Origin of the sequence: Serratia sp. 201 (assembly GCF_037027545.1) — a bacterium.
Lineage (GTDB): Bacteria > Pseudomonadota > Gammaproteobacteria > Enterobacterales > Enterobacteriaceae > Serratia > Serratia bockelmannii.
In genome coordinates, this window is the sequence record NZ_JAXCHC010000004.1 from 286,213 (window position 1) to 398,631 (window position 112,419).

The 112,419-nt window shown below is 62.1% G+C and carries 112 protein-coding genes and 3 tRNA genes (2 of these 115 cut by a window edge); 75 read left to right on the forward strand and 40 right to left on the reverse strand.

All coding sequences use genetic code 11. The annotated features are described in order from the left end of the window. Positions 1–817: the 3' portion of a dimethylsulfone monooxygenase SfnG gene (sfnG, locus tag WA302_RS20115; RefSeq protein ID WP_044029803.1), read on the forward strand. The gene continues 278 nt to the left of window position 1, outside the view; 817 of the gene's 1,095 nt are visible here — the last part of the coding sequence; its start codon lies off the left edge, out of view; its stop codon occupies positions 815–817. 4 nt (positions 818–821) lie between these two features. Here sfnG and WA302_RS20120 read toward each other — a convergent pair whose 3' ends face one another. The 9 genes from WA302_RS20120 to WA302_RS20160 form a co-directional block, all read right to left on the reverse strand. Continuing rightward, positions 822–1,712, reverse strand: coding sequence for a LysR family transcriptional regulator (locus WA302_RS20120; protein ID WP_089196468.1), 891 nt, complete (start codon positions 1,710–1,712; stop codon positions 822–824). 27 nt (positions 1,713–1,739) lie between these two features. Beyond that, positions 1,740–2,432 (reverse strand): MgtC/SapB family protein, encoded by a 693-nt coding sequence (locus tag WA302_RS20125; protein ID WP_019453282.1) that lies wholly within the window; start codon positions 2,430–2,432, stop codon positions 1,740–1,742. Positions 2,433–2,543: 111 nt separating this feature from the next. After that, a complete protein-coding gene (locus WA302_RS20130) occupies positions 2,544–3,323 on the reverse strand; it encodes an ABC transporter ATP-binding protein (RefSeq protein ID WP_033641721.1) in 780 nt (259 codons plus the stop codon). 585 nt (positions 3,324–3,908) lie between these two features. Further along, a complete protein-coding gene (locus tag WA302_RS20135; protein WP_060448211.1) occupies positions 3,909–4,979 on the reverse strand; it encodes a porin in 1,071 nt (356 codons plus the stop codon). Between the two features lie 32 nt (positions 4,980–5,011). Beyond that, on the reverse strand, positions 5,012–5,803 hold the full coding sequence (locus tag WA302_RS20140; RefSeq protein WP_193402583.1) for an ABC transporter ATP-binding protein: 792 nt from the start codon (positions 5,801–5,803) through the stop codon (positions 5,012–5,014). A 15-nt stretch (positions 5,804–5,818) separates the two neighbouring features. Next, a complete protein-coding gene (locus tag WA302_RS20145) occupies positions 5,819–7,540 on the reverse strand; it encodes an ABC transporter permease (RefSeq protein WP_025305141.1) in 1,722 nt (573 codons plus the stop codon). A gap of 482 nt (positions 7,541–8,022) precedes the next feature. Next, entirely contained in the window at positions 8,023–8,712 is a 690-nt protein-coding gene (locus WA302_RS20150; protein ID WP_025305142.1) for a trehalose-6-phosphate synthase, read from the reverse strand. A gap of 13 nt (positions 8,713–8,725) precedes the next feature. Further along, a complete protein-coding gene (locus tag WA302_RS20155; RefSeq protein WP_025305143.1) occupies positions 8,726–9,136 on the reverse strand; it encodes a GNAT family N-acetyltransferase in 411 nt (136 codons plus the stop codon). A 32-nt stretch (positions 9,137–9,168) separates the two neighbouring features. Then, positions 9,169–10,539, reverse strand: coding sequence for a glutamine synthetase family protein (locus WA302_RS20160; RefSeq protein ID WP_049294777.1), 1,371 nt, complete (start codon positions 10,537–10,539; stop codon positions 9,169–9,171). Between the two features lie 236 nt (positions 10,540–10,775). Here WA302_RS20160 and WA302_RS20165 point away from each other — a divergent pair, with 236 nt between their 5' ends. Next, the gene (locus tag WA302_RS20165; RefSeq protein WP_336064711.1) at positions 10,776–11,075 is read left to right on the forward strand and encodes a hypothetical protein; all 300 of its coding nucleotides are present in this window, start codon (positions 10,776–10,778) and stop codon (positions 11,073–11,075) included. Between the two features lie 15 nt (positions 11,076–11,090). Here WA302_RS20165 and WA302_RS20170 read toward each other — a convergent pair whose 3' ends face one another. From WA302_RS20170 to WA302_RS20180, 3 genes are read right to left on the reverse strand one after another with little or no spacing between them, the layout of a single operon-like run. Continuing rightward, positions 11,091–11,492, reverse strand: coding sequence for a putative T6SS immunity periplasmic lipoprotein (locus WA302_RS20170; RefSeq protein WP_072070302.1), 402 nt, complete (start codon positions 11,490–11,492; stop codon positions 11,091–11,093). Beyond that, positions 11,489–11,689: a hypothetical protein gene (locus WA302_RS25350; RefSeq protein WP_442992108.1), complete on the reverse strand. Its 201-nt coding sequence runs from the start codon at positions 11,687–11,689 to the stop codon at positions 11,489–11,491. The genes WA302_RS20170 and WA302_RS25350 overlap by 4 nt, the downstream gene beginning before the upstream one ends. Next, a complete protein-coding gene (locus WA302_RS20180; protein ID WP_043136234.1) occupies positions 11,661–12,578 on the reverse strand; it encodes a LysR family transcriptional regulator in 918 nt (305 codons plus the stop codon). The genes WA302_RS25350 and WA302_RS20180 overlap by 29 nt, the downstream gene beginning before the upstream one ends. A 168-nt stretch (positions 12,579–12,746) precedes the next feature. On the opposite strand from WA302_RS20180, the gene WA302_RS20185 reads away from it, so the two are divergent. The 7 genes from WA302_RS20185 (at position 12,747) to WA302_RS20215 (ending at position 19,979) form a co-directional block, all read left to right on the forward strand. After that, the gene (locus WA302_RS20185) at positions 12,747–13,445 is read left to right on the forward strand and encodes a CoA transferase subunit A (protein ID WP_004933280.1); all 699 of its coding nucleotides are present in this window, start codon (positions 12,747–12,749) and stop codon (positions 13,443–13,445) included. 11 nt (positions 13,446–13,456) lie between these two features. Next, positions 13,457–14,110: a CoA transferase subunit B gene (locus tag WA302_RS20190; RefSeq protein WP_197812973.1), complete on the forward strand. Its 654-nt coding sequence runs from the start codon at positions 13,457–13,459 to the stop codon at positions 14,108–14,110. A 14-nt stretch (positions 14,111–14,124) separates the two neighbouring features. Next, entirely contained in the window at positions 14,125–15,309 is a 1,185-nt protein-coding gene (locus WA302_RS20195) for an acetyl-CoA C-acetyltransferase (RefSeq protein ID WP_049294780.1), read from the forward strand. An 18-nt stretch (positions 15,310–15,327) separates the two neighbouring features. After that, the gene (locus tag WA302_RS20200; RefSeq protein ID WP_261456558.1) at positions 15,328–16,251 is read left to right on the forward strand and encodes a 3-hydroxyacyl-CoA dehydrogenase family protein; all 924 of its coding nucleotides are present in this window, start codon (positions 15,328–15,330) and stop codon (positions 16,249–16,251) included. A 42-nt stretch (positions 16,252–16,293) separates the two neighbouring features. Beyond that, a complete protein-coding gene (locus WA302_RS20205; protein ID WP_197759250.1) occupies positions 16,294–17,688 on the forward strand; it encodes a GntP family permease in 1,395 nt (464 codons plus the stop codon). 12 nt (positions 17,689–17,700) lie between these two features. Beyond that, positions 17,701–18,471 (forward strand): 3-hydroxybutyrate dehydrogenase, encoded by a 771-nt coding sequence (locus WA302_RS20210; protein ID WP_197759188.1) that lies wholly within the window; start codon positions 17,701–17,703, stop codon positions 18,469–18,471. Positions 18,472–18,842: 371 nt separating this feature from the next. Then, positions 18,843–19,979 (forward strand): porin, encoded by a 1,137-nt coding sequence (locus WA302_RS20215; protein WP_025305156.1) that lies wholly within the window; start codon positions 18,843–18,845, stop codon positions 19,977–19,979. A 34-nt stretch (positions 19,980–20,013) separates the two neighbouring features. Here WA302_RS20215 and WA302_RS20220 read toward each other — a convergent pair whose 3' ends face one another. Beyond that, positions 20,014–20,835: an AraC family transcriptional regulator gene (locus tag WA302_RS20220; RefSeq protein ID WP_049204574.1), complete on the reverse strand. Its 822-nt coding sequence runs from the start codon at positions 20,833–20,835 to the stop codon at positions 20,014–20,016. Between the two features lie 121 nt (positions 20,836–20,956). Here WA302_RS20220 and WA302_RS20225 point away from each other — a divergent pair, with 121 nt between their 5' ends. The 10 genes from WA302_RS20225 to WA302_RS20270 all read left to right on the forward strand — a co-directional run bounded on the left by WA302_RS20225 (position 20,957) and on the right by WA302_RS20270 (position 29,917). Next, the gene (locus WA302_RS20225; protein WP_049204575.1) at positions 20,957–21,334 is read left to right on the forward strand and encodes a hypothetical protein; all 378 of its coding nucleotides are present in this window, start codon (positions 20,957–20,959) and stop codon (positions 21,332–21,334) included. A 10-nt stretch (positions 21,335–21,344) separates the two neighbouring features. After that, positions 21,345–22,220, forward strand: coding sequence for a helix-turn-helix domain-containing protein (locus tag WA302_RS20230; RefSeq protein ID WP_043136214.1), 876 nt, complete (start codon positions 21,345–21,347; stop codon positions 22,218–22,220). 232 nt (positions 22,221–22,452) lie between these two features. Continuing rightward, positions 22,453–23,373, forward strand: a complete 921-nt coding sequence (locus WA302_RS20235; RefSeq protein WP_025305160.1) for a L,D-transpeptidase family protein — start codon at positions 22,453–22,455, stop codon at positions 23,371–23,373. Positions 23,374–23,627: 254 nt separating this feature from the next. After that, positions 23,628–24,008, forward strand: a complete 381-nt coding sequence (locus WA302_RS20240; protein WP_033641319.1) for a type II toxin-antitoxin system RelE/ParE family toxin — start codon at positions 23,628–23,630, stop codon at positions 24,006–24,008. Further along, positions 23,971–24,294, forward strand: a complete 324-nt coding sequence (locus WA302_RS20245) for a helix-turn-helix domain-containing protein (protein WP_049207794.1) — start codon at positions 23,971–23,973, stop codon at positions 24,292–24,294. The genes WA302_RS20240 and WA302_RS20245 overlap by 38 nt, the downstream gene beginning before the upstream one ends. Before the next feature lie 244 nt (positions 24,295–24,538). Then, positions 24,539–24,946: an ExbD/TolR family protein gene (locus tag WA302_RS20250; protein WP_049207797.1), complete on the forward strand. Its 408-nt coding sequence runs from the start codon at positions 24,539–24,541 to the stop codon at positions 24,944–24,946. Between the two features lies 1 nt (position 24,947). Beyond that, positions 24,948–25,694 (forward strand): energy transducer TonB family protein, encoded by a 747-nt coding sequence (locus tag WA302_RS20255; RefSeq protein WP_033636946.1) that lies wholly within the window; start codon positions 24,948–24,950, stop codon positions 25,692–25,694. Positions 25,695–25,733: 39 nt separating this feature from the next. Beyond that, complete coding sequence (locus tag WA302_RS20260; RefSeq protein ID WP_049204587.1) at positions 25,734–27,977, forward strand: TonB-dependent receptor family protein; 2,244 nt, start codon at positions 25,734–25,736, stop codon at positions 27,975–27,977. 46 nt (positions 27,978–28,023) lie between these two features. Further along, positions 28,024–28,674 carry a MotA/TolQ/ExbB proton channel family protein gene (locus tag WA302_RS20265; RefSeq protein WP_019454931.1) on the forward strand — a complete coding sequence of 217 codons (651 nt, stop codon included), beginning with the start codon at positions 28,024–28,026 and terminating at the stop codon, positions 28,672–28,674. Then, positions 28,667–29,917, forward strand: coding sequence for a phospholipase D-like domain-containing protein (locus WA302_RS20270; protein WP_336064712.1), 1,251 nt, complete (start codon positions 28,667–28,669; stop codon positions 29,915–29,917). Before WA302_RS20265 ends, WA302_RS20270 begins: the two co-directional genes overlap by 8 nt. A 34-nt stretch (positions 29,918–29,951) precedes the next feature. Here WA302_RS20270 and WA302_RS20275 read toward each other — a convergent pair whose 3' ends face one another. From WA302_RS20275 to WA302_RS20290, 4 genes are all read right to left on the reverse strand, one after another. Beyond that, positions 29,952–31,061: a DmpA family aminopeptidase gene (locus WA302_RS20275; protein ID WP_336064713.1), complete on the reverse strand. Its 1,110-nt coding sequence runs from the start codon at positions 31,059–31,061 to the stop codon at positions 29,952–29,954. Between the two features lie 2 nt (positions 31,062–31,063). Then, entirely contained in the window at positions 31,064–32,440 is a 1,377-nt protein-coding gene (locus WA302_RS20280) for an APC family permease (protein WP_025305170.1), read from the reverse strand. Between the two features lie 126 nt (positions 32,441–32,566). After that, entirely contained in the window at positions 32,567–34,075 is a 1,509-nt protein-coding gene (locus WA302_RS20285; RefSeq protein ID WP_336064714.1) for a CoA-acylating methylmalonate-semialdehyde dehydrogenase, read from the reverse strand. A gap of 10 nt (positions 34,076–34,085) precedes the next feature. Next, positions 34,086–35,426, reverse strand: coding sequence for an aspartate aminotransferase family protein (locus WA302_RS20290; protein WP_025305172.1), 1,341 nt, complete (start codon positions 35,424–35,426; stop codon positions 34,086–34,088). A gap of 135 nt (positions 35,427–35,561) precedes the next feature. Between WA302_RS20290 and WA302_RS20295 the strand changes: the two genes are divergently transcribed. After that, positions 35,562–36,491, forward strand: coding sequence for a LysR family transcriptional regulator (locus WA302_RS20295; RefSeq protein ID WP_049204598.1), 930 nt, complete (start codon positions 35,562–35,564; stop codon positions 36,489–36,491). A gap of 135 nt (positions 36,492–36,626) precedes the next feature. Here the strand turns inward: WA302_RS20295 and WA302_RS20300 are convergent, their stop codons facing one another. Beyond that, positions 36,627–37,754, reverse strand: coding sequence for an iron-containing alcohol dehydrogenase (locus WA302_RS20300; protein ID WP_336064715.1), 1,128 nt, complete (start codon positions 37,752–37,754; stop codon positions 36,627–36,629). A gap of 229 nt (positions 37,755–37,983) precedes the next feature. On the opposite strand from WA302_RS20300, the gene WA302_RS20305 reads away from it, so the two are divergent. From WA302_RS20305 to WA302_RS20315, 3 genes are all read left to right on the forward strand, one after another. After that, a complete protein-coding gene (locus WA302_RS20305; protein ID WP_089181644.1) occupies positions 37,984–38,742 on the forward strand; it encodes a helix-turn-helix transcriptional regulator in 759 nt (252 codons plus the stop codon). A gap of 101 nt (positions 38,743–38,843) precedes the next feature. Continuing rightward, positions 38,844–40,145 carry an NAD(P)/FAD-dependent oxidoreductase gene (locus WA302_RS20310; protein WP_033636959.1) on the forward strand — a complete coding sequence of 434 codons (1,302 nt, stop codon included), beginning with the start codon at positions 38,844–38,846 and terminating at the stop codon, positions 40,143–40,145. 18 nt (positions 40,146–40,163) lie between these two features. Beyond that, a complete protein-coding gene (locus tag WA302_RS20315) occupies positions 40,164–40,529 on the forward strand; it encodes a cupin domain-containing protein (protein ID WP_019454941.1) in 366 nt (121 codons plus the stop codon). Positions 40,530–40,575: 46 nt separating this feature from the next. Here the strand turns inward: WA302_RS20315 and WA302_RS20320 are convergent, their stop codons facing one another. The 4 genes from WA302_RS20320 to WA302_RS20335 form a co-directional block, all read right to left on the reverse strand. After that, a complete protein-coding gene (locus tag WA302_RS20320) occupies positions 40,576–41,382 on the reverse strand; it encodes an alpha/beta hydrolase (RefSeq protein ID WP_127146472.1) in 807 nt (268 codons plus the stop codon). Positions 41,383–41,476: 94 nt separating this feature from the next. After that, on the reverse strand, positions 41,477–42,589 hold the full coding sequence (locus WA302_RS20325) for a class II histone deacetylase (protein WP_261456556.1): 1,113 nt from the start codon (positions 42,587–42,589) through the stop codon (positions 41,477–41,479). Continuing rightward, positions 42,586–43,773, reverse strand: coding sequence for an MFS transporter (locus tag WA302_RS20330; RefSeq protein ID WP_261456555.1), 1,188 nt, complete (start codon positions 43,771–43,773; stop codon positions 42,586–42,588). Before WA302_RS20330 ends, WA302_RS20325 begins: the two co-directional genes overlap by 4 nt. 139 nt (positions 43,774–43,912) lie before the next feature. After that, entirely contained in the window at positions 43,913–44,560 is a 648-nt protein-coding gene (locus tag WA302_RS20335; RefSeq protein ID WP_049204607.1) for a response regulator transcription factor, read from the reverse strand. Between the two features lie 481 nt (positions 44,561–45,041). Between WA302_RS20335 and WA302_RS20340 the strand changes: the two genes are divergently transcribed. The 7 genes from WA302_RS20340 (at position 45,042) to WA302_RS20370 (ending at position 52,509) form a co-directional block, all read left to right on the forward strand. After that, on the forward strand, positions 45,042–46,760 hold the full coding sequence (locus WA302_RS20340; protein WP_261456554.1) for an arylsulfatase: 1,719 nt from the start codon (positions 45,042–45,044) through the stop codon (positions 46,758–46,760). Further along, positions 46,757–47,941, forward strand: a complete 1,185-nt coding sequence (locus tag WA302_RS20345; RefSeq protein WP_142075018.1) for an anaerobic sulfatase maturase — start codon at positions 46,757–46,759, stop codon at positions 47,939–47,941. Before WA302_RS20340 ends, WA302_RS20345 begins: the two co-directional genes overlap by 4 nt. Before the next feature lie 129 nt (positions 47,942–48,070). Then, a complete protein-coding gene (locus tag WA302_RS20350) occupies positions 48,071–49,564 on the forward strand; it encodes an APC family permease (RefSeq protein WP_141971123.1) in 1,494 nt (497 codons plus the stop codon). Next, on the forward strand, positions 49,539–50,129 hold the full coding sequence (locus tag WA302_RS20355; protein WP_043136151.1) for a DUF3156 family protein: 591 nt from the start codon (positions 49,539–49,541) through the stop codon (positions 50,127–50,129). The genes WA302_RS20350 and WA302_RS20355 overlap by 26 nt, the downstream gene beginning before the upstream one ends. Further along, entirely contained in the window at positions 50,122–50,904 is a 783-nt protein-coding gene (locus WA302_RS20360; protein ID WP_089196489.1) for an SDR family NAD(P)-dependent oxidoreductase, read from the forward strand. The genes WA302_RS20355 and WA302_RS20360 overlap by 8 nt, the downstream gene beginning before the upstream one ends. Before the next feature lie 11 nt (positions 50,905–50,915). Further along, positions 50,916–51,713, forward strand: a complete 798-nt coding sequence (locus tag WA302_RS20365; RefSeq protein ID WP_197791103.1) for a MoaF C-terminal domain-containing protein — start codon at positions 50,916–50,918, stop codon at positions 51,711–51,713. A gap of 4 nt (positions 51,714–51,717) precedes the next feature. Then, positions 51,718–52,509: an SDR family oxidoreductase gene (locus WA302_RS20370; RefSeq protein ID WP_033641763.1), complete on the forward strand. Its 792-nt coding sequence runs from the start codon at positions 51,718–51,720 to the stop codon at positions 52,507–52,509. A 56-nt stretch (positions 52,510–52,565) separates the two neighbouring features. Here the strand turns inward: WA302_RS20370 and hpaR are convergent, their stop codons facing one another. Beyond that, entirely contained in the window at positions 52,566–53,018 is a 453-nt protein-coding gene (hpaR, locus tag WA302_RS20375; RefSeq protein ID WP_004933183.1) for a homoprotocatechuate degradation operon regulator HpaR, read from the reverse strand. Positions 53,019–53,343: 325 nt separating this feature from the next. Between hpaR and WA302_RS20380 the strand changes: the two genes are divergently transcribed. The 11 genes from WA302_RS20380 (at position 53,344) to hpaC (ending at position 64,003) form a co-directional block, all read left to right on the forward strand. Then, positions 53,344–53,976, forward strand: coding sequence for a fumarylacetoacetate hydrolase family protein (locus WA302_RS20380; RefSeq protein ID WP_049207851.1), 633 nt, complete (start codon positions 53,344–53,346; stop codon positions 53,974–53,976). Continuing rightward, on the forward strand, positions 53,973–54,737 hold the full coding sequence (locus WA302_RS20385; protein WP_043136132.1) for a fumarylacetoacetate hydrolase family protein: 765 nt from the start codon (positions 53,973–53,975) through the stop codon (positions 54,735–54,737). The genes WA302_RS20380 and WA302_RS20385 overlap by 4 nt, the downstream gene beginning before the upstream one ends. After that, positions 54,734–56,188 carry a 5-carboxymethyl-2-hydroxymuconate semialdehyde dehydrogenase gene (gene hpaE / locus WA302_RS20390; RefSeq protein WP_033636981.1) on the forward strand — a complete coding sequence of 485 codons (1,455 nt, stop codon included), beginning with the start codon at positions 54,734–54,736 and terminating at the stop codon, positions 56,186–56,188. The genes WA302_RS20385 and hpaE overlap by 4 nt, the downstream gene beginning before the upstream one ends. 37 nt (positions 56,189–56,225) lie before the next feature. Then, entirely contained in the window at positions 56,226–57,299 is a 1,074-nt protein-coding gene (gene hpaD, locus WA302_RS20395) for a 3,4-dihydroxyphenylacetate 2,3-dioxygenase (protein ID WP_089180517.1), read from the forward strand. Between the two features lie 50 nt (positions 57,300–57,349). Beyond that, complete coding sequence (locus WA302_RS20400) at positions 57,350–57,736, forward strand: 5-carboxymethyl-2-hydroxymuconate Delta-isomerase (protein WP_004933172.1); 387 nt, start codon at positions 57,350–57,352, stop codon at positions 57,734–57,736. A 14-nt stretch (positions 57,737–57,750) separates the two neighbouring features. After that, positions 57,751–58,554 (forward strand): 2-oxo-hept-4-ene-1,7-dioate hydratase, encoded by an 804-nt coding sequence (gene hpaH, locus WA302_RS20405; RefSeq protein WP_060434149.1) that lies wholly within the window; start codon positions 57,751–57,753, stop codon positions 58,552–58,554. A gap of 76 nt (positions 58,555–58,630) precedes the next feature. Beyond that, positions 58,631–59,425 (forward strand): 4-hydroxy-2-oxoheptanedioate aldolase, encoded by a 795-nt coding sequence (gene hpaI / locus WA302_RS20410; RefSeq protein WP_074055321.1) that lies wholly within the window; start codon positions 58,631–58,633, stop codon positions 59,423–59,425. Positions 59,426–59,428: 3 nt separating this feature from the next. After that, the gene (hpaX, locus tag WA302_RS20415; protein ID WP_087762954.1) at positions 59,429–60,799 is read left to right on the forward strand and encodes a 4-hydroxyphenylacetate permease; all 1,371 of its coding nucleotides are present in this window, start codon (positions 59,429–59,431) and stop codon (positions 60,797–60,799) included. Positions 60,800–60,833: 34 nt separating this feature from the next. Further along, positions 60,834–61,730, forward strand: a complete 897-nt coding sequence (gene hpaA / locus WA302_RS20420; RefSeq protein WP_004933161.1) for a 4-hydroxyphenylacetate catabolism regulatory protein HpaA — start codon at positions 60,834–60,836, stop codon at positions 61,728–61,730. 178 nt (positions 61,731–61,908) lie between these two features. Beyond that, on the forward strand, positions 61,909–63,471 hold the full coding sequence (hpaB, locus tag WA302_RS20425) for a 4-hydroxyphenylacetate 3-monooxygenase, oxygenase component (RefSeq protein WP_043136111.1): 1,563 nt from the start codon (positions 61,909–61,911) through the stop codon (positions 63,469–63,471). A 16-nt stretch (positions 63,472–63,487) separates the two neighbouring features. Then, on the forward strand, positions 63,488–64,003 hold the full coding sequence (hpaC, locus tag WA302_RS20430; protein ID WP_197812962.1) for a 4-hydroxyphenylacetate 3-monooxygenase, reductase component: 516 nt from the start codon (positions 63,488–63,490) through the stop codon (positions 64,001–64,003). Positions 64,004–64,036: 33 nt separating this feature from the next. Here hpaC and ampH read toward each other — a convergent pair whose 3' ends face one another. Further along, a complete protein-coding gene (ampH, locus tag WA302_RS20435) occupies positions 64,037–65,179 on the reverse strand; it encodes a D-alanyl-D-alanine-carboxypeptidase/endopeptidase AmpH (protein ID WP_025305189.1) in 1,143 nt (380 codons plus the stop codon). Positions 65,180–65,305: 126 nt separating this feature from the next. Beyond that, positions 65,306–66,064 carry a FadR/GntR family transcriptional regulator gene (locus tag WA302_RS20440; RefSeq protein ID WP_025305190.1) on the reverse strand — a complete coding sequence of 253 codons (759 nt, stop codon included), beginning with the start codon at positions 66,062–66,064 and terminating at the stop codon, positions 65,306–65,308. Positions 66,065–66,300: 236 nt separating this feature from the next. On the opposite strand from WA302_RS20440, the gene WA302_RS20445 reads away from it, so the two are divergent. From WA302_RS20445 to fucP, 7 genes are read left to right on the forward strand one after another with little or no spacing between them, the layout of a single operon-like run. Then, positions 66,301–67,041, forward strand: a complete 741-nt coding sequence (locus WA302_RS20445) for an SDR family oxidoreductase (RefSeq protein ID WP_043136107.1) — start codon at positions 66,301–66,303, stop codon at positions 67,039–67,041. Positions 67,042–67,066: 25 nt separating this feature from the next. Beyond that, complete coding sequence (locus WA302_RS20450; RefSeq protein WP_261456553.1) at positions 67,067–67,912, forward strand: fumarylacetoacetate hydrolase family protein; 846 nt, start codon at positions 67,067–67,069, stop codon at positions 67,910–67,912. Between the two features lie 14 nt (positions 67,913–67,926). After that, a complete protein-coding gene (locus WA302_RS20455) occupies positions 67,927–69,204 on the forward strand; it encodes an L-fuconate dehydratase (protein ID WP_025305193.1) in 1,278 nt (425 codons plus the stop codon). A 14-nt stretch (positions 69,205–69,218) separates the two neighbouring features. Then, the gene (locus WA302_RS20460; protein ID WP_261456552.1) at positions 69,219–70,082 is read left to right on the forward strand and encodes an amidohydrolase family protein; all 864 of its coding nucleotides are present in this window, start codon (positions 69,219–69,221) and stop codon (positions 70,080–70,082) included. Further along, positions 70,060–70,836 (forward strand): SDR family oxidoreductase, encoded by a 777-nt coding sequence (locus tag WA302_RS20465; protein WP_043136096.1) that lies wholly within the window; start codon positions 70,060–70,062, stop codon positions 70,834–70,836. Before WA302_RS20460 ends, WA302_RS20465 begins: the two co-directional genes overlap by 23 nt. Further along, positions 70,833–71,192, forward strand: coding sequence for an L-rhamnose mutarotase (locus WA302_RS20470; RefSeq protein WP_015376547.1), 360 nt, complete (start codon positions 70,833–70,835; stop codon positions 71,190–71,192). The genes WA302_RS20465 and WA302_RS20470 overlap by 4 nt, the downstream gene beginning before the upstream one ends. A 40-nt stretch (positions 71,193–71,232) precedes the next feature. Then, on the forward strand, positions 71,233–72,462 hold the full coding sequence (gene fucP, locus WA302_RS20475; RefSeq protein WP_164099955.1) for an L-fucose:H+ symporter permease: 1,230 nt from the start codon (positions 71,233–71,235) through the stop codon (positions 72,460–72,462). 1 nt (position 72,463) lies between these two features. Here fucP and WA302_RS20480 read toward each other — a convergent pair whose 3' ends face one another. Continuing rightward, positions 72,464–73,666, reverse strand: a complete 1,203-nt coding sequence (locus WA302_RS20480; RefSeq protein ID WP_261456551.1) for an MFS transporter — start codon at positions 73,664–73,666, stop codon at positions 72,464–72,466. Positions 73,667–73,774: 108 nt separating this feature from the next. Between WA302_RS20480 and WA302_RS20485 the strand changes: the two genes are divergently transcribed. After that, entirely contained in the window at positions 73,775–74,686 is a 912-nt protein-coding gene (locus tag WA302_RS20485; protein ID WP_261456592.1) for a LysR family transcriptional regulator, read from the forward strand. A 10-nt stretch (positions 74,687–74,696) separates the two neighbouring features. Here the strand turns inward: WA302_RS20485 and WA302_RS20490 are convergent, their stop codons facing one another. Beyond that, the gene (locus tag WA302_RS20490; protein WP_261456550.1) at positions 74,697–75,893 is read right to left on the reverse strand and encodes an MFS transporter; all 1,197 of its coding nucleotides are present in this window, start codon (positions 75,891–75,893) and stop codon (positions 74,697–74,699) included. Between the two features lie 136 nt (positions 75,894–76,029). Here WA302_RS20490 and WA302_RS20495 point away from each other — a divergent pair, with 136 nt between their 5' ends. After that, complete coding sequence (locus tag WA302_RS20495; protein ID WP_016929176.1) at positions 76,030–76,626, forward strand: TetR/AcrR family transcriptional regulator; 597 nt, start codon at positions 76,030–76,032, stop codon at positions 76,624–76,626. Positions 76,627–76,671: 45 nt separating this feature from the next. Here the strand turns inward: WA302_RS20495 and WA302_RS20500 are convergent, their stop codons facing one another. Continuing rightward, positions 76,672–77,751, reverse strand: coding sequence for a GGDEF domain-containing protein (locus WA302_RS20500; RefSeq protein WP_025305202.1), 1,080 nt, complete (start codon positions 77,749–77,751; stop codon positions 76,672–76,674). A 259-nt stretch (positions 77,752–78,010) separates the two neighbouring features. On the opposite strand from WA302_RS20500, the gene WA302_RS20505 reads away from it, so the two are divergent. Further along, a complete protein-coding gene (locus WA302_RS20505; RefSeq protein WP_004933115.1) occupies positions 78,011–78,295 on the forward strand; it encodes a DUF1435 domain-containing protein in 285 nt (94 codons plus the stop codon). 89 nt (positions 78,296–78,384) lie between these two features. Here WA302_RS20505 and WA302_RS20510 read toward each other — a convergent pair. From WA302_RS20510 to WA302_RS20525, 4 genes are all read right to left on the reverse strand, one after another. After that, positions 78,385–78,471 (reverse strand) — tRNA-Leu (locus WA302_RS20510). A 42-nt stretch (positions 78,472–78,513) separates the two neighbouring features. Continuing rightward, a tRNA-Leu gene (locus WA302_RS20515) sits at positions 78,514–78,600 on the reverse strand. A 36-nt stretch (positions 78,601–78,636) separates the two neighbouring features. Further along, a tRNA-Leu gene (locus WA302_RS20520) sits at positions 78,637–78,723 on the reverse strand. Between the two features lie 72 nt (positions 78,724–78,795). Further along, entirely contained in the window at positions 78,796–79,740 is a 945-nt protein-coding gene (locus WA302_RS20525; RefSeq protein WP_261456549.1) for a LysR family transcriptional regulator, read from the reverse strand. Positions 79,741–79,858: 118 nt separating this feature from the next. Between WA302_RS20525 and WA302_RS20530 the strand changes: the two genes are divergently transcribed. Continuing rightward, positions 79,859–80,851 (forward strand): aldo/keto reductase, encoded by a 993-nt coding sequence (locus tag WA302_RS20530; protein WP_238968910.1) that lies wholly within the window; start codon positions 79,859–79,861, stop codon positions 80,849–80,851. A gap of 51 nt (positions 80,852–80,902) precedes the next feature. Here the strand turns inward: WA302_RS20530 and rsmC are convergent, their stop codons facing one another. After that, positions 80,903–81,943, reverse strand: coding sequence for a 16S rRNA (guanine(1207)-N(2))-methyltransferase RsmC (gene rsmC, locus WA302_RS20535; RefSeq protein ID WP_025305205.1), 1,041 nt, complete (start codon positions 81,941–81,943; stop codon positions 80,903–80,905). A gap of 146 nt (positions 81,944–82,089) precedes the next feature. Between rsmC and WA302_RS20540 the strand changes: the two genes are divergently transcribed. The 15 genes from WA302_RS20540 (at position 82,090) to deoD (ending at position 96,194) form a co-directional block, all read left to right on the forward strand. Then, entirely contained in the window at positions 82,090–82,527 is a 438-nt protein-coding gene (locus tag WA302_RS20540; protein ID WP_046688207.1) for a DNA polymerase III subunit psi, read from the forward strand. Then, a complete protein-coding gene (gene rimI / locus WA302_RS20545) occupies positions 82,472–82,915 on the forward strand; it encodes a ribosomal protein S18-alanine N-acetyltransferase (protein ID WP_169540678.1) in 444 nt (147 codons plus the stop codon). The genes WA302_RS20540 and rimI overlap by 56 nt, the downstream gene beginning before the upstream one ends. Before the next feature lie 154 nt (positions 82,916–83,069). After that, positions 83,070–83,375, forward strand: coding sequence for a helix-turn-helix domain-containing protein (locus WA302_RS20550; RefSeq protein WP_043136062.1), 306 nt, complete (start codon positions 83,070–83,072; stop codon positions 83,373–83,375). A 3-nt stretch (positions 83,376–83,378) separates the two neighbouring features. Then, complete coding sequence (locus tag WA302_RS20555; RefSeq protein ID WP_043136059.1) at positions 83,379–84,644, forward strand: type II toxin-antitoxin system HipA family toxin; 1,266 nt, start codon at positions 83,379–83,381, stop codon at positions 84,642–84,644. Between the two features lie 146 nt (positions 84,645–84,790). Then, a complete protein-coding gene (gene prfC, locus WA302_RS20560) occupies positions 84,791–86,380 on the forward strand; it encodes a peptide chain release factor 3 (RefSeq protein WP_261456548.1) in 1,590 nt (529 codons plus the stop codon). Between the two features lie 516 nt (positions 86,381–86,896). Continuing rightward, positions 86,897–87,511 carry a molecular chaperone OsmY gene (gene osmY / locus WA302_RS20565; RefSeq protein ID WP_261456547.1) on the forward strand — a complete coding sequence of 205 codons (615 nt, stop codon included), beginning with the start codon at positions 86,897–86,899 and terminating at the stop codon, positions 87,509–87,511. Positions 87,512–87,672: 161 nt separating this feature from the next. After that, entirely contained in the window at positions 87,673–87,834 is a 162-nt protein-coding gene (locus WA302_RS20570; RefSeq protein WP_004857650.1) for a DUF1328 domain-containing protein, read from the forward strand. A gap of 68 nt (positions 87,835–87,902) precedes the next feature. Beyond that, positions 87,903–88,088, forward strand: coding sequence for a CsbD family protein (locus WA302_RS20575; RefSeq protein WP_025305210.1), 186 nt, complete (start codon positions 87,903–87,905; stop codon positions 88,086–88,088). A gap of 10 nt (positions 88,089–88,098) precedes the next feature. Beyond that, on the forward strand, positions 88,099–89,217 hold the full coding sequence (locus WA302_RS20580; RefSeq protein ID WP_025305211.1) for a patatin-like phospholipase family protein: 1,119 nt from the start codon (positions 88,099–88,101) through the stop codon (positions 89,215–89,217). Beyond that, the gene (locus WA302_RS20585; protein ID WP_197821739.1) at positions 89,214–89,996 is read left to right on the forward strand and encodes a TatD family hydrolase; all 783 of its coding nucleotides are present in this window, start codon (positions 89,214–89,216) and stop codon (positions 89,994–89,996) included. The genes WA302_RS20580 and WA302_RS20585 overlap by 4 nt, the downstream gene beginning before the upstream one ends. Before the next feature lie 183 nt (positions 89,997–90,179). Further along, on the forward strand, positions 90,180–91,457 hold the full coding sequence (locus WA302_RS20590; RefSeq protein WP_038630188.1) for a NupC/NupG family nucleoside CNT transporter: 1,278 nt from the start codon (positions 90,180–90,182) through the stop codon (positions 91,455–91,457). Positions 91,458–91,827: 370 nt separating this feature from the next. Beyond that, on the forward strand, positions 91,828–92,613 hold the full coding sequence (deoC, locus tag WA302_RS20595; RefSeq protein ID WP_043136051.1) for a deoxyribose-phosphate aldolase: 786 nt from the start codon (positions 91,828–91,830) through the stop codon (positions 92,611–92,613). Between the two features lie 66 nt (positions 92,614–92,679). After that, positions 92,680–94,002, forward strand: coding sequence for a thymidine phosphorylase (gene deoA, locus WA302_RS20600; RefSeq protein WP_043136047.1), 1,323 nt, complete (start codon positions 92,680–92,682; stop codon positions 94,000–94,002). 70 nt (positions 94,003–94,072) lie between these two features. Then, positions 94,073–95,296: a phosphopentomutase gene (gene deoB, locus WA302_RS20605; protein ID WP_043136044.1), complete on the forward strand. Its 1,224-nt coding sequence runs from the start codon at positions 94,073–94,075 to the stop codon at positions 95,294–95,296. Between the two features lie 166 nt (positions 95,297–95,462). Then, entirely contained in the window at positions 95,463–96,194 is a 732-nt protein-coding gene (gene deoD, locus WA302_RS20610) for a purine-nucleoside phosphorylase (protein WP_004933059.1), read from the forward strand. A gap of 169 nt (positions 96,195–96,363) precedes the next feature. On the opposite strand, the gene WA302_RS20615 is transcribed toward deoD, so the two are convergent. Further along, on the reverse strand, positions 96,364–97,047 hold the full coding sequence (locus tag WA302_RS20615) for a YtjB family periplasmic protein (protein ID WP_025305217.1): 684 nt from the start codon (positions 97,045–97,047) through the stop codon (positions 96,364–96,366). 110 nt (positions 97,048–97,157) lie between these two features. Between WA302_RS20615 and serB the strand changes: the two genes are divergently transcribed. The 4 genes from serB to WA302_RS20635 all read left to right on the forward strand — a co-directional run bounded on the left by serB (position 97,158) and on the right by WA302_RS20635 (position 102,441). Continuing rightward, a complete protein-coding gene (serB, locus tag WA302_RS20620; RefSeq protein ID WP_016929162.1) occupies positions 97,158–98,135 on the forward strand; it encodes a phosphoserine phosphatase in 978 nt (325 codons plus the stop codon). Between the two features lie 19 nt (positions 98,136–98,154). Continuing rightward, entirely contained in the window at positions 98,155–99,540 is a 1,386-nt protein-coding gene (gene radA / locus WA302_RS20625; RefSeq protein WP_025159617.1) for a DNA repair protein RadA, read from the forward strand. Between the two features lie 58 nt (positions 99,541–99,598). After that, positions 99,599–100,873 (forward strand): multifunctional transcriptional regulator/nicotinamide-nucleotide adenylyltransferase/ribosylnicotinamide kinase NadR, encoded by a 1,275-nt coding sequence (nadR, locus tag WA302_RS20630; protein WP_025305219.1) that lies wholly within the window; start codon positions 99,599–99,601, stop codon positions 100,871–100,873. 134 nt (positions 100,874–101,007) lie between these two features. Beyond that, complete coding sequence (locus WA302_RS20635; protein WP_049207236.1) at positions 101,008–102,441, forward strand: glycosyltransferase family 39 protein; 1,434 nt, start codon at positions 101,008–101,010, stop codon at positions 102,439–102,441. 31 nt (positions 102,442–102,472) lie between these two features. On the opposite strand, the gene WA302_RS20640 is transcribed toward WA302_RS20635, so the two are convergent. Then, positions 102,473–103,474: a zinc-binding alcohol dehydrogenase family protein gene (locus WA302_RS20640; protein ID WP_089181656.1), complete on the reverse strand. Its 1,002-nt coding sequence runs from the start codon at positions 103,472–103,474 to the stop codon at positions 102,473–102,475. 97 nt (positions 103,475–103,571) lie between these two features. Between WA302_RS20640 and WA302_RS20645 the strand changes: the two genes are divergently transcribed. Continuing rightward, positions 103,572–104,483, forward strand: coding sequence for a LysR family transcriptional regulator (locus tag WA302_RS20645; protein WP_025305222.1), 912 nt, complete (start codon positions 103,572–103,574; stop codon positions 104,481–104,483). Between the two features lie 31 nt (positions 104,484–104,514). Here the strand turns inward: WA302_RS20645 and ettA are convergent, their stop codons facing one another. The 4 genes from ettA to WA302_RS20665 form a co-directional block, all read right to left on the reverse strand. After that, positions 104,515–106,182 (reverse strand): energy-dependent translational throttle protein EttA, encoded by a 1,668-nt coding sequence (ettA, locus tag WA302_RS20650; protein ID WP_025159620.1) that lies wholly within the window; start codon positions 106,180–106,182, stop codon positions 104,515–104,517. A 142-nt stretch (positions 106,183–106,324) separates the two neighbouring features. Then, positions 106,325–106,822 (reverse strand): OmpA family protein, encoded by a 498-nt coding sequence (locus WA302_RS20655; protein WP_016929155.1) that lies wholly within the window; start codon positions 106,820–106,822, stop codon positions 106,325–106,327. Positions 106,823–106,860: 38 nt separating this feature from the next. After that, complete coding sequence (locus tag WA302_RS20660; RefSeq protein WP_025305223.1) at positions 106,861–108,108, reverse strand: diguanylate cyclase domain-containing protein; 1,248 nt, start codon at positions 108,106–108,108, stop codon at positions 106,861–106,863. Beyond that, the gene (locus tag WA302_RS20665) at positions 108,105–108,716 is read right to left on the reverse strand and encodes a YfiR family protein (protein ID WP_376782233.1); all 612 of its coding nucleotides are present in this window, start codon (positions 108,714–108,716) and stop codon (positions 108,105–108,107) included. Before WA302_RS20665 ends, WA302_RS20660 begins: the two co-directional genes overlap by 4 nt. 633 nt (positions 108,717–109,349) lie before the next feature. Between WA302_RS20665 and sltY the strand changes: the two genes are divergently transcribed. Both sltY and trpR read left to right on the forward strand, forming a co-directional pair. Further along, a complete protein-coding gene (gene sltY / locus WA302_RS20670; RefSeq protein ID WP_049205432.1) occupies positions 109,350–111,278 on the forward strand; it encodes a murein transglycosylase in 1,929 nt (642 codons plus the stop codon). A gap of 54 nt (positions 111,279–111,332) precedes the next feature. Then, the gene (gene trpR / locus WA302_RS20675; RefSeq protein WP_016929152.1) at positions 111,333–111,662 is read left to right on the forward strand and encodes a trp operon repressor; all 330 of its coding nucleotides are present in this window, start codon (positions 111,333–111,335) and stop codon (positions 111,660–111,662) included. Positions 111,663–111,673: 11 nt separating this feature from the next. On the opposite strand, the gene yjjX is transcribed toward trpR, so the two are convergent. Beyond that, positions 111,674–112,192: an inosine/xanthosine triphosphatase gene (gene yjjX, locus WA302_RS20680; protein WP_004933015.1), complete on the reverse strand. Its 519-nt coding sequence runs from the start codon at positions 112,190–112,192 to the stop codon at positions 111,674–111,676. A 101-nt stretch (positions 112,193–112,293) separates the two neighbouring features. Between yjjX and gpmB the strand changes: the two genes are divergently transcribed. After that, a protein-coding gene (gene gpmB, locus WA302_RS20685; RefSeq protein ID WP_025305227.1) for a 2,3-diphosphoglycerate-dependent phosphoglycerate mutase GpmB crosses the window boundary here: on the forward strand, positions 112,294–112,419 show its 5' portion. It continues 522 nt past the right edge of the window; only the first 126 of its 648 coding nucleotides appear in the window; it begins with the start codon at positions 112,294–112,296; its stop codon lies beyond the right edge, outside the window.

Consider the following 112,419-nt stretch of genomic DNA (forward strand, 5'->3'; position numbering starts at 1 on the left):
GCTGCCGGGGCCGTGGAACCCCACGCTGGCGGCCAAACAGATCGCCACCATCAGCCATCTTTCCAACGCGCGCATCGCGGTGAACATTGTCAGCGGCTGGTTCCGCGGCGAGTTCAAGGCCATCGGCGAGCCGTGGCTGGATCATGAGGAGCGCTACCTGCGTTCGGAAGAGTTTATCCGCTGCCTGCGCGGCATCTGGACTGAGCCCAGCTTCACCTTCGCCGGCGATTTCTACCGTTTCCGCGACTACTCGCTGAAGCCGAAGCCGCTGGCGCCGTTGCCGGAAATTTTCCAGGGCGGCAGCTCACGCGCGGCGCGCGACATGGCGGCGCGGGTCTCGGACTGGTATTTCACCAATGGCAACAGCGTGGAGGGCATTCGCCGGCAGGTGGAGGATATCCAGAGCAAGGCGCAGGCCAATCACCATCGGGTGAAGGTGGGGGTGAACGGTTTCGTCATCGCCCGCGAGAGCGAACAGGCGGCGCAGGCGGTGCTGCAGGAGATCATCGATCATGCCAACCCGGAGGCGGTGCAGGGCTTCGGGCACGAGGTGAAAAACGCCGGGGCGGCCTCGCCCGAGGGCGAGGGCAACTGGGCCAAATCCACCTTCGAAGATTTGGTGCAGTATAACGACGGGTTTAAAACCAACCTGATCGGCACGCCGCAGCAGATCGCCGAGCGCATCATCGCGTTGAAAGACGCCGGGGTGGATCTGCTGTTGCTGGCATTTCTGCACTTCCAGGAAGAGGTGGAGTACTTCGGCCGCGAAGTGATCCCGCTGGTGCGCGAACTGGAGCGCCAGCGGGCGGCGGCCTGAGCGTTCAACCCGTTTGCAGGGTTTGCAGCAGGTGGATAAAGGCGGCGCTGAGCGGCGGCGTGGCCGGCTCATGGCGGGTAAAGACGTAAAAGCGCGCGCTGATGTCGATCTCGTGCGTCGGGATTTTCTGCAGGTGCAGGTGCAGCTGCGGGGCGTAGTGCGCGACCACTCGATCGCTCAGCAGCGCGATATAGCCCTGCTGCCTGACCAGGCACCAGGTCGCCAGAAAGGAGTCGGTCTCGACGATCTGGCCGTGCGGCGTGTAGCGTTCGGCGATCTCGCGGATGGCGGCATGCCCCACCGAGCAGGAGCGCGGCACCACCCATTTGGCCTCGGCCGGCGGCTGCCCGGCTGCGGTAAGATCGCCTCCCTGATAGAGCGAGAAGCGCTCGCTTTTCAGCGCCTGCATGGCCAGATCGGCGCCGCCCGCCGCGCCGTTCAGGCTGCTGACCGCCAAATCCAGCTCGCAGTTTCGCAGCCGGGCCAGCAGGCCTTCCGGGCCGTCCTCCACCACCGTCACCCGGGTATGCGGGTAGCGGCGGTTGAAGCCTTCGAGCACCTGCGGCAGATAGCACAGCAGTGGATCGACGCTCATCCCCACCCGCAGGCGCTTCTCGCCGTCGGCGCTCAGGCCGCGCAGCTCGTCAAACGCGTTGAGCAACTGGTTGGTGGCGGCGTCTATCCGCCGGTAAAACAGCTCGCCGACCGCCGTCAGGCGCACGCCGCGGTTGCTGCGCTCCAGCAGCCGCGCGCCGATGGACATTTCCAGCTCTTTGAGCACCCGGCTTAGCGTCGGTTGCGAGACGGCCAGCTTTTTCGCGGCATCGTGCAAACTTCCGCAGTGAACGATGTCTTTGAACATCGTCAGATGAGCCAGTTTTGGCATGGTTTTCATGGTGGATCTCCCTGGAAGTGAACGGCATTAGCCGGAGCCGGCGATGCGGCTGTAATAGGCCTGTTTCATCATGCTGTCGTTCAGCAGTTTATTGATGGTCTGGTCGAGCACCGGCGTGGTGACGGAGGCCGGCATCAGCGTGGCGGTGATCTCCACGTCGTCGTCGCCAAAGGGTTCGATATCCAGATGCGAGATAAAGCAGTTTTCTCCTTGCAGCACCTGTTTGAATTTGGCCAGCGCTTCACGCTGTTCATGCTCGAAGGCAATGACGCAAATCTGGTAGGTGGATTCGCCGTTAACGTCATTGAAGGGCTGTTTGTTGACCATATTGACCAGCGGGCGCAGCAGGGTGTTGGCGGCGAGCACGAACAGCGTGGCGGCCAGCGCATCGCCGTACAGGCCGCAGCCGGCGCAGGCGCCAACCGCCGCGGAGCCCCAGAGCGTGGCGGCGGTGTTCAGGCCGCGGATGTTCATCCCTTCTTTCATGATGGCCCCGGCGCCGAGAAAGCCGACGCCGGAGACCACGTAGGAGATGACCCGCACCGCGCCGCCGCTGCCGTCGATGGTCATGGCCAGGTGGACGAAGATCGCCGCGCTGGTGGCCACCAGCGTATTGGTGCGCAGCCCGGCGGTGCGCTGGCGGAATTGTCTTTCGTAGCCGATGGCGGCGCCCAGGACGGACGCGGTCAGCAGCGTCAGCAGTGTATGAATGAAATGCATGATAATAACTCGATGTATTATCCGCTTATCATGAGCCACCCGTGGCGGGGTGACTCTTGATAAACAGGTAGTTAAGTTGGCGGGATCCGTCCCGCCAGGCCAGGGCGGCGCTCAGTGCGCGGCGGCGATCTGCCGGCTGAGCGTCTCGCTGATTTTGTCCGTCAGCGGCTGCATCCCCTCGCGGGTGCGCGTCTCGCGGCGCTGCGCGATGTGATAGCAGCCGTCGAGGGTGCCGGCGCCCAGCAGGAGGATGCGATCAGACATCATCACCGCTTCCTCTACGCTGTGGGTCACCAGCACGATGGAGCGGGTTTTGATCTGGCGCGTGCTCCAGATGCGCAGCAGATCGCTGCGCAGGTGTTCGCCGGTATAGACGTCCAGCGCGGAAAAGGGCTCGTCCAGCAACAGCAGCATCGGTTCTACCGCCAGCGCGCGCGCAAAGCCGACCCGCTGGCGCATGCCGCCGGAAAGCTCGCGCGGGTAGGCGTCGCGGTAGGGCGCGAGACCGACCAGATCGAGCATTTTCAGCGTCTGGGTTTCGACCACCTGCGGCGGCAGATCCTGCGCCTGCAGCCCGAAGGCGATATTTTGATAGACGTTCAGCCACGGGAAAATGGCGAAGGTCTGGAACACCATGTTGATCTGCGGATTCGGCCCCGAGACTTTTTTATCCCCCAGCATCACGGTGCCCAGATCCGGCGCGATCAGGCCGGAAAGTATGCGCAGCAGGGTGGATTTGCCCGAGCCGGACTGCCCCAAAATACTGACGACCTCGTTATCGTAGAGGCGCAGGTTGATTTCATTCAGCACCAGGCGTTTTTCTTTACCGGTAGGCTGAACGCTTTTGCTGACGTTATTAACCGTCAGCAGCGTGGTTTTTTTTACCATCATGATGTTTCTCCACTCAATTAAAAATATGAGCATGGAAAAATGGCCGATAGTTATCGCCGCGCAGGGGTAAAATAAATGCGAGCGCAAATAAGCCTGAGCGTTATCGGACTGTTAATAAGCGTATGCTGGAAGGATTAGCCTGTCAGGCGCGCCGGAGCGGCGTACGCGGAGGCCATGCGCTGAAGGGGTAAAGCGAAGGGATGTGGTAACTGACGCATATCCTGACACTTTCAGGATGCAATGGGATGACTATTGCTCCTGTGACCTCAGCGATTCCAACAATAAAATAAACAACCAACTGTCGCCGTCCATATCATTTCCCCGTTATTTTTCGTGTGGCCATAATACGCGTGATATTGCCTGTGATTCAATGTGGTTAGGCGGAATTATCGCGGCAAAATGTAATTTAATATGAATGCGGGAAAGTTTTTCTTTATTTATTAAACGGGGTGTCAACGAAAATCATGAGAATGAATATAGGCGTTATTTTATGGAAATATAAACCTGAATTAAACGAGAGAATAACAGGGCGGGCGCAAGACAAATAATGAACCGGCCGCAGCGCGCGCTGCGGCCGGTATCGGGTCAGAACTGATACATGATGCCGGTTTCGACAATGTCGTCGGCGCCGGCGCCGACGGCGTTCTGCCGTTGCAGCAGGTTGAGCTTGTACTCCACGTAGGTCGACATATTGGCGTTGAAGCTGTAGTTCAGCGCCAGATCCAGGTATTTGACCAGATCGGCGTCGCCGATGCCGGGCAGGTTACGGCCGCGCGTTTGCAGGTAGGCTACCGAGGGCGTGACGCCGGAATCGAAGTGATACTGCGCGACCGCCTCGACGGCGTCCGCGCGGGGGGCGAAGCCGGCGTAGCGATCGCCGTCGACGTAGGTCATGTTCTCAGTGCGCGCGTAGCTGGCCGCCAGGTAGAGGTTGTCCTGGTCGTATTTCAGCCCCAGGGTCCAGGCCCGGGCGCGATCGCCGTCAGCCAGGCCGAAGCGCTGTTGCGCCAGCGTGCGCGCAGAGTTGGCGTAGGCGCCGCCAACGTTGAGCCCCACGCCGGTGTCGTAGGTGGCGGAAAAGGCGTAGCCATCGCCGTTTTGCGTCTGGATATCCTTCGCCCTTTGAGCGTCGTCCCCCCGATTCTTCCCCTGATATTGCAGGCCGAGATCCAGGCCGCCCAGGCTGCGGTTGTGGTAGGTCAGCAGGCCGTTGGCGCGGCCGGTCATAAAGTTGTCGGCCGCTTCGTAGCTGTCGTTGCCGAATTCAGGCAGCACGTCCGTCCAGCCGGCCACGTCATACAGCAGGCCGTAGTTGCGGCCGTAGTCCAGGCTGCCCCAGCGGCCGAACGTCAGCCCGGCGAAGCCCAGCCGGGTATAGCTATTGCCCGGCCCGGCGCTTTCCGGCTGATCGAGCCCCGCCTGATATTCCCATTGGCCATACCCTGTCAGCCCGTCGGCGATCTGCGTCTCGCCTTTGAAACCGAAGCGGGTATAGGAGCGGTCGCCGTTATTGTCGGCGTCGCTGCTGAAGTAATGCACGCCGTTCAGCTGGCCGTACAGATCCAGTTTATTGCCGTCTTTATTGATGATTTCCGCGCCGGCGGCGGCGGCCGGCAGCAGGATGATCAGCGTCATCAGCACGCTTTTATGGTTCATTTCAGTTCCCCAAGTGGATGAAAACAGGGCCGTTAACCGGCCGGTTGCGCTTGCGCGATTTTTTTGTATAGGCAGCTGCGGATCCGATCGGTGAGGTGCCGCAGGCTTTCCCGGTTGCGCGCCGCACGCGGGATATTGACGCTGAATTCGTCATCGATCCGTTTGCTGGTCGCGTCCAGGATCAGCACCCGATCGGACATCAGCACCGCCTCTTCGACGTCGTGGGTCACCATCACCATGGCGCGCGTGCGCAGCCGGTTGTCTCCCCACAGCGCCAGCAGATCGCTGCGTAGTTTTTGCGCGGTAAAGATATCGAGGGCGGAGAAGGGCTCGTCCAGCAGCAAGACATCGGGCTCTACCGCCAACGCCCGGGCGAAGCCCACGCGCTGGCGCATGCCGCCCGAGAGCTCGCGCGGCCAGGCGTGCTCATAGCCGCTCAGCCCCACCAGGCGCAGCAGCGCCCCCAGCCGCTCGGCGATCGTCTGCGGCGGCAGCCGTTGCGCCAGCAGCCCGAAGGCGATGTTGTCGTACACCGTTAGCCAGGGGTAGAGCGCGTAGGATTGAAACACCATGCCGGCGTTCGCGCTCGGGCCATTGATCGGTTTGCCCGCCAGGGTGAGCGTGCCGCTGTCCGGCGGGATCAGCCCGGCCAGCATGCGCAGCAGCGTGGACTTACCCGAACCGGATTGCCCCAGAATGGTGACGAACTCGCCGGCGTGCACGGTCAGCGACACGTCGCGCAGCACGGGGGTGGGGCGCTTGTTTTCGCCGATAAACGTCTTGTTCAGCCGGCGGGCGCTGATAATTACCTCTTGAGTCAGCATGTTGTTCCCCCTTGATCAGTCATATTTGAATTTGGTTTCCGCGATGCGATACAGCGGTTGCCAGACGAAGATGATGCACAGCGCCACCAGCGCGCACATGGCGGCGCAGCCCAGCGCAGACTCCGGGTTCTTGCCGGCGTCGGTGACGACGGAAATGAACGCGCCCAGCCCGGTGGCGCTGAGGGTGGTGCTGCCCCACTGGATCACCTCGGCGGCGATGGCGCTGTTCCAGGCGCCGCCGGCGGCGGAGATGATGCCCGTCACGATGTAGGGGAAGATCGCCGGCAGCATGTAGTAGCGCCACCAGCGCAAACGGCGCAGGCCGAAGGTTTCGCTGACCTCGGTGATCTGCGTTGGAATGGCGGAAACGCCGGCGATCACGTTGAACAACACGTACCACTGGGTGCCCAGCATGATCATCGGAATGGCCCACCAGCCGAGATCCTGGTGATAAATGGCGATGAAGGCGGCGATCAGCGGGTAGAAAATGTTGGGCGGAATGGCCGCCAGGATCTGGATGATCGGCTGGAAGATCTTCACCAGCCGCGGATTCATGCCGATCCACACCCCCAGCGGCGTGAAGATCGCCACGCTAAGTAGCATGGCCGCGGCCACGCGCGCGGTGGTGAGCAGCATCCATTCCGGCAGCATGGCGAAGTACTGTTTGGGGAAGTATTCCCACAGCCGGTAACCGAACCAGACGCAGGCCAGCACCACGCCGAGATACCACAGGCTGCGCCACAGCCAATTGCCTTTGGCGGCGAGGCGAAACAGGCGGTGCAGGCCGAGGGCGTACCACAGCCGCGGCAGCTTGAACAGCCACAGGTCAGCCAGCGCGCGCAGCGTGCGGCCGAGCGCCGCGCCGACGTGCGAGAAGGCCAGGCTGTTGTAAAACCACGGATTGCCGAGCGGGCGATTGGCGGTGACGTCTTCGTATTTGAAGCGGGCGGTGTAACGCACCAGCGGGCGGAAAACCAGCTGATCGAGCAGCACGATGTTGGCGGCCAGCGCGACGATCGCATACAGGATCGCCGGCACGTTCTGCTGCGCCAGCGCTTCGGCGATATAGGAACCGACGCCGGGCAGTTCGACCGAGCGATCGCCGACCGGAATGGCTTCGGAGGCCACCAGGGCGAACCAGGCGGCGGATTGCGACACCATGGCGTTCCACAGCAGGCCCGGCACCGAATAGATGAATTCCAGCCGCCAGAAGCGTTGCCACGGGTTGTAATTGAAGCTGCGGGCGGCTTCATCCAGCTCCTTGGGCACGATGCGCAGCGTCTGATACAGCGTCAGCATCATGTTCCAGGCCTGGCCGGTAAACACCGCGAAGATAGCGGTGCACTCCAGCCCCATCACGCTGTGCGGGTAGAGGTTGAGAAAGTACACGGTCGTGAAGGTCAGAAACCCCACCAGCGGCACCGACTCCATAAAGTTGACGAAGGGCAGGATCACCCGGCGCAGCGGCGCATAGCGCGCGGCCAGCACGGCGAACACCACAGAAAACAGCAGCGACCAGGCCATGCCGAGGAGAAAACGCATGCTGGTTCTGAGCGAATAATAAAGCAGGTTCCAGGCATCGAGACTAATGGCAGAGACGTTTTGTTCATTGAAGTCGCCGTGCATGTCGCCCCACGCGCGAATAAAAAAGGCAATGAAGAAAACGCCGATGGCGATAACGATAAAGTCATTTAAATAAGACTTTCTGAAAATAGATGTACCCCGGTTATTTTGCATAACGCAATACCTTATTTTTCCCATAAGAAATCCGTCGCCGCTCGGGTAATAGGCCCGGCGACACCAGATAAATACCGCTGTAGCGGTTGAGACAGACGTTGTTTTCGCAGCGGGGCGATGGGCGGGCAGGCAGAGCGGGAAAGGCCGTCAGAAGGGGAGCGGTTGCCGCATTCCGTATCTTTCAGAATGCAACGTGGATGGCATTACTGAAAGGTGCCCAATAGCATTAGCATAAAACTAAAACTTTCATCGCCCATAGGGCCCTCCTCGGTTTAAATATGGCACGGAGAGGGTAATGTGTTTTGCTGATAAAAAGCAATTGGCGGTGTAGGGTTTTTACGGTTGATATGTAACAGGATGAATATTTATTTTTTAATCGCTATATTCAGAAAATAAAATAACCTATTTTGATGGCGGTAAATACGGTGAAAATAAATCACGGCGAAATAAAACGGCGCGCCTGAATACCGCGCGCCGTAACATTAATAAACCTGCCTGCCGTTGATGCCGGCGGGGAAAATGCCGGTGGCGAACAGATGCCCGTTGGCCTGGATCTGATCGTCGGGCAGCATCTCCAGCGGGAATTCGCCCGCCAGGCAGCTGAGAAAGGCGTTGCGATCGTCGGTGGTGGTAAAACCGATCAAATCGTAGAACAGCAGCGACGCGATCAGCTGGCGATGTTCCGGGATGCGCCGCAGCAGCGCCGCCGACGGAAACGGCAGGTGGAAGAAGAACGCGCAGGCGTTCAGCAGCCCCTGTTCCTTCAGCGCCTGCGCGCAGGGCAGCAGCTGGTAGTCATCGATGCAGACGATGTCGCCCGGGCACAGGTGTTCGCAGGCGATATCGGCGAAACGGCGGTTCAGCTGCCGGTAGGCGCAGTAGTTTTCCGGCGTGAAGTGCGCCTTCTCCGGCTGGTTGTGGAACACCGGCCACAGGCCGTCGTGGTAGTAGCCCTGATAGTGGCGGCGGAACTCTTCGATCGACAGCGGGAAGGTCACCTGATCGTAACCGGCACGTTGGCGGCAACTGATCGGGCGCTGCGCGAAATTCTGCACGTCGCCGTTCCAGCCGAGCCACAGCCCCGGTTCGGCGTCGGCCGCCAGCGTCTGGCCGGCGCAGGCCAGATCCTTGCCGTCGCACTGCTTGTTGGAAATCAGCACCAAACGAGACATGAGGGTCTCCTTATCAGTGAAGGGCGCGCAGGGCGTGCGCCGAACCATCGGCGCGCCAGGGCGCTTGCAGAGCGGGCAGCGTGACGCGCAGGCCGCGCAAAGCCGGGTGCGCCAGGCAGCAGCGCGCCAGCCAGCTTCCCAGCCCGACGCCGCGGTACTCGGCGCTGACGAACAGTTCGCTCACCGAGGCGAAGGTGGCGTAGTCGGTCACCATGCGGGCGAAACCGAGCAGGTGGCGCTTGCGGTATAGCCCGAAGCACAGGCCGTGGTGTACCAGGCGCTCCGCCGCCGCCCGATCCTGCAGGCTGAGGAAACGCTGGATCGCGTCGATATCCAACAACTGCCGATCGGTGCTGATATGAAAAACGCCTTTGCGCCAGCAGAGCAGCGGCTGCACGGACGCCCGTTGCGGTTGCATGTTCATGATTATCCTTAGGTTAACGAATCGGAGGTCGGTTACAGCATCCAGCCGAGTTCGGCGGCGGTGACCTGTTCCTCGAAGCGGCGCAGCTCGGCGCTTTTGCAGGTGTGCCACAGGGTACAGAACGCCGGGCCGAGCAGCTCACGCAGCGGATCGCTGTGGCGGAACAGCGCCAGCGCCTCCTGCTGGCCGAGCGGCAAGGGCGCGGCGTTATCGCTCTCGCAGCCGTTGGCGGCGGGCGGCAGCGGCTGCGGGTGTTCCAGCCCGTGCAACAGGCCGCCGAGCATCACCGCCAGCGCCAGATAAGGGTTGGCGTCGGCGCCGGCCAGGCGGTATTCGATACGCTGGTTGGCGCTGTCGGCGCAGGGCAGGCGCAGCGCCACCGTGCGGTTGTTGTGGCCCCAGGAGGCGCGCAGCGGCACGTGCATGCCGGGGCGGAAGCGGCGAAACGCGTTGATGTTGGGCGCCAGGATCGCCATCGATGCCGGCATCAGCGCCAGCATGCCCGCCATCGCCTGCTGCATGTTATCGCTCAGTTCGCCCGGCGCGCCGGTCAGCAGGTTCTCGCCGTGCTCGTCCTGCAAGCTGATATGGAAATGTAGCCCGCTGCCGGCGGCGTGGGCGCAGGGCTTGGCCATAAAGCAGGCGTGCTGGTGATGCTGCTCGGCAATCTGCCGCGTCAGGCGTTTCAGCGCCATGATCTGGTCGCAGGCTTCCAGCACGCGCCGGCTGTGATGCAGATTCAGCTCGTATTGGCCGGAAGCGGCTTCGGCCACCACGCCGGTCAGCGGCAGGCTTTGCAGCCGCGCGTGCCGTTCGATGTCGCTCAGCAGCGCATGGTGGCGCTCGGGCGCATCCACCGCGAAGCTCTGCGTCGGGCAGGTTTCCGCCTCGGCGGGGCGCTGCGGATCCTGCAGGTAGAACTCCAGTTCGGCCGCCACCACCGGGAAGCAGTTGCGCTCGTGCAGGCGCTTCAGCACCCGTTGCAGCACCACACGCGGCTCCAGCTCGCAGGCGCCGCCGTCGGCGTTTTGCATCGTCAGCAGCAGCTGGGCGTGGCGTTCGGGATCGCGCGCGCAGGGGCGCAGCGTGCCGGGCACCGGCAGGCACAGCCGATCCGGCTCCCCCGCCCGCTGCCCCAGCCCGCTTTCTTCAATCACCCGGCCGTGCAGATCCAGGGCGTAGATCGACAGCGGGAAGTAGCAGCCTTTTTCCAGGCCAAAGGCTTCGGCGATCGGCAGGCGCTTGCCGCGCAGCTGGCCGTTCAGATCGTGCAGATAAATATCCAGCTGTTCGGTATCCGGATAGCGCTGCAGGTAGTGTTCCAGCTCTTTGCGGAAGGTGCGCGTCGGCGATGTGGGCAGCTCCGCCAGCAGAGGATTGAAGCCGATGATATTAGAATGCATGGCGCGCTCCAGAACGAAGACCGGTCACGGCCAGAGGCAGGGATAAATGCATGAGACAACTCTCTTGTGAGGCCATAGCGGCGATGTGAAAAGGGTATCTGCGGCGGCAAAAACTGTCTGTAAAAACGCCGTAACGTTAACGGGGCGCGGAATAAAAATGCCGTAAAGAGCGCGGCGGGTTGGCCGGGGCGGCACGGTCTATACTGGCGAGATGGGCCGTAGAAGGAGAGATAACGATGAAGATAATAGGGCTGCTTATCGCCGCGCTGGCCGCGTTCCACGCCACCGCGTCTTCCCCACAGGCGTGGGCCGAGAGCGAACGGGCGATGCGCGCCGCCTGCCTGAAAGCCAGCGGGCTAAAAAACGCCAGGGTGGAAGGGGAGATTATTCACTACGGTGACGACGTCGGCTATTCGGCGCTGTTTATCGGTGGGCGCTACCCGCAGCCGTTTATGAAAAACCAGCCGGGCAGGGAGCTGTGCTTATATCAGCGCGCCACGCAGAAGGCGGCGGTGCAGGCGGTGGAGGGGGAATAAATAATCCCAGTCTCCTTACTGTAGCTGTATTTCTCCCTTGGGATTAATTCTTAAGTTGAATTTTTTCATGTATTTACGCCTTTCCGTGTCGTTATTCATCGAGATGCCGAGCAAGACTGAGTATTCTCCCGCTGCCCAGTTTACTTGCGGATAGGTGACGCATTGTCCCGGTTTCAGGTCAGGCAACGGAGTGATTTCTGGTGAGGTCCAGACGATATGCCATTGCTGTTGTTCCTGTCGTGAGACGATCACTCCCCGGTTTTGCAGTTTGTCGCCGCTGCGAACGCTGTTGATAGGCACGGCAAAGCAAGGTTGATTGTCTTTGAGCGAGACATCCAACGGATGGTACCAGGGCTGAGTGGATTGACAGCCGTTCAGTAGCAGTACGCACAGCAAAGAGAGATAACGTCTTGTCATAATAAGGTGTTCCGGTTCTTTGGATTTTTCAGGAAAGCTCGCAATACCCATTCATAGCGTTTTTTGATGTCTGGCCCAATAATGCCGCTGTAGTTGGTGGCTACGTGGAAGCGATGGGCGGCACGTTGCGCCTGGACGTTGAGCTGCCGGGCGGCAAGCACGTCGGGTTTACGGTTTAAGCGCAGGCTGCCCGCCACTCCCCGCCATTTCTCGTTCGATCACCGTCGCCAGCGCCTGCGCGGCGGAAGAGAGTTGGTGCTGCGCCAGGCGGATCAGGCCCACGCGCCGTTCGATAATCGGGCCGATCAGCGGCACGCAGACCGCCCCCAGCTCATCCATCTGTTTCTCGCACAGCGCCGGCACCGCGCTGGCGCCGAGGCCGTTGGCCACCATGCGCCCGACCGTCACCAACTGGTGGCTTTCAAACGCCACCTCCAGCGTTCGCCCGCTGCGGGCCAGCTCCTGCTCCAGCAGCAGCCGCACCGCCGATGGCCGCTGCAGGGTGATGAAATCCAGCGTCAGCAGCTCCTTCCAGCTGACCTGCGCCTTGCGCGCCAGCGCCGAATCCTTCGGCACCACCGCCAGAAAGCGATCGCGGCACAGCGGGGTGAAGTGCAGGGTGTCGCTCGGCTCCGGCTCGAAGGCGATGCCCATCTCCACCCGCCCTTCGCGGATCATTTCAAACACCTGCTCGTTGATGACGTCGTGCACCGCCACGTTGATGCCGGCGTAGCGATCGCGAAACGCCTTGAGGATCGGCGGTAGCGGGTTGCCGGCGAACGACGGCATGGCGGCGAGCGCCACCTTGCCCATCTGCAGGGTGAAGCGCTGGCGCATTGCCTCTTCCGCGTTGTCCCAATCCGCCAGCAGCTGGCGCGCCATCGGGAAGAAGGTTTCCCCCTCCGGCGTCAGCGTCACTCGGCGGGTGGTGCGCAACAGCAGCGGCCCGCCCAGCGCGTCCTCCAGCCCACGGATCGCCAGGCTGAGCGCCGGCTGAGAAATATTCAGCCGCTCGCTGGCCTGGGCGAAATTCAGAGTGTGAGCTACCGCTAAAAACGCGCGTAACTGTTTGATGCTCATTTTCATTTTGGCTTTCGTTAACTCTTTGTTAATTGTCGGTTAACGACTGATTAATAAAAATTCTAAATGAATGCGGCATAAAAACAAAATTAACAAATCATTTTTGTGACCTGAAGATGCCCTCACGCAAGCCAGGGCATTTCGCCCTGCGCCGCAACATGCAGGGGCAACGATATGGCAGGGCTCGACAAACGCGTCGGCAGCTACCAGGAAGCGCTGGCAGGCCTGACGGACAACATGACGGTGCTGGCGGGCGGCTTTGGCCTGTGCGGCATCCCGGAGAATCTGATCGAAGAGATCCGCCGGCGCGGCGTGCGCGGGTTGACGGTGGTTTCCAACAACTGCGGCGTCGACGGGTTCGGCCTCGGGCGGCTGCTGGAAACCCATCAGATCCGCAAGGTGGTGGGATCTTACGTCGGTGAAAACGCGCTGTTCGAGCAGCAGGCGCTCAGCGGCGAGCTGGAGGTGGATCTCACGCCGCAGGGCACGCTGGCGGAGAAGATCCGCGCCGGCGGCGCCGGTATCCCGGCGTTCTTCACCGCCACCGGTTACGGCACGCCGATCGCCGAAGGCAAAGAGGTGCGCGAGTTCAACGGCCGCCCCTACATCATGGAAACCGCCATCACCGGCGATTTCGCCATCGTGAAAGGCTGGAAGGCCGATCACTTCGGCAACGTCATCTACCGCCACACCGCGCAGAACTTCAATCCGCTGATGGCGACCGCCGGGCGCATCACGGTGGTGGAAGTGGAAGAGATCGTCGCACCGGGCGAGCTGGATCCGGCGGCGATCCACACCCCCGGCATCTACGTCGATCGGCTGATTCAGGGCACCTTCGAAAAGCGTATCGAACAACGCACCCTGCGGGCATAAGGAGAATTCGCATGCTTACCCGTGAACAAATGGCGCAGCGCGTGGCGCAAGAGCTGAGGGACGGTTACTACGTCAACCTGGGCATCGGCATCCCGACGCTGGTGGCCAACTACGTGCCGGCGGGCATGGACGTGATGCTGCAGTCGGAAAACGGCCTGCTGGGGATGGGCGAGTTCCCGACCGAGCAGCAGCTGGACGCCGACATGATCAACGCCGGCAAGCAGACGGTCACCGCGCGCCTCGGCGCGTCGATCTTCGATTCGGCGCAGTCGTTCGCCATGATCCGCGGCGGCCACGTCGATCTGACCGTACTGGGGGCGTTTGAAGTGGACGTCGAGGGCAACATCGCCTCGTGGATGATCCCCGGCAAGATGGTCAAGGGCATGGGCGGCGCGATGGATTTGGTGGCGGGGGCGGAGAACATCATCGTGGTGATGACCCACGCCGCGAAAGGCGGCGAGTCCAAGCTGCTGCCGCGCTGCACGCTGCCGCTGACTGGCGCCAACTGCATCCGCAAGGTATTGACCGATCTGGCCTATCTGGAAATTGAAGAGGGCGCCTTCGTGCTGCGCGAACGCGCGCCGGGCGTCAGCGTGGCGGAGATTGTCGCCAAAACCGCCGGCCGGCTGATCGTGCCGGAGCATGTGCCGGAAATGCGTTTCTGAAACGGGAGGTGAATGTGCAACAACGTGAAGTGGTGATTGTGGCGGCGACGCGCACGCCGGTCGGCAGTTTTCACGGCGTGCTGGCGCCGCTGACGGCGGTGGAACTGGGCACGGCGGCGGTGCAGGGGCTGCTGGCGCAAAGCGGCGTGGCGCCGCAGCAGATCGATGAAGTGATCCTCGGCCAGGTGCTGACCGCCGGCTGCGGGCAGAATCCGGCGCGCCAGACCGCGCTGAATGCCGGGCTGCCCGTGACGACGCCGGCGCTGACCATCAACAAGGTGTGCGGCTCCGGTTTGAAGGCGGTGCATCTGGCGGTGCAGGCGATCCGCAGCGGCGACGCCGACGCGGTGATCGCCGGCGGCCAGGAGAGCATGAGCCAGTCGCCTTACCTGATGGCCGGCGCGCGCGCCGGCCTGCGCCTCGGTCACGCGCAGATGGTGGACAGCGTGATCCACGATGGCCTGTGGGACGCGTTCAACGACTACCACATGGGCATCACCGCCGAGAACCTGGCGGAGAAATACGCCATCAGCCGCGCCGAGCAGGACAGCTTTGCGCTGTGCTCGCAGCAGAAGGCGCAGGCGGCGCAGCAGGCCGGGCGTTTTGCGCAGGAGATTACGCCGGTGACGGTGCCGCAGCCGAAGGGCGAGGCGCTGCGGGTAGAGCGCGACGAACAGCCGCGCGACACCAGCCTGGAGGCGCTGGCGCGGTTGCGCCCGGCGTTTCGCAAAGAGGGCACGGTGACCGCCGGCAACGCCTCGTCGCTCAACGACGGCGCCGCCGTGGTGTTGCTGATGAGCGCGGAAAAAGCCGCCGCGCTGCGCTTGCCGGTACTGGCGCGCATCGCCGGTTACGCCTCGTCGGGGGTCGATCCGGCGATCATGGGCATCGGCCCGGCGCCGGCCGCGCGCCGCTGCCTGGAGAAAGCCGGCTGGCGGCTGGAGGACGTCGATCTGATCGAGGCTAACGAAGCCTTCGCCGCGCAGGCGCTGGCGATGGGCAAAGAACTGGGCTGGGAGGCGGAGCGGGTCAACGTCAACGGCGGAGCGATCGCGCTGGGGCATCCGATCGGCGCCTCCGGCTGCCGCATTTTGGTGTCGCTGCTGTACGAAATGCAGCGCCGCGAGGTGAGCAAAGGGCTGGCGATGCTGTGCATCGGCGGCGGGCAGGGGGTGGCGCTGGCGGTAGAGCGCCCGTAAACAACCGAGGAGGGCACCATGCAGTCATCTGACTATGCGGTACTGGGCGCCGGGCTGATGGGGGTGGGTATCGCCACCCACTTTATTCGCCACGGCCATGAGGTGTTGCTGTATGACCCGGATCCGCAGCGCCGGGAGGAAGCGCCGGCGGTAGCGAGCGGCATTCTGGCCGAGCTGAGCGACGTCGGGCAGTTTGATCGCGGTGAGCGCGACGCGGCGCTGGCGCGCCTGCGCGTGACCGGCGATCTGAATGGCGTGGCGCGCGCCCGGCTGCTTATCGAGGCGATCCCGGAACGGCTCGAGCTGAAGCACGCGCTGTATGAGCAACTGGAGGGGCTGATCGCCGACGACGCGGTGATTGCCAGCAACACCAGCGGCCTGCCGCCGGACGAGCTGGCGGCGCGCATGACCCATCCGCAGCGGCTGCTGATCGCCCACTTCTGGCACCCGCCGCACCTGATCCCGCTGGTGGAGATCGTGCCCGGCCGCGCCACCGATCCGCGCCATCTGGCGGCGGTGCAGGCGCTGCTCGGCGGGATGGCGCTGGAGGCGGTGCTGCTGGAACGCGCCGCGCCGGGGTTTGTCGGCAACCGGCTGCAGTTTGCGGTGCTGCGCGAGGCGCTGCACATCGTCCACAGCGGCATCGCCAGCGCCGAGGTGGTGGATCAGGTGATGCGCGCCTCGCTGGGGCGGCGCTACGCCATGGTCGGCCCGCTGGAGGCCGCCGACATGACCGGGCTGGCGACGGTGGCGGACATCGCCCGCCACCTGTTCCCGGAACTGGCGACCGGCGACGAGATGATGGCGCTGGTGGAACAGCGGCTGCGGCGCGGCGATACCGGCCAGCGCAGCGGCCGGGGATTTTATCTTTGGGATGAAGCCCGCAAGGAACGCATTCAACGGCGACGGGCGCATCAGCTGCGCTTTGCGCTGAAACCGTAATTTCGCACGCCGTACCTGACAATAACAACGATAGCGAGGTGCCTGATGAGCGTTTTGATTGCCCTGGCAGCACTGGGATTACTGATGCTGGCCGCCTACCGCGGCTACAGCGTGATTTTGTTCGCCCCGATCGCCGCGCTGGGCGCGGTGCTGTTGACCGATCCCGGCGCGGTGGCGCCGACCTTCACCGGGCTGTTTATGGAAAAGATGGTCGGCTTCGTGAAGCTCTACTTCCCTGTGTTCTTGCTGGGGGCGGTGTTCGGCAAGCTGATCGAGCTGTCCGGCTTCTCCCGTTCGATCGTCGCGGCGGCGATCCGTATTCTCGGCCGACGCCACGCCATTCCGGTGATCGTGCTGGTGTGCGCGCTGTTGACCTACGGCGGGGTGTCGCTGTTCGTGGTGGCGTTCGCGGTCTATCCGTTCGCCGCCGAGCTGTTCCGCCAGAGCGGCATCCCCAAGCGGCTGATCCCGGCCACCGTAGCGCTCGGCGCCTTCTCCTTCACCATGGACGCCTTGCCCGGCACGCCGCAGATCCAAAACATCATCCCGACCAGTTTCTTCGGCACCAATGCCTGGGCTGCGCCCTGGCTGGGGCTGATCGGCTCGCTGTTCATCATCGCGGTCGGTTTGCTGTATCTTGAACGCCAGCGGCGCAAGGCGCAGCTGAAGGGGGAGGGTTACGGTACCGATCTGCTGAACGAGCCGGAAACCCCGGACGACATCAACCTGCCGAACCCGCTGATCGCCATCCTGCCGCTGATTTTGGTCGGGGTATTCAACCTTGGCTTCACCCATTGGATCCCGCAGTGGTACGGCGCCAGCCATGAGCTGACGCTGCCGGGGCTGGCCAAGCCCATCACCACCGATGTGGCGAAGATCACCGCCATCTGGGCGGTGGAAGCGGCGCTGGTGTCGGGTATTCTGCTGGTGGTGGTGTTCGGCTTTCGCAATATTCGCGGCCGGCTGGCGGAAGGCAGCAAGACGGCGGTCGGCGGCGCAATTCTGGCGGCGATGAACACCGCCTCCGAATACGGCTTCGGCGCGGTGATCGCCGCGCTGCCGGGCTTTTTGGTGCTGTCGCAGGCGCTGTCGGCAATCCCCAACCCGCTGCTGAACGAAGCGATCAGCGTCACCCTGCTGGCCGGCATCACCGGTTCGGCCTCCGGCGGCATGAGCATCGCGCTGGCGGCGATGTCCGACAGCTTTATCGCCGCCGCCCATGCGGCACACATTCCGCTGGAGGTGCTGCATCGGGTGGCCTCGATGGCCAGCGGCGGCATGGACACCTTGCCGCACAACGGCGCGGTGATCACCCTGCTGGCGATCACCGGCCTCAGCCACCGGCAGGCCTATGGCGGCATCTTCGCCATCACCCTGATCAAGAGCGCCGCGGTGCTGTTCGTGATCGGCGTGTTCTACCTGACCGGCATTGTTTAAAGGAGCGATACCATGAGTGTACAAGGCAAAACCGCGCTGGTGACCGGCTCGACCAGCGGCATCGGCCTCGGGATAGCATCCGTGCTGGCCGCCGCCGGCGCGCGCGTGATCCTCAACGGCTTCGGCGACGTGGAGCAGGCGCAAATGCAGGTCGCGCGGCTGGGCGCCGCGCCGGGATATCACGGCGCCGATCTCGGCGATGCGGGCCAGATAGCGGACATGATGCACTATGCCGAACGCGAGTTCGGCGGCGTGGATATTCTGGTGAACAACGCCGGCATTCAGCACGTGGCGCCGCTGGATCAGTTCCCGGTGGAGAAATGGAACGCCATTCTCGCCATCAACCTGTCGGCGGTGTTCCACACCTGCCGATTGGCGCTGCCGGGGATGCGCGAGCGCAACTGGGGGCGCATCATCAACGTGGCGTCGGTGCACGGGCTGGTGGCGTCGAAAGACAAGTCGGCCTATGTGGCAGCCAAGCACGGCGTGGTGGGGCTGACCAAGACGCTGGCGCTGGAGACCGCGCGCACGCCCGTCACCTGCAACGCCATCTGCCCCGGCTGGGTGCTGACGCCGCTGGTGCAGCAGCAGATCGACAAACGCATTGCCGCCGGGACCGATCCGCAGCAGGCATGCGATGAGCTGTTGGCGGAGAAGCAGCCTTCGCAAGCGTTCGTCACGCCTGAGCAGCTCGGCGAGCTGGCGCTGTTCCTGTGCAGTGATGCGGCGGCGCAGGTGCGCGGCGCTGCCTGGAACATGGACGGCGGCTGGCTGGCGCAGTAGTGAATTCTCTCTCCCGGAGCGCGCAACGCGCTCCGTCGTTATTTCCCGCCTTTAGTTAATTCCCCTGCGTGACGGTTTACCTGCGGCAATAATATTTATTTGTTATTTGCTATCTTTATTCCCGGATAATCACGCCGGGTTATTTTGGATAAAAGATGCGGATTGGTTTATTTCGTGCTGCGGTTATTACATTGTTTTTCTTCGCGTTACAGATGAACACGTTTATGCTGAAAATAAAGCCAACCTGGAATAATGGCAGATTATGACGTGAATTTTTATATCTTGCGTGCGCTGTTTACATCGGGTAATTATTTCCGCGTGGCTTAAGACCACCGTGTTTATAACAATAATTTTTTCGGGCAGGGGTAATAATGAGAAAAAATACAACGCCAATATTCATTGGCGGCGTCTTGCTGTCGGCGTTATCCGCCGGCGCACAGGCCGAGATCACCATTCTGGATAAAAACCCGCAGAGTAATGTGTTGCTGGCGCCGCTCAGTTTAAAGGTGGGCGGCAGCATTCGCCCCGAGTGGATCTTCAATAACGGCCCGGAGCCGGGCTATGACAAAAACGGCCACGACGGCGGCACGCGTTTTCGCTTCAGCGGCGACTATGCGCTGACGCAGGACACCTCGATCATCGGCTATTACGAGTGGGGCGTGGATCTTGCGCACGCGCTCAGCTGGGACGGGCACTATAACGAAGACGGCAAGCGCGACTATCAGCGCCAGCTGTACGCCGGTTTCAAGGACGATCGTTACGGTACCCTGACCTACGGCCATCAATACGGCATCTATTATTCGGTGGTCGGCATCAAAAGCGACGTCTGGGATAACGATGGCCATGCGGGCGGCACCGGTATCGGTATTTCCGGCGACTACGACGGCGGCAATAAACCGAAAAACAGCATCAAGTACACCAATGATTTCGGGCCGGTGACGCTGTATGCCAACTATTTATTGCCGGAAGACGATCTGCACACTGCGGATAACCTGATTTACCGCCGCAAGGGCGGAGGTGGGTTGGGCTTCGATTACAAGGTGACGAAAGACTTCACCTTCAGCGCGGCCTACAGTTATACCGATGCGAAGATCAAAGACAATCTGTACAGCGAAAAGGATTATCACCAGCAGCTGTCCGGCACCGCGTTGACCTGGCAGCCGAACAACTGGTACATCGTCGGCACCGCCAGCTATTACAAAGACTATGTGCCGAGCACCCGCCAGCGCACGCTGTCGCACTTCTTCGCCGGTGACGGCTACGGGCTGGAAGGTTTTGTTGGTTACACCTTCAATATCGACAAGCCGTTCCTCAAATCGATCCAGCCTTACGTGGCGGCGGACTCGCTGCGGCTGAAGGGTGACGAGGCGTATCACGCCAACCACGTTTACCTTGGCGCGGGCACCACCATTGGTTACGGTCTGTCGGTGTATGTGGAGCGCACGCTGGCCAACAGCAGCGACAACGAGCCGGACTCCACCTGGATTACGGTGTTCTACGACTTCTGATCCGCCTCTTGCCAGGCCGGCATACGCCGGCCGTTCACATGCTGATCGCGCCGCCCAGGGGTTGCCCGGAGGCGTTGCGCTCCGCCAGATAACGCGCCGGCGGTTTGCCCACCGCCTTTCTGAACATGGTGACGAAGCCGCTGGCGCTTTCATAGCCCAGATCCAACGCTACCGTCTGTACGCTCTCGCCCTGCGTCAAGCGCTGCAGCGCCAGCATCACGTGCAGCTGGCGCCGCCAGTGGCCGAAGCTCATGCCCATCTGCTGTTGCAAGGTGCGGCTGAGGGAGCGCTCGCTCATGCCGATGCGCTGCGCCCACTGCCCGAGGGTGGATTTGTCCGCCGGGCAGCTCAGCATGCCTTCGGTCAACTGCCGGATGCGCGCGTCGTCTGATACTGGCAGGTGCAGATTCTCGATCGGCGCGGCCACCAGCTGATCCAGCAGTACCGCCGTCAGGCGCCCTTCGGCGCCCTGTTCGTCGTAGAGCGGCTCGAAGGTGGTGGCCTGCAGCAGCAGTTCGCGCAGCAGCGGCGAGACCGACAGCGTGCAGCAGCTTTGCGGCAAGCCTGCGACGACGTGTTGATCGACGAACAGGCAGTAAGCTTCCGTTGAGCCGGCGCCTTGGGCGTTGTGCAACACGTTGCCCGGCATCCACAGCGCGCACTGCGGTGGCACCAGCCACAGGCCGTTTTCCACTTCGCAGCGGATCATGCCGCGCACGGTATAGATCAGCTGCGCCTTTTGATGACGGTGCGGCTCGACTTCCCAGTCCTGTTCGATAGTGGAACTCTGTACGGCGAACAGCGGGCGCGGCACCTGATCGATATCGAGATTGCGGCGAGGGATCTGTACTTTCATGAGAATAATTCTCAATTTGGCGGAATTGAAAAGTATTATGTCCTGATTGCGCAATGTGGTCTAGCGTCGGTGCCGATAAAGTAAGCGCCAGTCCTAAAACCCTTTCGCGAGGAAACTGATTATGTCACTCGATACCGCCACTTTTCCGCTGGTGTGGATGCGCCGAAACGGGCGCGATACCCAGGCCGAGCTGGCTGAATTCAGCGCGCTGTTGGCGCGCGCCGAACCCTTTGTCTTGATGACCGACCGCAGCGTCGGCGATGAAGGTGAAGAGCACGATCGCGATGCCCGCACCCAGGTGGCGCTGTGGAAACGCGATAACCGCGAGGCGCTGAAGCAGTGGGTGAAAGGCATGATCATGCTGGAGCCGGACGACGCCAAACGCGCGGCGGCGGAAGAATTCGCCGAATACGGCGCCAAATTCTGGGGTTATCCGATACTGGTGGCCACCGATGAAGCCACAGGCCGGATGCTGGCGCAGACATTACTGAGCAAATAAGGGGAATACCATGCACCAGCAACAGGTGATTGAACAGCTGCTGGCCTGGATCGAACAGAGCCTGGATCAGCCGCTGACGCTGGACGACATTGCCGCCAAGTCCGGCTACTCCAAGTGGCATTTGCAGCGGATATTCAAGCAGCATACCGGCCATATTCTCGGCACTTACGCGCGCCGCAGAAGGCTGACCGCCGCCGCGCGCGAACTGCGCCTGACCGGCACCAGCGTGGCCTGCATCGCCGATACTTACCAGTTCGATTCACAGCAGACCTTCACCCGCTGCTTCCGCAAGCAATTCGGTTTGCCGCCGGCCAGCTATCGCCGCAGCCAAGATTGGTCGAGCTATGGCCTGCAGCCGCCGCTGCGGCTGACCGAAGCGCCGTTGCCGCAGGCCGACATCGTGACGCTGCCCGCCATGCAGCTGGTGGGCAACACCCAGCGCCGCAGCTTCACGCTAGGGCAGTTGGCGGACTCCAAGTGCGAGCTGCGCCGCCATGCCTGGCGGCAACTGCTGCGGCCGCAGGCGCTGCCGGAGGTGGTGTACGGCCTCACCAGCCTGGAGGTCGACAGGCAACGCCGGGGCTGCCCGCGTATGGCGTATACCGCCGCTTTGCCGGACGAAGGGGCGATGGGGGAGCGGGTGACTATCGAACAGGGGGAGTATGCCCGTTTCACCTATCAGGGGCAGGCGGAAGGGTTACAAAACTTTATTGTCCGATTGTATGACACTGCCATGCCGCAGATGAACGCCATCCGCCGGCCGGGGCAGGATATCGAGCGTTTCTACCCGGCGCAGGAGGGCTGTTGCCCGCTCGGCGGCGCGGCGATCCGCTGTGAATATCTGATCCCCATTCGGCGGGGGGAAGCGTTGGCCGCCGCCAGTTAGGCGGCGGTTCTCGCAAAAAATCGCCTTCGTGGCGCGTCAGGTTACAAAAAATTGCGATATTACATCGGTAATGGTTCACACTTTGATTGATGTGCACATATAATGCGCATCCGGTCAAACCCCCCTGGCTTTTCAGGCCGCAGCGCCGTTGGCTGTCGGCTGAAATTCAACGGGGTAAAGTGGCCGTAGAAACCGATACCCATAATCGCCAGTGGCCTTGACCAACACGAAGATGAAAATGAGCATTCGCGCGTTACTAACCCTGTTTACGGCACTGGTTGCATTCAGCCAGGCTGCCTTCGCCGTCGTCTACCCGCTGCCGCCAAAAGACAGCCGTTTGGTGGGCGAGAATATCCAAATCACCGTACCGGAAGACAGCAAACTGCCGCTGGAAAGCTTCGCCGCCCAGTATCAGATGGGGCTGAGCAACATGCTGGAGGCCAACCCGGGCGTGGATCCGTTCCTGCCGAAGGCCGGCAGCACCCTGACCATCCCGCAACAGCTGATCCTGCCGGACGCGCCGCGTGAAGGCATCATCATCAACAGCGCCGAAATGCGTCTGTACTACTACCCGAAAGGTTCCAACACCGTCGTGGTGCTGCCGATCGGCATCGGCCAGCTGGGTAAAGACACCCCGCTGAACTGGACCACCACCGTGCAGCGCAAGAAAGACGGCCCAACCTGGACGCCGACCGCCAAAATGCGCGCCGAATACGCGGCTGACGGCGAAATCCTGCCTGCGGTGTTCCCGGCCGGCCCGGACAACCCGATGGGGCTGTATGCGCTGTATGTTGGCCGCCTGTATGCCATCCACGGCACCAACGCCAACTTCGGCATCGGCCTGCGCGTGAGCCACGGCTGCGTGCGTCTGCGCGCCGACGACATCAAGTACCTGTTCGAAAACGTGCCGGTCGGCACCCGCGTGCAGTTCATCAACGAACCGATGAAGGCCACCGTCGAACCGGACGGCTCGCGCTACGTGGAAGTGCACAACCCGCTGTCGGCCAACGAAGAGCAGCTGCAATCGAAAGATCCGGTGCCGCTGACCATTTCCGCGCCAGTCGGCAAAGTGCTGATGGACGCCGGTGTTAACCAGAGCGAAGTGGACGCGGCGATCAAGGCCCGTTCCGGTATGCCGGTGAAAGTGAACTGAAAGCCTTCCGGCCTCAGTGAAAATGCCAAGAAGACGCCTGCGGGCGTCTTTTTTTATGCTTGTAAAACATGTTGTTGCGTGTGCGTTCGCAATGATGCCCTCAGCATTGCACAGAAAGAAGTCATGATGCGCGCCATCATGCAAATCGGGTTTCCCATGGTGGCCATCATCGACGTTTGAGGTGATGCTGGCGAGAAGGAATGCTCTGGAAAAGTATTTCACTCAGTGCTATGTTTCATGGGGAAGTCATTGCAATGCGTACATTTAAAACTCGTTGGTTTAGCAAGAAGGCTCAGGCGCACGGCATTACCGATAAGGCATTATGTCGGGCGGTACACGATGTACAACGGGGTTTGGCTGTGGATTTAGGCGGTGGTGTATTTAAAAAACGTCTTAATCACAATCGGGACCGTGCGTTGGTATTAGCGAAAAACGGTCGGCATTGGGTGTATGTTTTTTTGTTTGCCAAGCAGGTCCAGGCCAATATCTCTGGGGCGGAATTGCAAGCTTTTCGCAAGTTGGCGGTGCATTTTGGCGCGTTGAGCGACGAAATGCTCCAATCCTTGGTCGTAAAGAACGAATGGATGGAGATTTGCCATGAAGAAGGAAAAAACGTTTCGGAGTCCGGCCTTTGAGGCGATTCACAGCGCGGCTGAAGGATTGCATCGTACTGGCGCCATTTCTCTGGAAACCCTACGCAGTTTCGACGAGTCTTGCCTTGCTCCGGTCGAGATGTTACAGCCCCAAGAGATCAAAGCCTTGCGTGAGCAGCTATGTTTAAGCCAACCGGTTTTTGCCCGTTATCTGAATACCAGCGTATCGACCATACAGAAGTGGGAGACGGGGGTGAAACGGCCCGGCGGCGTGTCGCTTAAGCTGCTTTCGATCGTACGTAAGCACGGGCTTGAGGTCTTGTTGTAGTGACCGTTTGGGCTGTCACTATTCTCACATTATCCTCTCTGGCTTTGGCTCTCTGAAATACCCATATCGCAATTATTCCAATAAAAACTATCGCTAATTAATAAGTTATATCTTCTCCCTTATCGCCTGCCATTGAAAAAATTCTCGCAAAAAAACCACACTGTGAAAATAAGATCACACAAGCGTAACAAAAGGTAAACATACCCCTCCTATATTGGCTGCTTCGCTTTTGGGAGGGAGTGTCATGCGTAACTGGAACGAACCGAAAAAGAACAAAGCGCACATCGAACTGATCCCGATGATCGACGTGATGATGTTTTTATTGGTGTTTTTCGTCTTGATTAGCCTGAACGTCATTCCGGCGCTCGGGCTGAAAACGCAGCTGCCGTCCGCCGGCAGTGCGCAGCAGCTGAAACCGCAGAAGAAAGCGATTATCACGCTGGGGGCCGACGAACAGCTGCAGCTGGATGGCCAGCCGATCGCGCTCGGCGCGTTGGTCACTACGCTCAAGCAACAGCAGCAGGCCAACCAGACCACCACCATCATCGTCAACAGCGACAAGGGTGTGGCGGTCGAGCGGCTGGTGGCGGTCATGGACAACCTGCGCCAGGGCGGTTTCTTCTCCGTCTCCATCGCGACACGGAAGCTGTGACATGTATCTGCTCTATCGCTCACGTCATCTTTTCAGCTGGCTGCCGGCGCTGATTGTCGCCGGTTGCCTGCTGTTCGCCAGCCAGCAGGCGGCGCTGAAGATCCAGCCGCGCTACGACGAAACTGCCATCGAACTGGCGCTGGTGGAGCCTGAACCGGCGCCTGAACCTCAACCGGAAACGCCGCCGGAACCTCAGCCCGAACCGCCGCCGCCCGAGCCGGAGCCGATCCCCGAACCGGTGGTGCCGGCGCCGGAACCGATCGTGGAAGCCAAGCCGGTGCCGAAACCGCAGCCGAAGCCAAAGCCCAAGCCGGTAAAAGAGAAAGCCAAACCGGTAGAGAAACCTAAACCGACGCCGGCGCCCGCCGCGCCGCGCGCGCTGGTCAGCAAACCGGCGGCGCAGCCCGCACCGGCCGCCCCCGCGGCGCCGAAGGTGAACGCGCAGGCGATTGAAAACGGCTATCTGCTGGCCTTGCGCCGCGAGCTGGAACAGCGCAAGCGCTACCCAAGCGGGCGTCAGGCCTCACTCGAGCGCCCGCAGGGCAACGTCGAAGTGTGGCTGGAGGTCGATCGCAGTGGGCGGGTGCTCTCTTCCGGCATCGCCAACAAAGCCGCCAGCATGCTGCTGAACCGCGCGGCGATGAGCAGCCTGCAAAGCATCAGTTCAGTGAAGCCGTTCCCGAGCGAGGCGTTCGCCGGGCAAACAACCAAAAGATTTACCGCAACGTTCAATTATCAGGCGCCTTAGCGCAAGGGTTAATCGTTTGATTTTTATGGGATGCACACAATGAAATCGTTTAATCGTTCTGGGATCTATCTGGCGGTGATGTCGGCGATGCTGCCGGGCGCCGCGCTGGCGGCCGACGCCACCGATGTCGGCACCATCAGCGTCAAGGGGCAGTCGCTCGGCGGCGGCATGATGGTGCAGGATGACAGCGCCAAGGCGCGTTCTACCGTCACCAAAGAGGCGATGGACAAAATGCCGTCGGCGGCCAACGCCATCGACAAGCTGAAATACACGCCGGGCCTGAACGTCAACAGCAACGATGCCAGCGGCCTGAGTGGCGTGGACTACACCATGCGCGGCATGAACTCGGATCAGATCGGCCTGTCGATGGACGGCATTCCGATCAACGACTCCGGCAACTACGCGGTATACCCGAACCTGCTGGGCGATGCGGAAAACCTGGAGGAGGTGTTCGTCACCCAAGGGTCTTCCGAAGCGGACGGCCCGCACATCGGCTCCAGCGGCGGCAACATCGGCCTGGTGACGCGCCGCCCGGCGAAAGACTTCGGCGGTTTCGTCAAGCAAACGCTGGGCAGCAACAGCCTGAGCAAAACCTTTGCCCGCCTGGAGACCGGCGAGTACAACGGCTTCAGTAACTGGCTCTCTTATTCGCACACCGAGGCGAAGAAGTGGCGCGGCGAGGGGCGACTGTATTCCGACAAGTTCGAGATGAACTCGCTGTACGAAGACGGCAACGGCAACAGCAGCAACCTGGTGATGAAGTACAACCGCCAGAACAACACCAACTACAACACTCTGAGCAAGGCGCAGTTCCAAAACGACGGCCGTGACACCGACTACGTCACCACACCGGAGTACAACAGCAAAGGGCAGTTGAACAAGTACTACAAGATTGAACGCAACCCGTTCGAAACCTTCACGCTGTCGTTCACCCAGAAGCTGCAGCTGCGCGATAACCTGTCGCTGACTCTGCAACCGTATTACTACTGGGGCAACGGCGGCAGCTTCAACGGCCAGACGGCCTCGGTGCTGTCCAGCACGTCGGACAAGGCCGGGCAGTATGACCTCAGCAACCTGCAGTCCAACACCTATTACCGCCCGTCGTGGACCCAAACCTGGCGGCCGGGCATCACCACCAAGCTGAAGTGGGACATCAACGATCAGCACAGCCTGGACATCGGTTACTGGTACGAGCGCGCGCGCCAGCTGCAGACCCAACCGTTCATCAGCATCAAAGATGATGGCAATCCGGCGCAAATCTCGGGCAAACCGGGCGGATCCGATCAGGTGAAGGACGCCAACGGCAATACGGTGCAGGGGCGCAACCAGTACACCATCACCCCGGCGCAGAAGGTGTGGCTGCAGGACACCTGGTTCGCCACGCCGGACTGGACCTTCGTCGGCGGCCTGGCCTATCAGTACGTGGAGCGCAAAGGGGACAACCGCGGCAGCCTGTACAACGTGCCGGAGAAGCGCAAAGCCACCTATCACGAATTCCTGCCGAACTTCAGCGCCAGCTATAAGGTGAACCAGGAAAACCAGGTGTTCTACAACCTGACGCGCAACATGCGCACGCCGCCAAACTACGTGCTGTACAACGTCGGCGACTCGCTCAGCACCAAGCCGGAACTCAGCTGGAACCACGAACTGGGCTGGCGTTTCCAGCAAGAGGACATGCTGCTGAGCGCCACGCTGTTCTACATGCGCTACAGCGATCGCCAGATCTCCACCACCAACTCGGCCGGCGATTACGAGATGATGAACATCGGCAATGTGGAGAACAAAGGGCTGGAGCTGGAGTGGAGCGGCCAACTGCCGCATAACTTCAACTACTACACCTCATATACCTATACCCAATCGAAGCAGAAGAGCGACATCGTCAGCAACGGCGGGCAGCCGCTGCCGACCTCCGGCAAAGAAGTGCCGAACGTGCCGAAAAACCTGCTGAACATGACGTTGGGTTATGACGACGGGCTGTATTACGGCAGCGTCAGCGGCAAGTACGTCAGTGCCTTCTACGGCGATCTGACCAACGACGAGAAGATCGGCGGCCGCACGGTGTTCGATCTGGCGGCGGGGGTGCATCTGCCCGTGGACAAGAAAATCGTCAAAAGCGCCGCGCTGCGCTTTGGCATCAGCAACCTGTTTGACAAGGAATACCTGACCTCGGTGCGCACCACCACCTTCAACGCGGCGCCGTACGGCGGCGTGAAGGCCAGCACGCCGTATTACAACGTCGGCGAAGAACGCACCTTCAGCGTCTCGCTGGAAGCCACCTTTTAACTGAATACCCCGCCGCCTGCCCGGCGGCGGGGAAGAGGAGCCCTGTATGGACGCCAATCTGTTGCACGACATTATTTTCTACGTGATGTACGCCGCGTTGGCGATCGCGCTGGTGATCATCATCGAACGCACGCTGTACTTCGCCTATACCCAACGCCAGGCGCGCCGGCTGGAGCAGGCGCTGACGCCGGACGTACGCCGCGCCGCCGATCTGCCGGACGAGCTGACCCAGCGCAACAGCCTGCCGATGGCGGTGATCGCGCCGGTATTGGCGCAGAAGCACCGCGCCGGCGACCGCGAGGCGATCGGCGATCTGATCGACGCCCAGTACCTGCTGAGCAAGCCGCCGATGGCGCGCGGCCTGTGGCTGCTGGAAACCGTGGTCACCGCCGCGCCGCTGCTGGGGTTGCTCGGCACGGTGATGGGGATCATCGAAACCTTCAAGGCGCTGGCCGCCTCGGGGGTGTCCGAGCCGAGCCTGGTGTCGGCCGGGATGGGCACCGCGCTGTACGCCACTGGCCTCGGCATCGCCATCGCGCTGCTGTGCCTGGTGGCCAACAACTTCCTGCAGAGCCGTATGGAGCGCATCAACGAACTGCTGAAGGTGCTGCTGATCCGCGCCGGTCAGCCGGCCAGCCGTCCGGAGAGCGGCAGCGGCGAACAATGGGTTGACAGCGGAGCGCCGCGCTATGCCTAATGGCCATCCAGCACGGCGGCCGCTCGGCCGCCTTTATACGGCATTGTGGAGCGGTTGTTTGTTGATGTTGAGCCAGAGCGCTGCGGCGCGTTTTGCTATTCCCGGTTACGAGCTGGTGTACACCGCGCCGGTGGAAACCGCGCTGCAGGCCGACGACCTGCGCAACACCGCCGAGGTGTGGCGCGAGATGTTCGACGCGGCGAAAACCCGCATCGATCTGGGGCAGTTCTACGTGGCGAATCAGGACGGTTCGCTGCTGGACGGTGTGCTGCAGCACCTGAAGGCGGCCGGTGAGCGCGGGGTGAAAATCCGCTTTTTGGTGGAAGAGAAGGGCATTCGCATTTCTACCGCCGAAACGCTGGAACAGCTGAAGGCGATCCCCAATCTGGAGCTGCGCATCATTCCTTACCAGAAGCTGAGCGGCGGCATCCTGCACGCCAAATATCTGCTGGTGGACGGCGAGCAGGCGTTTGTCGGCAGCCAGAATTTCGACTGGCGCGCGTTGGAGCATATTCACGAAACCGGGCTGCGCATCAGCGATGCTAAAGTGGTGGGGCAGATCCAGGCGATCTTCGAACAGGACTGGCGGGCGCAGGCGCTGTTGGCGCAGGACAAGCCGGTGCCGGCGTTGCCCGATTCGCCGCCGACGGCGCCGCCGCAGGGCAACTATCTGGTGGCCAGCCCGCGCGCCTACAACCCGGCGGGCGTGCTCGATTCGCAGGCCGAGCTGCCGCGTCTGCTGGCCGGCGCCAAACGGCGGGTGCGGGTGCAGGTGATGGACTACGCGCCGCTGTCGTTTGGCCCGGAGCGCAGCCGTCCCTTCTATGCGGTGATCGACAACGCGCTGCGCAGCGCGGCGGCGCGCGGCGTGCAGATCGAGCTGATGGTGGCCAACTGGAACACCAAAAAGCCGGATATCGCCTGGCTGAAGAGCCTGGCGCTGGTGCCGAACGTGCAGATCAAGGTGGTGACCATTCCGCCGGCCAGCAGCGGCTTCATTCCGTTTGCCCGCGTGATCCACAGCAAGCTGATGACCATCGATGATGAGATCGCCTGGGTGGGCACCAGCAACTGGACCGGCGGCTATCTGGACAACTCGCGCAATCTGGAGCTGGTGATGCACAGCGCGGCGATGAGCGGGCGGTTGGACCAGCTGTACCAACAGCTGTGGAACAGCGTCTACGCCGAACCGTTGCGGCTGGATTACGACTACCCGACGCCTAAACCGGGCGGCGAATCCTGACGGTCAGGGCGCGTTAACCCGCGCCCCGCGTTGTTTATCGCCGCCAGCCGGCCTTCTCCAGCGCCGTCACCAGCTGTTCGGCGCTTAACCCTTCCGCCCGATGGCCGTTGCCGCTGACGGTATTGGCCGCCAGCAGCGCATTGACGATCGCCTCTTCCACCGCTTCCGCCGCCGCGGCGAACAGCGCCGAAATGTAGTCGTTGTTCACCATGCGCAGCGGTGTGGTGAAATCGCCTTTATTGGCGTAGTCGGCGGGCGGCAGGCCGTCGTTGCCGGTGGCGAAGGCGATAAAGATATCGCCGCTCGAATCCTCGGTGCCGCCGCCGGTGCGGGCGACGCCGATGCTGGCGCGCTGCGCCAGCCGCGCGCACTGGTGCGGCAGCAGCGGCGCGTCGGTCGCCAGCGCCACCACGATGGAGCCCATGCCGGGATGCGGCAACTGCGGCGTGAACGGCGAGGGGATATGCCTCAGATGCCGGCCCACCGGGTAACCGCCGACCAGCAGCGACTCGCGCTTGCCGTGGTTGGCCTGTACGATGGCGCCCACCGTCCAGCCGCCTTGATCGGCAGGCAAGCGGCGCGAGGCGGTGCCGCTGCCGCCTTTGAATTCATGGCAGATCATGCCGCTGCCGCCGCCGACCGCGCCTTCCTGCGGCAAGCCGCCCTGGGCCGCCTGCTGCGCCTCGCGCACGTGCTCGGCCTTGACGTGAAAGCCGTTGATGTCGTTGAGCAGGCCATCGAAGGTTTCCATCACCACCGGCATATTCCAATACACCGCGTTGTCGCCCGCGGGCAGCGTTTCACGCTCCAGCGCGATCAGCGCATCGCGCACCACGCCCACGCTGTGGGTGTTGGTGAAGGCGATCGGGCTGGTCAGCAAGCCCGCTTCGCGCACCCATTCCAGGCCGGTGGCGTCGCCGTTGCCGTTCAGCACGTGCACGCCGGCGAAGCAGGGCGCGTGGCGGGCGGAGCCGGGGCGCGGTTCGATCACCGTCACGCCGGTGCGCACGCTGCGCCCGTCCGCCAAGTCGGCATGAATGCTGGCATGGCCGACGCGCACGCCGGGCACGTCGGTGATGGCGTTCAGCGGGCCGGGCGTGCCCTGGCCGATGATGATGCCCAGATCCTGAGCGCGCTGCGTCATGGTTATTCTCCTTCTATTGAGGGGGCGGCGAGGGGCGCCGTCTGGCGGCCGCGCAGATGGTTCAGCGCCAACCCGAAGCCGATGATGCCGGCAATGATAATAAAGTCTTTCAGGCTGCTGGCGATCAAAATCGTCCACAGCACGTACAGGCAGCACAGCAGCGCCACCACCACCGGCAGCGGCCACAGCGGCATCAGGTACGGGTGGTGGAAGTGGCGGCGACGGCGACTGATCAGCGCCGCCACCGCCATAATGATGTACACCAGCAGCAGCAGGATCACGGTGAACGAGGTCAGCGATTCGAGATCGGAGCAAAACGCCAGCAGCGCCGACGGCACGCCGAACAGCAGGGTGGCGATCCAGGGGGTGCCGAAACGCGGGTGGATGATTTTCAGCGCCCGGTTGAACGCCGGCAGCCAGAAGCCGTCACGTCCGCTGGCGAACATCATGCGGCTGAACTGCGCCACGATGGCGATAATGGCGTTGAACACCGACAGATAGATTGCGCCACTCACCACCCGCGCCAGCGTCGGGCCGCCGAGCTGGGTGACCACGTAGCCGACCGGATCGGCCTGTTTGGCCATCTCCGTCAGCGACGGCGAGCCGATCAGCAGGGCGGTGAACGGCACCAGTTCCACCAGCACCACGATGACAAGCGTCAGCATGATCGCGATCGCCATCGGCCTGCCCTGTTCGCGCATGTCTTCCGCCATGTACACCGCCGCGCCGTAGCCGTTGTAGGAGAACAGCGCGACCCCGACCATGGCGACGATCAGCGGCAGCGATACCGGCGCCAGGCTGCCCTGCGCGTCCAGCATCACCGGCGCGGTGAGGATCTCCGTACTCTGATGCGGGTGGCTGAAGCCGAGCCAGGCGATCAGCGCCAGCACCGCCACTTCCACCACCAGGAAGGCGCCGGTCAGCAGGGCGTTGGCTTTGATGTTGAAAATGGCGCAGATACCGCCGACCAGCACGGTGAGCATGCCGGCGGTCGAGGCGTCGAATTGGGTGCCCAGCGCGGTGTTCAGGTAAGGCACTGCGCCGGTGGCCAGCACCGCCGGCACGAACAGCGAGGCGCTGAGGATAAACAGGTAGGTCTGCAACCCGCACAGGGTGCCGAACAGGCGCTTGATGATGCTGTATTCGCCGCCGGCGCTGGGGTGTGCGGCGCCGAGCTCGGCATAGCACAACGCGATGGCGGCGGCGACGCAGGCGGCGATCAGAAACGACAGAAAGGCGCCGCTGCCGGCGTTGGCGATCGCCAGCGGCGCGATAACGAAGATCGAACTGGCCGGCGTCACGCCGGACGCGGTGATCATCACCACGTCGAGGACGCTGAGATTGCCTTTGAAGGTGTGTTCAGGGGCGGACTCTTTCATGGGATAACGACTCCATTAACGTGTGAGTGAGTTATTGTTTTGCTGCACAGGCTGTACGCAGGAATCAAATGGAGCGCGCTAAATGCCGGGGAGCGTTGCTCCCCGGAAGTTTATTGTTCTTATGTGTTACCCCTGCCCCGACGGGAAGCTGAAGCTGGCGCGGCGGGCATCGCCGGAGGCCGGCCAGCGCTGGGTCACGGTCTTGCGTTTGGTGTAGAACCTGACGGCGTCCGGGCCGTAGGCGTGCAGATCGCCAAACAGCGAGCGCTTCCAGCCGCCGAACGAGTGGTAGGCCACCGGCACCGGCAGCGCCACGTTGATCCCCACCATGCCGACCTGAATGCGGCTGGAAAAGTAGCGCGCCGCTTCGCCGTCGCGGGTGAACAGGCAGGTGCCGTTGCCGTATTCGTGGGCGTCGATCAAGGCCATCGCCTCCGGCAGCGAGGCCGCGCGCACCACGCCGAGCACCGGGCCGAAGATCTCCTCCTGATAGATGCGCATGCCGGGCGTCACGCGATCGAACAGCGTCGGGCCGAGGAAATACCCCTGGCTGGGGCGGCCGTCGGCGCCGATCACGCTCAGCTCGCGGCCGTCCACCAGCAGCTCGGCGCCTTCGGCTACGCCCTGATCGATATAGCCTTTCACCTTCTGATAATGCTGCTGGGTCACCAGCGGCCCCATGTCGTTGCGGTTGTCGCTGCCGGGGCCGACGCGCATGGCGGCCATCTGTTGCCGCAGCCCTGCGATCAGCGCGTCGGCGGTGCCGTCGCCCACCGCCACCACCAGCGGGATGGCCATACAACGCTGGCCGCAGGAGCCGAAGGCGGCACCCATCAGCGCGCCGACCGCGCCGGGGATATCGGCGTCCGGCAGCACCACCGCGTGGTTTTTGGCGCCGCCCAGCGCCTGCACCCGTTTGTTCTGGCCGCAGCCGGTGTGATAGATGTGCTCCGCCACCGGCGTCGAACCGACGAAGCTGATCGCTTTGACGCGCCCGTCATGCAGCAGCGTCTCCACCGCTTCACGATCGCCGTTGACCACGTTGAGCACCCCCGGTGGCAGCCCGGCTTCCGCCGCCAGCCGGGCGATATACAGCGCGGCGGAAGGCACGCGCTCGGAAGGTTTCAGCACGAAGGTGTTGCCGCAGGCGACCGCCATTGGCCACATCCACAGCGGCACCATCGCCGGGAAGTTGAACGGGGTGATGCCCGCCACCACCCCCAGCGGCTGAAACTCGCTCCAGCTGTCGATGCCCGGGCCTGCCTCTTTGCTGTGTTCACCCTTCAGCAGTTCCGGCACATAGCTGGCGTATTCGATATTCTCAATGCCGCGCTGCAGTTCGCCCAGGGCGTCGCTGAGCACCTTGCCGTGCTCGGCGGTGATTAACTGGCAGATGGCGTCGGCGTGTTGCTCCAGCAGATCCTTGAGCTTCATCATGATGCGCGCGCGCTTCAGCGGAGGGGTATCGCGCCAGGCGGGATAAGCCTGTTCGGCGGCGGCGATGGCGCGCTCCACCGTGGCGCGGTCGGCCAACTGCACCTCCTGCGCCGATTGGCCGGTGGCCGGGTCGTAAACCGGCTGGCTGCGTTCGCCGCCGGCGGCGGGCTCGCCGTTGATCCAATGGGTGATGGTCATGGTTCTCTCCTTATTCGGTGGCGTTGAGGGCGTCGCCCACGGCGTTGATCAGCGCATCGATCTGCGCTTCGCTGCTGATGAACGGCGGTGCCAACTGCAGGGTGTCGCCGCCGTAGCGCACGTAAAATCCGCTTTCCCAGCAGCGCATCGCCGCCTCGAAGGGGCGCCGCGCCGGCTCGCCGGGCCGCGCCGCCAGCGTGATGCCGGCCGCCAGGCCGATATTGCGAATGTCGGCGACGTGTTTGGCTCCTTGCAGGCTGTGCACCGCGCGCTCGAAGTAGGGCGCCAGCGCCTGTACGCGCTCCACCATCTGTTCGCGCTGCAGGATGTCCAGCGTCGCCAGCGCGACCGCGCAGCTGACCGGATGGGCGGAGTAGGTGTAGCCGTGCGGGAATTCGAGCTGGTAGTCCGGCTCGCCGCCGTTCATGAAGGTGTGGTAAATCTCCGGCCGTACCACCACCGCGCCCATCGGCTGCGCGCCGTTGGTCACCTGTTTGGCGATGTTCATGATGTCCGGCGTGACGCCGAACGCCTCGGCGCCGGTCATCGCGCCGCAGCGGCCGAAGGCGGTGATCACTTCGTCGAAGATCAGCAGGATGTCATGCTGGGTACAGATTTCGCGCAGGCGCTGCAAGTAGCCGACCGGCGGCACGATCACCCCGGCGGAGCCGGAGAACGGTTCGACGATCACCGCGGCGATCGTCGAGGCGTCGCGCAGCGCGATGATGCGGTTGAGCTCTTCCGCCAGCTCCGCCCCCTGTTGCGGCATGCCGCGCGAAAAGGCGTTGCCGGCCAGCAGGGTGTGCGGCAGGTGGTCCGCCTCGGCGCCGGCGCCGAACGTCTTGCGGTTGCCGGCGATGCCGCCGACCGAGATGCCGCCGAAGTTAACGCCGTGATAGCCCTTTTCCCGGCCGATAAAGCAGGTTTTGCCCGCCTGGCCTTTGGCGCGCCAGTAAGCGCGCGCCATTTTCAGCGAGGTGTCCGCCGCTTCCGAGCCGGAGCCGGTGAAGAACACGTAATCCAGCCCCGCCGGCGTCAGCGCCTTGATTTTGTTGGCCAGCTCGAACGACAGCGGGTGGCCGAACTGAAACGCCGGCGAGTAATCCAGCGTCGCCAGCTGGCGCTGGGCGGCGTCGGTGATTTCCTGCCGGCCGTGCCCCAATCCGCAGCACCACAATCCGGACAGGCCGTCGAAAATCTTTCTGCCGTCGTGGCTGGTGTAATACGCCCCTGCGGCCTGAGTAATGATGCGCGGCTGCGCTTTAAAATTACGGTTGCCGGTAAAAGGCATCCAATGGGCCTCTAACCCTTCGGCATCGAGACGATTAAGCGAATAATTTTCAGCGGCCATGTTTTCCTCCGGGCAGGAAAATAAGTGCGATTAATTAAATAAAATGAGTTGTTAACGAATTGTTGTGCGAAATTGACTATGTACCGCTTGTTCTCTACTGTGAATAATCATATGTCGAAACTTACTTAAGGTTTTATGCAAGTAAAAAAGCGCGCGCTGTTAGGGCAATTGTCGGATATGGATCTGCGTTTGCTGCGGGTATTCAAGGCCGTGGTCGACTGCGGCGGCATGAGCGCCGCCGAACTGGAGCTGAATATCAGCCTGTCGACCATTAGCAAGCACATCAAGGATCTGGAGCAGCGGCTGGGCCTGACGCTGTGCCAGCGCGGGCGCGAGGGTTTTGCGGTTACCGACGAGGGGCTGTTGATCTATCAGGAAACGGTCAACCTGCTGGCGGCCACCGAGGCGTTCCGGCGCGGGGTGGACGAGGTGCACCAGCGCATGGGCGGGCAGCTGCACGTGGCGATATTCGACCATACGGTCAGCAATCCGCAGGCGCAGATCGGCCGGGCCATCGCGTTATTCAGCGAGCGCGCGCCGGAGGTTTCTTTGCAAATGTACGTGGAGCCGATTAATACCATTGAACGCGGCGTCATTGACGGGCAATTTCAGGTTGGCGTTATTCCCATGCACCGCAGCGCGGAAAGTTTATCTTATCATCCGTTATTCAGTGAGAGGATGTTCTTATATTGCGGCGCGCAGCATGAATTATTTTCCGGCCCCCATGAAACATTAAATTGGGATCTGCTGCACAATTATGCCTTCGCCGGATTAGGCTATCATTCGCCGAATATGGAACTGAGCCTGCAGCAACATTTGCATCGCAAGGCGACGGGGTTTGCGCAGGAGTCGATCGCCACGCTGATCCTGTCCGGCAAATACGTCGGCTTTTTGCCTGATCACTACGCGGCGTTTTTCGTGGCGCAGAATATGATGCGGGCGATCAAACCGGCGCTGTTCCGCTATCACTGTGAATACTCCAGCGTGCTGCGCCGCTCGCCGGTGCCGCAGCGGGTGGTGAAGCTGTTCCATGAGTGCCTGCTGGCGGCCCACGGAACAGCGTGACGCTTACTGCTCTTTCTTCTTGCCGAAGATCCTGATCAGCGCGCCGACCAGGATGCCGACCGCGATGCCGGCGAAGATCCAGCCGATGATACCCATTTCCTTAACTCCTGCTAGTGCGTTGATCTGATTATATAATCATTCGACGCGAAACGCCTCTTCGATCATCCGTTGCCGCTGCGCCGGCGCATAGTCGATCCAGGAATTCTTGCTGTTGGATTTCTCCAGCGCCACCGCCAATTCCTGGCCGGAAATCGGCAAATCGTCCTGCCAGAACGGCGCAATGGCGTGGCGGGTGATGAAATCGGTCAGGTAGCTCTCCGGGCTGCCCTGCCAGTGCGGGTACAGGCGCGCGGCCAGCTCGGCCATCAGCGCGCGTTGCTGCGGCTGTTCGCTGGTTTCCAGCAGGGCGAGGAACGGCAGCAGCAGGCGGCCACAGACTTGGCCGTGGTGGTAGTCGCGCAACGCGCCGATCTCGCCGGCGATGCCGTGAATGACCCCCAGCCCGGCGGCGCTCAGCGTCAGCCCGCCGAGGTAGGAAGCCTGCATGATCGCCTCGCGCGCCGCATCGCTGCGGTTGAGCGCCGGCCAGGCGGCGAGGAAGTGGCGTATGCCGTTCAGCGACATGTCGCGCGTCATGGCGCCGGCGGTTTTCGACAGATAGGCCTCGAACAGGTGGGTGAAGGCGTCGATAGCGCAGTAGGCCAACACTTTGTCCGGCGCGCCCGCCAGCAGCTGCGGATCGAGAATGGCGGTGTGCGGCACGAAGTTATTGTGGCGCAGCGAGGCCTTCACTTTGCTGACCTGGGTGTCGGTGATCACCGCGTTCTGCGTCACCTCGCTGCCGGTGCCGGCGGTGGTGGGAATGGCGATCAGCGGCAGGGTGGCGCCGCTGATTTTGCTGTCGCCGACTTTTTCCATATAGCGCAGCGTCGGCAGCGGATGCTCCACCAGCGCGGAGAACGCCTTGGCGGCGTCCAGCACGCTGCCGCCGCCGATGGCCACTACGCGCCGCGCCTGGCCGCGCCAGCGCGCCACCCAGGCGTCTATTTCCTGCGGCGACGCCTCGTGGCTGACGATCTCCGTGCCGATGAACAGCGGCGCCAGCGCTTCGCGCAGGCCGGCGTACACCGGGCCGTTGAGAAAAGATCGGCAGCTGAACAACAGCGTCGGCTGCGGGTCGGCAAGCAGCAGCGGCGGCAGCTGCTGGATGCTGCCGTGGCCGAACCAGGTCTGGCGATTGGCGATGATGTGGCTGACGGACATGAGATCTCCTTGACGACGTTGCAGAGCGCGATGCCACAGCATAAGCCAGCGGGCGCGGAGCGGCCACCGCTTTCCCCGCCGCGGCAACCTGTGAGTTGTTTAACATGTAAACGATCGCGCTCTTGCATTTCGGCGTTTTGGGTGCTTTTTTTAACAGTACCGGCCGTCGTGCGGCCAACCCCATCCGAAATCGGTAGATTGTTAATGTGTTAATAATGGCGAGGCGGGTATGGAAATTCAGGTTGAACGCTTGTCTGCGGTGATCGATGCGGTGGCTAGCCCGCGTTTTTATCCCAGCCTGTTGAATTGGCTGGAGGGATTTTTCGCCTTCGACAACGCCATCGTCTATGCCTTCGAACGCGGCCGGCCGCCGCGCTGCCTGATCAAAACCGAGCGGGAAAACAGCGATGCGGTCAATCAGATCTACCAACAGGGCGCCTACCTGCAGGATCCGTTTTACCGCGCGCTGAGCGACGGCGGCGAAGGCGAGGTGCTCACGCTGCGCCAGCTGGCACCCTGCGGGTTTTATCACAGCGATTATTACCGTAATTTTTATCGCAAGACCGGCTGGCACGACGAGGCCGGCGTGCTGCTGCAGCTGACGCCGGAGCGCGGGCTGGGGGTATTCTTCGGCTCGGTGCGCCGCACGGTGGCGGTACGCTATCCGCAGCGGGCGGATCTGCGCAGTGCGCTGACGCTGGTGAAAAGCGTGGCGCGGCTGCACGGCGAAGTGGTGGCGGCACCGGCCGAGGCCGCGACGGTGAACGATGACGGCGCCCAGGCGCGCTATCTGCTGACGCCGCGCGAGCGCGAGATCGTCGATCTGATCCTCGCCGGCTGCGGTTCGCAGCAGATTGCCGACCGGCTGTTCATCAGCCTCGGCACGGTAAAAAATCACCGCAAGAACATCTACGGCAAGCTGAACATCGGCTCGCAGGCCGAGTTGTTTAGCCTGCTGCTGACCGCCCCGCAGCGGCGCAGCGCGTGAATGTTAATTTTTTGTAGCGAATGTCCCTAAGGGGACATAGCGGACGATCCCACTGCTCCCGATAATCCGATGTCATGGCATAGGCAATCGGGAGTGCGGCAGTGAACAACGAAATCGAGTCCTTAACCTACTACGCGGCGACCAAAAAATACGATCTGCGCTTCCCGACGCTGGAAGAGGATCTGGACGTCGACGTGGTGATCATCGGCGGCGGCTTCTCCGGCATCAACACCGCGCTGGAGCTGGCGGAGAAGGGCATCACCAACATCGCCATTCTCGAAGGCCGCTATCTGGGTTACGGCGGCACCGGGCGCAACGGCGGCCAGGTGATGGCCGGCATCGGCCACGATCTGGAGAAGATCAAGCGCCACGTTGGCCCGGCCGGGCTGGAAACCATCTTCAAAATCAGCAACCTCGGCGCCGGCATTATCCGCGAGCGCATCAAGAAATATGACATCGACGCCGACTTCTGCTTCGGCTACGGCTATCTCGGCAGCAACGCACGCCAGGAGAAGACCCTGCGCGGCTGGCTGAAGGAGTTCAAGGCGGTAGCGCCGCAGGAGGAGATTGAGCTCTACACCGGGGCGGAGGTGAAGCAGGTCGTGGGCTCAGACGCCTACACCTGCGCGCTGAAGCACATGGGCGGCGGCCACGTGCATTCGCTTAACCTGCTGCTGGGCGAGGCCAAGGCGCTGAGCGGCTACGGGGTGAAAATCTTTGAGAACAGCAGCGTGCTCAACGTGGAGTATGGCCCGCGCATTACGGTGCGCACCGCCATGGGCTCTGTGCGCGCCAACAAGATGCTGTGGGCCTGCAACGGCTTTCTCAACGGCATGGAGCCGCAGATCTACCGCAAGACCATCAATACCTACGCCTTCCAGCTGGCCACCGAGCCGCTGTCTGACGATCTGATCCGTCAGATCAGCCCGATCCGCGGCGCCTACAGCGACATCCGCCCGGTGATCGATTATTACCGGGTGACCAACGAGAACCGGCTGCTGTTCGGCAGCGCCACCCGCCTGATCGAATATTTCCCGTCGGATCTCAAGGCCTGGAACCGCAACCTGATGCTGAAGGTGTTCCCGTACCTGAAAGACGTGAAGATCGATCTGGCCTGGGGCGGCCCGCTGTGCTGCAGCGCCAACCTGTTCCCGCAGATCGGCACGCTGCCGGATCGCGACAACGTGTTTTACGTGCAGGGCTACTCCGGCTTCGGCGTGACGCCGAGCCACATCGTGTGCAAGGTGCTGGCGGAGGGCATGAGCGAAGGATCCGATCGGTACGATCTGATGAGCTCGATCCCGCACGTCAACATCTTCGGCAAGGACAAGCTGCGGCGGGTGATGACCACCGCCGGTAAGGTTTGGCACCAGACATCCGGCTACTGGAAAGGCCGCCGTTAACCCTCAGAGGAGAATCACATGAAACCGTTATTGCTTAAACAACCGCTGCCGGAACTGCTGGAGATCGGCAGCGTCAGCAACCTGGGCGCCACGGTGATCGCCGGCACGCCGACCGTCGGCGTGGCCAGCATCTTCGGCGAACCGACCGACAACCTGAACTGCGGCGTGTTCAGCTGCACCCGCGGCAGCTTCGTGATGGAGTATCCGTTCGCCGAGCACGCCACGGTGTGGGAAGGCAGTGCGACCCTGACCAACGAACGCACCGGCGAATCGGTGCAGTATCAGGCCGGCGATTCCTGGTTCGTCGAGAAAGGCACCCCGGTGCGCTGGGACATCACCTCGGATCGCTTCGTCAAACACTACCTCGCCATCGTCGAAGGCTGACGCCGTCATGCCCCCCTCAGCAGGCTGAATGCCGAGGGGGAGCGCCTTAGCCTAACGCCCGCGTAATAAAATCAGTCACCCGCTTGAGGATCTGATCCTTATTGGTTTCGTTAAAGCTCTCGTGCCGCCCGCCCGCATTGATCATCCGTTCGAAATCGTCGCCGCGCAGACGATCGAGCGCGGTTTGCGTTTCGCTCATCAGCACTAACCGATCGTCGTCGCCATGGATCCACAGCGTGGGCAGCGCGCCGAAGCCCGGCCCGGCGTTGATGGCGGCGAGGATCCGCTGCATGGCGCGCAGGGTGGGGCGCTTGAACGGCCCGTGCCACACCAGCGGATCTTCCTGATAGGCCGCGCCAACCGCCGGATCGCGCGCCAGGGTGGCGGTATCCAGCGGCGCGTCGGGGATCGTCGGCAGTTCGGCCAGATCGGAAATCGCCGTTCTGTCGCCGAGCAGCGGGCCGGACAGCACCAGCGCGCGTACCTCCTCGCCATGGCGCTGCACGTAGCGGGTGGCGATCATGCCGCCCATCGAGTGGCCGATCACCACCAGCGGCAAGGTGGGGTATTGCTGCCGGAAATGGCTGACCACGCGCTGCACGTCGTCGACCACGGCGTCATAATCTTCGATCAGCACGCGCTCGCCCTGCGACAGGCCGTGGCCGAGATGGTCGGGGCCGAACACCCGCGCGCCCTGCGCCTGCAGCGTGCGCGCCACGTATTGATAGCGGCCGAGGTGCTCGCCGTAGCCGTGCACCAGCAGCGCCAGATAGCGCGGCTTGTCGTTTCCCCAGTCGTGCACGGCGATGTCGCCGTGACGGCCTTTGATAAAGCTGACGGTTTGTTCGGACATGTTATTGTTCTCATGGTGGTAGGGTTGCCCTTCAGCGTAGCGGCTGGCGGCGAGGTTGTCAGGGGCGCCGGGTGCGGCGCCCGCAGAGAGGGGATTACAGGCCGAACTGGCGCGCCAGCTCGTCGAGCGCTTCGCGCTGGAAGCGGTTGAAGGCGTCGCGCGGCTGCTGCTGTTGGATGAACGTCAGCAGCGGATCCTGCACTTCAGTGCGCACGCCGCTTAGCTGTTCCATCACCGCCAGCCCGCAGAACGGCACGTAGGATTCGGCGTAGCCGCCTTCATGCACCATCACCAGTTTGCCGCCGCACAGCCGGTCGGCGGCGTCCTGCACCAGCGCGGTCATGGCGCGGAAGCTGTCGCTGTGCAGCTGCATGCGCGCCAGCGGATCGAGGGCGTTGGCGTCGTAACCGCAGGCGACGATGATCAGCTCCGGCTCGAATTTTTCCAGCGCCGGGATGATGAGGCGCCGCATGGCGTGCAGGTAGCCGTCGTCGCCGGCGCCGGCCAGCATCGGCACGTTAACGTTGCAGCCCGCCCCGTCGCCTTCGCCGCGATCCTGCTCGCCGGAATAGCCCGCCGGGAAGCAGCCGTCCTGATGCAGCGACAGCGTCAGCACGTCGCCGCGCTGCCAATAGATGTGCTGGGTGCCGTTGCCGTGGTGCACGTCCCAGTCGAGTACCGCGACTTTGCCGAGGCCGTAGCGGGCCTTGGCGCGCTCGATGGCGATGGGAATATTGGCCAGGAAGCAGAAGCCCATCGATTGATCCGGCAGGCAGTGGTGGCCCGGCGGGCGCGACAGCGCATAGGCATTATCCAGTTCGCCCTGCAGTACCGCCTCCACCGCCGCGCAGGCCAGCCCGGCGGAGAGTTTGGCGATTTCATAGCTGCCCGGCCCCAGCGGCGCTTCCTCCCCCAGCAGGCCGCCGCCGCTGTCGCTCACCTGTTTGAAGCGCTGCAGATAGTGGGCGGGGTGGATGCGCAGCAGGTCTTCTTCCGTCGCTGGTTCGGCGCTCAGCAGGGTGAGCCGGCGCGACAGGCCGGACACGTCCATCAGGTTCTTCATGCGCCGTTTGGTTTCCGGCGATTCGGCATGGCCGGCGCCCGAGGGCGGTTGCACCCAGCCGCCGACCGGCAGGGTGGTGGCGTGCAGGCCGGTGCTGTGCCAGAAACAGCGTTCATCAAACAAGAAACCGGTTGTTCTTTTCACCTTTCTCCTCCTGTTATACGGCGCGGTGCGCGCGGTGAAGCCAGCGAAATCAACAGCAGCGACAGCAGCGCGCAGCCCAGCGCGCCGAACAGCAAGGCGTTGAAACCGCCGGAAGATTCGATCAGAGAGCCGGCCAGCGTCGGGCCGATGGCCATGCCGCCGCCGATCACCAGGTTGATGCCGTTCATCAGCTTGCCGTCGTTATCCAGCCCGGCGACCCGCGCCAGAATGAACGGCAGCACGAAGGTCCAGGTGAATTTGAACAGCAGGGCGGCCAGGGCGAAGCGCAGGAGCAGGGGCTGGCCCGTCAGCAGCGCCACGCTGGCCAGCAGCAGGGCGTACCCCAGCACGATCAGGCGTCCGCCGCCGAAGCGCGCGCCGATCAGCGCCGCGGCCCCCGCGCCGACGATGCCGAGCAAGGTGGCGACGGCCAGCACCTGGCCGCTGTGGGCCGGCGACAGCCCGGCGCCGGCGGCGATGCCGCCGATAAAGGTCCAGACCGCGCTCAGGCTGATGTAAAAGGTCAGCACCGCCAGCACGGCGCACAGCTTGCGCGCCAGCGAGGCGGCGGGGCCGCTGCGGGCGGTGCGGGCGGCGGTGAAACCGTTGGGGAACGCCGGGATGAGCGGCAGGCAGCACAGCATGATGGCGGCCAAAATCAGGTAGACCGCCATCAGGCCGAAGTGCGCAAACAGCGGTGGCAGCACCAGCAGCCCGACCGCGCCCAGCACCAGCTGGCCGAGCACCCAGAGGGCATAGACGCGGCTGGGATTGGCGGTGCCGGCAGCGCAGGTGATGCACAGGATCATCAGGGTGCCGCCCGCCAGCGAGGCGATAAAGCGCAGCGGTAGCAGCAAGGTAAAATCTTGCACCAGCGCCGAAGCCAGGTTGCCGGCGATAAACACCAGCGCCGACAGCGTAGCGACCCGCCGCCAGTTGATGCGCCCGATCCACCACCACGCCGGCAGCGTGGCCAGGCTCATGGCGCCGAGTTCGGTGGAGAACAGGTGGCCGATCTGCGCCGGGCCGAGCTGCCACTGAGTAGCGAGCTGGGCGGCCACGGCGGGGGCGGTCATCAGAATGCCCGGCGCGATGGCGGCGAAGACGATAATGGCGGTCAACAGCCGCGGCGGGCAGGGGAGCGCCGCGCCGACGGCGGGCGCGGAAACCGAATCACTGGACATAAACCTTTTCCCCAAGCGTTGAGTGACGATGAAATATCCCGCCCGGCCCGATTGCGGGCAGGGGGAGGCCGCGCCATAAATGGCGAATACGTTTTGGCGTTATTTTCCGGCCGTCGGCAGCGGCGGCCGTTATCGGGCGTTAACCGTGGGCGAGAAAGCCGCCGGCGACCAGTTCGGTGCGGTTCACCACGTCGGTTTTGGCGAAAATATTGCGCATATGGGTTTTCACCGTGGACAGCGAAATGCCCAGCTTCAGGGCGATGCGCTTATTGCTGGCGCCTTCGCGAACCAGGTTGACGATCTCTTGCTCTTTGGCGGTCAACAGCTGCGCCTCGCCGTCGGGCAGCAGATCGCGCGTCGCCAGCTCGATCAGCGGCAGCACCGCGCGCAGGCGGCCGCGTTCCACTTCGGTAAACGGCGTATCGCGGATCAGCGATACCCCGGCGACGATGCGCTTGCGCTGGCGGATGAAGATCTCCGTCATGTCGCGCATGTCGTTCGGCAGCATAAAGTCGTGGTAATAGCGGCGGTTGCCGGCGATCGCCGCCGGGCTCATGCCGACCATGGTGATGTCCTGGCGATGGAAATTGGCCGGCTGCAGCGGGTCTATCTGCTGGAAGTGGTTCAGGTACTGCTGATGCGTTTTATCGGGCATGCCGTGCAGGATGTAGTGATCCGGCCGCAGGTCGCGATCGACCAGATAAAACACCCCGGCGGACACCGGGATCAGGTGCGTAATGGTCGCCAAACAACTGTTGATAAAGGCATCGGATGCGGTGCTGTGCATGATTCGTATTCCTCCCTTTATCGTTCAACTGGAGAATGTTGGCGGTCAATATATGAACGATACAAGCATAGTTGTAGCAATTTGGCAACACAATAAAAACATATTAACAACGTGAGGCCGATTGCAATAAAACACATAAATAACAAGATGACACTGCGTTTATCAGGGCTTTTTAGGGCGGATTTTTCGCGATTTTCATTAATAGGTTAATGAAATAGTTCGCCGCTTTTCCCGCTGAATTTACAGCGCTTTTGAATGCTTGCCTGGGCGAGGCCCTCGCCGCTCTGCGCGTGCTACAACCGGCGCGACCGTCGCCGTCCCTCGTTCTTAAGAACGATAGCCAGGCTTTTCCACCGCTTCCTACACTGCGAATTGAAGATAGCGCCAGGCGGCGCCAAACGTATAAGACGAAAAAATGATGACCTTTCACGGGCTGAGGCGTCGGGTTGTTCAGTCCGCATGACCATACGGGGAACGAACGATGCAGAAAAAAACGTTGGCGGTGGCGTTGAGCGGTGCCTTATCGGGCCTGGCACAGGGGGCGGACGCCGATCGCCCCAATGTGCTGATCATTCTGGTGGACGACATGGGCTACTCCGACATCAGCCCGTTCGGCGGCGAGATACCGACCCCCAACCTGCAGGCGCTGGCCGAACGGGGCGTTCGCATGAGCCAGTACTACACCTCGCCGATGTCGGCGCCGGCGCGGTCGATGTTGATGACCGGCAACACCAACCAGCAGGCCGGCATGGGCGGCATGTGGTGGTATGAGAGCACCGCGGCGCAGCCGGGCTATGAAATGCGGCTGACCGACCGCGTGACCACATTGCCGGAGCGCTTTCGCGATGCGGGGTACGCCACCATGATGGCGGGCAAATGGCACCTGGGCTATGTCGACGGCGCCAAACCGACCGATCGCGGCTTCGAGCGCGCCTTCGCCTTCATGGGCGGCGGCACCAGCCATTTCGACGATGCGAAACCGCTGGGCACCGTGGAGGCGTTCCACACCTTCTACACCCTGAACGGCAAACGCGTGTCGTTGCCCAAAGATTTCTACTCCAGCAAGGCCTATGCCGATCAGCTGGAACAGTGGATCCGCGATACACCGCAGAATCAGCCCGTCTTCGCCTATCTGGCGTTCACCGCGCCGCACGATCCATTGCAGGCGCCGGATGACTGGATCGCTAAATTCGACGGCAAATACGACGCCGGCTATCAGCAGGCCTATCAGCAGCGCATTCAGCGCCTGAAGGCGCTGGGGTTGATTTCCGATCGCACGCCGATGCCGATGCCGACGCTGGCGTTGGATAAGGCCTGGAACGCGCTGACGCCCGAGCAGCAAAAATATGAAGCCAAGACCATGCAGGTATACGCGGCGATGATTGCCTATATGGACGATCAGGTCGGCGCGGTGCTGAACACCCTGAAGCAGACCGGCCGTGACCAAAATACGGTGATCGTGTTCGCCACCGACAACGGCGCTAACCCGGCCAGCGGCTTCTACTACGGCTCGAAGCCGGAGTATTGGCGGCAGTTCGACAACAGTTACGCCAACCTCGGCCGCAAGGGATCGTTCATCTCTTACGGGCCGCACTGGGCCAACGTCAGCAATGCGCCGTACGCCAACTACCACAAAACCACCAGCGCACAGGGCGGCATCAATACCGATTTCATCATCTCCGCGCCGCGGCTGAAGGGGCGCGGCGGCATCGACCGCACGCCGATGGCGGTGTATGACATCGCCCCGACGTTGTATGACTATGCCGGCATCGACGCCAACAAACCGCTGAAGGCCAAACCGACGCTGCCGATGGTCGGCGTCAGCTTCAAGCGCTATTTCAGCGGCGAGGCCGACGGTGTGCCGCGCGCGACCTACGGCGTGGAGTTGCATAACCAGGCCGCCTATGTAGACGGCATCTGGAAGCTGCGGCGGTTGGTGAAGGCCGGGCCGACGGCGCAGATGGCACCGTGGGGGCTGTTCAACCTGCATGACGATCCGCTGGAAACGCGCGATCTGGCCGCCGCCAACCCGGAACGGGTCAAACGGCTGAGCGAAGCGTATCGCCGCTTTGCGCAGCAGAGCATGATTATTGAAGCCAAAGGCGCAGCGATCGACTATCTCGGCGTTGACGCCAGCACCGGTGACTACATCGGCCTGGATCCGCAGACCCACAAACCGTTGCCGCAGGCGGCACCATGAACCTGGCCCAGCTGCGCGCGCAGCAGATCCCGGTAGAGAGCGAACCGCGCGCAGCGGCGCCTTTTCATTTGCTGGTGAAGCCGATCGGCGCCGGCTGCAACCTGGGTTGCCGCTACTGTTACTACCCGCAGCGCCAGCAAGAGCGGACGCGCAAGATGGACGACGACCTGCTGGCGGAATTTATCCGCGGCTACATCGCCGCCCAGCCGCGTTACAGCCGCGAGATCAACTTCGTCTGGCAGGGCGGTGAGCCGCTGCTGGCGGGGATCGGTTTTTACAAGCGGGCGCTGGCGTTGCAGCGCCGCTATGCGCCGCCGGGCGTGCGGATCAGCAACAGCCTGCAGACCAACGGTACCCTGCTGAACGACGCCTGGTGCCGGCTGTTCCGGCAGCATCACTTTATCCTCGGCGTCAGCCTGGACGGCGATCGCGAGGTGCAGGACGCCCATCGGCCGGACAAGCGCGGCGGCGCCAGCTATGACGCCGCGTTGCGCGGCATTGCGTTGTTGCAGCGCCATCAGATCGACTTCAACCTGCTGATGGTGGTGCACGACGGCGTCGCGGATCGCGCCGAGGCGATCTACGATCATGCGGTGGCGATCGGGGCGCGTTATCTGCAGTTTCAGCCGCTGATGCTGGAAGGGGATGCGCCCACCGCCGGTTACGGACTGAGCGCCGCCAACTGGGGGCGCTTTATGCTGGCGGTATACCGCCGCTGGCGCAGCCGCGGGCATATCGGCCAGGTCTTCGTGATGAACATCGAACAGGTCTACGCGCAGTATTTCACCCACGTCAGCCCCAGCTGCGTGCACGCCGAACGCTGCGGCGGCAATCTGGTGATGGAGCCGGACGGGCGGCTTTACGCCTGCGATCATCTGATCAATGCGCAGCATCTGCTCGGCCATGCCGATCGCCACACGCCGCTCGCCACCCTGGCGGCAAGGGCGGCGGAGATGCCGTTCGGTAAAAACAAGAGCCTGCGCCGCGAGTGCCAACGCTGCAGCGTGAAAAGCGTCTGCCAGGGCGGGTGCCCGGCGCATGTGGGCGAAGATCGCTATAACCGGCTGTGTGCCGGTTATTATGCCTTCTTTTCCGCGCTGCTGGCGCCGCTGCGCGCCTACCCGCGCAGCCCGCAGGGGGCGATGCAATGGCGCGCCGCCGTGAGCGCCGCCGCAGGTTGAAACCGTCTCGTCCTTAAGGACGATAGTCAGCATTTTCCTTTCCTCTCTATAGTGAGATTACCGCCGCTGGCGGTGAAAAACCTGCAAGCACCTGCATGCATCAGGCCAAAACTATAAGAGGAAATAACCATGAACCTGTCGTCGCGGTTGCACGCCCACCTGGCTCGAGGCAAGGTCGGCTTTCCCACCACCCTGGCCAGTTCGGTCGGGGTGATCATGGCCAGCCCGGTGATCCTGACGGTCACCAGCGGCTTCGGCATCGGCGGCGACACCTTCGCGCTGGCGATGCTGATCGCCTTCATCATGATGCAGGCGCAGCTCACCACCTTCTCCGAAGCGGCGTCGCTGCTGCCGACCTCCGGTTCGGTTTACGACTACATCTCCTGCGGCATGGGGCGCTTTTTCGCCATCACCGGCGCGCTGTCGGCCTACCTGATCGTGCACATCTTCGCCGGCACCGCCGAGACCATTCTCTCCGGCATCATGGCGCTGGTGAACTTTGAGCACCTCAACACCCTGATGGAAAGCCACAATGCCTCCTGGATGGTCGGCGTCGGGCTGGTAATCGTGTTCGGCCTGCTCAACGCGTTCGGCATCGAGGCCTTCGGCAAGGCGGAGATCGTGCTGACCTTCGCCATGTGGAGCACGCTGGTGATTTTCGGCATCGTCGGGCTGCTGTCGCCGCATGCGGTGCCGCTCGAGGGCTGGTTCGGCAGCACGCTTAGCCTGAACGATCCCTTCGCGGTGTTCAGCCTGATCGGCATGGCGATGTTCATGTTCGTCGGCTGTGAGCTGGTGACGCCGATGGCGCCGGAGATCAAACGCTGCGATCGGGTGATCCCGCGCGCGATGGCGCTCGGGCTGTGCGGCGTGGCGGTGTGCATGGCGCTGTATGGCGCGGCGCTCAGCCACCAGGTGGAAAACGTGGTGATCGACGCCGCCAGCGGCACGCGCCTGCTGGAAACGCCGATGGCCATCCCGGCGTTCGCCGGCCAGGTGATGGGCCAGTTCGGCAAATACTGGCTGGGCGTCGGCCTGCTGTTGGCGGGCGCGGCGACCATCAACACGCTGATGGCGGCGGTGCCGCGCATTCTGTACGGCATGGCGCTGGACGGCGCGCTGCCGCGCATGTTCGCTTATCTGCACCCGCGCTTTAAAACGCCGGTGGTCGGCATTTTGGTGGCGGTCCTGATCCCCTGCGTACACGCCTTCGCCATTCAGGGCAACCTCGACAGGATCATTCCGCTGGTGCTGGCGGCGGTGTGCGCCTGGGGCGTGGCCTACCTGCTGGTGACCTGTTCGGTGGTGATCCTGCGCGTGCGCCGCCCCGACCTGCCGCGCGCCTATAAATCGCCGTGGTTCCCACTGCCGCAAATCGTTTCCAGCGTCGGCATCGTGCTGGCCATCGTCTACATCACGCCGCCGGGGATGAACCCGAGCGACATCTACATTCCCTTCGGCTGGATGATCGGCCTGACCGCCGCCTATGCGCTGTTCTGGACGCTGTGCGTGCAGAAAGTGAACCCGTTCAAGCCGGTGCCGGTCGAGCAGGTGCTGGAGAACGCATTTGCCAAGGGTGAAAACGAGGAGGCGCAGTTTGATCGGCTTACTTCCCTCACTTAATCGCGCCTGGCGGCGCGCGCCGTCGGGCTATCGGCCGGGCGCCGCGCTAGATCGTCTGGCGCGCAATCTGGAACCCTACGCGTGCGAACGCCTGGCGCCGGGCCTGCTGCGGCTGACGCTGCCGCAGGGGCCGCAGATCGAGATCGGCGAACAGGTGCAGGGGCTGTTTATGGCGCATATCGTCAGCCACCGTTTTCGGTTGCAGGGCGCATGCGCAGCGCAGCCTCCGCTGACGCTGGACGTGGTGACCGGCGGCTGGCTGCGGCGGCGCGGGGTGCGCTATCTGTTGCGCCAACGCCATGCAGCCGCGCAGCGAGTGCTGGAAGGGCTGCAGCGCTACCCGCAGATCGGCGAGACGCTGGCGCAGCTGGATTTTCGCCGCGTGCGGCTGACGGTGAACGACGGGCGCTGGCAGGTGGATATCGAGCATTTTGCCGCGTCGGAGGTGGTCAGCCGTTTGCCGGCCGGCCGCCGCTATCTGCGGCTGGATGCCGAACAGCGGCGGCTGCTGTTGAGCAGCCTGCTGATGATCGGCCAACTGATGGAGAAGCTGAATCATGAATAGAGTGGTTGTGATTACCGGCGGCGGCACCGGCGTCGGCGCCGCCTGCGCCCGTCTACTGGCGGCGCAGGGCGATCGGGTGTTCATCATCGGCCGCCGCCCGGAACCGTTGGCGGCGCTGGCGCAAGAGATCGGCGCGCAGGCTTTGGTGGGCGACGCCGCCAGCGGCGAGAGCTGGAACCACACGCTGCTGCCGGCGATTCTGGGCGACGCCGGGCGCATCGACTGTCTGATCGGCAGCGCCGGCGGCATGGGCTTCAAGCGCATCACCGAGATGACCGACGCGCAATGGCAAGGGGCGATGGACAGCAACCTCAACAGCGCTTTCGCCAGTGCGCGCGCCTGCCTGCCGGAGCTGATTAAAAGCGGCGGCAACCTGCTGTTCGTGGCCTCGATCGCTTCGCTGGCCGCCGGGCCGGAGGTCTGCGGCTACGTTACCGCCAAACATGCGCTGATCGGGCTGATGCGCTCCATCGCCCGCGACTATGGCCCGCTGGGCGTGCGCGCCAACGCGGTGTGTCCGGGCTGGGTGACCACGCCGATGGCGGACGAAGAGATGCAACTGCTGATGGACGCCCATCAGATTTCGCTGGAGCAGGCCTACCAAATGGTCTGTCGCGACGTACCGCTGCGCCGGCCGGCCAGCGCCGAGGAGATCGCCCGCGTCTGCCGTTTCCTCTGTTCCAGCGAAGCTTCAATCATAACCGGCGCGGCGCTGGTGGCCGACGGCGGCTCCACCATCGTCGATGTGCCGACCCTGGCTTTCACTTCCCTGTAAGGAGCATTTCCATGAGTTCAGAAGCGGTATTCATTCAGGTTGGCGCGCTGGCGGAAGGCTTTGCGCCGCACAGCAACACGTTGGAACGCCAGCACGGCCTGGCGGGCACCACGCTGACGCTGCGCTTTAGCGACGGTGCGACGCAGCGCTGTCGGTTTACCGACGAGCAGACGCTGGAGTGGGGAGAGCGGCGCGGCGTCGCCTATCGCGCTACCAGCATTCGCCCTGGCGTGTTGTTCATCGATTTTCTCGATCCTACCCGCGCCAACGCCAGCATTACGCTGGTGTGTGACCGCAATCAGGGCAACTTCACTGCGGTGTACGGCCAACTGCCGGACGAAGCGCAGACGCGGCTCGATGCCTTCAGCCGAGTGGAGCAGGGGCTACCGCTGACCGCGGTCGAGGCCGAATTCCGCTTCGGCACGCTGGACGCCGCCGACGCGGCACCGCCGGGCTTTACCGATGAGCTGATCGGCATGCGCAATATGTACACCTACAGCCCGACCGAGCGGTACGAGCACATCTACCTGAACGACAACTTCTACGCCTGGCAGTGTCTGGACGGGGTGGAGAAAGGACTGGCGGACGTCGATCGCTGCCACTACGTGAAGGTGGCGGATCAGCTTTATCTGTTCGTCTGGCGCGAGAAGATCATCCCGACGCTGGGCGTGGTGATGATCGATCTGCAGGGCATGCGCACCGACGGCAAGATCCTCGGTTATCAGGGCAGCGATTTCAGCGCGCTGAGCAACTTTGCGGTCGGCGCCCACGCGCAGGTGCTCAACACCACGCACCACCCGCGAGGATAGGCCGATGAGCGCAACCTATGCGGCCAATGCCTTCGCGGGGCAGGTGGTGCTGGTGACCGGCGGCGCTCAGGGCATTGGGCTGGCGATCGTCAGCGCCTTTGCTCGGCTGGGCGCCGAGGTGACGATCGCGGACGTGCAGCTGCCGCAGGCGCAGGCGGCGGCGCAAACGCTGCGGGACGAAGGGCTGAGCGTACAGGCGCTGGCCTGCGATCTGGCCGAGCCGGGGCAGATTGCCGAGGGAGTGGCGGCGGTGGGTGAGCGCCGTCAACGGTTGGACGTGGTGATCCACAACGCCGCCTATTTTCCGCTGACGCCGTTTACCGCCATCGACGCGGCCTTGTTGCAACGCACGCTGAGCGTCAATCTGATGGCGCCGTTCTTTCTGGCGCAGGCGGCGCTGCCGTGGATGCGCCGTCGGGGCGGGGGCTGCATTCTGGTGACCTCGTCGGTGACCGGCCCGCGGGTGGCCTACCCGGGGCTGGCGCACTATGCGGCCTCCAAGGCCGGGGTGAACGGATTTATTCGCGCGGCGGCGCTGGAGCTGGCGGCGGAGAACATTCGCGTCAACGGCGTGGAGCCGGGGATGATCCGCACGCCGGCGATGGCCAACCTGGGCGACGCGCAGGTGAATCAGGCGATCGCCGCCTCGGTGCCGCTCGGGCGGCTGGGGGAACCGGAAGACATCGCCGCGGCGATGGTGTTTCTCGCCTCGCCGGCGGCGGCCTACATCACCGGCCAGACGCTGGTGGTGGACGGCGGCGCGCTGTTGCCGGAAACGAATTCTCTGCTTACTTGACGCTGCAGCGTTGTTGGCTGCAACGCCAATTAATTTGAGCATTCCGGTGGGTTAAATCACTGCTTGGCGGGATGCGCGGTGACGTTGGCAGGCAGGCTGTCGCCCAGGGTGATCAGCTCGTCCAGCAGCGTCATCAACTGATCCATTTTTTGCCGCGAGAAAGCGGCTTCAATCTCGGCGTAGCCCTGTTCCACCTGGTGGCGCGCCACTTCATACAGATCCTGACCCTGCTGGGTCAGCGACACGTACAGCTTGCGCTGATCGTTGACCGGCTTGAGGCGGAAGATCAGCTTATCACGCTCCATGCGCGACAGAATGCCGGTCAGGCTGGGGCGCAGGATGCAGGTTTCCGCCGCCAGTTCGTGGAATTCGATCGAGCGGCTGTTGGCCAGCACGCGGATGATGCGCCACTGCTGCTCGGTCAGGTTGTGGCTTTTCAGGATCGGGCGAAAGAACCCCATGGCGGTTTCGCGCGCCTGCAGCAGGGCGATGGTTAACGATTCATGCATAAGTTTGGCCTTAGCTATCAAGGTGTTCGTTGTCACGGCGCTTACCGCAGGGCTATTACCCCGCAGGCCCGATTTTGTTAATAACTTAATAGTAGCCAAAGTTACCCGCAGGGATAAAGCAAAAATGCGCGGCGCAGCGAAAAATGGCGAGAAAAATGATTAATACGCTGAATAATCACGCTAATGTTCGTTGTTTGTGAATATTTTGTTATCACGATCACAAATCACTCCAAGCGCGTTGCGTAAAAGCTGCACAGCGTATAAAAGTAATCATTAATATGTTAATGAATGCCGATTGTCATGTTTTGCCATTGGAGGAGTTCGCATGAAAGGCACCGTATTTTCCGTTGCGCTGAACCACCGTAGCCAACTGGACGCCTGGGATCAGGCGTTTCACCAGCCACCGTATCAAACCCCGCCCAAAACCCCGGTGTGGTTTATCAAACCGCGCAACACCCACCTCGCCAACGGCGGGGCGATCCCGTTTCCGGCCGGTGAAACCGTGCAGAGCGGCGGCACGCTGGCGGTGATCATCGGCGATACCGTGCGCAAGGTGCCGGCGGCGCAGGTGAGCCGTTATCTGGCCGGTTACGCGCTGGCCAACGACGTCAGCCTGCCGGAAAGCAGCTTCTACCGCCCGGCGATCAAGGCCAAATGCCGCGACGGGTTCTGCCCGCTGGGGGAGATTGGTCTGCTGGAGAATGCCGATCGGCTGGAGATCGTCACCGAGATCAACGGCGTGGAGCAGGACCGCTGGTCCACCGCCGATCTGGTGCGCTCGGTGCCGGAACTGATCGCCGCCATCAGCGATTTCATCACCCTGCAGCCGGGCGATGCGGTGTTAATCGGCACCCCGCACCAGCGGGTGGAGATCAAACCGGGGGATGAGGTGACGGTGCGCGCCGCCGGCCTGCCCACTCTCACCAACCGCGTCACCCAGGCAGGAGCCGCATCATGAAACATGCCCGTATTCGCCATCATGGCCAGATCGTCAACGTTCAGGTGGACGACCAGCTGCGCGTCACGCTGCCGAACGGCGAGGTGCTGCAGGAGCGCGAAGTGGAATGGCTGCCGCCGGCGCAGGGCACGGTGTTCGCCCTGGGGCTGAACTATGCCGACCACGCCAGCGAGCTGGAATTCAAGGCGCCGGAAGAGCCGCTGGTGTTCCTCAAGGCGCCGAACACCCTGACCGGGCACCGTCAGGTGTCGGTACGCCCAGCCGGCGTGGAGTATATGCATTACGAAGCCGAGCTGGTGGCGGTGATCGGCAAGACCGCGCGCAACGTCAGCCGTGAGCACGCCATGGAGTACGTGGCGGGTTACACCTTGTGCAACGACTACGCCATCCGCGATTACCTGGAGAACTACTACCGGCCGAATCTGCGGGTGAAGAGCCGCGATACCCTAACGCCGATCGGGCCGTACATCGTCGATCGCGACGACGTCGCCGATCCGCACCGGCTGGCGCTCAGCACCTACGTCAACGGTGAGCTGCGCCAGCGCGGCAGCACCGCCGACATGATTTTCGACATTCCGTTCCTGATCGCCTACCTGAGCGAATTCATGACGCTGCAGCCGGGCGATATGATCGCCACCGGCACGCCGAAAGGGCTGGCCGACGTGCAGCCGGGCGATGAAGTGGTGGTGGAGATCGAAGGCATCGGCCGTTTGGTTAACCACATTATCAGTGAAAAAGATTACGAGGAAAGCCTGCGATGAAAACCATCAACCACTGGATTAACGGCAAGAACGTCGCCAGCAAAGAGTATTTCACCACCACCAACCCGGCGAACGGCGAGGTGCTGGCGGAAGTGGCCTCCGGCGGTCAGCTGGAGATAGACCAGGCGGTGGCCGCGGCGAAAGAGGCGTTCCCCAAGTGGGCGAATACGCCGATGAAAGAGCGCGCGCGCCTGATGCGCCGTTTGGGTGAACTGATCGACCAGAACGTGCCGCAGATCGCCGAACTGGAAACCGCCGACACCGGCCTGCCGATCCACCAGACCAAAAACGTGCTGATCCCGCGCGCTTCGCACAACTTCGAGTTCTTCGCCGAGGTGTGCCAGCAGATGAACGGCAAGACCTACCCGGTGGACGACAAAATGCTCAACTACACGCTGGTGCAGCCGGTAGGGGTATGCGCGCTGGTATCGCCGTGGAACGTGCCGTTCATGACCGCCACCTGGAAAACCGCGCCTTGCCTGGCGCTGGGCAACACGGCGGTGCTGAAGATGTCCGAACTGTCGCCGCTGACCGCCGACCGCCTGGGCGAGCTGGCGCTGGAGGCCGGCATCCCGGCCGGGGTGCTGAATGTGGTGCAGGGCTACGGCGCCACCGCCGGTGACGCATTGGTGCGCCATAAAGACGTGCGTGCGGTCTCCTTCACCGGCGGCACCGCCACCGGCCGCCGCATCATCGAAAGCGCTGGGTTGAAGAAATTCTCCATGGAACTGGGCGGCAAGTCGCCGGTGCTGATCTTTGAAGACGCCGACATCGAGCGGGCGCTCGACGCCGCGCTGTTCACCATCTTCTCGATCAACGGTGAACGCTGCACTGCCGGTTCGCGCATCTTCATTCAGGAGAGCATCTACCCGGAATTCGTCAAACGCTTTGCCGAGCGCGCCAACCGTCTGCGCGTGGGCGATCCGCAAGATCCCAACACCCAGGTGGGGGCGCTGATCAGCCCGCAGCACTGGGAAAAAGTCTCCGGCTATATCCGCCTCGGGGTGGAAGAAGGGGCAACCCTGCTGGCCGGCGGCCCGGACAAACCGGCCGGTTTGAGCCACGGCAACTTCCTGCGCCCGACGGTGCTGGCGGATGTCGATAACCGGATGCGCGTGGCGCAGGAGGAGATTTTCGGGCCGGTGGCCTGCCTGCTGCCGTTCAAGTCGGAAGAAGACGGCCTGCGCATGGCCAACGACGTGGAGTACGGCCTGGCGTCGTACATCTGGACGCAGGATGTGAGCAAGGTTCTGCGCCTGGCCCGCGGCATTGAAGCGGGCATGGTTTTCGTCAACACCCAAAACGTACGCGATCTGCGCCAACCGTTCGGCGGCGTGAAAGCCTCCGGCACCGGCCGCGAAGGCGGCGAATACAGCTTCGAAGTGTTCGCCGAAATGAAGAACGTGTGCATTTCCATGGGCGACCACCCGATCCCGAAATGGGGCGTTTGAGCCTCAGGCCACAATAATAACGAAAGAGATGAGAACAATGACGACAAAACTGACCACTGATGCTGTCCCTGCTCCCGACGTCGTGCGCTGTGCCTACATGGAAATTCAGGTCACGAACCTTAAAGCCGCACGCGAATTTTACGTCGATATCCTCGGCCTGGTCGTGACCGCCGAAGAGGATAAAACCCTCTACCTGCGTTCGATGGAGGAGTTTATTCACCATAACCTGGTGCTGCGCGAAGGCCCGGTCGCCGCCGTGGCGGCGTTTGCTTTCCGCGTGCGCACGCCGGAAGACGTCGATCGCGCCGAAGCGTATTTCAAGGCGCTTGGCTGCCGTACCGAGCGTCGGGTGAACGGGTTCGCCAAAGGCATCGGCGATGCGGTGCGGGTAGAGGACCCGCTCGGTTTCCCGTATGAGTTTTTCTACGATGTGCAGCACGTCGAGCGTCTGGCCTGGCGCTACGATCTGTATACGCCGGGCGCGCTGGTGCGCCTCGACCACTTTAACCAAATCACCCCTGACGTGCCGCGCGCCGTGGAATACATCCAGGGGCTGGGCTTCCGCGTGACGGAAGACATCCGCGATGAAGACGGCGTGGTTTACGCCGCCTGGATGCGCCGCAAGGCGACGGTACACGATACCGCGATGACCGGCGGCGCCGGGCCGCGCATGCATCACATCGCCTTCGCCACTCATGAAAAGCACAATATTTTGGCCATCTGCGACAAGCTCGGCGCGCTGCGCAAATCCGATTTGATCGAACGCGGCCCTGGCCGCCACGGCGTCTCCAACGCGTTCTACCTCTACCTGCGCGATCCCGATGGCCACCGGGTGGAAATCTACACGCAGGATTACTACACCGGCGATCCGGACAACCCGACCGTGACCTGGGACGTGCATGACAACCAGCGCCGCGACTGGTGGGGCAATCCGGTGGTGCCGAGCTGGTATACCGAAGGATCGCTGGTGCTGGATCTCGATGGGCAGCCGCAGCCGGTCATCGAGCGCAGTGCGCCCAGCGAAATGGCCGTCACCATCGGCGCAGACGGTTTTTCCTATACCCGCGAGGGCGATACGGAAAAAGGTTTCAAACTTGGCAATACGCTGTAAATGCCGCTGCGCGGGCCGCGCCCGCGCCTATGCGCCGTCTGGAGAACGTTATGCCCCATTTTTACGCTGAATGTACCGACAACATCCGCCGCGAGGCGGATTTGCCCACCCTGTTCGCCAAGGTCAACGAGGCGCTGGCGGCGACCGGCATCTTTCCGCTGGCCGGCGTGCGCAGCCGCGCCATCTGGCTCGACACCTGGCAGATGGCCGACGGCAAGCAGGATTACGCCTTCGTGCACATGACGCTGAAGATCGGCCACGGCCGCAGTCTGGAAAGCCGGCAGCAGGTGGGCGAGATGCTGTTTGCGCTGATCAAGGAACACTTTGCCGCGCTGATGGCGCAGCGTTACCTGGCGCTCTCTTTCACCATGGAAGAGCTGGATCCGGTGCTGAATTACAAACAGAACAATGTCCACGCGCTGTTCAACAAGGCGTGAATAAGGGGTCGTACATGCTGGATAAAGAGCAGATTAACCGCGCCGTGCAGCGCCTGCATCAGGCGGAAAAGAGTCGTGAGCAGATCCGCGCGCTGTCGCTCGATCATCCCGAGATCACCATTGAAGACGCCTATGCCATTCAGCGGCAGTGGGTGGCGCTGAAGATCGCCGAGGGGCGCACGCTCAAAGGCCACAAGATCGGCCTGACGTCGCGCGCCATGCAGGTGAGCTCGCAGATCACCGAGCCGGACTACGGCGCGTTGCTGGACGACATGTTCTTCAACGACGGCAGCGACATTCCGATCGACCGCTTTATCGTGCCGCGGGTGGAGGTGGAGCTGGCGTTCGTGCTGGCCAAGCCGCTGCGCGGGCCGAACTGCACGCTGTTCGACGTCTACAACGCCACCGACTACGTCATTCCGGCGCTGGAGATCATCGACGCGCGCAGCCACAACGTCGATCCCGAGACGCAGCGGCCGCGCAAGGTGTTCGACACCATCTCCGACAACGCCGCCAACGCCGGGGTGGTGATGGGCGGGCGGCCAATCAAGCCGGATGCGCTGGATCTGCGCTGGATCTCCGCGCTGCTGTACCGCAACGGCGTGATTGAAGAGTCCGGCGTGGCGGCGGCGGTGCTCAATCATCCGGCCAACGGTGTGGCCTGGCTGGCCAACAAGCTGGCGCCGTATGAGGTGGAGCTGGAAGCGGGGCAGGTGATCCTCGGCGGTTCCTTCACCCGGCCGGTGCCGGCGCGGCGCGGCGATACTTTCCACGTCGATTACGGCCCGATGGGCTGCATCAGCTGCCGCTTCGTCTAATAAGCCGGCTCGGCGAACCGGGCCGCAATAATCGGGCGGGGGCCACGCGTCGCGCCCGCTTGTCAGGGAGAATGCGATGTTAACCAACCACTTCAAGCGAGCGCTGCAGGAAAAACGCCCGCAGATCGGGCTGTGGCTCGGGCTGTGCAGCAGCTACAGCGCCGAGCTGCTGGCCGGCGCCGGTTTCGACTGGCTGCTGATCGACGGCGAACATGCGCCCAACAACGTGCAAACGGTGCTGGGGCAGCTGCAGGCGGTCGCGCCTTACCCGAGCCAGCCGGTGGTGCGCCCGCCGTGGAACGACGCGGTGATCATCAAGCAACTGCTGGACGTCGGCGCGCAAACCTTATTGATCCCGATGATTCAGAATGCCGAACAGGCGCGCGACGCGGTGCGCGCCACGCGCTATCCGCCGCACGGCGTGCGCGGCGTCGGCAGCGCCCTGGCGCGTGCCTCGCGCTGGAATCGGGTGCCCGATTACCTGCAGCAGGCCGATGAGCAGATGTGCGTGCTGGTGCAGATTGAAACCCGCGAAGCGGTGAAAAACCTCGACGCCATTTTGCAGGTGGAAGGGGTGGACGGCGTGTTTATCGGCCCGGCGGATCTCAGCGCCGACATGGGCTTTGCCGGTAATCCGCAGCACCCGGAGGTGCAGCGCACTATCGACGACGCCATCGCGCGTATCCGCGCCGCCGGCAAGGCGCCGGGCATTTTGATGGCCAACAAGGCGCTGGCGCAGCGCTATCTGGAGGCCGGCGCGCTGTTCGTCGCGGTAGGGGTGGACACCACCCTGCTGGCGCGGGCGGCGGAAGCCCTGGCGAACGAGTTCAAACAGGGCGGGGCGCAAGCGCCTTCATCGGGAGTCTACTGAACCATGAACCACGTCGATTCGCTGCCGCCGGCCAACCCGGCGCAGCAACATAAAGCGTTAACCGCCGCCGAGCAATCGGTGATTAAAAAGTTGTTTCGGCGCCTGATCATTTTCCTGTTCGTGTTGTTTGTTTTCTCTTTCCTCGATCGTATCAACATCGGCTTCGCCGGGCTGACGATGGGCAAAGATCTCGGCCTCAGCTCGACCATGTTCGGGCTGGCGGCGACGTTGTTCTATGTCACCTACGTGATCTTTGGCATACCGAGCAACATGATGCTGAGCCGGGTCGGTGCGCGGCGCTGGATCGCCACCATCATGGTGCTGTGGGGCATTGCCTCCACCTGCACCATGTTCGCTACCGGGCCGACCAGTCTGTACGTGCTGCGCATGATTGTCGGCATCACCGAGGCCGGCTTCCTGCCGGGCATTCTGGTGTACCTCACCTACTGGTTCCCGGCGTTTTACCGCGCCCGCGCCAACGCGCTGTTCATGATCGCCATGCCGGTGACCATGGCGATCGGCTCGCTGGTCTCCGGCTATATCCTGGCGCTGGACGGGGTGATGAACCTGAAGGGCTGGCAGTGGCTGTTCCTGCTGGAAGGCATACCATCGGTGCTGCTGGGCGTGGTGGTGTGGTTCTATCTCGACGACACCCCGGCCAAGGCCAAGTGGCTGACCGACGAGGAAAAAGCCAGCCTGCAGGCGATGATGGAGGCCGACAAGCTGCAGCTGGTGCAGCCCAACGGGCCGAGCAGCCACCGCGCGCTGCAGCAGCGCAGCCTGTGGCGTGAGATCTGCACGCCGATTGTGCTGATGTACACGCTGGCCTATTTCTGCCTGACCAACACCCTGAGCGCGATCAACATCTGGACGCCGCAGATCCTGCAGAGCTTCAACCAGGGCAGCAGCAACGTGACGATCGGCATTCTGGCGGCGATCCCGCAGATCTGCACCATCGCCGGCATGGTGTGGTGGAGCAAACGATCCGACAGGCTGCAGGAGCGCAAGCATCACACCGCGCTGCCGTACCTGTTCGCCGCCGCCGGCTGGCTATTGGCGTCCGCCACCGATCACAGCCTGATCCAGCTGCTCGGGATCGTGATGGCCTCGGTCGGCTCCTTTACCGCCATGGCGATCTTCTGGACCACGCCGGATCAGTCGATCAGCCTGGAAGCGCGGGCGGTGGGGATCGCCGTGATCAACGCCACCGGCAACATCGGATCGGCGCTCAGCCCGCTGCTGATCGGCTGGTTCAAGGATCTGACCGGCAGCTTCAACTCCGGGCTGTATTTCGTTTCGGCGCTGTTGATCGTCGGCGCCGTGCTGGTGTGGCGCATTCCGATGAAGGATTCGCGCCCGAGAGCGACGCCTTGATGCGCAAGTGGGCATGATTGCAGGAGGTCATGAGGTGCGGAAAAGTACCGGCTTTATCGCCAACATCGATATTTGCAAAGAGTATGACGCGCGCTACGCCGCCGACGAGGTGCACTACGAAACCTTCGCCGGGCTGGCGGCATTCTTCGGCCGCGACATGCAGGTGCACTGGCACGACTGCTTCTTCCAGGTGCATTTCCTGGAGACCGGCAAGATAGAGCTGCAGCTCGACGATCAGCACTATTCGGTGCAGGCGCCGCTGTTCATCCTCACGCCGCCGTCGGTGCCGCATGCGTTCTTCACCGAACCGGACAGCGACGGCCACGTGCTGACGGTGCGCCAGGAGCTGATTTGGCCGCTGCTGGAGCGCCTGTACCCCGGCAGCAACCTGGCGCTGGACATGCCGGGCATCTGCCTGTCGCTGGCCGATGCGCCGCAGGAGCTGACGGCGCTCAGCCACTATTGGGCGCTGATCCGCCGCGAGTTCGCGCAGAATCTGGCCGGGCGCGAACAGACGCTGGCGCTGTTGGCGCAGGCGGTGTTCACGCTGCTGCTGCGCAACACCGCGCTGGAAGACAGCGCCAACAGCGGCGTGCGCGGCGAACTGCAGCTGTTTCAACGGTTTAACAAGATGGTGGACGAGCGTTTTCGCGAGCATCTGCCGGTGCCGGAGTATGCGCAGGCGTTGGGGGTGACTGAATCGCGGCTCAACGACCTGTGTCGGCGCTTCGCCAACCGGCCGCCCAAACGGCTGATCTTCGATCGGCTGCTGCGCGAGGCCAAGCGCATGCTGCTGTTCAGCGCCTGTACGGTGCATGAAACCGCCTACAGCCTCGGCTTCAAGGATCCGGCCTATTTCGCCCGTTTTTTCAATCGGCTGGAAGGCTGTTCCCCCTCGACCTACCGCGCGGCGCAACACGCCCTTTCGTAACCGCGATCACAGTTTGCCGCGAAAGCGGCAAACTGACCTGAAAAGTACCGGCGATTGCCGCAAAAGTCTCTTCTCGAAACCGGCTTTGGCAGCTTCAATTAAGCAACCAAAAGAAAACATTATTTTAACAAATGGCCGAATCCACGGCCTGAAAAATGCCGATGACGAGGAAGACCCGATGAAACCAGAAGACTTTCGTGCCGACAGCAAACGCCCGTTCACCGGCGCCGAATACCTGAAAAGTTTGCAGGACAGCCGCGAAATCTACATTTACGGCGAACGCGTAAAAGACGTCACCACCCACCCGGCGTTCCGCAACGCGGCGGCGTCGGTCGGCCAGCTGTACGACGCGCTGCACGATCCGGCCAGCCAGGATCGCCTGTGCTGGAATACCGACACCGGCAACGGCGGCTATACCCACAAATTCTTCCGCTACGCCCGCAGCCCGGAAGAGATGCGCCAGCAGCGTGACGCCATCGCCGACTGGTCACGCCAAAGCTACGGCTGGATGGGGCGCACGCCGGATTATAAGGCGGCCTTCGGCTGCGCGCTGGGCGCTTATCCGGAGTTCTACGGCCAGTTCGCCGATAACGCGCGCCACTGGTACAAACGCATTCAGGAAACCGGGCTCTATTTCAACCACGCCATCGTCAACCCGCCGATCGATCGTCATAAGCCGGTCAATGAGGTGAAGGACGTCTACATTCAGGTGGAGAAAGAAACTGACGCCGGCATCGTGGTCAGCGGCGCCAAAGTGGTGGCTACCAACTCGGCGTTGACCCACTACAACTTCATCGGCTTCGGTTCGGCGCAGGTGATGGGCGATAATCCGGACTTCGCGCTGATGTTCGTGGCGCCGATGGACGCCGAAGGAGTGAAGCTGATTTCGCGCGCCTCCTACGAGCTGGTGGCCGGCGCCACCGGATCGCCGTTTGACTATCCGCTCACCAGCCGCTTCGACGAGAACGACGCGATCCTGATCATGGATCATGTGCTGATCCCGTGGGAAAACGTGCTGATCTACCGCGATTTCGACCGCTGCCGCCGCTGGAGCACCCAGGGCGGTTTCGCCCGGCTGTTCCCGCTGCAGGCCTGCGTGCGCCTGGCGGTGAAGATGGATTTCATCACCGCGCTGTTGCAAAAGAGCCTCTCGTGCACCGGCGTGCTGGAGTTCCGCGGCGTGCAGGCCGATCTGGGCGAAGTGGTGGCCTGGCGCAACCTGTTCTGGTCGCTGAGCGACGCGATGTGCGCCGAAGCCACGCAATGGGAAAACGGCGCCTACCTGCCGGATTCCGCCGCGCTGCAAACCTACCGCGTGATGGCGCCGATGGCCTACACCAAGGTGAAACACATCATCGAGAAGAACGTCACCAGCGGCCTGATCTACCTGCCGTCCAGCGTGCGCGACATGAACAACCCGGAGATCGACAAGTACCTGGCGCGCTACGTGCGCGGATCGGACGGCATGGATCACGTCGAGCGCATCAAGATCCTCAAGCTGATGTGGGACGCGATCGGCAGTGAGTTCGGCGGGCGCCACGAGCTGTATGAGATCAACTACGCCGGCAGCCAGGATGAGATCCGCCTGCAGTGCCTGCGCCATGCGCAGGGATCCGGCAATATGGATCGCATGATGCAGATGGTCGACAAGTGCCTGGCCGATTACGATCAGCACGGCTGGAAGGTGCCGCACCTGCGGAACAATGACGATATTAATCAGTTGGATAATCTGCTGAAGTAATTCAGGAGGAGGTTGTATGTCTCAGGAAAATGAACAGCGGCTGCGCTTTCGCGACGCCATGGCCAGCCTGTCGGCGGCGGTGAATATCGTCACCACTGACGGCCCGGCGGGGCGCTGCGGCATCACCGCCACGGCGGTGTGCTCGGTAACCGATACGCCGCCGACGCTGCTGGTGTGCATCAACCGCAACAGCGCGATGAACCCGGTGTTTCAGGAAAACCGCAGGCTGTGCGTCAACGTGCTCAACCACGAGCAGGAGCTGATGGCGCGCCACTTCGCCGGCATGACCGGCGTCAGCATGGAAGATCGTTTCCGGCTGGAAGAGTGGCAGCTTGGCGCACTGGGGCAGCCGGTGCTGCGCAATACCCTGGCCAGCCTGGAAGGGGAAATCGAGCAGATCCAGAGCATCGGTACCCACCAGATGTACCTGGTGCAGATCAAGCAGATCGCGCTGAGCGAAGCCGGCAACGGCCTGATCTACTTCAAGCGCAACTTCCATCCGGTGATCCATCAGATAGCGGTGCTGGCCTGAGACGTGGGGGCGCAGCCAGCTGCGCCCCACATATCAACTCTTGTTGGCCGCCAGATCGCTCACCAGGCGGTTGACCGGATCGCTCATGTTGGTGAACTTACTCAGCTCCGAACGGGTCACCACCACGAACACCCCGACATTTTTCGCCGGGATCATCGCCATGTAGGTGATGAACCCGCCGCCGCCGCCGGTCTTCTGAATGATGCCCGGCAGCCCGTCCTTCGGCGCCATATACACCCAGCCTAACCCCAGCGCATCTGCTTGCCCCGGCACGTCCATGCCCTTCAGCGACACCAGATCGTGGCGCTGGAAGTACATGGTTTGTTCGCTGGCGGCGGTGGCTTTGCGCGGGCCGCTGGCGCTGGAGGAGAGGAACTGCTGCATCCAGCGCTGCATGTCGCGCGGGGTGGAGTAGACGCCGCCGCTGCCGGCCGCGGCGGTGGTGTCGCGGCAGGCGCTCGGGCCGGCCGCCGCCACCATCAGGCGCGAACATTGTTCAGGGCTCGGCGTCAGCGTGGTGTCGACCATGCCGAGCGGCGCGGTGATTTTCTCTTTCAGCAGCGCGTTGTAAGGCTTGCCCGCGGCGCGCGACAGCGCGTCGGCCAGCAGATCGTACGCCAGGTTGGAATACGCGGCGTGCACGCCCGGCGGTGTCGTGATGTTGGCATGCGCCAGCCACTGCCAGCGCTGGGCCTTGGTCGGCCAGGTGAACACCGGCGTTTTCGGCGGCTTCTTGCCCGGCTGCTCGCGCGGCAGCGCGCTGGTGTGAGTGGCCAGGTTCAATAACGTGATCGGCTGGCCGGCGTTGTAAGCCGGCACATAGGCGCCTTTGGGGGCGTACTTGCGCAGCGGATCGGTCAGTTTGACCTGGCCTGCCGCCGCCATTTTTACCATCACTTCACTGGTCATCAGCTTGGTGATCGACGCGATGCGGATCAGCGAATCCGGGCGCGGGCGCAGGTTGTTGCCGGGCTTGGTGTCGCCGAAGCTGCGGTTAACCACCTGATTGCCGTCGATCACCACCAGCGCCATGCCGGTGGCGCCGCTGTTGTAGAAAATATGTTCGGCATACTGGTCGACGATTTGCGAAGCCAGCTGCGGGGGCGCGGCCTGCACGGCCAGCGGCGCGGCGCACAGGCCCAGCGCCAGCAATAAAGCGGAGACAGAGTTCTTCAACGGTCGTTATCCATTTAACAATGCAGCGGGGAAAGGGCTTATTCGTCGCCCAGTGTAATGCCCCCAGGCCCCGGCTGCATGTAGAAAAAAGAGCGGTGGCGATAAAATTTTTTCACCGCCGGCGGCCTACTGCGCGCGGGCGAAAATGGCGATCACTTCGTCCAGGTGCGCCTTCATCGCCTTGCGGGCGCCGCGCACGTCGCGCGCTTCGATCGCCGCCAGGATCGCCCGGTGTTCCAGCTCGGAGCGGTGCGGCATGTCGTCCGGCGTATAGTGGCGCTGCAGCACGCGGAACATGCTGCCGTAACGGTGGCCGAGCAGGTGGCCGATGATGAACGCATAGGCCGGGTTGCCGCTGGCCTGGGCGATGCGGATATGGAACAGCCGATCGCCGGGGTGGGTGGCGGAGCCGGCCCGGTTATCGCGGCAATTCTGCTCATAGGCGGCGCGGATACCCGCCAGCTCTTCGTCGGTGGCGTGGCGCGCGGCCAGCGCGGCGGTCTCCGGTTCGATCAGCAGGCGGGTTTGCAGCAGAGAAAACGGCGGCAACTCGGCGTTGAAATCCAGCTCGATGTTCAGTTCGTCGTCGATCTCCGCCCACTGGTTGCGGCCGGCTTGGGCCATCACCGGCTCCTGCGACGGCGCCAGCGGCGTTGGCGAGCGCACGATCACCCCGTTGCCGACCTTGACGTCTACCAGGCCGATCACTTCCAGCGCGATCAGCGCCTCGCGCACTGACGCGCGGCTGACCTGCAATTGCTGGGCGAGATCGCGCTCCGAGGGCAGACGGCTGCCCGGCGGAAATTCGTTATTTTCGATCAGACGTTTGAGTTGGTCAGCTATCTGTCTGTAAATTCTTGGGTTTTCCAGTCGGGTAATCGGCATTTTTGACCTTTGACGATTCGGCGTTCAGTGATTTGGCGCACAATTATGCGATAAGGCGCTTGAGTAATCGTTATTCAAGTGTAAAAAAATGGTTAATTGAAATGCGGTTTCAAGGCTGTTTTTATTAACTTCTTCCCCCAACGATAACGCGTAAAGCGTCTTTTGTCATGTTAGAGGCCTGACCTTTAACTGCCTTTAGTGGCCTGACCATTAGACCTTTAGGCCGAGGAGTCAAGATGGATTTAACCGGGAAACGCGTACTGATCACCGCCGCCGGGCAAGGGATCGGATTCACCACCGCCAGGCTGTTCGCCGCCGCCGGCGCTGAAGTGATCGCCAGCGACATCAACCTCGAGCGCCTGCAGGGCTCCGCCGGGATCCGCGCGCTGACGCTGAACGTCACCGATCCGGCCGCCATCGCGGCGGCGGCGGAAGCGATCGGCCCGATCGACGTGCTGTTCAACTGCGCTGGCGTGGTGCACAGCGGATCGATCCTCGACTGCAGCGAAGATCAGTGGGCGTTCGCGCTCGATCTCAACGTCACCGCGATGTTCCGCATGATCCGCGCCTTCCTGCCGGGCATGTTGGCGCGCGGCAAAGGCTCGATCATCAACATGTCTTCGGTGGCCTCGAGCGTGAAAGGGGTGCCGAACCGCTTCGCCTACAGCGCCAGCAAGGCGGCGGTGATCGGCCTAACGCGCTCGGTGGCGGCGGATTACGTCACCCAGGGCATCCGCTGCAACGCCATTTGCCCCGGCACGGTGGAATCGCCGTCGCTGCGCCAGCGCATCGCCGAGCAGGCGCGCGAACAGGGGCGCAGCGAGCAAGAGGTGTATCAGGCGTTCGTCGCCCGTCAGCCGATCGGGCGCATCGGCACCACCGAGGAAATCGCCCAATTGGCGCTGTATCTGGCCTCCGACGCCAGCTCGTACACCACCGGCACGGTGCAGATCATCGACGGTGGCTGGAGCAACTGAGCCGCCAGTTTTGAGAGAGGAACGCATGAAACTTTTACGTTATGGGGAACCCGGGCAAGAGCGCCCCGGCATGTTGGATGAGCAGGGCCGCCTGCGCGATCTGTCGCAGCATATTGCCGACGTGGGGGGCGCCGCGTTATTGCCGGCGTCGCTCGCCAAACTGCGCGCGCTGGACAGCGCCGCGTTGCCGCTGGTCGAGGGGCAGCCGCGTCTCGGCGCCTGCGTCGGCGGCATCGGCAAGTTCATCTGTATCGGCCTGAACTACGCCGATCACGCGGCGGAAACCGGCGCGGCCATTCCTGAAGAACCGGTGGTGTTCAACAAATGGACCAGCGCGGTGGTCGGCCCCTACGACCGGGTGGAGATCCCACGCGGCTCGCAGAAAACCGACTGGGAAGTGGAGCTGGGCGTGGTGATCGGCCTGGGCGGGCGCTACATCAGCGAAGCGGACGCGATGCGCCACGTCGCCGGTTATTGCGTGATCAACGACGTCTCAGAACGCGAGTATCAAATTGAGCGCGGCGGCACCTGGGACAAGGGCAAAGGCTGCGACACCTTTGGGCCGATCGGCCCCTGGCTGGTGACCGCCGATGAGATCGCCGATCCGCACAGCCTGAACCTGTGGCTGGAGGTGGACGGCAAGCGCTATCAGGACGGCAACACCAGCACCATGATCTTCCGCATTCCACAGATCGTCAGTTACCTCAGCCGCTTTATGAGCCTGCAGCCGGGCGACGTGATCTCCACCGGCACGCCGCCGGGCGTCGGCATGGGGCAGAAACCGCAGCCCATCTACCTGCGGGCGGGCCAGACGATGCGTCTGGGCATTGAAGGGCTGGGCGAACAGCGCCAGCAAACCGTACAGGCTTAACCGGGAGCGCCGCCATGACCACCATTACCGCACTGCGGGTTGAAGACATTCGTTTCCCCACGTCGCTGGGGCTGGACGGATCCGACGCCATGAATCCGGATCCCGACTATTCCGCCGCCTACGTGATCCTGGAGACCGATCGCGCGGATCTCAGCGGCCACGGACTGACGTTCACCATCGGCCGCGGCAACGAGATCTGCTGCGCGGCGATCCGCGCGCTGGAGCATCAGATCGTCGGTGAGCGGCTGGAGACGATCGCCGCGGATATGGGCGCCTTCTGGCGGCGCTTCACCAGCGACAGCCAGCTGCGCTGGATCGGGCCGGACAAAGGCGCCATTCACCTGGCGACCGGCGCGGTGGTCAACGCGGTGTGGGATCTGTGGGCCAAATCGGTCGGCAAGCCGGTGTGGCGGCTGGTGGCGGAGATGACGCCGGAGGAGCTGGTGCGCTGCATCGACTTCCGTTACATCACCGACTGCATCACGCCGCAGGAAGCGCTGGCGCTGCTGAAACAGCGGGCCGAGGGCAAAGAACGGCGCCTGGAGCGGCTGCTGCAGGAGGGGTATCCCTGTTACACCACCTCCGCCGGCTGGCTGGGCTACCCGGACGACAAGCTGCGCCGCCTGTGCCAGGAAGCGGTCGACGCCGGTTTCTCCTACCTGAAGCTGAAGGTCGGGCGCGATCTGGAAGACGACATCCGCCGGGTGCGCATCGCCCGCGAGGTGATCGGCCCAGATCGCCGGCTGATGATCGACGCCAACCAGGTGTGGGAAGTGGACGAAGCCATTCCGTGGGTGAAGCATCTGGCGTTCGCCAAACCCTGGTTTATCGAAGAGCCGACCAGCCCGGACGACGTGGAAGGGCATCGCCGCATCCGCGAAGGGGTGGCGCCGGTCAAGGTGGCCACCGGTGAGATGTGTCAGAACCGCATCATGTTCAAGCAGTTCATCATGCGCGGCGCGGTAGACGTGGTGCAGATCGACGCCTGCCGTCTCGGCGGCGTCAACGAAGTGCTGGCGGTGATGCTGATGGCGGCCAAATACCAGCTGCCGGTCTGCCCGCACGCTGGCGGCGTCGGACTGTGCGAGTACGTGCAGCACCTGTCGATGATCGACTACCTGTGCATCGCCGGCACCCACGAAGGCCGGGTGATCGAGTACGTCGATCATTTGCATGAACACTTTGTCGATCCCTGCGTGATCAACGGCGCGGCCTACATGCCGCCGAGCCGTCCCGGTTACTCGATCGAGATGCATCCGTCTTCGATCGAGCAGTATCGGTTCCGCGGGTGAGGCGGGAGGATCGCATGTCGCGCATCGACGCGCATCAGCACTACTGGCGCTATCACCCACGGCACTACCCGTGGATCGACGAGCGGATGCGGGTGCTGCGGCAGGATTTCGATCCGCCCCGGCTGCGGCCGCTGTTGCAGGAACACGGTTTCGACGGCGCGCTGGCGGTGCAGGCGCGCCCCAGCGAGGACGAGACGCTGGCCCTGCTGGCGCTGGCTGAGCAGAGCGAGGGCGTATGCGGCGTGGTGGGCTGGCTGGATATCGCCGCGCCGCAGCTGGCGCAGCGCCTGGAGGCCTTACAGCCTTACAGCGCGCTGCGCGGGGTGCGCCATCAGGTGCAGGACGAAGCGGATCCGGCGGCCTGGTTGGCGCGGCCGGAGGTGGAACGCGGCATGCAAACGCTGCAGCGCGCCGGGTATGTGTACGAGATCCTGGTGACGCACCGGCATCTGGCGGCCGCGGCGGCGTTCGCCGCCCGCCATGACGAACACTGGCTGGTGCTGGATCACCTCGGCAAGCCGGACATCGCGCGCGGCGCGCGGCACTGGGCGCAGCAAATCCGGCCGCTGGCGGCGCTGCCGCACGTGGCCTGCAAGCTCTCGGGGCTGATCACCGAGGCGCCGGGCGGCCGGTGGCGGGCGGAAGAACTGCTGCCGTTCTTCGACGCCGCGCTGGAGGCGTTCGGCCCGGAGCGGCTGATGTTCGGCTCCGACTGGCCGGTGTGCCTGCTGGCCGGCGACTACCGCCAGGTGGTGCAACTGTGCGAACGGGCGCTGTCGACGCTGGGGGCCGCCGAGCAGGCGGCGATTTGGGGCGGCACCGCCTGGCGAATTTACGGTTTAACGGAGTCTGGTTATGGATCTGTATCTGCAAGATAAGGTGGTGCTGGTCACCGGCGGCGGTGCCGGCATCGGCGCGGCGATTGCTCATGTGCTGGCCGAGGAGGGGGCGATCCCGGTGCTGGTCACCAACGCCGCGCCGGAGGCGGCGCTGCTGGCCGATTTGCAGCGGCTGCAGCCGCGCACCGAGGTGATCCTCACCGAATTGTGCGACGAGGCGGCCTGCCGCCGGGCGGTCAGCCAGACGCTGGCGACCTTCGGCCGCATCGACGGACTGGTGAACAACGCCGGGGTCAATGACGGCGTCGGGCTGGAGGCGGGGCGTGAAGCGTTCGTCGGCTCGCTGGAGAAGAACCTGGTGCACTACTACCTGATGGCGCACCTGTGCCAGGCGGCGCTGCAGGAAAGCCGGGGCGCCATCGTCAACATCGCCTCCAAGACCGCGCTCAGCGGGCAGGGGGGCACCAGCGGCTACACCGCCGCCAAGGGCGCGGTGCTGGCGCTGACGCGCGAATGGGCGGTGTCGCTGCGCCATGACGGGGTGCGGGTGAACGCGGTGGTGCCGGCGGAGGTGATCACCCCGCAGTACCAGCGCTGGCTCAACACCTTCGCCGAGCCGCAGCGGCAGATGGAGAAAATCACCGCGCGCATTCCGCTCGGGCAGCGCATGACCACGCCGCAGGAGATCGCCGATACCGTGGCGTTTTTGCTGTCGTCGCGGTCATCGCATACCACCGGGCAGTGGCTATCGGTGGACGGCGGCTACCTGCATCTCGATCGGGCGCTGACGTGAGCGGCGCGGCGGCAGGGCGGCGCCGTTTCTGCCAGGCGCTCGATCTGATTGACTCACCGGCGCTGATTGCGGAGTACCAGCAGCATCATCAGCGCATCTGGCCGGGCATCGCCGCGCATTTGCGCGAGCACGGCATTCTGGACATGGAAATTTACCGGTTGGGCACCCGGCTGTTCATGATCGTGGAGGTCAGCGCCGATTTCGACGCCGCGCGTTTTGACGCCGCCAGCCTGAACAACCCCGAAGTACAGCGATGGGAAGCGCTGATGTGGCACTACCAGGCCGCCACCCCCTGGACGCCGCAGGGCGAAAAATGGGTGGAAATGGCGCGGATTTTCTCTCTGCAACAGCAATAACGCCAACATCATCATCGCCAGACGATACGAGGGTATCACCATGCTTGCTGAAAAAAGTGCGGCCTCCGCGCAGCCGGGCGTCCCCGTGACCGCCAATCTGCGCTGGGCCTTTATCCTGGTCACCAGCCTGTTCTTCATGTGGGGGCTGTCCTATGGCCTGCTGGACGTATTAAACAAACATTTTCAGGAGACGTTGCACGTCACCAAGGCGCAGTCGGGGCTGCTGCAGGCGGCCTATTTCGGCGCCTATTTCCTGGTGGCGCTGCCCGCCGGGTACTTTATGGACCGCAAGGGCTATAAGGCAGGCATTCTGGTCGGGCTGTGCCTGTACGCGCTGGGGGCGCTGTTGTTCGTGCCGGCGGCGTCGGCCAACAGCTTCAGCGTATTCCTGTTCGCGCTGTTCGTCATCGCCAGCGGCCTGGGCTGCCTGGAAACGGCGGCCAACCCGTACGCCACGGTGCTGGGCGACGCGCAGGGCGCCGAACGGCGGCTCAACCTGGCCCAGTCGTTCAACGGCCTCGGGCAGTTTATCGGCCCGTTGATCGGCGGCACGCTGTTCTTCTCCGCCAGCCAGTCCGCCGGCGGCGGCGATCAGAGCGCGGTGAAGATGACCTATGTAGCGATCGCCGTGCTGGTGCTGCTGATCGCGCTGTTGTTCAGCCGCACACGGCTGCCGGCGATCCGCGAAGAGGAAAAACCGGTGCACGGCGTGATAGCGCAAGGATTGTGGCAGCATCCGCATTTCGTCGGCGGGGTTATCACACAGTTCTTCTACGTGGCGGCGCAGGTGGGCGTCGGGGCGTTCTTCATCAACTACGCCACCGAGCACTGGCGCGAGGTGTCTAACCAGAGCGCCTCTTACCTGCTGTCGATCGCCATGATCTGCTTTATGGTCGGACGCTTCTTCAGCACCTGGCTGATGGGGCGAGTCAAACCGGCGACGCTGCTGGCGGCCTATGCGCTGATCAACATCGCGCTGTGCGGCGTGGTGATGCTGAGCGTCGACGGCGTATCGGTGGTGGCGCTGATCGCGGTGTTCTTCTTTATGTCGATCATGTTCCCGACCATTTTCGCCCTGGGGGTGAAAAACCTGGGTAAACACACCAAACGCGCCAGCTCCTTTATGATCATGGCGATCGTCGGCGGCGCCATCATGCCGTACTTTATGGGGGCGCTGGCCGACCGTTACAGCACCGCGCTCTCTTATCTACTGCCGCTGCTGTGTTTCGCGGTGGTGCTGGTTTACGGCCTGCGGCAGCGCCGCGCCTGATTCAACCCGGCGGCGAATCGGCTTTCGCCGCCGTTTTCGGCATCTGCCGCCGGGTCCCCATCAGGATGGCTAACGCCAGCAGCAGCACCATGCCGGACAGCACGCCGTTTATCGTCAGGCCTCCGGTGTCCACCACCAGCCCACCCGCCAGCGAACCGCAGGAAATCGCCAGATTAAACAGCGCGATATACAGAGAAGAGGCGACCTCGACCGCATCGGGGGCCGCCTTGAGCATCCATGCCATCAGTGAAACGGAAACGCCGCCGTAGGCGATGCCCCACAGCAGGAGGAAGGCACTGCCGCTCAGCGGCGCGTGGCCCAGCAGCGGCAGCAGCAGGACGGCGAGCGCCAGCCCGAGGGCGATCAGCGCCAGGGTGCGGCGCAGCCGCTTGGCGGCGGCCTGGCCGGCGATGAAATTCCCGGCGATACCGGCGACGCCGTAGGCGAACAGCAGCGGCCCCACCCAGCGGCCCTCGATGCCGGCGACCGTCTGCAACAGCGGGCGGACAAAGGTGTAAGCCATAAAGTGGCCGGCGACCAGCAGAAACGTCAGCAGCAGTCCGAGGAGCAGTCGGCGATTCGCGCGCTGCGCGGTGAACGACCGCCAGCTTATCGCCTGCGTGACCGGCAGCGACGGCAGCACGCACAGCAGCAACAGCAGGGTCAGCGCCGCCAGGACGGCGACGGCCAGAAACGCCATGCGCCAACCCAGCGCTTCGCCGAGGAACACCCCGAGAGGCACGCCGAACACCGAGGCCGCCGCTACGCCGCCGAAGATGACGGACAGCGCCAATCCGACGGAGGCCGGCGGCACCAGGCGTTCCGCCAACCCGCCGGCGATGGCCCAGATACCGCCGATGCAAAAGCCCAGCAGGGTGCGCGCGGCGAACAGCAGGGCCAGGGAGGTGGCAGCGGCGGCCAGCAGGTTGGCGGCGATCAGCAGCAGCAGAAAGCCCACCAACAGGCTGCGGCGATCCGTGCGCCGGGCGCCCAGCACCACCAGCGGGGCGAACAGCGCGGCGAACAGGGCCGGCAGGGAAATTAGCAGCCCGGCACGGCCTATCGATGCGTTCAAGGTGCTGACGATCGGAGTCAGCAGCCCGACGGGCAGCATTTCTGCGGTGACGACGGTAAAGGTGGACAGGCCGACCGCGAAGGTCGCCAGCCAGGGTTTTGCGCCGCCGTCGGCGTGTAAGGCATTCATAAGGATCCTCCCAACAGATGAATAACCTCAGTGTATCCGCGCCAAAATGGCTGATAAACTGGCCTGATTGCGCAACATTGGGGACAAATCGTGGCTAATTTACCGTCTATGCCGTTGGATAACCTGACAGACCTGCTGGTGTTCATCCGCGTCGCCGACGCCTGCAGCTTCACGCTGGCGGCCGAGAGGCTGGGCATCTCCCGATCGGCGGCGGGCAAATGCGTGAACCGATTGGAGGAGCGATTGGCGACCCGGCTGCTGCAGCGCACCACGCGCAGCGTCAGCCTGACCGAAGACGGCGCGGTGTTTTACGAGTATGCGCAGCGCATCCTGTCGCAGGCCGAAGAGGCGGAAACGGCGCTCAATACGCGGCGGCAAACCCCGCGCGGGCGGCTGCGGTTGGATCTGCCGGTCTCGCTGGGGCGGTTGCATATCCTGCCGATTTTACGGGAGTTTTTGGCACAGTGGCCGGAGGTGGACGCCGACGTCAGCTTCTCCGATGAGTACAGCGATCTGGTGCGCGACGGCATCGACGTAGCTATCCGGGTCGGCGGCAGCGACGACAGCCGGCTGGTGCGGCGAGTGCTCGCGCCGCATCGCCTGATCACCTGCGCGGCGCCGGACTATCTGGCGCGCTACGGCACGCCTGCGAAACCGGAGGCGTTGGGCGATCACGAGACGCTGGTTTTCAGCCATCAGGGGCTGCCGGCGCCCTGGCGCTATTTGGTCAACGGCCAGCTGCACGAACAGCCGGTGCGCGGCCGGATGCGTTTCAACAACGTCGAGGCTTTGCGGGATGCGGCCGTCGACGGGGCCGGCCTGTGCCAAGTGGGGGCGTTTCTGGTCGGCGAGCAGATTGCGGCCGGCACGCTGGTGCCGGTGCTGGAGCGCTATTGTCGCCCGGGGCCGCCGATCTGCGCCGTCTATCCCAGCCGGCGCCATCTCTCCCCCAAGGTGAAACTGTTTCTGACGGCGATCGAACGGCGCTGGCAGGGCAAGGCGATTTGGGAAACCGCTTAGCGCGGACGATTCACGCCGCTTTCAAGGCCAGCGTTCGCTGCATTAAGCGGTAGCCGCCGGCCGCCACCAGCAGTACGACCAGGCCGGCCGTGAGCGTGACGCCAAAGCCGGCCGTTATCCCCGCAGCGTCGATCGCCAGGCCCGCCAATGCGGCGCCGAGTGCCACGCCTATCCCCAGGCCGGTGACCATCCAGGTCAATCCTTCCGTCAGCCGGGAGGGCGGCACGATGTTTTCAACCAGCCCCATGGCAACGATCATGGTCGGCGCAAAAAACAATCCGGCGACAAACATCGACGCCGCCAGCGTTAAGACATTGTGCACCCACAGCAGCGGCAAGGTGGTGAAAGCGGTGGCGAACGCCGCGTATAAGAACAGACGAGGCAAGGGGACGGGGATCTTCATTGCGCCGAAAATCAGCCCGGCCAGGCAGGAGCCGAACGCGTAAACCGACAGTACGATGCTGGCGGCGGCCGGCTGCCCTTGCTGCTCGGCGAAGGCCACGCTGATGACGTCCACGGTGCCGACGATGGTGCCGAGGGCGATCAGCGCCAGCACCAGGATCTGCATCGACGGCATGGTCAGGATGGCGCGCTGCCGCTGGTTATTGTGGGCGTAAACCGGGGGCTGGGTGCTTTTTTGCGCGGCGAATGCCGCAACGCCCGCCACCAGAAGCAGCGCGGCCACCAGAGGGCCGGCCTCTGGGAAGAGTGAAACGCTAAGCCCCACGGCGATCGGTGGGCCGACGATAAAGGCCACCTCGTCCAATACGGACTCGAATGAAAATGCCGTGTGCAGCTGTGGCGTGCCGCGATAAATTTCGCTCCAGCGGGCCCTGACCATCGCGGAGATGCTGGGCATGCCGCCCGCGAGCGCGGCGAAGACAAACAGAGTCCAGTCCGGTGCCCGATAGTGGGTGCAGAACAACAGCAGCAGCAGGGCGATCGCGCTGATCCCGGTGGCATACGGCAACACGCGGCTTTGGCCGTGACGATCCGCCGCGCGCGCGATTTGCGGCGCAAGCAGCGCCATGGAAAAGGCGAACGTCGCTGCCACCGCGCCCGCCAACCAATAGGAACCGCGTACCTGCGAGAGCATGGTGATGATGCCGATACCGGTCATCGAGACCGGCAGGCGCGCGATTAGCCCGGCAGAGGAAAACGCCTTGCTGCCCGGGGCGTTTAACAGTTTGAAATAAGGATTTGCCATGGAAAGGGCTCCGGAATGTTGGCGGCTCGGTATTCGCTCAATGTCCATCATTGACATACTCCACGTATGTTACGTTAATTGACATACATGGCGTATGTCAATTATAACGTCATCAATAATGAGGCGGAGTGGACCCATGGCACGTAAAGCGCGCACCGAAATGATTGAAGAAACCCGACAAAAGCTGGTGGCGGCGGCCCGCCGGCAGTTTGGCAGCGTGGGGTATGCCGAGACGGTGATGGATGATCTCACCGCCCAGGCCGGCCTGACGCGCGGCGCGCTCTATCACCATTTTGGCGATAAAAAGGGGCTGTTCCTGGCGGTGGTGCAGGCGATAGACGCGGAGATGGATGCGCATCTGGCTGACATAACCGCGAGTACTGCGGATGACTGGGAGGCTTTTGCGGCGCGTTGCCGCGGTTATCTGATCATGATGACGGAGCCGCAAGCGCAACGCATTCTGTTGCGTGATTCACCTTCGGTGCTGGGAGCTGAATATCTGCGGGCCAGCAAGCTGGCGTGCATCAGCTGGATGACGGGCGCATTGCAGGCCTTGATGGCGCAGCGGCGCATCGCCGTCGCCGAGCCGGAATCGCTGGCGCATTTAATCAACGGCGGCCTGATGGATGCCGCGCTGTGGGTCGCCCATCATCCGGAAAAAGACGTGGGGCTGGAACAAGCCTTGGTCAGTTTGAATCTGTTGCTGAACGGGCTGCGTTCCACCGCCGTATAGCCGTATAAGTGTTGATGTCAGCCGCCGCGCCGTTACGGCGGCGGCTTAAGGGTGAACGGCGGCGGGCTCGACGTTTTGCGCCAGCTGAATATTGTTGCGGCCGCTGTGCTTCGCCAGATAGAGCGCGGCGTCGGCTGCGCCTATCGCCGATTCGATGTCCAGTTTTTCCAGCGCGGAGATGCCGGCGCTGAGCGTCAGCGTGCCGCTGTGCTGCGGACTGGCGCCGTGCGGGATGTTCAGCTCCGCCACGCGTTGACGCACCCGTTCGGCCAGCTGCGCCGCATAGCCTTCGTGCACGTTGGTCAGCAGCACCAAAAACTCTTCCCCGCCGTAGCGCACCACGATGTCGCGCGAACGTACCGCATCGCGAATGGCGACCGCTACCTGCACCAGCGCCCGGTCGCCCATGGCGTGGCCGTAGCTGTCGTTGTAGACCTTGAAGTGGTCGATATCCAGCAGCAGCACGTAGTGGCGGCCGGTTTGCGGTTCCAGCAGCATAGTGATCTTATTTTCCAGGCCACGCCGGTTATAAAGGCCGGTCAGGGGATCGAGCATGCTCAAATTATTGAATTTGTCCCGCTCGTTATACAGGTTGGCCACCAGCGCGTGGGTAAAGATTTCACTGCGTTTCAACATCAGGTGATGAATGGAGAAAGCGATAATAGGTAATAGCGTGGTGAATAATATCCGCAGGGTATTATGCATGCCGTCTAAAGCCAGGATCACCATTGCGGAAGGCACGGCGTGTAAACAAAAGGCGGTAAAGTTATCCGTCAGAGAAATAGCGCTGATAAAAAAGATGCTGAACAAACTAATTAATAAAAAATCTTGGTTATTCGGCAAGCAATATTGACTTTTAACGTAAATATGTGCGGCCCATAGCAGGCCAAGCACGCTGGAGAACAGGTTGAGTTTGCACAAATATTTACGTGGCGTTTGCAGAGAAAATAGCGCTGCTACCAGACAAAATAGCGGTATACATAATAAAGGTAGGGTAAATGCGGGCGTATCCCTAAAAGGGAACAATAATGTAAATACGGAAGAGGCGGCATTCATTATCAGAAAAAGAAATAATGCCAGGCGCTGCTTGCTGTTCAGTAATTCCTGATAAGAACGGGCGTTCATACGGAGGTCACTCTTTGCAAAGTCGTTCTGTCGAATAATTAAGGTTGAGAAGCATTCCCTTGGCGCGAATATCCACTTGAATTGCATGGTTGAGGATTGTGATTATTATCATGCAAACAGGACTAGGAATTTTCTTATGTCAAATTATCATTTTTTCCTGCTGGTGTCATCTGAGTTTGGTCAGCGCAGTGAAAATGATGCGGCGGCCAAAAAAGTGTTATATGATATTGGTTATCATTATCACTTGAGGAGGGTTGTCATGCTCACTGCCATGATTGCCGCGTGCGGGCTGTGGGGCGTCAGTTGGTGCCTCGGCGATCGCCTGGCCAGCGCCTGGGGCGTTTTGCTGCCTTGTGCGTTGATGCCGCTGTTGGCCCTGATCAACCTGGATATGCTGCAGTTGCGCACCCTGATCGTGATAGCGATGTTGGCCACGCTGGTGATGCTGTTCAACAGCCGGCTGCGCCACTATCTGCTGCTGCCTTCCTGTATGGCGCTGGCGGGCGGCCTGGCGGCGGTCAGCCTAAACTTCAGCTTCGGGTGAAACGCCCGAAACGGCAAAACCACGCTTTAGCGTGTGATTCATCAATGCGTTGGGATTTTTTCGGGGAGACTACCGGAGAGATCATCAATTGGTGCGAAGAGAGGGACTTGAACCCTCACGTCCGTAAGGACACTAACACCTGAAGCTAGCGCGTCTACCAATTCCGCCACCTTCGCACAGTCGATGTTGTTGCTTTGATTTATATTACGTCGCCAGCGTGGTGCGAAGAGAGGGACTTGAACCCTCACGTCCGTAAGAACACTAACACCTGAAGCTAGCGCGTCTACCAATTCCGCCACCTTCGCATCGATGCTGAGTGCAATATAAATCATGTGGTTATTTGGTGCGAAGAGAGGGACTTGAACCCTCACGTCCGTAAGGACACTAACACCTGAAGCTAGCGCGTCTACCAATTCCGCCACCTTCGCGTACCAGAAACATTACCGGAGTAACGTTACCACGGAGGCGAATTCTAGAGATTTTGGCGGGCACGTCAACAGTTATTTCCCCGCTTTGCGGGCGTTTGCTGGAAAAACAGCCATATCGCCGCTTTTCTGCTGGTCAAACAGCCAAATCAGCCAATCAATCAACACCCTGACCCGTGGCGCCAGGAAACGGCCAGGCGGATACATGATGTAAATCGGCATCGGCGGGGGCGGCGTGTCCGTCAATACTTCCACCAGTTCGCCCTGTTCCAGCCAGGGGGCAAGCGAATAGCGCGCCGCCTGTATCAATCCCATGCCGGCTCGCGCGCCGGCGATATAGGCGTCGGCGCCGCTGACGCTCAGCCGGGCGGGGAGTTCGCGCAGTTCCAGCTTGCCGCCGTGGCAGAACTCCAGCGGGTAATCGCGGTTGCTGGCCAGCGAAAAATACCCCACCGCGCGGTGCGGCGCCAGGCTATCGATGTCGAGCGGCGTGCCGCAGGCCTGCAGGTAAGCGGGGGAAGCGCAGGTGATCTGTGGCAACTGGGCGATGCGCCGCGCCACCAGGCTGTCGTCTTCGGTTTCCCAGGCGCGCAGCACGCAGTCAACGCCTTCGCGCAACAGATCGACGTGGGTGTCGTTGGCACCCAGCGCCAGGGTGATGTCGGGATAACGCTGGTAAAAGTCGTCCAACGCCGGAATGACGATCTGGCGCGCCAGCGAATGGGGCATATCGATGCGCACCTTGCCGGACGGCTGCAGCTTATGGTGACTGAACAGCGTGTCCGCCTCCTCCAGTGCCCCCAGCAACTGCACGCAGCGTTGATAGTAGAGGCTGCCTTCGCTGGTCACCTGTACCTGGCGGGTGGTGCGGATCAGCAGGCGAACGCCCAGCCGCTGCTCCAGCCGTTTTAACGCGTTGCTGACCGTGGCGCGCGGCAGCTGCAGGCGTTCGGCCGCCCGGCTGAAGCTGCCCAGTTCGACGATGCGGGTAAAAATGCGCATGGCTTGAACCTGATCCATGTCCACTCCGGATTGTTGGTGATTTTTGAACAGTGATGTGCAATCTGCATTATTTATCTTTGTAGTGTAAACAACCAGACTTTGCTGCGTTATCCATTCACCGCATGAGGGCAGCACAATGCAACAACGTAAACTGGGTTCCCACGGTCCCGTCGTCTCCGCCCTGGGGTTGGGATGCATGGGCATGAGCGACTTCTACTCCACCGGCGCCGATCGGCAGGAAGCCATCGCCACGCTGCACCGGGCGCTGGAGCTGGGCGTCACGCTGCTCGACACCGCCGACATGTATGGCCCGCACACCAACGAAGCGCTGGTGGGGGAAGCGATCAAAGGCAAGCGGCAACAGGTGTTCCTGGCCACCAAGTTCGGCATCCTGCGCGATCCGGCGGATCCTTCGGCGCGCGGCGTCAGCAGCCGGCCCGAGTATATCCGGCGTTCCGTCGAGGGCAGCCTGCGGCGCTTGGGCGTGGAGGAGATCGATCTTTATTATCAGCACCGGGTCGATCCGCAGGTGCCGATCGAAGACGTCGTGGGCACGATGGCGGATCTGATCCGCGAAGGCAAGATCCGCCACATCGGCCTGAGCGAGGCGTCGGTCGCCACGCTGGAGCGGGCGCACAAGGTGCATCCGATCACCGCGCTGCAGACCGAGTATTCACTGTGGACGCGCGACGCCGAGCAGGGCGTGCTGGCGGCCTGTGAGCGACTGGGGATCGGCTTTGTGCCTTACAGCCCGTTAGGGCGCGGTTTCCTCACCGGCGCTATCCGGCGGCCGGAGGATCTGGCCGAGGACGATTTCCGCCGCGGCAACCCGCGTTTCCAGGGGGAAAACTTCGCCCGCAACCTGGCGCTGGTGGAGAAGGTGAGCGAGCTGGCGGCGCAGAAGGGCGTCAAACCTTCGCAGCTGGCGCTGGCCTGGGTGTTGGCGCAGGGCGAGCACATCGTGCCGATCCCCGGCACCAAACGCCGTCGCTACCTGGAAGAGAACGTCGCGGCGGCGGAGATAACGCTGAGCGCGGCTGAGCTGGCGGCGATTGAAGCGGTGTTCCCGCTGAGCGCGGCGGCCGGCGATCGCTACGGCGCGGAGTCGATGACCTACATCAACGGTTAAAAAAAAGCGCGGCCTGCTGGCCGCGCTCTGTCGTTTTCCGCCAACGGCGAATTATTTCTTCTTCGGCGCGCGCGGCGGACGGCCGACGGTGGCCTGATACACCTTGAAGCGGCCGTTCTGCGCCAGCACTTCGTGGCTGCCGAAGGTGGCGTCCAGAATGTCCGGGTACGGCAGGAAGGCGTTGGCGACGATGCGCAGCCTGCCGCCGATCGGCAGGTGCTTCACCGCGCCGCGGATCAGGGTTTCAGCAGCGGTCAGGCTGGTCTGCAGCCCGTCGTGGAACGGCGGGTTGGAGATGATCATGTCGAAACGGCCGGTGATGTCGGAGTAAACGTTGCTGACGATCACTTCGCCTTCGATGCCGTTGGCGGCCAGCGTTGCGCGGCTGGATTCCACCGCAGCGGCGTTGACGTCGCTGAGGGTCAGTTTCACCTTCGGCGACAGCTTGGACATTACCGAGGCCATGACGCCGGCGCCGCAGCCGATGTCCAGCACCTTGCCTTTCATGTGTTTTTCCAGCGTCGACAGCAGCAGCGAGCTGCCGACGTCCAGACCGTCGCGGCTGAACACGCCCGGCAGCGTTTTCACTTCCAGATCGTGCAGCTGATAGCTGTCCCACCAGTCGTTCAGGTCGAACTCGGTCTGCGCGTCCAGGCGGCCATGATACAGGCCGCAGCGGCGCGCACTGTCGATTTTCACCAGCGTGACGTGGCCTTCCAGCGTTGGCTCGGCGCTGCGCACGCCGCTGCGGTTTTCACCGACCACGAACACGTCCGCGCCCACCGGCAGCAGCGCCAGGAGGTTGCACAGCTGGAATTGCGCTTCCTGCTTGCTCTTCGGCCAGTAGTAAACCAGCGTGTCGCAGTCGGCGACGAAAGCGGGATCGACGGTCAAACCGAACTGCACGTTATCGCCCATCGTCCGGTTCAGTAACTGCCAGTGATGGTATTGCTGAGTGTGGACGCGCACGTCCGCGGCCTCGAATTGGGCCGGCAGGCTGTCCTGCAGGTCGCCGGCAAACAGCACGCGGCGTTCGATAAATTCATCACTGTGGCGCAGCATGACTTCACTGGCGGGGGTTAATGCAGACATCAGATATTGGCTCCTGGAAATGAGACCGGGGATTATAGAGCTTTGTGGGGATATGTTCGACGGGTTTGTTGGCGCGGGCTGCGCGGGTTTGTTAGCATAGCGCGGCGCATGGCAGGCATGGCGCACCACAACGGGTAGGAATCGGCATGGCATCAAAACGCGACTGGCTGTTACAACAACTGGGTATTACGCAGTGGACATTGCGCCGCCCGGGCGTGTTGCAGGGCGAAGTGGCGGTCAGTCTGCCGCCCGAGACGCGCCTGCTGGTGGTGGCGCAGACGCTGCCGGCGCCCGACGATCCGCTGTTTTGCGACGTGCTGCGCAGCCTGGGGCTGACGCCGGCGCAAACCTACAGCCTGACGCCGGAACAGGTGGCGATGCTGCCTGAAGAGACCGCATGCAACAGTTGGCGGCTGGGCGTGACGGAACCGCTCGCGGTCGCCGGCGCGCAGCTACACAGCCCGGCGCTGGCCGAGCTTTCCCAAGACGCGGGGGCCAAACGCGCCCTCTGGCAGCAGATTTGTCATCATGAACACGATTTCTACCCTGACGGCGGCCGACCTGGCCACGGCCTTCAACATTGAGCAAGCCAGCCACGCTTTCCCCTGGACGGAAACCACCTTTGCCAGCAATCAGGGCGATCGCTACCTTAACCTGAAGCTGAGCGCCGATGGGGAGATGGCGGGGTTCGCCATCACGCAGATCGTGCTGGACGAAGCCACGCTGTTCAACATCGCCATTCATCCGCGGCACCAGCGCCGGGGCTTTGGCCGCCTGCTGCTCAACGCGGTGATCGAACAGCTGGAGAGCCGCGGCGTGGTTACGCTGTGGCTGGAGGTGCGTGCTTCCAACCAGGCGGCGATCGCGCTGTATGAAGATCTCGGTTTCAACGAGGTCACCGTGCGCCGCAATTATTACCCGAGCGCCCACGGCCGCGAAGACGCGATCGTGATGGCGCTGCCGCTGGCGTAATCTAAAACATCCTGTTTATTGTTTGCATTCCCTTTTACAACTAAAAAGTTGTTTCTTCATTAATTTACATCAAAAAAGTTGTTTTTCACTGTCTCGACAACTAATTTGTTGTTTATTGCTGGTGAGACAATCAATGCGTTGTTTGGAGGCGCGGATGAGAAAACTATCCGAAATATCAGCGTTGCTGAAAGAAAAACGCAGTGAGTTGGGTTGGAGTCAAAAAGACTTTTTAATGAAGATTGGCATGACCCAACAGCAATATCAGCGTATTGAAGCGGGGAGCGATATGCGGGTAAGCACGTTGCTACGAATATTGGCGGCGATGAATTTGGAATATGTCATCGTGCCAAAAAAGTCTGCCCGTGATGTGGAGTGCCTGCTGCAACAGGAAGTGAGTAGCGCACCGGAAGTCGGTAAGCCGCAGGATTTTGAAAAAAAACTGAAAGATCTCGAGGACTAGCTGATGAAAGGGCTGCGACAGGTTGAATCGGTACAGGCATTAGCCTTGATATTGCATGGCGTGCGTGTTGGCGTGCTGGCGCATTACAGCGGCGGCAGAAACATCCTGACGTTTGATCCACACTACCTCGCTTTGCCGGAGCGTGTTCGTCCTTTGTTTACGCTCAGGCAGAAGGCGCACGCGGGGTATCTTGAGCAAGTTTTACAGTCATCGCAGCGTCTGCCGCCCGTTTTATCCAACTTGTTACCCGAAGGCGCACTGCGCGCTTGGGTGGCACAGTCGTTGAAAGCCCATGTGAATGAGGAGTTTCCTTTAATTGCCTGGGCCGGTGGAAACTTGCCGGGAGCGCTTGAAGCACGGCCGTTGGCTGCCAGTGACATACCCGCCTGGGCGTTAAGGTCGCGCGGCGAGTTGGAAGCCGTGCAAATTGATGTTGGGATGGAGGCGCAAAAGTTTTCTCTGGCAGGGGTACAAATGAAATTTTCCTCTGTGCGCAAAGAGGGCCGCTTCAACATTTCTTCTCAGGTGGGCGCTGATAGCTGGATCATTAAAACGCCTTCAACGGTTCATCGTCATCTCCCTGAAAATGAATATACGGCAATGCGTTTGGCGCAAGCCATCGGCGTGGATATTCCTGATATTGAGCTGGTTGAACTGACACGACTTGAACACTTGCCTGATATTCGCTTGGCGGATGAACCCTATGCTTATGCCACCCGTCGTTTTGACCGCAGCGAAAGCGGGCGAGTGCATGCAGAAGATTTTGCCCAGATATTCGAGATTTACGCGCACGATAAATACCGCGGCAAAAATTACGATCAAATAGCGGCTTATCTCTATGAGTATGGCAGTGAATCTTTAGCGGATGTGCAGCAAATGGCGCGCCGTCTGTTGGCGAATATTTTGCTCGCCAATGGCGATGCGCACGTAAAAAATTGGTCCATGTTCTATCCAAACCAGACTGATATTCGGCTTTCTCCCGCTTATGACATCGTCACTACGTTGGCTTATATTCCTGGTGAGTCTGAGGCTGCGCTCAATATGGCGAAGGAAAAGCGCTGGGATAGGATCTCAATGCAAACCTTCGAACGCTGGGCTGAGCGGGTCGATATTCCCTGGTCTGCGATACGGGTGCACCTGGTGGATGCCATCGACAAGGCGCGAAATTTGTGGCCGGCCTTATTGGAAGAGCTGCCGATGGCGGACGATCACAAATCGGTATTGCGCCGGCATTGGGCCGCTTTGTCTCCCGATTTCCGCCTGCGTTAGCGGGAAATCGGATCCATTGATTGTCACCGGTTGGCAAATCGGCGAAAATGCCCGGCTGTTATCTTTTATTCACCGCTTTGCCCGGCGCCGCGATCGGCGCGTTCTGATGATGTCGCAGGGCGGACTAACCGTAGAACCTGAAAACCATGTCTCCTAGTGAATTTGCCCGCGAAGTCTCCAAAAGAAGAACTTTCGCCATCATCTCGCACCCCGATGCCGGTAAAACCACCATTACCGAAAAAGTGCTGCTGTTCGGACAGGCGATCCAGACCGCCGGTACGGTAAAAGGCCGCGGCTCCAGCCAGCACGCCAAATCCGACTGGATGGAAATGGAAAAGCAGCGTGGGATCTCGATCACCACCTCGGTGATGCAGTTCCCGTATCGCGACAGCCTGGTCAACCTGCTGGATACCCCGGGGCACGAAGACTTCTCCGAAGATACGTATCGCACCCTGACCGCCGTCGACTGCTGTCTGATGGTGATCGACGCCGCCAAGGGCGTTGAGGATCGTACCCGCAAGCTGATGGAAGTTACCCGTCTGCGCGACACGCCGATCCTGACCTTCATGAACAAGCTGGACCGCGACATCCGCGATCCGATGGAGGTGATGGACGAAGTCGAGCGCGAACTGAAGATCGCCTGTTCGCCTATCACCTGGCCGATCGGCTGCGGCAAGCTGTTCAAAGGCGTTTACCACCTGTACAAGGATGAAACCTACCTGTACCAGACCGGTAAAGGCCACACCATTCAGGAAGTGCGCATCGTCAAAGGCCTGAACAACCCGGAACTGGATATCGCCGTGGGCGAAGATCTGGCGGCGCAGCTGCGCGATGAGTTGGAACTGGTGCAGGGCGCTTCCCACGAGTTCGATCAGGAGGCCTTCCTGAGCGGCGAGCTGACGCCGGTGTTCTTCGGTACCGCACTCGGCAACTTCGGCGTGGATCATATGCTGGACGGCCTGGTGGCCTGGGCGCCGGCGCCGATGCCGCGTAAAACCGACACCCGTGAAGTAACGGCGGCGGAAGAGAAATTCACCGGTTTCGTGTTCAAGATCCAGGCCAACATGGATCCGAAGCACCGCGACCGCGTGGCCTTTATGCGCGTGGTGTCCGGCCGTTACGAGAAAGGCATGAAGCTGCGCCAGGTGCGCACCGGCAAAGACGTGGTGATCTCCGACGCGCTGACCTTTATGGCCGGTGACCGTTCGCACGTGGAAGAAGCCTACCCGGGCGACATCATCGGTCTGCACAACCACGGCACCATTCAGATCGGCGATACCTTCACCCAGGGCGAAGACATGAAGTTCACCGGCATCCCGAACTTCGCGCCGGAACTGTTCCGCCGCATTCGCCTGCGCGATCCGCTGAAGCAGAAACAGCTGTTGAAGGGGTTGGTGCAGCTGTCCGAAGAGGGCGCGGTGCAGGTGTTCCGCCCGATCGCCAACAACGATCTGATCGTCGGCGCAGTCGGTGTGCTGCAGTTCGACGTGGTGGTGGCGCGGTTGAAGAGCGAGTACAACGTGGAAGCGTTGTACGAGTCGGTCAACGTGTCGACCGCGCGTTGGGTCGAGTGCGGCGATGTGAAGAAGTTCGAAGAGTTCAAGCGCAAGAACGAGCTCAACCTGGCACTGGACGGGGGGGACAACCTGTCCTACATCGCGCCGACCATGGTGAACCTCAACCTGACGCAGGAACGCTATCCTGACGTGACCTTCCGCAAGACCCGCGAACACTGATAATTCTGCAGGGCGCCCAGTGCGCCCTGCATGCTTCTCCTATCCTCACTGCGCTAATTAATAAATCTTCCTCATATTTTATCCTGCGAACCGTTATCGCCAGGCGATGTTCGTTCGGCCTGCGTTTTCCGTCTGATGGTCTATCTTTAACGAGATGTCCGCACATTGCTTGAGAGTAAATCACTGCAATGCGCTATTTGTTTGGTGAGTTGTTCTGATGTGTTGCCGATAGGAGACAGTCTGTTTCCTTAAATATCAATGAGATGACTATTTTACCGTTTCGTGTCACTTAGTCTGTCGTCAATAGGCGACAGTTTTTTGATTAAAAATCCGACTCAACGCTTTTTTTGCTTGATTTTAAAGGTGTTTATTGAGTTGGCACGGCTGTTGCAATATTCCTATCGTGAACGCTTAATCGTATAGCGATGATGAAGTATTTACCGAGAGGCCGCGTGAAGGTGGCTGAAGGGTTCCGGCACTCTGGCGCTGCGGGCCCCCAACAAAAGGAAGAGATCGATGAAAAAGACCAAATTTGCACACTCGCTGATGGCTGTTGTTTTGGGTTCTGCTTTGGTGAGCGGCACTGCGCTAGCCGAAGACAGTCTGCTCAACAAGGCGTCTAACGCCGCGGACAGTGCCGGTGCCAAAATCGATAGCTCCATGAAAAAAGTTGACGGTTACATGGATGACAGCGCGATAACGGCTAAAGTTAAAAGTGCGTTGGTGGACGATAAGAGCATCAAAAGCACTGACATTTCGGTGAAAACCGAAAAAGGCACCGTGACCCTGAGCGGGTTCGTCGGCAGCCAGGCGCAGGCGGAGCATGCGGTCGCGGTCGCCGGTAAGGTGGAAGGCGTCAAGACCGTCAGCGACAAGCTGCATGTGAAAGATGAAGCCAACACGTCGATCAAATCGTATGCCGGCGACACCGCCACCACCAGCGAGCTGAAAGCCAAGCTGCTGGCCGATGACATCGTGCCGTCGCGCAATGTGAAAGTGGAAACCACCGATGGCGTGGTGCAGCTTTCCGGTGAGGTGAAAACGCAGGCGCAGTCTGAGCGTGCCGAAAGCATCGCCAAGGCTATCGATGGCGTGAAAAGCGTGAAAAACGACCTGGTGGTTAAGCAGTAATCCCGCCAGGCGCCCGTAACAAGTAACAACAAGCCGCATCTGTCGGGCCGTCAAGGCGGCCCGACGTGTACCACCAAAAAAAGAAACTGATTTGCCGTCGATGTCCCGTTGTCGGGGCGGTAGACGGCAGCGAATTTTTTCACAATGGTAAGGAGAAGCTTATGTTTCGTTGGGGCATTATCTTTTTAGTTATCGCGCTTATCGCTGCGGCACTGGGGTTCGGTTCGCTGGCGGGCACCGCCGCCTGGGCGGCTAAAATCGTGTTCGTCGTCGGCATCATCCTGTTCCTGGTCAGCCTGTTCACCGGCCGCCGGCGCCCTTAGCCGGCCGGCATTTTCCCGTAAACTGTAACAAAGCTTAACTCCTTTTCTCACGTCGGGGAGGGCCGGACATGAACAGCGACATCATCGTCGGGCGCTGGAAACAGCTGAAAGGCCAGGTATGGCAGGCGTGGGCCGAATGGTCCGGCAGCGATTGCGCCTGGCTGGCCGGCAGCAACGATTTCCTCGCCGGCGTACTGCAAGAGGATTACGGAAGAGAGCGAGACGCGGTATCCTCGGAGAAAACGTCTCACTGAGGATGCCAAGTTGGGATACAGAATACCCATCACGCTCGGCAATATAGAACCGCTGGCGTCTAAACCCTTTCGGCCAGGCAAAATGGCGCTGGTCTGCGAAGGCGGCGGCCAGCGCGGCATTTTCACCGCCGGCGTGCTGGACGAGTTTCAGCGCGCGGGCTTTAACCCTTTCGATCTGTTGATCGGCACGTCGGCCGGCGCCCAGAATCTGTCTGCCTATATCTGCGGGCAGATGGGCTACGCGCGCCGGGTGATCACCCGTTACACCACTTCGGCACAGTTCTTCAATCCGCTGCGCTTCGTGCGTGGCGGGCATCTGATCGATCTCGATTGGCTGGTTGATACGGCGGCGGCTCAGATGCCGCTGGCGATGGACGTGGCGGAACAGCATTTTACCGACGGGCGCGAATTCTTACTGTGCGCCTGCCGCAGCGACGATTTCGAGCCGACCTATCTGCCTGCGCAGCGCGAACGCTGGCTGCCGGCCATCAAGGCATCCAGCGCCATTCCCGGCTTCTATCGCCAGGGCGTGGAGCTGGACGGCGTCAGCTATCAGGACGGCGGCATCAGTGATGCGATCCCGGTGGAAGAGGCCTATCGCCGCGGCGCTGACACTATCGTGGTGATCCGCACCGTGCCTTCGCAGATGTACTACACCCCGCAGTGGATGAAGCGCATGGAGCATTGGCTGAGCGACAGCAGCCTGCAGCAGATGGTGCGCATCCTGCAGCATCACGAGCAAAGCTATCACCGCATCCAGCGCTTTATCGAAAAGCCGCCGGGCAAGCTGCGCATCTTCGAGATCTTCCCGCCGAAGCCGCTGGCCAGCAATGCGCTGGGCAGCCGATTGGGAGCGCTCAATCAGGATTATCACCTGGGGCGCCGCTGTGGCCGCTACTTTCTGGCCACCGTCGGCCAGTGGATGGCACAGCCGGAGCCCGACGGCATCAAGGTGCGAAAAGCGTTGTCGCGCCGCCTGATCCAGCCGGAGAACGTCAGAATGCCTTCGCCGATCGTGACCGACATCGCCATGCCCACCGAGCGGGCGGCGCAGCCGGAGGCGGCAGTAGCGGCACCGAAAATCATCCTGCCGGGCGATCTGCCGCCGGGTGAAGGGGGGGCGCTGTGAGTTACGCCTTTACTGACACCCACTGCCATTTCGATTTCCCGCCCTTTACCGGGCATGAGGCCGAGAGCCTGACGCGGGCGGCAAGCGCCGGCGTGCAGCGCATCATCGTCCCGACGGTCACTGCCGATCGCTTCGCGCGGGTGTTGCGGCTGGCGCAGGAGCATGCGCCGCTGTTCGCCGCGCTGGGTCTGCACCCGCTATATATCGCGCAGCATCATGAGCCGCAGCTGGAACAGCTGGCGATGCTGTTGGCCGAACGGCCGCACAAGCTGGTGGCGGTGGGGGAGATCGGGCTCGATCTGTATATGGACAACCCACAGTTCGAGCGGCAGCAAAGCCTGCTGCTGGCCCAGTTGAAGCTGGCGAAACAGTATGACCTGCCGGTGATCCTGCATTCGCGCCGCACCCACGATCAGTTGGCCGCCGCGCTGCGGCGCATGCAGCTGCCGCGTCGCGGTGTGGTGCACGGCTTTGCCGGTAGTCTGTCGCAGGCGCAGGCGTTTATTCGCCTCGGCTATTACATCGGCGTGGGCGGCACCATCACCTATGAGCGGGCGCAGAAAACGCGCGGCGTGATGGCGCAGCTGCCGCTAGAGGCGCTGCTGCTGGAGACCGATGCGCCGGACATGCCGCTGGCCGGCTATCAGGGGCAACCGAATCGCCCCGAACGCGCCGCCGAGGTGTTTCAGACGCTGTGCGAACTGCGGTCGGAGCCGGCCGACGAGATCGCCGCCCACCTGCAACGCAATACCCAAACGCTGTTCGCCATGCCAAATTGAAGTCAACATAACGTGACTTGTATCACGTTATAAGATTTTCATTTGCGTCTCGTTGTATACATTTGTGACATAAATCGGTGCGAGGGTGACCTCGCTCAGTATAATCCCCCCGAAACTCTCCAATAGCAGACCTCTCTTCATGAGCAGGGATGTATTTTATTTTTTGCAACAGGGAAACTTTGCATGCAACTCATCATGAGTCTGGTTGGCATGGCGGTGCTGATCGCCATTGCGGTGCTGCTCTCCAGCAACCGCCGGGCCATCAAATTGCGCACCGTCGTGTGGGCGTTCATCATTCAGATCGGCATCGGCGCGCTGGTGCTGTACGTGCCGCTGGGCCGCAGCATCCTCGGCAGTATGTCTAACGGCGTGGCAAACGTTATCGCCTACGGCAATCAGGGCATTTCGTTCATCTTCGGCGGGCTGGTGTCCGACAAGATGTTCGAAGTGTTCGGCGGCGGCGGCTTCGTGTTCGCGCTGCGCGTTCTGCCGGTGATCGTGTTCTTCTCCTCGCTGATTGCGGTGCTGTACTACCTCGGCATCATGCAGTTGGTGATCCGCGTGCTGGGCGGCGGCCTGCACAAGCTGCTGGGCACCTCGCGCACCGAATCGCTGTCGGCGACCGCCAACATTTTCGTCGGCCAAACCGAAGCGCCGCTGGTGGTGCGCCCGTATATCGCCACCATGAGCCAGTCAGAACTGTTCGCCGTGATGTGCGGCGGCCTGGCTTCGGTGGCCGGTTCGGTGCTGGCGGGGTACGCGCAGATGGGCGTGCCGCTGGAATACCTGATCGCCGCGTCCTTCATGGCCGCGCCGGGCGGGCTGCTGTTCGCCAAGCTGATGGTGCCGGAAACCGAGCAGACCCACGATAAAGACGATGCGATGAAGCTGATCGCCGAAGAAGAGCGTCCGGCCAACGTGATCGACGCGGCGGCTTCCGGCGCGGCCTCCGGCATGCAGCTGGCGCTGAACGTCGGTGCGATGCTGTTGGCGTTTATCGCGCTGATCGCCTTGCTCAACGGCATTCTCGGCGGCATCGGCGGCTGGTTCGATTACCCGCAGCTGTCGCTCGAACTGATCCTCGGTTGGGTGTTCTCACCGATCGCCTTCCTGATCGGCGTGCCGTGGAGTGAAGCGATGACCGCCGGTTCGTTTATCGGCCAGAAGATCATCGTCAACGAGTTTGTCGCCTACATGAACTTCGGCGCCTATCTGCGCCCGGACGATGTGGTGGCGGCGGAAGGCCTGCAGGTGCTGTCAACGCACACCAAGGCGATCATCTCCTTTGCACTGTGCGGTTTCGCCAACCTCTCCTCGGTGGCGATCCTGCTGGGCGGTTTGGGCAGCATGGCGCCCAACCGTCGCCATGACATCGCGCGCTTCGGTCTGAAAGCCGTGGCGGCGGGCACGCTGTCCAACCTGATGAGCGCCACCATCGCCGGTTTCTTCCTGGCGCTGTAAGCCTTCACGGAGCCCGCGACGGCGCGACCGATCGCGGGACTCCGCCTATACTCTAAGCAACGTGGGTGTTTGTCGCACCCGCGATCTTCAGCCGCTTCTTTAGCGAATTTGTGAACGATATCGCGTTATTTTGTGATGTTCTTCACATATAATTCCGGTCTGTTACAGTGCTATTTCATATAGTGTGACGATGAACGCGAATCGCCCTCGGCATTCGTGTTCAAATAGCTATTACTGGCCGGCCGCAAGGCGGGTGGCCATGTGCGGTGAGAAGGATCTCAGTTGCCGCCGCGGGAACGCCGTTCCCCTGCGCTATCTTCATGGAACCAAGTCCGCTCGCCAACACCCAGGTACTCAGTTGGAGAGTTTTATGACCGAATTAACCGCAGCAGCGCAACGTGCGCTGAACTTGATGGATTTAACCACGCTGAATGATGATGACACCGACGAGAAAGTGATCGCCCTCTGTCGTCAGGCCAACAGCCCGGCCGGCCACACGGCGGCCATCTGCATCTACCCGCGTTTTATCCCGGTGGCGCGTAAGGCGCTGCGCGAGCAAGGCACGCCGGACATCCGTATCGCCACCGTGACCAACTTCCCGCATGGCAACGACGATATCGACATCGCGCTGGCGGAAACCCGCGCGGCCATCGCCTATGGCGCGGATGAAGTGGACGTGGTGTTCCCTTACCGCGCGCTGATCGCCGGCAACGAACAGGTCGGCTTCGAGCTGGTGAAACAGTGCAAGCAGGCATGCCAGGCGGCCAACGTGCTGCTGAAAGTGATCGTCGAAACCGGTGAGCTGAAGCAGGCCGATCTGATCCGCAAAGCGTCCGAGATCGCCATCAAGGCCGGGGCGGACTTTATCAAGACCTCCACCGGCAAGGTGCCGGTCAACGCCACCCTGGAGAGCGCCGAGCTGATGATGTCGGTGATCCGCGATATGGGCGTGGCGAAGACGGTGGGCTTCAAGCCGGCCGGCGGCGTGCGCACCGCGGAAGACGCGCTGCATTATCTGCAACTTGCCGATCGTATTCTGGGCGAAGGGTGGGCCGATGCGCGGCATTTCCGCTTTGGCGCTTCCAGCCTGCTGGCCAGCTTGCTGACCGCGCTGGGCCACCAGACCCAGACCCAGACCGCCGGCGGCGGCTACTGATCGATTTCGTTGGCGGGCGCCAGGCGCGCCCGTCTGCACCGACTCTCGGCGACACAGGGGGATGCCTTGTTCCTGGCTCAAGAAATTATTCGTAAGAAACGCGACGGCCAGCCGTTAAGCGAAGCGGAAATCCGCTTCTTCATCAACGGCATTCGCGACAACGTGGTGTCGGAAGGGCAGATCGCCGCGCTGGCGATGACCATTTATTTCCATGACATGAGCATGCCGGAACGCGTGGCGCTTACCATGGCGATGCGCGATTCCGGCACCGTGCTGGACTGGAAGAGCCTGGCGCTGAACGGCCCTATCGTCGACAAGCATTCGACCGGCGGCGTGGGCGACGTGACCTCGCTGATGCTCGGCCCGATGGTGGCGGCCTGCGGCGGCTATGTGCCGATGATCTCCGGCCGCGGCCTGGGGCATACCGGCGGCACGCTGGACAAGCTGGAAGCCATTCCGGGCTTCAATATTTTCCCGGACGATAACGCCTTCCGCAAAATTATTCAGGACGTCGGCGTGGCGATCATCGGCCAGACCAGCTCGCTGGCGCCGGCGGACAAACGTTTCTACGCCACCCGCGATATCACCGCCACCGTGGATTCGATCCCGCTGATCACCGCCTCCATTCTGGCCAAGAAGCTGGCGGAAGGGCTGGATGCGCTGGTGATGGACGTGAAGGTGGGCTCGGGCGCCTTTATGCCGACCTATGCCCTGTCGCAAGATTTGGCGCAGGCGATCGTCGGCGTGGCCAACGGCGCGGGCTGCAAGACCACCGCGCTGCTGACCGACATGAATCAGGTGCTGGCTTCCAGCGCCGGTAACGCGGTGGAAGTGCGCGAAGCGGTGCGCTTCCTGACCGGCGAATACCGCAACCCGCGCCTGCTGGAAGTGACGCTGGCGTTGTGCGTGGAGATGCTGCTGTCCGGCGGCCTGGCGCAAGACGAGGCCGATGCGCGCGCCAAACTGCAGGCGGTGCTGGACAACGGCAAAGCGGCTGAGGTGTTTGGCCGCATGGTGGCGGCGCAGCAAGGGCCGATAGACTTCGTCGAACGTTATGATAGCTATCTGCCGGCGGCAACGCTGAGCAAGCCGGTGTATGCTGAAAAGCCGGGCATCATCAGCGCCATGGATACCCGTGCGCTGGGTATGGCGGTGGTGTCGCTGGGCGGCGGCCGTCGCCGGGCAAGCGACGCCATCGACTACAGCGTTGGCCTGACCGAGGTGGCGCGCCTGGGCGATAAGGTGGATACCCAGCAACCGCTGGCGATGATCCACGCCAACGATGAAGAGAGCTGGCAGCTGGCGGCCGATGCGGTGCGCAGCGCAATGACGCTGAGCGACAAGGCGCCGGAAGCGACGCCGGTGGTGTATAAGCGCATCACGGAATAACCCAAGAATCAGGAACGACCGCGGCTTTTTCGCGGCCGTCCAAAGCGTGAGAACACGCAGGAGAGCACAGATGAAACGTACATTTATTATGGTATTGGACTCCTTCGGTATCGGTGCCAGCGAAGACGCCGAACGTTTTGGCGATCGGGGTTCTGACACCCTGGGCCATATTGCCGAAGTTTGCGCGCGTGGTGAGGCCAACGTGGGCCGCCAGGGCCCTCTGACGCTGCCTAACCTGAGCCGTCTGGGCCTTGGCAAAGCGGCGGAAGAGTCCACCGGCAACTTCCCGCAGGGGCTGGATCGCAACGCCGATATCATCGGTGCTTACGCTTACGCCAGCGAACTCTCTTCCGGTAAAGACACGCCGTCGGGCCACTGGGAAATCGCCGGCGTGCCGGTGCTGTTCGACTGGGGTTACTTCAAGGACGAGCACAACAGCTTCCCGCAGGCGCTGCTGGACAAACTGGTCGAACGCGCCAAGCTGCCGGGCTACCTGGGCAACTGCCACTCATCCGGCACCGTGATCCTCGATCAGCTGGGCGAAGAGCACATGAAAACCGGCAAGCCGATTTTCTACACATCCGCTGACTCGGTGTTCCAGATCGCCTGCCATGAAGAAACCTTCGGCCTGGATCGTCTGTATGAGCTGTGCGAAATTGCGCGTGAAGAGCTGACCGAAGGCGGTTACAACATCGGTCGCGTGATCGCCCGTCCGTTCGTCGGCGATAAGCCGGGCCACTTCCAGCGCACCGGCAACCGTCACGATCTGGCGGTAGAGCCGCCGGCGCCGACCGTGCTGAAAAAGCTGGTGGACGAGAAGGGCGGCGAAGTGGTGTCGATCGGTAAAATCGCCGACATCTACGCCAACGTTGGCATCACCAAGAAGGTGAAGGCGACCGGCATCGATGCGCTGTTTGACGCGACCCTGATTGAAATGGAAAAGGCCGGCGATAACACCATTGTGTTCACCAACTTCGTGGACTTCGACTCCTCTTACGGCCACCGCCGCGACGTGGCGGGCTACGCCGCCGCGCTGGAGCTGTTCGACCGCCGCCTGCCGGAGCTGCTGAAGCTGGTGAAAGACGAAGACATCATCATCTTCACCGCCGACCACGGCTGCGACCCAACCTGGCCGGGCACCGACCACACCCGCGAGCACATCCCGGTGCTGGTTTACGGCCCGAAAGTGAAACCGGGCTCGCTGGGCCACCGCGAGACCTTCGCCGACATCGGCCAGACCGTCGCCAATTACTTTGGCCTGTCGCCGATGGATTACGGTAAGACCCTGTTCTAAGCCCTGTCTTTCAAGCCGTAGCGTTGTTAGCTTCACGCGTGAACCCCAGTCGCTTACTCAAGTAAGCTCCTGGGGATTCACCCGCTAGCTGCCTGGCTGCAACTCGACATTCAAGGCTTAGATGCTTGACGTTTTTATTAAATAAGATTTCTAAAGGAAGAAAATTATGGCTACGCCGCACATTAATGCTGAGATGGGTGATTTCGCTGACGTAGTACTGATGCCGGGCGACCCGCTGCGCGCAAAATACATCGCCGAAACCTTCCTGGAAGGCGCGGTGGAAGTGAACAACGTGCGCGGCATGTTGGGCTTCACCGGCACCTACAAAGGCCGCCGCATCTCCGTGATGGGCCACGGTATGGGCATCCCGTCCTGCTCCATCTATGCGCGCGAGCTGATTGCCGAATTCGGCGTGAAGAAGATCATTCGCGTCGGTTCCTGCGGCGCGGTGCGTGACGATATCAAACTGCGCGACGTGGTGATCGGCATGGGCGCGTGCACCGACTCCAAGGTGAACCGTCTGCGCTTCAAGGACAACGACTACGCGGCGATCGCCGACTTCGACATGGTGCGCAACGCGGTCGACGCGGCGGCGGCGCAGGGCATCCCGGCGCGCGTGGGCAACATCTTCTCCGCCGACCTGTTCTACACCCCGGATCCGGACATGTTCCAGGTGATGAAGAAGTACGGCATCCTGGGCGTGGAAATGGAAGCGGCCGGCATCTACGGCGTGGCGGCGGAGCTGTACGAAGAGTTCGGCTGTAAGGCACTGACCATCTGCACCGTGTCCGACCACATCCTGCGTCACGAAGCGACCACGGCGGCGGAACGCCAGACCACCTTTAACGAAATGATCGTTATCGCGCTGGAATCCGTGCTGCTGGGCGACAAAGCGTAATACCGCGGCGGGCGTCGTCATGGCGCCCGCCTGTCAATCTATTCATTCCGCACGGCCATTTTTGGCTAACGCTTTACCTTTCAATTGGTTGTGGATCCCGTTGTTACGGACAATCTATTCACCGAAAGGACAAGAAAACGGCACGAGCGCATTCAACGCCTGGCCTGAGTTATTCCTTCTTCGGCGCTTCCTGCTTTGTCTCCGGCGCATCCTCTTCGTCGTCTTCCACCGTATTGCCTTCTGCCAACGGCGTGTTGGCGGTCAACAGGTACGGCGACTGCTGCCAGCGGCTGCGGCGGTGTTGCAGCAGGGTGCGCGCCAGAATGATGCCGATCGCCAGCGCCAGCAGGATCATCAGGCGCAGCAGGTTGGTGGTGTTGTCCACCTGCTTGGATTCAGTCGCCAGCACGTGGGTGTCGAGGGTGATGCGGATAAAGCCGATCGGGCCGTCTTTGCCCTGAATGGATTCGACCAACTGGTGGTTGAAATAGCTGCCGGCGCGCTTGCCGTCGAGCGACAGGCGATCGCGTATACTTATCTGTTCCCCGGCGTGGGAGACCAGCGTGCCATCCTGCTGATACACGCTGACGTCGAGAATGCGGCTGTGATCGGTGAGCTGCTTGAGGATGGCGTCGATGCGCGGGGTGTTGCCGTCGTCGTCCAGCAGCGGCGCCAGGCTGTAGGCGACCTGTTTGGTCAGCGTCTGCGCCAGCTCTTCCACCTGCTCGGATCGCGCCATTTGGTGACTCAGGCTAAAATAAGAGGCGCCCTGCATCAGCAGCACCAGCAAAGCCAGGCAAATCAGGATAATAGCGGTGCGGTGCAGGCGAAATTTCAGTTTAGCGCGAGCCATGCAGGTTCCTTGGGCATCGGGGACACTTTATGTTGCCAGAACCGCTGGCGATAGGATAGCTTGATGCGTCGTTTTATCATGCAGCGTTTTTGTCCATTCAGGAGTCAATGATGTCAAACAGTCTGACCTATTGCGATCTTCCGGCGGAGATCTCTCAATGGCCGGGTCTTCCCCTTTCGCTCAGCGGCGACGAAGTGATGCCGCTGGACTACCGGGCGGGTAATACCGGGTGGCTGTTATATGGCAGAAAGCTGGACAAGGCGCGCATTACTCAATTCCAACGCAAGCTGGGCGCGGCGATGGTGATCGTCACCGCCTGGGGCGTGGACGATTATCAGGTGGTGCGGCTGGCGGGAACCTTGACGCCGCGCGCCAAGCTGCTGGCGGCGGAGAGCGGGCTGGATGTGGCGCCGCTCGGCAAAATCCCGCACCTGCGCACGCCGGGGCTGCTGGTGATGGATATGGATTCGACGGCGATCGAGATCGAGTGCATTGATGAGATCGCCAAGCTGGCGGGCGTCGGCGAGCAGGTGGCGGAAGTCACCGAACGCGCGATGCGCGGCGAACTGGATTTTACCGCCAGCCTGCGCCAGCGCGTCGGCACGCTGAAAGGGGCTGACGCCAATATCCTCAAGCAGGTGCGCGACGAACTGCCGTTGATGCCGGGGCTGACCAGCCTGGTGGGTAAGCTGCAGGCGATGGGCTGGCATGTGGCGATCGCCTCCGGCGGTTTCACCTACTACGCCGAATACCTGCGCAACCGGCTGCGGCTGGTGGCGGCGGCGGCCAACGAGCTGGAGATCCGCGACGGCAAGCTGACCGGCGAAGTGTTGGGGCCAGTGGTGGACGCACAGTTCAAAGCAGATACGCTGCTGCGGCTGGCGGAGAAGCTGGAGATCCCGCTGGCGCAGACCGTGGCCATCGGCGACGGCGCCAACGATTTGAAAATGATGCAGGCGGCGGGGTTGGGCATCGCCTACCACGCCAAGCCGAAAGTGTATGAAAAAGCGCAGGTGGCGATCCGGCATGCGGATCTGATGGGCGTGCTGTGTATTCTCACCGGCAGCCTGAAACACGAAGTGCGATAACGAAAGATTGAGGTAAGACGTGGCAAAAGCGGCAAAACGGGCATTTGTGTGCAATGAGTGCGGGGCGGACTATCCGCGTTGGCAGGGGCAGTGCAGCGCCTGTCATGCCTGGAACACCATCACGGAAGTGCGTTTGGCCGCGTCGCCGGCCGCGGCGCGCAACGATCGCCTCAGCGGCTATGCCGGCGACGCCGGCGTCAGCAAAGTACAGAAGCTGTCGGAAATCAGCCTTGAGGCGCTGCCGCGCTTTACCACCGGCTTTCTCGAGTTCGACCGCGTGTTGGGCGGTGGCGTGGTGCCCGGCAGCGCCATTCTGATCGGCGGCAACCCCGGCGCCGGCAAGAGCACCCTGTTGCTGCAGGTGCTGTGCAAACTGTCTGAACAGATGAAAACCCTGTACGTCACCGGCGAGGAGTCGCTGCAGCAGGTGGCGATGCGCGCTCACCGTTTGGGGCTGCCGACCGGCGGCCTGAACATGCTGTCGGAAACCAGCATCGAGCAGATCTGCCTGATCGCCGAGCAGGAGCAGCCGAAGCTGATGGTGATCGACTCGATTCAGGTGATGCACATGGCGGACATTCAGTCTTCGCCGGGCAGCGTGGCGCAGGTGCGGGAAACCGCCGCCTATCTGACGCGCTTCGCCAAGACGCGCGGCGTGGCGATCGTGATGGTCGGGCACGTCACCAAAGATGGCTCGCTGGCCGGGCCAAAAGTGCTGGAACACTGCATTGACTGTTCGGTGCTGCTGGACGGCGACGCCGATTCCCGCTTCCGTACCCTGCGCAGCCACAAGAACCGCTTCGGCGCGGTCAACGAGCTGGGCGTGTTCGCCATGACCGAACAGGGGCTGCGCGAAGTCAGCAACCCTTCGGCGATCTTCCTTAGCCGCGGCGATGAAGTCACTTCCGGCAGCTCGGTGATGGTGGTGTGGGAAGGCACCCGGCCGCTGCTGGTGGAGATCCAGGCGCTGGTGGATCACTCGATGATGTCCAACCCGCGCCGCGTGGCGGTGGGCCTGGAGCAGAACCGGTTGGCGATCCTGCTGGCGGTGCTGCACCGGCACGGCGGGCTGCAGATGTCGGATCAGGACGTGTTCGTCAACGTGGTCGGCGGGGTGAAGGTCAGCGAGACCAGCGCCGATCTGGCGCTGCTGATGTCGCTGGTCTCGAGCCTGCGCGATCGGCCGCTGCCGAACGATCTGGTGGTGTTCGGCGAAGTGGGGTTGGCGGGGGAGATTCGCCCGGTGCCGAGCGGCCAGGAGCGCATCTCCGAAGCGGCCAAGCACGGCTTCAAGCGCGCCATCGTGCCGCACGGCAATATGCCGAAGAAGCCGCCGGCCAACATGCAGGTGTTCGGGGTCAAGAAGCTGGCGGACGCGCTGGACGTGCTGGAAGAGTTTTATTAATGTCGCCGACGGCGAGCAAGATATGCTATTTTGTTTAGCATATTAAACGGAGGTGGCCATGCCGCAATTTGATTACCTGAAGACGTCCATCAAGCAAAAGGGTTGTACTCTGCAGCAGGTGGCGGATGCCAGCGGCATGACCAAGGGCTATCTGAGCCAGCTGTTGAACGACAAAATCAAAAGCCCGAGCGCGCAAAAGCTCGAGGCGCTGCACCGTTTTCTCGGGCTGGAGTTCCCGCGCAAAGAGGTTAAAGTCGGCGTAGTGTTTGGTAAATTTTACCCGCTGCACACCGGCCACATCTATCTGATCCAGCGCGCCTGCAGCCAGGTGGACGAGTTGCACGTTATTTTGTGCCACGACGAACCGCGCGACCGCGAGCTGTTCGAGAACAGTTCGATGTCGCAACAGCCGACGGTCAGCGATCGCCTGCGCTGGCTGCTGCAGACCTTCAAGTACCAGAAAAACATCCATATCCACTCGTTCGACGAGCAGGGCATCGAACCGTACCCGCACGGCTGGAACGTGTGGAGCGACGGCATGAAGGCCTTTATGGAACAGAAGGGCATCGTGCCGAGCTTCATCTATTCCAGCGAAGCGCAGGATGCGCCGCGCTACCGCGAGCATCTGGGCATCGAAACCATTTTGGTCGATCCCGAACGGTCGTTCATGAACATCAGCGGCAATCAGATCCGCCAGGATCCGTTCCGCTATTGGGATTACATCCCGACCGAGGTGAAGCCGTTCTTCGTGCGCACCGTGGCGATCCTCGGCGGTGAGTCGAGCGGCAAGTCGACGCTGGTCAACAAGCTGGCCAACATCTTCAACACCACCAGCGCCTGGGAATATGGCCGCGATTACGTGTTTTCGCACCTGGGCGGCGACGAGATGGCGCTGCAGTACTCCGACTACGACAAAATTGCCCTCGGGCAGGCGCAATACGTGGACTTCGCAGTCAAATATGCCAACAAGGTGGCGTTTATCGATACCGATTTCGTGACTACGCAGGCGTTTTGCAAAAAGTACGAAGGGCGTGAACACCCCTTCGTGCAGGCGCTGATCGACGAATACCGTTTCGATCTGGTGATCCTGCTGGAAAACAACACGCCGTGGGTGGCGGACGGCCTGCGCAGCCTCGGCAGCAGCGCCGATCGCCTGGCGTTCCAGCGCCTGCTGGAGGAGATGCTGCGCGCCAACAACATCGAGTACGTGCACGTTGAGTCCAGCGATTACGAAGAGCGCTTCCTGCGCTGCGTCGAGCTGGTGCAACAACTGCTGGCGGCGGACGCCGGCCGGCTGGCGAATGCGCCCGCCCATCGCCACGCCGCAGGCTGAGGGAAATTAGCGTAATGTGCGATCGCGGCGGCAGAAACGGCCGCCCGGGCGCACATTTAACGGCTTGTTTAAACATGGTTCATTCGACAGCGACTAAGTTAAGATTTTCTTTACAATAACGCTCAGAAGAAGTCATGTCTTATCGCTTACTCGCTCTCTGGTTGGTCTGCTATGCCGCAGCCTGGACGCTGCTGACCGTTCATCTCGATCCTACCCTGCCTTACGACGCCGTTGAGGCGCTCAACTGGGGCCTCAACGGCGAGTGGGGCTCACCGAAAAATCCTTGGTTGGTCGGTGCGGCGATGCAGCCGGCGATCGGGCTCTCGTGGCTGCCGCTGAACGTTTACTGGTACGGCGGCCACTTCATCGCCATCGCCATCGGCATGTTGGGCGTCTGGCTATTGGCGCGCCGCCTGAGCGGCAGCACCTCGCTGGCCTGGATGGCGCTGCTGACGCTCAACCTGTCCGGCATCATCAATTTCGACATCATTCCCTACAACGACAACTACCTGTTGGTGATGCTGTGGCCGTGGATGGCGCTGTTCTTCCACCTGGCGATCTCGCGTTCGGCCAACTGGTGGCCGGCCTTCGCATTGGCCGCCGGGCTGGCGATGATGGCGAAGTACTCGACCTTCGCCTTCGTCTATTTCGCGGCGCTGTCGACGCTGTTCGTACCGCAGATCCGCCGCTGCTACCGCCAGCCGCAGTTCTATCTAGCGGTGGCGATCTGGTTGGCGCTGGTGCTGCCGAACGTGTTCTGGTTGTGGAACCACGACTTTGCCGCCTTTAAGTGGGTGGATTCGCAGATCAAGATGCAGCTCAATCTCGACATGCTGCAGTCGCTGCTGCTGGTGTTTTATCCGTCGCTGGTGCTGTGGGGGATCCTGCGGCGCAGCGGGGCGGTGCTGGCCTGGCCATCGGCCTTGCCGATGCGGGTGTTGCTGTGGGTCTACCTGTTGCCGCTCGGCATCATTACCTTCTGGTTCTCTTTCAACGTCGGCGGCCGGCTGACCGAATGGCTGCAGCCGTTCTTCATGCTGGCGCCCGCGCTGCTGGTCGGTTGCGTGCGTCAGCCGCCGGTGCGTTCGCTGCGCGCGGCGACCATTGGGCTGATGTGTGCGGCGCTGGCGGTCTATCTGGGTTACGCCGCGGTGATGCTGGGCAACGTGCGCAACGCCGGCCAGAAAATGGTGGGTATCAAGGCGTTCAGCGCCGGGGTGGAGCGGCTGTGGCAGGAGCGGTATGGCGTCGACCTACGCTACGTCGGCGGCGAATACCTGTCGCAGTGGATGACGGTGTACGCCGGTTCCCGGCCGCAGACCATTACGCGCTGGTCCAATCATACGCGGCCGAATATCTACAACGTCAACATCAGCTATCCGCAGATTGCGCAGCACGGCGTCGCCCTGTTCGGGCGGTTGGGTGAAGACTGCGCGCATAGCGATTTCGGCGGGGAGCTGGCCCACTGGCCGAAACTGCGCCTCGACTGGCAGCAGACGCTGACCTTCCGCGCCGATCCGCAGGCCGATGAGCAAACGCTGTGCGTAGGTTTCGTTCGTCCGCAATAACGGCGGCGCAGAACGCCGCCGCGATGCGAACTTAGTAAGCGATAACCAGCTTGCCTTGCATGTGGCCGCCGAGTAGCTGTTGATGTGCGGCGGTCAGCGTGTCTACCGACAGCCCGTGCAGGGTTTCGCTCAGCGTGGTGCTCAGCTTGCCCTCGTCCAGCAGCTGCGCCACTTGCTGCAGGATCTTGCCCTGTTGCGCGATGTCCGGGGTGGTGAACATGCTGCGGGTGAACATGAACTCCCAGTGCAGCGCGGCGCTTTTCAGCTTCAGCGCGTTTTGATCCAACGGCTGCGCGTTCTCGACGATGGTGCAGATATGGCCGAGCGGCGCGACAAGCTCGGCCATCGCCGGCCAGTGGCCGTCGGTGTCGTTCAGACACAGGATGTAATCCACCTGCTCGATGCCCTGCTGCGCCAGGTTGTCCTTCAGATCGCGGTAATCCACCACCAGATCGGCGCCGCGCTCACGGCACCAGGCGGCGGATTCCGGTCTTGATGCGGTAGCGATTACTTTCACCTTGCTGCGCAATGCGGCCAGCGGAATGGCCAGCGAGCCGACACCGCCGGCGCCGCCGATGATCAGCAGCGTCTTGTGCTCCGGCGCGTCCTGAATGTTCAGGTGTTCGAACAGCGCTTCCCAGGCGGTGAGGGCGGTGAGCGGCATGGCGGCGGACTCGGCCCAGTTCAGGCTGCGCGGTTTGTGAGCGGCGATGCGTGAGTCGATCAGCTGGTGGCTGCTGTTGCTGCCGGGCCGGGTGATGTCGCCGGCGTACCACACTTCATCGCCGGGCTTGAAGCCGCTGACGCTGCTGCCCACGCCCACCACGATGCCGCTGGCGTCCCAGCCAAGGACGCGTGGCTGCTGCAGGCCGCTTTTCTGCAGACCGGCGTGCACTTTGGTGTCCACCGGATTGACCGACGCCGCTTTCACTTCCACCAACAGATCGTACTGACCGGGTACCGGCATCTCCGGTGAGATTTCGATGAAACCGGCGGGGTTCTGCGGGTCTACGGCAATGGCTTTTATCGACATGATTGTACTCCTTTCAAATGATGCCTCCAGTGTAGACCCGCAGCAGTGGGGTGATAAGATGGACAATATCTAACGGAGTGTTCGTTTAAGGTGAACAATGGAATTCAAACAGCTGCAGGACATGGCGCTGTTCGCGCTGGTGGCGGAGTGCGGCAGTTTTACCGCCGCCGCGCAGCGCGTCGGGCTGCCGAAGTCCAGCGTCAGCCAGCGTATCAGCCAGCTCGAACAAACGCTGGGGCTGCGATTGCTCAATCGCACCACGCGCCAGCTGAACCTGACCTTCGCCGGTGAGCGTTATCTGGAGCATTGTCAGGCGATGATGTCCGCCGCCGAACGCGCCGATCTGGCGCTGCAGCGGCTGCGCGATAACCCGAGCGGCCGCCTGCGCATCTCGACGCCTGCCGGGCTAGGGGCAACCCTGGTGGCGCGGCTGGCGGCGGATTTTCAGCGCCAGTACCCGGACGTTTCGCTGGAGGTGTCGGTGTCCGACGCCATGGTGGATCTGGTGCAGGAAGGTTACGACGCCGCACTGCGTACCGGCAAGCCGCAGGATTCTTCACTGATCGGCCGCCGCCTCGGGTACGCGCCGCGCTATCTGTTGGCTGCGCCATCCTATCTGGCGCAGCATCCGCCGATCGAACACCCACAGCAACTGCAGCAGCATCGTTGCATCGCCCATCGGGCTTGGACGGCCTGGAACCTGCGCTGCGGCGACGATTATTACCGCTGGCAGCTGCCGCTGGCGCACACCACCGACAACCTGCTGTATGCACGCGAATGTGCCATTGCCGGTGCCGGCATCACGCTGCTGCCGGCGTTTCTCAGCCGCGAGGTGGTGGCGCAGAAGCTGTTGGTGGAGGTGTTGCCGGCGTGGCGTGCGGAAGGGAACGAGCTGTATCTGGTCTACCCGAGCCGCAAGCTGAATTCCCCGGCGCTGGCCTGTTTCATCGATGTGGTGCTGCAGCATCCGGCGTTCGACGACTACGCGCGCGAGTTGGCGCGGGAGTAAAAAAAAGGCGCCGCATGCGGCGCCTTGGGTATTACTTGGCGATCTTCTTGTACTTGATGCGGTGCGGCTCGAGCGCGTCGGCGCCCAGCGTACGCTTCTTGTACTCTTCGTACTCGGTGAAGTTGCCTTCGAAGAATTCCACCTTGCCCTCGTCCTGGTAGTCCAGGATGTGGGTGGCGATACGGTCGAGGAACCAACGGTCGTGCGAGATCACCATGGCGCAGCCAGGGAATTCCAGCAGGGCGTTTTCCAGTGCGCGCAAGGTTTCGATATCCAGGTCGTTGGTCGGTTCATCGAGCAGCAGCACGTTGCCGCCAACCTGCAGCAGCTTGGCCAGGTGCAGACGGCCACGCTCACCGCCGGACAGCTCGCCCACGCGTTTGCCCTGATCGACGCCCTTGAAGTTGAAGCGGCCGACATAGGCACGGCTCGGCATCTCGGTGTTGCCGATGCGCATGATGTCCTGCCCGCCGGAGACTTCTTCCCACACGGTTTTCGAACCGTCCATGCTGTCGCGGAACTGATCGACGGACGCCAGCTTGACGGTATCGCCCAACACGATGCTGCCGGAATCAGGCTGCTCCTGACCGGACATCATGCGGAACAGCGTAGATTTACCCGCGCCGTTCGGGCCGATGATGCCGACGATTGCCCCTTTCGGCACCGAGAACGACAGGTCATCGATCAGCAGGCGGTCGCCGTAGGACTTGCGCAGGTTGCTGACTTCGACCACTTTATCGCCCAGGCGTGCGCCAGGTGGGATGAACAGTTCGTTGGTTTCGTTACGTTTCTGGTATTCGGTGTTGTTCAGCTCTTCGAAGCGGGCCAAACGGGCCTTGCCTTTGGACTGACGGCCTTTGGCACCCTGACGCACCCACTCCAGCTCTTTCTCGATCGACTTGCGACGAGCGGCTTCGGCGGACGCTTCCTGCGCCAGACGCGCGTCTTTCTGCTCCAGCCAGGACGAGTAGTTGCCTTCCCACGGAATGCCTTCGCCGCGGTCCAGTTCGAGGATCCAGCCGGCCACGTTATCCAGGAAGTAACGGTCGTGGGTGATCGCCACCACGGTGCCTTCGAAGTCGTGCAGGAAGCGTTCCAGCCAGGCCACGGACTCGGCGTCCAGGTGGTTGGTCGGTTCGTCCAGCAGCAGCATGTCCGGTTTTTCCAGCAGCAGGCGGCACAGCGCGACGCGGCGGCGTTCACCCCCGGACAGGTGGGCGATTTTGGCGTCCCAGTCCGGCAGGCGCAGCGCATCGGCGGCGCGTTCCAGTTGGGCGTTGAGGTTGTGACCGTCGTGCGCCTGAATGATCTCTTCCAGGCGGCCCTGTTCGGCGGCCAGCTTGTCGAAGTCTGCGCCTTCTTCCGCGTACAGCGCGTACACTTCGTCCAGGCGTTTCAGCGCGCCGACCACTTCCGCCAGCGCTTCTTCCACCGATTCACGCACGGTGTGTTCGAGGTTAAGCTGCGGCTCCTGCGGCAGATAACCGATCTTGATGCCCGGTTGCGGGCGCGCTTCCCCTTCGATATCGGTATCGATGCCGGCCATGATGCGCAGCAGGGTGGACTTACCGGCGCCGTTCAGGCCCAGTACGCCGATTTTTGCCCCAGGGAAGAAGCTCAGGGAGATGTTTTTCAAAATATGACGCTTCGGCGGTACTACCTTGCCGACGCGGTGCATGGTATAGACGTATTGAGCCACGTTGCTCTAAGCCTCTCTATATCAGTATTTATAGGATGTCTGGCGGCATGAGTGTAGCCCGTTTCGATCTCGGATCCCAGACATCGCTCAGCGATCGCTAAGTATAACCGTTTATGCGCCGATAAAGGCGCATATTGGTGGCTTATGGCGTGACGACGATCGCGACGCGGCGGTTTTCCGCGCGGCCGCTGGAGGTGCGGTTATCGGCAACGGGGTCGCGTTTGCCCATGCCGCGAGTTTCGATATTGGCGCGCGGAATGCCGACGCTGGCCAGCAGATCGGCCACCGCATCGGCGCGGCGCAGGGATAGCTGGTCGTTGTAGCTGTCTTCACCGTAGTTGTCGGTATGGCCGTCCAGGCGGAACTTGGTGATGCCGACGCTCAGCAGCGCACGGCCCATCTTCTGCACCGTCTCGGTGCTTTCCGGGTTCAGCTTGCCGATATTGTTGCCGAACAGTACTTTATCCGACAGGCCGAACTCCCAGCCGTTATCGGTCAGTTTGAAGCCCTGCGATTGCAGCAGTGCAACCTGCTCGGGCGTCAGGCCCTGCGGTTTGCTCTGGCAGCCGGCGAGCGCCAGCAGGGCGACGAACGCCATCGCCAGCAGTGAAAAACGACCTTTAAACAGTTGCTGTATCATAGTCAAAATCCCTAGTTCAAGTGTTATAGCCGGGGCTCTTATTTATGTATAGCCAGCCGCCAGCCTCCGTTATAACGATGCTTTGCCTGATACATCGCATCGTCAGCTTCGTGCAAAAGACCCTGAGGCGTTGACGCGTGATCAGGGTACAGCGCAATACCGATACTCAGAGAGGTAATGACCGTCTCGTCGTTCGGCAAAATGACCGGTTGCGTCATGCAGTCGATGATGTTGTCAGCGATCTGCAAGACATCTTCCGTGCCGTGTACCGGCGCCAGCAGCACGGCGAATTCATCCCCTCCCAGGCGTGCGACCAGATCGGTTTCGCGCAGCTGCGCGCGAATGCGCCCGGCAATGGTGGTCAGCACCGCATCGCCTGCGGCGTGGCCGTAACTGTCGTTCACCTCCTTGAAACGATCGCCGTCGATAAACAGCACCGCCAATTTCGCCGGCGATTCGATATCGCCCAGCGCCCGGCTCAGTCGCCCTTCGAAGAAGGCGCGGTTCGGCAAACCGGTCAGGCTGTCGTGCGTTGCCCGGTGCGCCAGCGAGTCGTTCTCCTGCTTCAGATGGGCCTGCCAGGCCTCCAGCTCGTCGAGCAAGCCGTTGAAATCATTGCTGAGCTCATGCAACTCGGCGATAGGCGCCGACGGCACCCGCAGGCCGAAGGTGCGATCGCGGCGCACCGCATGCGCCACATTGGCGATGTCGTCCAGCGAACTGACGATGCCGACCAGCATACGGCGCGACAACACCAGGGCGCACAGGGTGCTGAGCACCAGGCAGGCGATCATGCCGACCATGCCGCGCAACAGGAAACGCAGCAGGCTGCCGCCGTTACCGCTCAGCCAGACCTGACCGACCTGCTTGCCCTCGTGGGTGATAGGCAGAATGACCGGCTCGGGCAGCGCCCAGTGCGCGACGATCTGCTCAAGGCCATGCAGCGGCCCATCGGTGGGATGGCGCCAGTTGGCTAGCATCTTGCCGTTGTTGTCGAGGATCCGCACGTCCGATACCTCTTCGTTGGAGGCGATCAGCATCAGCGCCTCGCGCGCGGCAGTGCGATCTTCAAACACTACGGCGGCTTCGACGGTATAGCTGATGGAGCGCGCGATCAGGTGCAGGTTGTGATTGGCATAGGCGCGCAGCGCAAACAGCGCCACCAGCGTCAAAAAGATGCCGGCGGTGCCGACGGCGATCAGCGCCAGCCCAAGATGCACCCGCTGCAGCACTCGGCCCAGCGTCGGGCGCGCATTGCCAGAGCGGTTTCTACGCAACAGCCTCATAGCGGCGGCGCCTGTTTGCGTGCCAGCTGCAGCACGTTGGGGTGAACGCGCACGCCGCTGCGCGCCAGAGCGTCCAGGTTGACCTTGAAACTGGCCTGGTCCCCATCGATCTGCAGGCAAAAAGCGCTGCCGGCGGAGCATTCGCTATCGTTTTCGCTGATGCTGAGAATGGAGTTGCCGGAAATGCGCTGCATGAAATTTTGTCTCTGCGCGGCGGTGATGTTCCCTAAGTAGATGACATCGCAGCCGGTACTCAGCGTTGGGCTGTCGAACGGCACGCGCTCGGTTTTAATCGGGCGCGGCGCGCTCAGCAGGATCGGATCGAACAGCCCTTCGGCATACTGGGTGGGTGCGGTCACGCACAACCGGATCGGATTGGGTTCACGCGACCAGCGGGCGTAGCTGATGATGCCGACCACCACGGTCGTCACGGCGTGCGTGCGCTTTTGATAGGGATCATCGGCGGCGTGCGCAGGCCCGGACAACGTCAGCAGCGCTAACAAAACGATCAGCAGCAGGCGACCGATATTCAGGCGTGCGCCAAGGAAGCCCGGCTCGGGGCTTTTTGCGCAACGCATTGCTATCGCGGTCTTATTCGCCATCTTCACCCGCCATTCCGGCCTGATCCACCGCCCGCAGGCCGTGGCCTGACAAGGAAAAATCCGGCCCGCTTGAAGGGACTATCGTTTTGCTGAAAGCTGTCAGTCGCACTGCCTAATGAACACTATCTAACCCATAATTGGCGCGGATTGTATTATAAGATGTCTTCGTTGGGCGCTTTATGTGCTGTTTTCTCGGAATTATCCTACTTATTTTTGATAGTATAAAAATGCCTACCCGGGTTTGCCACCGCTTTTCTGCAAAGTTGGCGCGTTTGGCCAGCTGTCAGGCGATTTGCGCAACGGCGGGCTCATATCTCAAATGAAATAATGTGATAGCTAATAATTAAAAAGCATTTTACTTCTTTCATAAACACCGGGCCGGTTAATAAAAATCCGGTAACTGGAAATATCCCGGCGACCTGATTTGTCAGTCAAAGTAAACGTTTTTTACCTGGCTCCCGTCATGGCGATACACTTCTTCTTCTACAGTATTGAATGGATAAGCGATTGCGCTGTCTATGGTAGATATCTGCGTCCGGGCCGTGCGCCCGGCTTTATTTTGTCCCGCGGCGCCGTGCGCGGCGGTCACCGGGGGGGCTGGGCGGCTCCCTCGGTACAACCAGTGAGGAAAGAGCGAGGATGGTCAAGGTGGACAAGCGACGGCTGTTGGCAATGGGGCTGTGCCTGACGGCGTTTTCAGGCGCGGCGCTGGCGGATTCTCTGGATGCGCAACGTCAGCGCTACCAGCAGATCAAACAGGCGTGGGACGGCAATCAGATGGACGTGGTGGCGCAGCTGATGCCGACGCTGCGTGATTATCCGCTTTATCCTTACCTGGAATACCGCGAGCTGACACAGGATCTTAGCCAGGCGGGGTTCTCCGAGGTGAACGATTTTATCAAGCGCAACCCGACGCTGCCGCCGGCGAAATCGCTGGCGCCGCGCTTCGTTAATGAGCTGGCGCGGCGCGAAGACTGGCGCACCCTGCTGGCCTTCAGCCCACAGCCGCCCAAACCGATGGCGGCGCGCTGCAACTATTACTACGCCAAATGGGCTACCGGCGACCAGCAGGCGGCCTGGAGCGGCGCCGATGAACTGTGGTTGAACGGCAAAACGTTGCCGAGCGCCTGCGATCGGCTGTTCAGCGTCTGGCGCGGCGCAGGCAAGCAAACGCCGCTGGATATTCTGGCGCGTATGAAGCTGGCGCTGAAAGAGGGCAACAGCTCGCTGGTCAGCAACCTTTACAGCCAACTGCCGGCCGACTATCAAACCATGGGCAACGCCCTAGTGCGCTTGCAAAACGATCCGACCACCGTGGAAGCCTTCGCCCGCAGCGTAGGGCCGACCGACTTTACCCGTGCCGCCACCGGCATCGCCTTTGAACGCCTGGCGCGGCAGGATGTGGAAAACGCGCGGGCGATGATCCCGACGCTCGCGCGGCTGCAGAAAATGAGCGACGACGAGCGGCTGGGGCTGGAAGAGTCGGTGGCCTGGCGCCTGATGGGCAGCGACGCTACCTATGAACAGGCGCAGTGGCGCGATCAGGTGATTCTGCGCAGCCGTTCGCCTTCGCTGCTGGAGCGCCGGGTGCGCATGGCGCTGGGTAACGGCGATCGGCAGGGCGTCGCGACCTGGCTGGCCCGTCTGCCAGAAGCGTCGCGCAACAAGGATGAGTGGCGCTACTGGCGCGCCAGTCAGCTGATGGACGAAGGCAAACGCGCCGAAGGCGAGGAGATGTTGCGCAACCTGATGACCGAACGCGGTTTCTATCCGATGGTGGCGGCGCAGAAGCTGAACGCCACTTATCCGGTGATGGTGGCGGTGGCGGCCAAGCCGCGCACGTCGCTGGTCGACGGGCCGGAGGTCGCCCGGGTACGCGAGCTGATGTACTGGAATATGGACAACCTGGCCCGCAGCGAATGGGGCTCCTACGTCGCCAGCCGCAGCCGGCCGGAACAAGAGGCACTGGCGCGCTACGCCTTTGAGCAAAAATGGGCCGATCTGAGTGTGCAGGCGACCATCGTCGGCAAGCTGTGGGATCATCTGGAGGAACGCTTCCCGGTCGCTTGGCCACAGGAGTTCCGCCGCGCCACCGATGACAAGGGGATCACCAGCAGCTATGCGATGGCGATCGCGCGCCAGGAGAGCGCCTGGAATCCGAAGGCGCAGTCGCCGGTCGGTGCCGCCGGCCTGATGCAGGTGATGCCGCGCACCGCGCAGCATACGGTGCAGATGTTCAATATTCCCGGCTATGTCGGCCCGAGCCAACTGTTCGATCCGCAGACCAATATCACCATCGGCACCAGCTATCTGGAGTCGGTCTATCAGCAGTTCGGCCGCAACCGCATTCTGTCGAGCGCCGCCTATAATGCCGGCCCGTCGCGGGTGAATACCTGGCTGGGCAACAGCGCGGGGCGGATCGATCCGGTGGCGTTCATCGAAAGCATTCCGTTCTCTGAAACCCGCGGCTACGTCAAGAACGTGCTGGCTTATGATGCGTTTTACCGTTATCTGACGCACCGGCCGGCCAAGGTGCTGACCGACGCCGAGTGGCAGAGACGTTATTGATTTTGACGGCCCTATGGTATGCTGCTGTACTAGTTAAATAGTATGGTGGCTGCCATGACGCAATTATCGTTAAACGACCCCGCTCTTTCAGAACAAGGCAATGAGGATTGGCTGCGCTTCGTCGCGCTGCTGCAGAATTCGTTTGCGCAAGAACTTCATCAACCGCTGTTGCAGCTGATGTTGACGCCGGACGAGCGCACCGCGCTGGGCACCCGGGTGCGGATCATTCAGGAATTGATGCGCGGCGAGATGAGCCAGCGCGAGCTGAAAAATGAACTGGGCGCGGGGATCGCCACCATCACCCGCGGTTCTAACAGCCTGAAAGCGGCTTCACCCGCGCTGAAACAGTGGCTTGAGCAGCAGTTGCTGCACGACGCGCCCTAGCAGACTCAGCGTTATTGCTGATAGATGGCGTTGTGGAACGGCACCAGCGCCAGCAGCAGCGCCTGGTGGTAAACGCTGGTGCGGCTCAGCCGGCCGTCGGTGAAGACGCCGATGGCGCCGCCCTGACGTTTCACCTCGGCGTTGCCGGTGATCGCCGCCATTTCGCTGCCCAATTCGCGACCGGCGCGAATACCTTGTAAGATGACTTCCGGCAGCATCAGGCTCGCCGAGCGGGATTCGCCACGGATGTGCGGGTTCTCGATGGTCATCCAGGCGAAGGTCATATTCTCTTCAATCCCGGCTTCCACGCCGACCCAAAAATCGGCCTCGGGCCTGACCTGGCGCGCTTCCATGACGCGTTGACGCGAACCGGTGCGGGTTTCGTGGTTGCCTATCGGCTGCAGCGAGACGCCGCTGGCGACGTCAACGGATTCAATGCGGTATTGGCCCGCGCCAAAGACGTCATCGAAGGCGAGTTGAATAGCCTTGATCTTTGCCGGGTTGGTAGTTGCAGCGACAACATGGTACATAACGGGTTTGATATCCTTCTGGCCGATACGCCGGGCAGCGGCAAAAGCGCCGCCGGGCCGGGGATAAACGCAAATTTCACGCAGTATAACGGAAAACAAAAATGTTACAGGTATACCTCGTTCGCCATGGCGAAACGGAATGGAACGCGGCTCGCCGCATCCAGGGTCAGTCCGACAGCCCGTTAACCGCCATGGGTGAACACCAGGCCCGTCTGGTCGCCAGGCGG

What these genes read in the sequence shown, in the direction of transcription:
- WA302_RS20120 (WP_089196468.1), bottom strand. Translation starts at nt 1,712, where the DNA reads ATGAAAACCATGCCAAAACTGGCTCATCTGACGATGTTCAAAGACATC.
- WA302_RS20125 (WP_019453282.1), bottom strand. Translation starts at nt 2,432, where the DNA reads ATGCATTTCATTCATACACTGCTGACGCTGCTGACCGCGTCCGTCCTG.
- WA302_RS20130 (WP_033641721.1), bottom strand. Translation starts at nt 3,323, where the DNA reads ATGATGGTAAAAAAAACCACGCTGCTGACGGTTAATAACGTCAGCAAA.
- WA302_RS20135 (WP_060448211.1), bottom strand. Translation starts at nt 4,979, where the DNA reads ATGAACCATAAAAGCGTGCTGATGACGCTGATCATCCTGCTGCCGGCC.
- WA302_RS20140 (WP_193402583.1), bottom strand. Translation starts at nt 5,803, where the DNA reads ATGCTGACTCAAGAGGTAATTATCAGCGCCCGCCGGCTGAACAAGACG.
- WA302_RS20145 (WP_025305141.1), bottom strand. Translation starts at nt 7,540, where the DNA reads ATGCAAAATAACCGGGGTACATCTATTTTCAGAAAGTCTTATTTAAAT.
- WA302_RS20150 (WP_025305142.1), bottom strand. Translation starts at nt 8,712, where the DNA reads ATGTCTCGTTTGGTGCTGATTTCCAACAAGCAGTGCGACGGCAAGGAT.
- WA302_RS20155 (WP_025305143.1), bottom strand. Translation starts at nt 9,136, where the DNA reads ATGAACATGCAACCGCAACGGGCGTCCGTGCAGCCGCTGCTCTGCTGG.
- WA302_RS20160 (WP_049294777.1), bottom strand. Translation starts at nt 10,539, where the DNA reads ATGCATTCTAATATCATCGGCTTCAATCCTCTGCTGGCGGAGCTGCCC.
- WA302_RS20165 (WP_336064711.1), top strand. Translation starts at nt 10,776, where the DNA reads ATGAAGATAATAGGGCTGCTTATCGCCGCGCTGGCCGCGTTCCACGCC.
- WA302_RS20170 (WP_072070302.1), bottom strand. Translation starts at nt 11,492, where the DNA reads ATGACAAGACGTTATCTCTCTTTGCTGTGCGTACTGCTACTGAACGGC.
- WA302_RS20180 (WP_043136234.1), bottom strand. Translation starts at nt 12,578, where the DNA reads ATGAAAATGAGCATCAAACAGTTACGCGCGTTTTTAGCGGTAGCTCAC.
- WA302_RS20185 (WP_004933280.1), top strand. Translation starts at nt 12,747, where the DNA reads ATGGCAGGGCTCGACAAACGCGTCGGCAGCTACCAGGAAGCGCTGGCA.
- WA302_RS20190 (WP_197812973.1), top strand. Translation starts at nt 13,457, where the DNA reads ATGCTTACCCGTGAACAAATGGCGCAGCGCGTGGCGCAAGAGCTGAGG.
- WA302_RS20200 (WP_261456558.1), top strand. Translation starts at nt 15,328, where the DNA reads ATGCAGTCATCTGACTATGCGGTACTGGGCGCCGGGCTGATGGGGGTG.
- WA302_RS20210 (WP_197759188.1), top strand. Translation starts at nt 17,701, where the DNA reads ATGAGTGTACAAGGCAAAACCGCGCTGGTGACCGGCTCGACCAGCGGC.
- WA302_RS20215 (WP_025305156.1), top strand. Translation starts at nt 18,843, where the DNA reads ATGAGAAAAAATACAACGCCAATATTCATTGGCGGCGTCTTGCTGTCG.
- WA302_RS20220 (WP_049204574.1), bottom strand. Translation starts at nt 20,835, where the DNA reads ATGAAAGTACAGATCCCTCGCCGCAATCTCGATATCGATCAGGTGCCG.
- WA302_RS20225 (WP_049204575.1), top strand. Translation starts at nt 20,957, where the DNA reads ATGTCACTCGATACCGCCACTTTTCCGCTGGTGTGGATGCGCCGAAAC.
- WA302_RS20230 (WP_043136214.1), top strand. Translation starts at nt 21,345, where the DNA reads ATGCACCAGCAACAGGTGATTGAACAGCTGCTGGCCTGGATCGAACAG.
- WA302_RS20235 (WP_025305160.1), top strand. Translation starts at nt 22,453, where the DNA reads ATGAAAATGAGCATTCGCGCGTTACTAACCCTGTTTACGGCACTGGTT.
- WA302_RS20240 (WP_033641319.1), top strand. Translation starts at nt 23,628, where the DNA reads ATGCGTACATTTAAAACTCGTTGGTTTAGCAAGAAGGCTCAGGCGCAC.
- WA302_RS20245 (WP_049207794.1), top strand. Translation starts at nt 23,971, where the DNA reads ATGAAGAAGGAAAAAACGTTTCGGAGTCCGGCCTTTGAGGCGATTCAC.
- WA302_RS20250 (WP_049207797.1), top strand. Translation starts at nt 24,539, where the DNA reads ATGCGTAACTGGAACGAACCGAAAAAGAACAAAGCGCACATCGAACTG.
- WA302_RS20255 (WP_033636946.1), top strand. Translation starts at nt 24,948, where the DNA reads ATGTATCTGCTCTATCGCTCACGTCATCTTTTCAGCTGGCTGCCGGCG.
- WA302_RS20260 (WP_049204587.1), top strand. Translation starts at nt 25,734, where the DNA reads ATGAAATCGTTTAATCGTTCTGGGATCTATCTGGCGGTGATGTCGGCG.
- WA302_RS20265 (WP_019454931.1), top strand. Translation starts at nt 28,024, where the DNA reads ATGGACGCCAATCTGTTGCACGACATTATTTTCTACGTGATGTACGCC.
- WA302_RS20270 (WP_336064712.1), top strand. Translation starts at nt 28,667, where the DNA reads ATGCCTAATGGCCATCCAGCACGGCGGCCGCTCGGCCGCCTTTATACG.
- WA302_RS20275 (WP_336064713.1), bottom strand. Translation starts at nt 31,061, where the DNA reads ATGACGCAGCGCGCTCAGGATCTGGGCATCATCATCGGCCAGGGCACG.
- WA302_RS20280 (WP_025305170.1), bottom strand. Translation starts at nt 32,440, where the DNA reads ATGAAAGAGTCCGCCCCTGAACACACCTTCAAAGGCAATCTCAGCGTC.
- WA302_RS20285 (WP_336064714.1), bottom strand. Translation starts at nt 34,075, where the DNA reads ATGACCATCACCCATTGGATCAACGGCGAGCCCGCCGCCGGCGGCGAA.
- WA302_RS20290 (WP_025305172.1), bottom strand. Translation starts at nt 35,426, where the DNA reads ATGGCCGCTGAAAATTATTCGCTTAATCGTCTCGATGCCGAAGGGTTA.
- WA302_RS20295 (WP_049204598.1), top strand. Translation starts at nt 35,562, where the DNA reads ATGCAAGTAAAAAAGCGCGCGCTGTTAGGGCAATTGTCGGATATGGAT.
- WA302_RS20300 (WP_336064715.1), bottom strand. Translation starts at nt 37,754, where the DNA reads ATGTCCGTCAGCCACATCATCGCCAATCGCCAGACCTGGTTCGGCCAC.
- WA302_RS20305 (WP_089181644.1), top strand. Translation starts at nt 37,984, where the DNA reads ATGGAAATTCAGGTTGAACGCTTGTCTGCGGTGATCGATGCGGTGGCT.
- WA302_RS20315 (WP_019454941.1), top strand. Translation starts at nt 40,164, where the DNA reads ATGAAACCGTTATTGCTTAAACAACCGCTGCCGGAACTGCTGGAGATC.
- WA302_RS20320 (WP_127146472.1), bottom strand. Translation starts at nt 41,382, where the DNA reads ATGTCCGAACAAACCGTCAGCTTTATCAAAGGCCGTCACGGCGACATC.
- WA302_RS20330 (WP_261456555.1), bottom strand. Translation starts at nt 43,773, where the DNA reads ATGTCCAGTGATTCGGTTTCCGCGCCCGCCGTCGGCGCGGCGCTCCCC.
- WA302_RS20335 (WP_049204607.1), bottom strand. Translation starts at nt 44,560, where the DNA reads ATGCACAGCACCGCATCCGATGCCTTTATCAACAGTTGTTTGGCGACC.
- WA302_RS20340 (WP_261456554.1), top strand. Translation starts at nt 45,042, where the DNA reads ATGCAGAAAAAAACGTTGGCGGTGGCGTTGAGCGGTGCCTTATCGGGC.
- WA302_RS20345 (WP_142075018.1), top strand. Translation starts at nt 46,757, where the DNA reads ATGAACCTGGCCCAGCTGCGCGCGCAGCAGATCCCGGTAGAGAGCGAA.
- WA302_RS20350 (WP_141971123.1), top strand. Translation starts at nt 48,071, where the DNA reads ATGAACCTGTCGTCGCGGTTGCACGCCCACCTGGCTCGAGGCAAGGTC.
- WA302_RS20360 (WP_089196489.1), top strand. Translation starts at nt 50,122, where the DNA reads ATGAATAGAGTGGTTGTGATTACCGGCGGCGGCACCGGCGTCGGCGCC.
- WA302_RS20365 (WP_197791103.1), top strand. Translation starts at nt 50,916, where the DNA reads ATGAGTTCAGAAGCGGTATTCATTCAGGTTGGCGCGCTGGCGGAAGGC.
- WA302_RS20370 (WP_033641763.1), top strand. Translation starts at nt 51,718, where the DNA reads ATGAGCGCAACCTATGCGGCCAATGCCTTCGCGGGGCAGGTGGTGCTG.
- hpaR (WP_004933183.1), bottom strand. Translation starts at nt 53,018, where the DNA reads ATGCATGAATCGTTAACCATCGCCCTGCTGCAGGCGCGCGAAACCGCC.
- WA302_RS20380 (WP_049207851.1), top strand. Translation starts at nt 53,344, where the DNA reads ATGAAAGGCACCGTATTTTCCGTTGCGCTGAACCACCGTAGCCAACTG.
- WA302_RS20385 (WP_043136132.1), top strand. Translation starts at nt 53,973, where the DNA reads ATGAAACATGCCCGTATTCGCCATCATGGCCAGATCGTCAACGTTCAG.
- hpaE (WP_033636981.1), top strand. Translation starts at nt 54,734, where the DNA reads ATGAAAACCATCAACCACTGGATTAACGGCAAGAACGTCGCCAGCAAA.
- hpaD (WP_089180517.1), top strand. Translation starts at nt 56,226, where the DNA reads ATGACGACAAAACTGACCACTGATGCTGTCCCTGCTCCCGACGTCGTG.
- WA302_RS20400 (WP_004933172.1), top strand. Translation starts at nt 57,350, where the DNA reads ATGCCCCATTTTTACGCTGAATGTACCGACAACATCCGCCGCGAGGCG.
- hpaH (WP_060434149.1), top strand. Translation starts at nt 57,751, where the DNA reads ATGCTGGATAAAGAGCAGATTAACCGCGCCGTGCAGCGCCTGCATCAG.
- hpaI (WP_074055321.1), top strand. Translation starts at nt 58,631, where the DNA reads ATGTTAACCAACCACTTCAAGCGAGCGCTGCAGGAAAAACGCCCGCAG.
- hpaX (WP_087762954.1), top strand. Translation starts at nt 59,429, where the DNA reads ATGAACCACGTCGATTCGCTGCCGCCGGCCAACCCGGCGCAGCAACAT.
- hpaB (WP_043136111.1), top strand. Translation starts at nt 61,909, where the DNA reads ATGAAACCAGAAGACTTTCGTGCCGACAGCAAACGCCCGTTCACCGGC.
- hpaC (WP_197812962.1), top strand. Translation starts at nt 63,488, where the DNA reads ATGTCTCAGGAAAATGAACAGCGGCTGCGCTTTCGCGACGCCATGGCC.
- WA302_RS20440 (WP_025305190.1), bottom strand. Translation starts at nt 66,064, where the DNA reads ATGCCGATTACCCGACTGGAAAACCCAAGAATTTACAGACAGATAGCT.
- WA302_RS20445 (WP_043136107.1), top strand. Translation starts at nt 66,301, where the DNA reads ATGGATTTAACCGGGAAACGCGTACTGATCACCGCCGCCGGGCAAGGG.
- WA302_RS20450 (WP_261456553.1), top strand. Translation starts at nt 67,067, where the DNA reads ATGAAACTTTTACGTTATGGGGAACCCGGGCAAGAGCGCCCCGGCATG.
- WA302_RS20455 (WP_025305193.1), top strand. Translation starts at nt 67,927, where the DNA reads ATGACCACCATTACCGCACTGCGGGTTGAAGACATTCGTTTCCCCACG.
- WA302_RS20460 (WP_261456552.1), top strand. Translation starts at nt 69,219, where the DNA reads ATGTCGCGCATCGACGCGCATCAGCACTACTGGCGCTATCACCCACGG.
- WA302_RS20465 (WP_043136096.1), top strand. Translation starts at nt 70,060, where the DNA reads ATGGATCTGTATCTGCAAGATAAGGTGGTGCTGGTCACCGGCGGCGGT.
- fucP (WP_164099955.1), top strand. Translation starts at nt 71,233, where the DNA reads ATGCTTGCTGAAAAAAGTGCGGCCTCCGCGCAGCCGGGCGTCCCCGTG.
- WA302_RS20480 (WP_261456551.1), bottom strand. Translation starts at nt 73,666, where the DNA reads ATGAATGCCTTACACGCCGACGGCGGCGCAAAACCCTGGCTGGCGACC.
- WA302_RS20485 (WP_261456592.1), top strand. Translation starts at nt 73,775, where the DNA reads ATGCCGTTGGATAACCTGACAGACCTGCTGGTGTTCATCCGCGTCGCC.
- WA302_RS20490 (WP_261456550.1), bottom strand. Translation starts at nt 75,893, where the DNA reads ATGGCAAATCCTTATTTCAAACTGTTAAACGCCCCGGGCAGCAAGGCG.
- WA302_RS20495 (WP_016929176.1), top strand. Translation starts at nt 76,030, where the DNA reads ATGGCACGTAAAGCGCGCACCGAAATGATTGAAGAAACCCGACAAAAG.
- WA302_RS20500 (WP_025305202.1), bottom strand. Translation starts at nt 77,751, where the DNA reads ATGAACGCCCGTTCTTATCAGGAATTACTGAACAGCAAGCAGCGCCTG.
- WA302_RS20505 (WP_004933115.1), top strand. Translation starts at nt 78,011, where the DNA reads ATGCTCACTGCCATGATTGCCGCGTGCGGGCTGTGGGGCGTCAGTTGG.
- WA302_RS20525 (WP_261456549.1), bottom strand. Translation starts at nt 79,740, where the DNA reads ATGGATCAGGTTCAAGCCATGCGCATTTTTACCCGCATCGTCGAACTG.
- WA302_RS20530 (WP_238968910.1), top strand. Translation starts at nt 79,859, where the DNA reads ATGCAACAACGTAAACTGGGTTCCCACGGTCCCGTCGTCTCCGCCCTG.
- rsmC (WP_025305205.1), bottom strand. Translation starts at nt 81,943, where the DNA reads ATGTCTGCATTAACCCCCGCCAGTGAAGTCATGCTGCGCCACAGTGAT.
- WA302_RS20540 (WP_046688207.1), top strand. Translation starts at nt 82,090, where the DNA reads ATGGCATCAAAACGCGACTGGCTGTTACAACAACTGGGTATTACGCAG.
- rimI (WP_169540678.1), top strand. Translation starts at nt 82,472, where the DNA reads ATGAACACGATTTCTACCCTGACGGCGGCCGACCTGGCCACGGCCTTC.
- WA302_RS20550 (WP_043136062.1), top strand. Translation starts at nt 83,070, where the DNA reads ATGAGAAAACTATCCGAAATATCAGCGTTGCTGAAAGAAAAACGCAGT.
- WA302_RS20555 (WP_043136059.1), top strand. Translation starts at nt 83,379, where the DNA reads ATGAAAGGGCTGCGACAGGTTGAATCGGTACAGGCATTAGCCTTGATA.
- prfC (WP_261456548.1), top strand. Translation starts at nt 84,791, where the DNA reads ATGTCTCCTAGTGAATTTGCCCGCGAAGTCTCCAAAAGAAGAACTTTC.
- osmY (WP_261456547.1), top strand. Translation starts at nt 86,897, where the DNA reads ATGAAAAAGACCAAATTTGCACACTCGCTGATGGCTGTTGTTTTGGGT.
- WA302_RS20570 (WP_004857650.1), top strand. Translation starts at nt 87,673, where the DNA reads ATGTTTCGTTGGGGCATTATCTTTTTAGTTATCGCGCTTATCGCTGCG.
- WA302_RS20575 (WP_025305210.1), top strand. Translation starts at nt 87,903, where the DNA reads ATGAACAGCGACATCATCGTCGGGCGCTGGAAACAGCTGAAAGGCCAG.
- WA302_RS20590 (WP_038630188.1), top strand. Translation starts at nt 90,180, where the DNA reads ATGCAACTCATCATGAGTCTGGTTGGCATGGCGGTGCTGATCGCCATT.
- deoC (WP_043136051.1), top strand. Translation starts at nt 91,828, where the DNA reads ATGACCGAATTAACCGCAGCAGCGCAACGTGCGCTGAACTTGATGGAT.
- deoB (WP_043136044.1), top strand. Translation starts at nt 94,073, where the DNA reads ATGAAACGTACATTTATTATGGTATTGGACTCCTTCGGTATCGGTGCC.
- deoD (WP_004933059.1), top strand. Translation starts at nt 95,463, where the DNA reads ATGGCTACGCCGCACATTAATGCTGAGATGGGTGATTTCGCTGACGTA.
- WA302_RS20615 (WP_025305217.1), bottom strand. Translation starts at nt 97,047, where the DNA reads ATGGCTCGCGCTAAACTGAAATTTCGCCTGCACCGCACCGCTATTATC.
- serB (WP_016929162.1), top strand. Translation starts at nt 97,158, where the DNA reads ATGTCAAACAGTCTGACCTATTGCGATCTTCCGGCGGAGATCTCTCAA.
- nadR (WP_025305219.1), top strand. Translation starts at nt 99,599, where the DNA reads ATGCCGCAATTTGATTACCTGAAGACGTCCATCAAGCAAAAGGGTTGT.
- WA302_RS20635 (WP_049207236.1), top strand. Translation starts at nt 101,008, where the DNA reads ATGTCTTATCGCTTACTCGCTCTCTGGTTGGTCTGCTATGCCGCAGCC.
- WA302_RS20640 (WP_089181656.1), bottom strand. Translation starts at nt 103,474, where the DNA reads ATGTCGATAAAAGCCATTGCCGTAGACCCGCAGAACCCCGCCGGTTTC.
- WA302_RS20645 (WP_025305222.1), top strand. Translation starts at nt 103,572, where the DNA reads ATGGAATTCAAACAGCTGCAGGACATGGCGCTGTTCGCGCTGGTGGCG.
- WA302_RS20655 (WP_016929155.1), bottom strand. Translation starts at nt 106,822, where the DNA reads ATGATACAGCAACTGTTTAAAGGTCGTTTTTCACTGCTGGCGATGGCG.
- WA302_RS20660 (WP_025305223.1), bottom strand. Translation starts at nt 108,108, where the DNA reads ATGAGGCTGTTGCGTAGAAACCGCTCTGGCAATGCGCGCCCGACGCTG.
- sltY (WP_049205432.1), top strand. Translation starts at nt 109,350, where the DNA reads ATGGTCAAGGTGGACAAGCGACGGCTGTTGGCAATGGGGCTGTGCCTG.
- trpR (WP_016929152.1), top strand. Translation starts at nt 111,333, where the DNA reads ATGACGCAATTATCGTTAAACGACCCCGCTCTTTCAGAACAAGGCAAT.
- yjjX (WP_004933015.1), bottom strand. Translation starts at nt 112,192, where the DNA reads ATGTACCATGTTGTCGCTGCAACTACCAACCCGGCAAAGATCAAGGCT.